Annotated in this window: 110 protein-coding genes, 4 tRNA genes and 3 pseudogenes (1 of these 117 running past the window's edge); 27 read left to right on the forward strand and 90 right to left on the reverse strand. The window is 74.2% G+C overall.

Annotated features, from left to right (window positions below; all coding sequences use genetic code 11):
• The 4 genes and pseudogenes from ACYVQV_RS08855 to ACYVQV_RS08870 all read right to left on the reverse strand — a co-directional run.
• Window positions 1-966 (reverse strand): annotated as a pseudogene (locus ACYVQV_RS08855) (hypothetical protein); the annotation flags it as partial.
• Window positions 963-1,628: an RNA polymerase sigma factor ShbA gene (gene shbA / locus ACYVQV_RS08860; protein ID WP_461022918.1), complete on the reverse strand. Its 666-nt coding sequence runs from the start codon at window positions 1,626-1,628 to the stop codon at window positions 963-965. The gene shbA and the pseudogene ACYVQV_RS08855, both read right to left, overlap by 4 nt.
• A 77-nt stretch (window positions 1,629-1,705) precedes the next feature.
• Window positions 1,706-2,314, reverse strand: a complete 609-nt coding sequence (locus ACYVQV_RS08865) for a response regulator transcription factor (protein WP_461022919.1) — start codon at window positions 2,312-2,314, stop codon at window positions 1,706-1,708.
• 181 nt (window positions 2,315-2,495) lie between these two features.
• Window positions 2,496-3,689, reverse strand: a complete 1,194-nt coding sequence (locus ACYVQV_RS08870) for a MerR family transcriptional regulator (RefSeq protein WP_461022920.1) — start codon at window positions 3,687-3,689, stop codon at window positions 2,496-2,498.
• A 341-nt stretch (window positions 3,690-4,030) separates the two neighbouring features.
• Between ACYVQV_RS08870 and ACYVQV_RS08875 the strand changes: the two genes are divergently transcribed.
• Window positions 4,031-4,333 carry a WhiB family transcriptional regulator gene (locus ACYVQV_RS08875; protein ID WP_461022921.1) on the forward strand — a complete coding sequence of 101 codons (303 nt, stop codon included), beginning with the start codon at window positions 4,031-4,033 and terminating at the stop codon, window positions 4,331-4,333.
• Between the two features lie 210 nt (window positions 4,334-4,543).
• On the opposite strand, the gene groL is transcribed toward ACYVQV_RS08875, so the two are convergent.
• On the reverse strand, window positions 4,544-6,169 hold the full coding sequence (gene groL, locus ACYVQV_RS08880) for a chaperonin GroEL (RefSeq protein WP_461022922.1): 1,626 nt from the start codon (window positions 6,167-6,169) through the stop codon (window positions 4,544-4,546).
• A gap of 173 nt (window positions 6,170-6,342) precedes the next feature.
• Complete coding sequence (gene groES / locus ACYVQV_RS08885; RefSeq protein WP_461022923.1) at window positions 6,343-6,639, reverse strand: co-chaperone GroES; 297 nt, start codon at window positions 6,637-6,639, stop codon at window positions 6,343-6,345.
• Between the two features lie 267 nt (window positions 6,640-6,906).
• Between groES and ACYVQV_RS08890 the strand changes: the two genes are divergently transcribed.
• Window positions 6,907-8,094, forward strand: coding sequence for a class I SAM-dependent methyltransferase (locus ACYVQV_RS08890; protein ID WP_461022924.1), 1,188 nt, complete (start codon window positions 6,907-6,909; stop codon window positions 8,092-8,094).
• On the opposite strand, the gene ACYVQV_RS08895 is transcribed toward ACYVQV_RS08890, so the two are convergent.
• The 3 genes from ACYVQV_RS08895 to ACYVQV_RS08905 all read right to left on the reverse strand — a co-directional run bounded on the left by ACYVQV_RS08895 (window position 8,087) and on the right by ACYVQV_RS08905 (window position 10,313).
• Window positions 8,087-9,373: an MFS transporter gene (locus ACYVQV_RS08895; protein ID WP_461022925.1), complete on the reverse strand. Its 1,287-nt coding sequence runs from the start codon at window positions 9,371-9,373 to the stop codon at window positions 8,087-8,089. The genes ACYVQV_RS08890 and ACYVQV_RS08895 overlap by 8 nt on opposite strands.
• A 55-nt stretch (window positions 9,374-9,428) precedes the next feature.
• The gene (locus tag ACYVQV_RS08900) at window positions 9,429-10,034 is read right to left on the reverse strand and encodes a helix-turn-helix domain-containing protein (RefSeq protein WP_461022926.1); all 606 of its coding nucleotides are present in this window, start codon (window positions 10,032-10,034) and stop codon (window positions 9,429-9,431) included.
• 84 nt (window positions 10,035-10,118) lie between these two features.
• On the reverse strand, window positions 10,119-10,313 hold the full coding sequence (locus ACYVQV_RS08905) for a hypothetical protein (RefSeq protein WP_461022927.1): 195 nt from the start codon (window positions 10,311-10,313) through the stop codon (window positions 10,119-10,121).
• A 169-nt stretch (window positions 10,314-10,482) separates the two neighbouring features.
• Between ACYVQV_RS08905 and ACYVQV_RS08910 the strand changes: the two genes are divergently transcribed.
• The 4 genes from ACYVQV_RS08910 to ACYVQV_RS08925 all read left to right on the forward strand — a co-directional run bounded on the left by ACYVQV_RS08910 (window position 10,483) and on the right by ACYVQV_RS08925 (window position 17,033).
• Window positions 10,483-13,281 (forward strand): S8 family serine peptidase, encoded by a 2,799-nt coding sequence (locus tag ACYVQV_RS08910; protein ID WP_461022928.1) that lies wholly within the window; start codon window positions 10,483-10,485, stop codon window positions 13,279-13,281.
• A 34-nt stretch (window positions 13,282-13,315) separates the two neighbouring features.
• Window positions 13,316-14,368: a phosphotransferase family protein gene (locus tag ACYVQV_RS08915; protein ID WP_461022929.1), complete on the forward strand. Its 1,053-nt coding sequence runs from the start codon at window positions 13,316-13,318 to the stop codon at window positions 14,366-14,368.
• Window positions 14,365-15,528, forward strand: coding sequence for a T3SS effector HopA1 family protein (locus tag ACYVQV_RS08920; protein ID WP_461023035.1), 1,164 nt, complete (start codon window positions 14,365-14,367; stop codon window positions 15,526-15,528). Before ACYVQV_RS08915 ends, ACYVQV_RS08920 begins: the two co-directional genes overlap by 4 nt.
• Before the next feature lie 95 nt (window positions 15,529-15,623).
• The gene (locus tag ACYVQV_RS08925) at window positions 15,624-17,033 is read left to right on the forward strand and encodes a lanthionine synthetase LanC family protein (protein ID WP_461022930.1); all 1,410 of its coding nucleotides are present in this window, start codon (window positions 15,624-15,626) and stop codon (window positions 17,031-17,033) included.
• Window positions 17,034-17,094: 61 nt separating this feature from the next.
• Here ACYVQV_RS08925 and ACYVQV_RS08930 read toward each other — a convergent pair whose 3' ends face one another.
• The 12 genes from ACYVQV_RS08930 to glmS form a co-directional block, all read right to left on the reverse strand.
• Window positions 17,095-17,337, reverse strand: coding sequence for a S8 family serine peptidase (locus ACYVQV_RS08930; RefSeq protein WP_461022931.1), 243 nt, complete (start codon window positions 17,335-17,337; stop codon window positions 17,095-17,097).
• A 44-nt stretch (window positions 17,338-17,381) separates the two neighbouring features.
• Entirely contained in the window at window positions 17,382-19,046 is a 1,665-nt protein-coding gene (locus tag ACYVQV_RS08935) for a glycoside hydrolase family 3 N-terminal domain-containing protein (RefSeq protein ID WP_461022932.1), read from the reverse strand.
• A complete protein-coding gene (gene tsaD, locus ACYVQV_RS08940; protein ID WP_461022933.1) occupies window positions 19,043-20,107 on the reverse strand; it encodes a tRNA (adenosine(37)-N6)-threonylcarbamoyltransferase complex transferase subunit TsaD in 1,065 nt (354 codons plus the stop codon). Before tsaD ends, ACYVQV_RS08935 begins: the two co-directional genes overlap by 4 nt.
• A gap of 122 nt (window positions 20,108-20,229) precedes the next feature.
• Complete coding sequence (locus tag ACYVQV_RS08945; RefSeq protein WP_461022934.1) at window positions 20,230-21,105, reverse strand: DUF4328 domain-containing protein; 876 nt, start codon at window positions 21,103-21,105, stop codon at window positions 20,230-20,232.
• Between the two features lie 111 nt (window positions 21,106-21,216).
• Window positions 21,217-21,690 (reverse strand): ribosomal protein S18-alanine N-acetyltransferase, encoded by a 474-nt coding sequence (rimI, locus tag ACYVQV_RS08950; protein ID WP_461023036.1) that lies wholly within the window; start codon window positions 21,688-21,690, stop codon window positions 21,217-21,219.
• Window positions 21,691-21,764: 74 nt separating this feature from the next.
• Window positions 21,765-22,460, reverse strand: coding sequence for a tRNA (adenosine(37)-N6)-threonylcarbamoyltransferase complex dimerization subunit type 1 TsaB (tsaB, locus tag ACYVQV_RS08955; RefSeq protein WP_461022935.1), 696 nt, complete (start codon window positions 22,458-22,460; stop codon window positions 21,765-21,767).
• A 10-nt stretch (window positions 22,461-22,470) separates the two neighbouring features.
• Window positions 22,471-22,968 carry a tRNA (adenosine(37)-N6)-threonylcarbamoyltransferase complex ATPase subunit type 1 TsaE gene (gene tsaE, locus ACYVQV_RS08960; protein WP_461023037.1) on the reverse strand — a complete coding sequence of 166 codons (498 nt, stop codon included), beginning with the start codon at window positions 22,966-22,968 and terminating at the stop codon, window positions 22,471-22,473.
• Between the two features lie 59 nt (window positions 22,969-23,027).
• Complete coding sequence (locus tag ACYVQV_RS08965; RefSeq protein WP_461022936.1) at window positions 23,028-24,119, reverse strand: alpha/beta fold hydrolase; 1,092 nt, start codon at window positions 24,117-24,119, stop codon at window positions 23,028-23,030.
• On the reverse strand, window positions 24,116-25,381 hold the full coding sequence (gene alr, locus ACYVQV_RS08970; protein WP_461022937.1) for an alanine racemase: 1,266 nt from the start codon (window positions 25,379-25,381) through the stop codon (window positions 24,116-24,118). Before alr ends, ACYVQV_RS08965 begins: the two co-directional genes overlap by 4 nt.
• Window positions 25,382-25,385: 4 nt before the next feature.
• Window positions 25,386-26,921: an NAD(P)H-hydrate dehydratase gene (locus tag ACYVQV_RS08975; RefSeq protein WP_461022938.1), complete on the reverse strand. Its 1,536-nt coding sequence runs from the start codon at window positions 26,919-26,921 to the stop codon at window positions 25,386-25,388.
• A complete protein-coding gene (locus tag ACYVQV_RS08980; protein WP_461022939.1) occupies window positions 26,918-27,346 on the reverse strand; it encodes a holo-ACP synthase in 429 nt (142 codons plus the stop codon). The genes ACYVQV_RS08975 and ACYVQV_RS08980 overlap by 4 nt, the downstream gene beginning before the upstream one ends.
• Window positions 27,347-27,375: 29 nt before the next feature.
• Window positions 27,376-29,235, reverse strand: a complete 1,860-nt coding sequence (glmS, locus tag ACYVQV_RS08985; RefSeq protein WP_461022940.1) for a glutamine--fructose-6-phosphate transaminase (isomerizing) — start codon at window positions 29,233-29,235, stop codon at window positions 27,376-27,378.
• Between the two features lie 91 nt (window positions 29,236-29,326).
• Here glmS and coaA point away from each other — a divergent pair, with 91 nt between their 5' ends.
• Window positions 29,327-30,373, forward strand: a complete 1,047-nt coding sequence (gene coaA / locus ACYVQV_RS08990) for a type I pantothenate kinase (protein ID WP_461022941.1) — start codon at window positions 29,327-29,329, stop codon at window positions 30,371-30,373.
• Window positions 30,374-30,402: 29 nt separating this feature from the next.
• On the opposite strand, the gene ACYVQV_RS08995 is transcribed toward coaA, so the two are convergent.
• The 55 genes and pseudogenes from ACYVQV_RS08995 to ACYVQV_RS09265 all read right to left on the reverse strand — a co-directional run bounded on the left by ACYVQV_RS08995 (window position 30,403) and on the right by ACYVQV_RS09265 (window position 81,285).
• Window positions 30,403-31,473 carry a GNAT family N-acetyltransferase gene (locus ACYVQV_RS08995; RefSeq protein WP_461022942.1) on the reverse strand — a complete coding sequence of 357 codons (1,071 nt, stop codon included), beginning with the start codon at window positions 31,471-31,473 and terminating at the stop codon, window positions 30,403-30,405.
• A gap of 109 nt (window positions 31,474-31,582) precedes the next feature.
• Window positions 31,583-32,932: a phosphoglucosamine mutase gene (glmM, locus tag ACYVQV_RS09000; RefSeq protein ID WP_461022943.1), complete on the reverse strand. Its 1,350-nt coding sequence runs from the start codon at window positions 32,930-32,932 to the stop codon at window positions 31,583-31,585.
• Window positions 32,933-33,105: 173 nt separating this feature from the next.
• Window positions 33,106-33,603, reverse strand: a complete 498-nt coding sequence (gene rpsI, locus ACYVQV_RS09005) for a 30S ribosomal protein S9 (RefSeq protein WP_461022944.1) — start codon at window positions 33,601-33,603, stop codon at window positions 33,106-33,108.
• A gap of 42 nt (window positions 33,604-33,645) precedes the next feature.
• Entirely contained in the window at window positions 33,646-34,089 is a 444-nt protein-coding gene (rplM, locus tag ACYVQV_RS09010) for a 50S ribosomal protein L13 (RefSeq protein ID WP_461022945.1), read from the reverse strand.
• A gap of 183 nt (window positions 34,090-34,272) precedes the next feature.
• A complete protein-coding gene (pulA, locus tag ACYVQV_RS09015) occupies window positions 34,273-40,164 on the reverse strand; it encodes a pullulanase-type alpha-1,6-glucosidase (protein WP_461022946.1) in 5,892 nt (1,963 codons plus the stop codon).
• A gap of 125 nt (window positions 40,165-40,289) precedes the next feature.
• Window positions 40,290-41,972, reverse strand: a complete 1,683-nt coding sequence (locus ACYVQV_RS09020; protein WP_461022947.1) for an ABC-F family ATP-binding cassette domain-containing protein — start codon at window positions 41,970-41,972, stop codon at window positions 40,290-40,292.
• A 94-nt stretch (window positions 41,973-42,066) separates the two neighbouring features.
• Window positions 42,067-42,543, reverse strand: coding sequence for a DUF5709 domain-containing protein (locus ACYVQV_RS09025; protein ID WP_461022948.1), 477 nt, complete (start codon window positions 42,541-42,543; stop codon window positions 42,067-42,069).
• 185 nt (window positions 42,544-42,728) lie between these two features.
• Window positions 42,729-43,565, reverse strand: a complete 837-nt coding sequence (gene truA, locus ACYVQV_RS09030; RefSeq protein ID WP_461022949.1) for a tRNA pseudouridine(38-40) synthase TruA — start codon at window positions 43,563-43,565, stop codon at window positions 42,729-42,731.
• Window positions 43,566-43,624: 59 nt separating this feature from the next.
• Window positions 43,625-44,224 (reverse strand): 50S ribosomal protein L17, encoded by a 600-nt coding sequence (rplQ, locus tag ACYVQV_RS09035; RefSeq protein ID WP_461022950.1) that lies wholly within the window; start codon window positions 44,222-44,224, stop codon window positions 43,625-43,627.
• Between the two features lie 59 nt (window positions 44,225-44,283).
• A complete protein-coding gene (locus tag ACYVQV_RS09040; protein ID WP_461022951.1) occupies window positions 44,284-45,300 on the reverse strand; it encodes a DNA-directed RNA polymerase subunit alpha in 1,017 nt (338 codons plus the stop codon).
• A gap of 160 nt (window positions 45,301-45,460) precedes the next feature.
• Window positions 45,461-46,087 (reverse strand): 30S ribosomal protein S4, encoded by a 627-nt coding sequence (gene rpsD / locus ACYVQV_RS09045; protein WP_461022952.1) that lies wholly within the window; start codon window positions 46,085-46,087, stop codon window positions 45,461-45,463.
• Window positions 46,088-46,127: 40 nt separating this feature from the next.
• Complete coding sequence (rpsK, locus tag ACYVQV_RS09050) at window positions 46,128-46,535, reverse strand: 30S ribosomal protein S11 (RefSeq protein WP_461022953.1); 408 nt, start codon at window positions 46,533-46,535, stop codon at window positions 46,128-46,130.
• Between the two features lie 105 nt (window positions 46,536-46,640).
• Window positions 46,641-47,021 carry a 30S ribosomal protein S13 gene (gene rpsM / locus ACYVQV_RS09055; RefSeq protein ID WP_461022954.1) on the reverse strand — a complete coding sequence of 127 codons (381 nt, stop codon included), beginning with the start codon at window positions 47,019-47,021 and terminating at the stop codon, window positions 46,641-46,643.
• 205 nt (window positions 47,022-47,226) lie between these two features.
• Complete coding sequence (rpmJ, locus tag ACYVQV_RS09060) at window positions 47,227-47,340, reverse strand: 50S ribosomal protein L36 (protein ID WP_034266058.1); 114 nt, start codon at window positions 47,338-47,340, stop codon at window positions 47,227-47,229.
• A gap of 75 nt (window positions 47,341-47,415) precedes the next feature.
• Window positions 47,416-47,637 (reverse strand): translation initiation factor IF-1, encoded by a 222-nt coding sequence (gene infA, locus ACYVQV_RS09065; RefSeq protein ID WP_461022955.1) that lies wholly within the window; start codon window positions 47,635-47,637, stop codon window positions 47,416-47,418.
• Window positions 47,638-47,849: 212 nt separating this feature from the next.
• Window positions 47,850-48,686 (reverse strand): type I methionyl aminopeptidase, encoded by an 837-nt coding sequence (gene map, locus ACYVQV_RS09070; protein WP_461022956.1) that lies wholly within the window; start codon window positions 48,684-48,686, stop codon window positions 47,850-47,852.
• Between the two features lie 4 nt (window positions 48,687-48,690).
• Window positions 48,691-49,266: an adenylate kinase gene (locus ACYVQV_RS09075; protein WP_461022957.1), complete on the reverse strand. Its 576-nt coding sequence runs from the start codon at window positions 49,264-49,266 to the stop codon at window positions 48,691-48,693.
• Entirely contained in the window at window positions 49,263-50,564 is a 1,302-nt protein-coding gene (gene secY / locus ACYVQV_RS09080) for a preprotein translocase subunit SecY (protein WP_461022958.1), read from the reverse strand. The genes ACYVQV_RS09075 and secY overlap by 4 nt, the downstream gene beginning before the upstream one ends.
• 209 nt (window positions 50,565-50,773) lie before the next feature.
• Entirely contained in the window at window positions 50,774-51,262 is a 489-nt protein-coding gene (gene rplO / locus ACYVQV_RS09085) for a 50S ribosomal protein L15 (protein WP_461022959.1), read from the reverse strand.
• Window position 51,263: 1 nt separating this feature from the next.
• The gene (gene rpmD, locus ACYVQV_RS09090) at window positions 51,264-51,446 is read right to left on the reverse strand and encodes a 50S ribosomal protein L30 (RefSeq protein ID WP_461022960.1); all 183 of its coding nucleotides are present in this window, start codon (window positions 51,444-51,446) and stop codon (window positions 51,264-51,266) included.
• The gene (rpsE, locus tag ACYVQV_RS09095; protein ID WP_461022961.1) at window positions 51,446-52,066 is read right to left on the reverse strand and encodes a 30S ribosomal protein S5; all 621 of its coding nucleotides are present in this window, start codon (window positions 52,064-52,066) and stop codon (window positions 51,446-51,448) included. Before rpsE ends, rpmD begins: the two co-directional genes overlap by 1 nt.
• 58 nt (window positions 52,067-52,124) lie before the next feature.
• Window positions 52,125-52,505, reverse strand: coding sequence for a 50S ribosomal protein L18 (gene rplR / locus ACYVQV_RS09100; protein WP_461022962.1), 381 nt, complete (start codon window positions 52,503-52,505; stop codon window positions 52,125-52,127).
• A 3-nt stretch (window positions 52,506-52,508) separates the two neighbouring features.
• Window positions 52,509-53,048, reverse strand: a complete 540-nt coding sequence (gene rplF, locus ACYVQV_RS09105) for a 50S ribosomal protein L6 (protein WP_461022963.1) — start codon at window positions 53,046-53,048, stop codon at window positions 52,509-52,511.
• An 18-nt stretch (window positions 53,049-53,066) separates the two neighbouring features.
• Window positions 53,067-53,465, reverse strand: a complete 399-nt coding sequence (gene rpsH / locus ACYVQV_RS09110) for a 30S ribosomal protein S8 (protein WP_461022964.1) — start codon at window positions 53,463-53,465, stop codon at window positions 53,067-53,069.
• Between the two features lie 70 nt (window positions 53,466-53,535).
• Window positions 53,536-53,721 (reverse strand): type Z 30S ribosomal protein S14, encoded by a 186-nt coding sequence (locus ACYVQV_RS09115; protein ID WP_461022965.1) that lies wholly within the window; start codon window positions 53,719-53,721, stop codon window positions 53,536-53,538.
• Between the two features lies 1 nt (window position 53,722).
• A complete protein-coding gene (gene rplE / locus ACYVQV_RS09120) occupies window positions 53,723-54,289 on the reverse strand; it encodes a 50S ribosomal protein L5 (protein WP_461022966.1) in 567 nt (188 codons plus the stop codon).
• Window position 54,290: 1 nt separating this feature from the next.
• Entirely contained in the window at window positions 54,291-54,659 is a 369-nt protein-coding gene (gene rplX / locus ACYVQV_RS09125) for a 50S ribosomal protein L24 (protein ID WP_461022967.1), read from the reverse strand.
• A 2-nt stretch (window positions 54,660-54,661) separates the two neighbouring features.
• Window positions 54,662-55,030: a 50S ribosomal protein L14 gene (gene rplN, locus ACYVQV_RS09130; protein WP_461022968.1), complete on the reverse strand. Its 369-nt coding sequence runs from the start codon at window positions 55,028-55,030 to the stop codon at window positions 54,662-54,664.
• 81 nt (window positions 55,031-55,111) lie between these two features.
• Window positions 55,112-55,408, reverse strand: coding sequence for a 30S ribosomal protein S17 (gene rpsQ, locus ACYVQV_RS09135; protein ID WP_461022969.1), 297 nt, complete (start codon window positions 55,406-55,408; stop codon window positions 55,112-55,114).
• A gap of 20 nt (window positions 55,409-55,428) precedes the next feature.
• Window positions 55,429-55,650 (reverse strand): annotated as a pseudogene (gene rpmC, locus ACYVQV_RS09140) (50S ribosomal protein L29); the annotation flags it as partial.
• Window positions 55,650-56,069, reverse strand: a complete 420-nt coding sequence (rplP, locus tag ACYVQV_RS09145) for a 50S ribosomal protein L16 (protein ID WP_461022970.1) — start codon at window positions 56,067-56,069, stop codon at window positions 55,650-55,652. The gene rplP and the pseudogene rpmC, both read right to left, overlap by 1 nt.
• A gap of 3 nt (window positions 56,070-56,072) precedes the next feature.
• The gene (gene rpsC, locus ACYVQV_RS09150; protein WP_461022971.1) at window positions 56,073-56,888 is read right to left on the reverse strand and encodes a 30S ribosomal protein S3; all 816 of its coding nucleotides are present in this window, start codon (window positions 56,886-56,888) and stop codon (window positions 56,073-56,075) included.
• A 206-nt stretch (window positions 56,889-57,094) separates the two neighbouring features.
• Window positions 57,095-57,469, reverse strand: a pseudogene (gene rplV / locus ACYVQV_RS09155) (50S ribosomal protein L22); the annotation flags it as partial.
• 56 nt (window positions 57,470-57,525) lie between these two features.
• Window positions 57,526-57,807: a 30S ribosomal protein S19 gene (gene rpsS / locus ACYVQV_RS09160; protein WP_461022972.1), complete on the reverse strand. Its 282-nt coding sequence runs from the start codon at window positions 57,805-57,807 to the stop codon at window positions 57,526-57,528.
• A gap of 16 nt (window positions 57,808-57,823) precedes the next feature.
• Entirely contained in the window at window positions 57,824-58,660 is an 837-nt protein-coding gene (gene rplB, locus ACYVQV_RS09165; RefSeq protein ID WP_461022973.1) for a 50S ribosomal protein L2, read from the reverse strand.
• Window positions 58,661-58,690: 30 nt separating this feature from the next.
• Window positions 58,691-58,996 (reverse strand): 50S ribosomal protein L23, encoded by a 306-nt coding sequence (rplW, locus tag ACYVQV_RS09170; protein WP_461022974.1) that lies wholly within the window; start codon window positions 58,994-58,996, stop codon window positions 58,691-58,693.
• A complete protein-coding gene (gene rplD / locus ACYVQV_RS09175) occupies window positions 58,993-59,703 on the reverse strand; it encodes a 50S ribosomal protein L4 (protein ID WP_461022975.1) in 711 nt (236 codons plus the stop codon). The genes rplW and rplD overlap by 4 nt, the downstream gene beginning before the upstream one ends.
• 4 nt (window positions 59,704-59,707) lie before the next feature.
• Entirely contained in the window at window positions 59,708-60,376 is a 669-nt protein-coding gene (gene rplC / locus ACYVQV_RS09180) for a 50S ribosomal protein L3 (RefSeq protein WP_461022976.1), read from the reverse strand.
• Between the two features lie 10 nt (window positions 60,377-60,386).
• Complete coding sequence (gene rpsJ / locus ACYVQV_RS09185) at window positions 60,387-60,695, reverse strand: 30S ribosomal protein S10 (protein ID WP_012867945.1); 309 nt, start codon at window positions 60,693-60,695, stop codon at window positions 60,387-60,389.
• 406 nt (window positions 60,696-61,101) lie between these two features.
• Entirely contained in the window at window positions 61,102-62,295 is a 1,194-nt protein-coding gene (tuf, locus tag ACYVQV_RS09190) for an elongation factor Tu (RefSeq protein WP_461022977.1), read from the reverse strand.
• A gap of 130 nt (window positions 62,296-62,425) precedes the next feature.
• Window positions 62,426-64,528, reverse strand: coding sequence for an elongation factor G (gene fusA / locus ACYVQV_RS09195; RefSeq protein WP_461022978.1), 2,103 nt, complete (start codon window positions 64,526-64,528; stop codon window positions 62,426-62,428).
• Window positions 64,529-64,598: 70 nt separating this feature from the next.
• Complete coding sequence (gene rpsG, locus ACYVQV_RS09200) at window positions 64,599-65,069, reverse strand: 30S ribosomal protein S7 (protein WP_461022979.1); 471 nt, start codon at window positions 65,067-65,069, stop codon at window positions 64,599-64,601.
• Window positions 65,069-65,443 (reverse strand): 30S ribosomal protein S12, encoded by a 375-nt coding sequence (gene rpsL / locus ACYVQV_RS09205; RefSeq protein WP_461022980.1) that lies wholly within the window; start codon window positions 65,441-65,443, stop codon window positions 65,069-65,071. Before rpsL ends, rpsG begins: the two co-directional genes overlap by 1 nt.
• A 361-nt stretch (window positions 65,444-65,804) precedes the next feature.
• Entirely contained in the window at window positions 65,805-69,680 is a 3,876-nt protein-coding gene (locus ACYVQV_RS09210; protein ID WP_461022981.1) for a DNA-directed RNA polymerase subunit beta', read from the reverse strand.
• Between the two features lie 92 nt (window positions 69,681-69,772).
• Window positions 69,773-73,264, reverse strand: a complete 3,492-nt coding sequence (gene rpoB / locus ACYVQV_RS09215; protein ID WP_461023038.1) for a DNA-directed RNA polymerase subunit beta — start codon at window positions 73,262-73,264, stop codon at window positions 69,773-69,775.
• Window positions 73,265-73,700: 436 nt separating this feature from the next.
• Window positions 73,701-74,093: a 50S ribosomal protein L7/L12 gene (rplL, locus tag ACYVQV_RS09220; protein WP_461022982.1), complete on the reverse strand. Its 393-nt coding sequence runs from the start codon at window positions 74,091-74,093 to the stop codon at window positions 73,701-73,703.
• 65 nt (window positions 74,094-74,158) lie between these two features.
• Window positions 74,159-74,761 (reverse strand): 50S ribosomal protein L10, encoded by a 603-nt coding sequence (gene rplJ, locus ACYVQV_RS09225; protein ID WP_461022983.1) that lies wholly within the window; start codon window positions 74,759-74,761, stop codon window positions 74,159-74,161.
• 246 nt (window positions 74,762-75,007) lie between these two features.
• Entirely contained in the window at window positions 75,008-75,448 is a 441-nt protein-coding gene (locus ACYVQV_RS09230) for a response regulator (protein WP_461022984.1), read from the reverse strand.
• A 75-nt stretch (window positions 75,449-75,523) separates the two neighbouring features.
• Entirely contained in the window at window positions 75,524-77,131 is a 1,608-nt protein-coding gene (locus ACYVQV_RS09235) for a sensor histidine kinase (protein WP_461022985.1), read from the reverse strand.
• Window positions 77,128-78,330 carry a PP2C family protein-serine/threonine phosphatase gene (locus ACYVQV_RS09240; RefSeq protein ID WP_461022986.1) on the reverse strand — a complete coding sequence of 401 codons (1,203 nt, stop codon included), beginning with the start codon at window positions 78,328-78,330 and terminating at the stop codon, window positions 77,128-77,130. The genes ACYVQV_RS09235 and ACYVQV_RS09240 overlap by 4 nt, the downstream gene beginning before the upstream one ends.
• Before the next feature lie 202 nt (window positions 78,331-78,532).
• On the reverse strand, window positions 78,533-79,252 hold the full coding sequence (gene rplA / locus ACYVQV_RS09245; protein WP_461022987.1) for a 50S ribosomal protein L1: 720 nt from the start codon (window positions 79,250-79,252) through the stop codon (window positions 78,533-78,535).
• A 100-nt stretch (window positions 79,253-79,352) separates the two neighbouring features.
• The gene (rplK, locus tag ACYVQV_RS09250; protein WP_461022988.1) at window positions 79,353-79,784 is read right to left on the reverse strand and encodes a 50S ribosomal protein L11; all 432 of its coding nucleotides are present in this window, start codon (window positions 79,782-79,784) and stop codon (window positions 79,353-79,355) included.
• A 67-nt stretch (window positions 79,785-79,851) separates the two neighbouring features.
• Window positions 79,852-80,730 (reverse strand): transcription termination/antitermination protein NusG, encoded by an 879-nt coding sequence (gene nusG, locus ACYVQV_RS09255; RefSeq protein WP_461022989.1) that lies wholly within the window; start codon window positions 80,728-80,730, stop codon window positions 79,852-79,854.
• Between the two features lie 101 nt (window positions 80,731-80,831).
• On the reverse strand, window positions 80,832-81,110 hold the full coding sequence (secE, locus tag ACYVQV_RS09260) for a preprotein translocase subunit SecE (protein WP_461022990.1): 279 nt from the start codon (window positions 81,108-81,110) through the stop codon (window positions 80,832-80,834).
• A gap of 102 nt (window positions 81,111-81,212) precedes the next feature.
• Window positions 81,213-81,285 (reverse strand) — tRNA-Trp (locus ACYVQV_RS09265).
• Between the two features lie 172 nt (window positions 81,286-81,457).
• Here ACYVQV_RS09265 and ACYVQV_RS09270 point away from each other — a divergent pair.
• The 17 genes from ACYVQV_RS09270 to ACYVQV_RS09350 all read left to right on the forward strand — a co-directional run bounded on the left by ACYVQV_RS09270 (window position 81,458) and on the right by ACYVQV_RS09350 (window position 100,657).
• Window positions 81,458-82,693 carry a pyridoxal phosphate-dependent aminotransferase gene (locus tag ACYVQV_RS09270; protein WP_461022991.1) on the forward strand — a complete coding sequence of 412 codons (1,236 nt, stop codon included), beginning with the start codon at window positions 81,458-81,460 and terminating at the stop codon, window positions 82,691-82,693.
• Window positions 82,694-82,809: 116 nt separating this feature from the next.
• Entirely contained in the window at window positions 82,810-83,724 is a 915-nt protein-coding gene (locus ACYVQV_RS09275; RefSeq protein WP_461022992.1) for an ABC transporter ATP-binding protein, read from the forward strand.
• Entirely contained in the window at window positions 83,721-84,587 is an 867-nt protein-coding gene (locus ACYVQV_RS09280; protein WP_461022993.1) for an ABC transporter permease, read from the forward strand. The genes ACYVQV_RS09275 and ACYVQV_RS09280 overlap by 4 nt, the downstream gene beginning before the upstream one ends.
• A gap of 37 nt (window positions 84,588-84,624) precedes the next feature.
• Window positions 84,625-85,860, forward strand: a complete 1,236-nt coding sequence (locus ACYVQV_RS09285) for a sensor histidine kinase (protein ID WP_461022994.1) — start codon at window positions 84,625-84,627, stop codon at window positions 85,858-85,860.
• On the forward strand, window positions 85,857-86,492 hold the full coding sequence (locus ACYVQV_RS09290) for a response regulator (protein ID WP_461022995.1): 636 nt from the start codon (window positions 85,857-85,859) through the stop codon (window positions 86,490-86,492). The genes ACYVQV_RS09285 and ACYVQV_RS09290 overlap by 4 nt, the downstream gene beginning before the upstream one ends.
• A 122-nt stretch (window positions 86,493-86,614) precedes the next feature.
• The gene (locus ACYVQV_RS09295; RefSeq protein ID WP_461023039.1) at window positions 86,615-87,631 is read left to right on the forward strand and encodes an adenosine deaminase; all 1,017 of its coding nucleotides are present in this window, start codon (window positions 86,615-86,617) and stop codon (window positions 87,629-87,631) included.
• A 164-nt stretch (window positions 87,632-87,795) separates the two neighbouring features.
• Window positions 87,796-89,184 (forward strand): MFS transporter, encoded by a 1,389-nt coding sequence (locus ACYVQV_RS09300; protein ID WP_461022996.1) that lies wholly within the window; start codon window positions 87,796-87,798, stop codon window positions 89,182-89,184.
• A complete protein-coding gene (locus ACYVQV_RS09305) occupies window positions 89,181-91,469 on the forward strand; it encodes a molybdopterin oxidoreductase family protein (protein WP_461022997.1) in 2,289 nt (762 codons plus the stop codon). The genes ACYVQV_RS09300 and ACYVQV_RS09305 overlap by 4 nt, the downstream gene beginning before the upstream one ends.
• Window positions 91,454-93,088, forward strand: a complete 1,635-nt coding sequence (locus tag ACYVQV_RS09310; RefSeq protein WP_461022998.1) for an FAD-dependent oxidoreductase — start codon at window positions 91,454-91,456, stop codon at window positions 93,086-93,088. Before ACYVQV_RS09305 ends, ACYVQV_RS09310 begins: the two co-directional genes overlap by 16 nt.
• A gap of 10 nt (window positions 93,089-93,098) precedes the next feature.
• Entirely contained in the window at window positions 93,099-95,753 is a 2,655-nt protein-coding gene (nirB, locus tag ACYVQV_RS09315) for a nitrite reductase large subunit NirB (protein WP_461022999.1), read from the forward strand.
• Complete coding sequence (gene nirD / locus ACYVQV_RS09320; RefSeq protein ID WP_461023000.1) at window positions 95,750-96,151, forward strand: nitrite reductase small subunit NirD; 402 nt, start codon at window positions 95,750-95,752, stop codon at window positions 96,149-96,151. The genes nirB and nirD overlap by 4 nt, the downstream gene beginning before the upstream one ends.
• Complete coding sequence (cobA, locus tag ACYVQV_RS09325) at window positions 96,148-97,506, forward strand: uroporphyrinogen-III C-methyltransferase (RefSeq protein WP_461023001.1); 1,359 nt, start codon at window positions 96,148-96,150, stop codon at window positions 97,504-97,506. Before nirD ends, cobA begins: the two co-directional genes overlap by 4 nt.
• Window positions 97,503-98,621 carry a uroporphyrinogen-III synthase gene (locus tag ACYVQV_RS09330; RefSeq protein WP_461023002.1) on the forward strand — a complete coding sequence of 373 codons (1,119 nt, stop codon included), beginning with the start codon at window positions 97,503-97,505 and terminating at the stop codon, window positions 98,619-98,621. Before cobA ends, ACYVQV_RS09330 begins: the two co-directional genes overlap by 4 nt.
• The gene (locus tag ACYVQV_RS09335) at window positions 98,618-99,355 is read left to right on the forward strand and encodes a sirohydrochlorin chelatase (RefSeq protein ID WP_461023003.1); all 738 of its coding nucleotides are present in this window, start codon (window positions 98,618-98,620) and stop codon (window positions 99,353-99,355) included. The genes ACYVQV_RS09330 and ACYVQV_RS09335 overlap by 4 nt, the downstream gene beginning before the upstream one ends.
• A 33-nt stretch (window positions 99,356-99,388) precedes the next feature.
• On the forward strand, window positions 99,389-99,721 hold the full coding sequence (locus tag ACYVQV_RS09340; RefSeq protein ID WP_461023004.1) for an ArsR/SmtB family transcription factor: 333 nt from the start codon (window positions 99,389-99,391) through the stop codon (window positions 99,719-99,721).
• Window positions 99,718-100,110, forward strand: a complete 393-nt coding sequence (locus tag ACYVQV_RS09345; RefSeq protein ID WP_461023005.1) for a VOC family protein — start codon at window positions 99,718-99,720, stop codon at window positions 100,108-100,110. The genes ACYVQV_RS09340 and ACYVQV_RS09345 overlap by 4 nt, the downstream gene beginning before the upstream one ends.
• A 10-nt stretch (window positions 100,111-100,120) precedes the next feature.
• Window positions 100,121-100,657 carry a DinB family protein gene (locus tag ACYVQV_RS09350; RefSeq protein ID WP_461023006.1) on the forward strand — a complete coding sequence of 179 codons (537 nt, stop codon included), beginning with the start codon at window positions 100,121-100,123 and terminating at the stop codon, window positions 100,655-100,657.
• Between the two features lie 54 nt (window positions 100,658-100,711).
• Here the strand turns inward: ACYVQV_RS09350 and ACYVQV_RS09355 are convergent, their stop codons facing one another.
• The 7 genes from ACYVQV_RS09355 to ACYVQV_RS09385 all read right to left on the reverse strand — a co-directional run bounded on the left by ACYVQV_RS09355 (window position 100,712) and on the right by ACYVQV_RS09385 (window position 104,662).
• Window positions 100,712-101,788: a UDP-N-acetylmuramate dehydrogenase gene (locus ACYVQV_RS09355; RefSeq protein ID WP_461023007.1), complete on the reverse strand. Its 1,077-nt coding sequence runs from the start codon at window positions 101,786-101,788 to the stop codon at window positions 100,712-100,714.
• Window positions 101,785-103,026, reverse strand: a complete 1,242-nt coding sequence (locus tag ACYVQV_RS09360; RefSeq protein ID WP_461023040.1) for an MFS transporter — start codon at window positions 103,024-103,026, stop codon at window positions 101,785-101,787. Before ACYVQV_RS09360 ends, ACYVQV_RS09355 begins: the two co-directional genes overlap by 4 nt.
• A complete protein-coding gene (locus tag ACYVQV_RS09365; protein WP_461023008.1) occupies window positions 103,023-103,490 on the reverse strand; it encodes a MaoC family dehydratase in 468 nt (155 codons plus the stop codon). Before ACYVQV_RS09365 ends, ACYVQV_RS09360 begins: the two co-directional genes overlap by 4 nt.
• Window positions 103,490-103,951: an FAS1-like dehydratase domain-containing protein gene (locus ACYVQV_RS09370; protein ID WP_461023009.1), complete on the reverse strand. Its 462-nt coding sequence runs from the start codon at window positions 103,949-103,951 to the stop codon at window positions 103,490-103,492. The genes ACYVQV_RS09365 and ACYVQV_RS09370 overlap by 1 nt, the downstream gene beginning before the upstream one ends.
• Window positions 103,952-104,172: 221 nt before the next feature.
• Window positions 104,173-104,304, reverse strand: coding sequence for a 50S ribosomal protein L33 (gene rpmG / locus ACYVQV_RS09375; RefSeq protein WP_461023041.1), 132 nt, complete (start codon window positions 104,302-104,304; stop codon window positions 104,173-104,175).
• A 169-nt stretch (window positions 104,305-104,473) separates the two neighbouring features.
• Window positions 104,474-104,549 (reverse strand) — tRNA-Met (locus ACYVQV_RS09380).
• 40 nt (window positions 104,550-104,589) lie between these two features.
• Window positions 104,590-104,662, reverse strand: a tRNA-Thr gene (locus ACYVQV_RS09385).
• A 161-nt stretch (window positions 104,663-104,823) separates the two neighbouring features.
• Here ACYVQV_RS09385 and ACYVQV_RS09390 point away from each other — a divergent pair.
• Window positions 104,824-105,834 (forward strand): hypothetical protein, encoded by a 1,011-nt coding sequence (locus ACYVQV_RS09390; RefSeq protein WP_461023010.1) that lies wholly within the window; start codon window positions 104,824-104,826, stop codon window positions 105,832-105,834.
• 51 nt (window positions 105,835-105,885) lie between these two features.
• Here the strand turns inward: ACYVQV_RS09390 and ACYVQV_RS09395 are convergent, their stop codons facing one another.
• The 4 genes from ACYVQV_RS09395 to ACYVQV_RS09410 form a co-directional block, all read right to left on the reverse strand.
• Window positions 105,886-106,905, reverse strand: a complete 1,020-nt coding sequence (locus ACYVQV_RS09395; protein WP_461023011.1) for a sodium:calcium antiporter — start codon at window positions 106,903-106,905, stop codon at window positions 105,886-105,888.
• Window positions 106,902-108,044, reverse strand: a complete 1,143-nt coding sequence (locus ACYVQV_RS09400) for an AI-2E family transporter (protein WP_461023012.1) — start codon at window positions 108,042-108,044, stop codon at window positions 106,902-106,904. The genes ACYVQV_RS09395 and ACYVQV_RS09400 overlap by 4 nt, the downstream gene beginning before the upstream one ends.
• Before the next feature lie 125 nt (window positions 108,045-108,169).
• Window positions 108,170-109,798, reverse strand: coding sequence for a histidine kinase N-terminal 7TM domain-containing diguanylate cyclase (locus ACYVQV_RS09405; RefSeq protein WP_461023013.1), 1,629 nt, complete (start codon window positions 109,796-109,798; stop codon window positions 108,170-108,172).
• 153 nt (window positions 109,799-109,951) lie between these two features.
• A tRNA-Tyr gene (locus ACYVQV_RS09410) sits at window positions 109,952-110,035 on the reverse strand.
• 100 nt (window positions 110,036-110,135) lie between these two features.
• Here ACYVQV_RS09410 and ACYVQV_RS09415 point away from each other — a divergent pair.
• Both ACYVQV_RS09415 and ACYVQV_RS09420 read left to right on the forward strand, forming a co-directional pair.
• The gene (locus ACYVQV_RS09415; RefSeq protein ID WP_461023014.1) at window positions 110,136-110,627 is read left to right on the forward strand and encodes a YajQ family cyclic di-GMP-binding protein; all 492 of its coding nucleotides are present in this window, start codon (window positions 110,136-110,138) and stop codon (window positions 110,625-110,627) included.
• Between the two features lie 25 nt (window positions 110,628-110,652).
• The gene (locus ACYVQV_RS09420; protein WP_461023015.1) at window positions 110,653-111,456 is read left to right on the forward strand and encodes an alpha/beta hydrolase family protein; all 804 of its coding nucleotides are present in this window, start codon (window positions 110,653-110,655) and stop codon (window positions 111,454-111,456) included.
• A gap of 129 nt (window positions 111,457-111,585) precedes the next feature.
• On the opposite strand, the gene ACYVQV_RS09425 is transcribed toward ACYVQV_RS09420, so the two are convergent.
• The 3 genes from ACYVQV_RS09425 to htpX form a co-directional block, all read right to left on the reverse strand.
• Window positions 111,586-112,281, reverse strand: coding sequence for a DUF5701 family protein (locus ACYVQV_RS09425; protein WP_461023016.1), 696 nt, complete (start codon window positions 112,279-112,281; stop codon window positions 111,586-111,588).
• Between the two features lie 110 nt (window positions 112,282-112,391).
• Window positions 112,392-112,799: a YccF domain-containing protein gene (locus ACYVQV_RS09430; RefSeq protein ID WP_461023017.1), complete on the reverse strand. Its 408-nt coding sequence runs from the start codon at window positions 112,797-112,799 to the stop codon at window positions 112,392-112,394.
• On the reverse strand, window positions 112,796-113,546 hold the 3' portion of the coding sequence (gene htpX, locus ACYVQV_RS09435) for a zinc metalloprotease HtpX (protein WP_461023018.1). The gene runs 116 nt beyond the window's last position; 751 of the gene's 867 nt are visible here — the last part of the coding sequence; its start codon lies beyond the right edge, outside the window; it ends in the stop codon at window positions 112,796-112,798. Before htpX ends, ACYVQV_RS09430 begins: the two co-directional genes overlap by 4 nt.

The raw sequence follows: 113,546 nt of genomic DNA on the forward strand, positions 1-113,546 counted from the left end.
GCCCGGCGCGCCGCCCTCGGCGCCGGCTCCCGGCGCGGTCGCGGACCGCCCCGGCGGCGTCCCCTGGCCGGGGGGCCTCACCCCACCCGGCGGCGTCCCCTGCCCCGGGGACGTCCCCTGCCCCGGCGGTGTCCCCTGCCCCGGCGGGACGCCCTGGCCGGGCGGCGCGACCTGACCCGGCGGCGCGACCTGACCCGGCGGCGCGACCTGACCCGGCGGCGTGACCTGGCCACCGGGCACCCCGGCGGGAGGCCCGCCGGGTCCGGCACCCGGTCCTCCGGCACCGTCACCACCGTGGTCCGGTCGCTCCTCCAGCCGCTCCACCACGGCCGTGAGCGCGGCACCGGCACGGGAGCGCTCACCCGCGGGCAGCGACTCCACCCGCGCGGACAGCTCGCTCAACCGCTCAGTCGTGGGCACCCGACCGGAGGCGACCTCCTGCTCGAGGCGGTCGATCGCCGCCAGGACCGCGGCCTCGTCCCGCCCGGGCGTCGCGGCACCCGCGCCGCGGGGCCGCTCCGCGTCCTGGCGCCCCGACGCGTCACCCCGGGGCGCCTCGTCGCCGGTGACGGCACCGGCGAGGACCTCCCCCACCTGCGCGAGACCGGCCCACGGGCTGCCGGTCAGGGCCGCCGAGGCCCCGGCGGTACCGAGCACCGCGCCGGCCGCGAGGACGACCCCCACGAGGGGACGGCGGGCACGGCGCCGACCGGTGCCCGGGCTCCCCCCGGCGACCTGCTGCATCCCCTGGTGCGACGGCACGGGACCGGGGCCGTGCTCGGCGACGCCGGCGTCGACGTCCCGGGCCAGCGCGCCGAGCAGCGCGAGCACCTCGTCGTCGCCGCGCCCACCGTCGTACCGCCCGACACCGAACGGCGACCAGGGGTCGGGACCGTCGGCCCGGCGGGCGAGGCGGTCCAGCGCCTCGTCGTCGCGGGCGAGGGCCTCGAGGTCGTGGTGGCTCACGCGGCACCTCCCGCGGCCTCGGCGACGTGGGCGCGCAGGCGGGCCAGCGCGCGGTGCTGCGCGACCCGCACGGCGCCCGGGCTCAGGCCCAGCGCCAGTCCGGTCTCGGCGGCGCTCAACCCGACCGCGACCCGCAGGGTGAGCACCTCCCGCTGCTGCTCGGGCAGCGTGCCGAGCAGGGCCCGTGCCCTCGCCGCGTCCGCGGCCGCGAGCGCCACCTCCTCCGGGCCGGGCTCGGCGCTCACGTCGTCCGGGACCTCCTCGACCGGGACGGCGTCGCGGTACGCGGCGCGCATGACGTCGGCGACGCGGCGCGAGGCCACGGTGTAGACGAAGGCCTCGAACGGCCGGCCCTCGTGGCGGTAGCGCGGGAGGGCCGACAGGACGGCGACGCAGACCTCCTGGGCCGCGTCGTCCGCGGCGTGGTGGGCGCCGGCCAGGGTGCCCAGCCGGGCGCGGCAGTACCGCAGCACGAGCAGGCGCACGGCGCGCAGCAGGTCCTCGACCGCGGTGGGGTCACCGCCGGAGGCCGCCTCGGCGAGCTCCCCGAGGGACGGGGCGGCGCCGCCGTCGGCCTCGGCGGACCGCAGGGTCGGCGCGTCGACGAGCGCGACGGAACCGGCCGGCGCGCCCGGCGTCGCCCTCTCGCGCCCACCGTGCACCGAGCCACGGTATCCCCGGCTGCGGGGTGCGACCACGTCCCGGCGGGACGGGCCCCCGTCCGGGGGACCGGGCGGCGTCAGCGCACCAGGCCCCAGCGGAAGCCGACGGCCACGGCCTGCGCGCGGTCGGCGGCGCCGAGCTTGCGGAACAGCCGGCGGGCGTGCGTCTTCACCGTGTCCTCGGACAGGAACAGCTCGCGGCCGATCTCGCCGTTGCTGCGTCCCCGGCTCATGCCGGTCAGGACCTGCACCTCGCGCTCGGTGAGCGCCGGGACCCCGCCCTGGACCGCTCCCGGCCGGCCGGCGGGCCGGCGCGCCTCGCCGCCGGCGACGGCGTGCAGGACGGCGGCGACGACCTCCTCGCGCGCCGCGGTCTTGAGCAGGTAGCCCTTGGCGCCGAGCGTCAGCGCCTTGGCGACGGACTCGCCGTCCTCGCCCGTGGTCACCATGACCACCGAGGCCTCCGGGTGCAGGGCGAGGAGCCGGCGGGTGGCCTCCAGCCCCCCGATGCCGGGCATGCCCAGGTCCATCAGCACCACGGCGGGACGCTCGACGGGCCAGCGGGCCACGGCCTCCTCGCCGGAGGACGCCCCGACCACCCGGGTCACCCCGGGGACGGACGCGGCCGTGCGCCGCAGGGCCTCTCGCGTGAGCGGGGAGTCGTCGCACACCAGCACCGTCGCCACGGTCCACCTTCAGCTCGGTCGGGCCCCTCGGGGCGTTGCGCCACCGGTGGTGGCGGCGGCCTGCAACCTGCCGCTGGGGTACTGATCGGCAGGACGGGACGAGAACTCAAGCCCGATTCGTCCTCGTCGTCCCGGGTCCTGACGCCCGTCGCGGCGCCCGGTCACCGACTCCTCACGAGCGTCAGTGCCGGACGGCGAGCCGGACCTGGTCGACGGCGGCGGTCAGGCTGGTGGCGCGCACCGCGCCGTCGGGCACCTCGACGTCGTCCCAGGACGGGCCGCCGAGGAGCAGCCGGGTGCGGTCCTCGACCTCCGAGAGCCTGGCGCGCTGGCGCTCGGGCACCGGCTGGCTGGCGTGCAGCACGACGATCTTCGGCCCGAGCCGGGTGACCGCCGCGACGAGCGCGTCGTGGGGCAGGCGGGCGCCCAGGACCTGCACGGCGACGCGTCGTTCGGCGAGGGCCGCGGCGAGCGCCTGCACCGGGAGCGCGTGGTGGTCGTCCTCGGCGCAGGCGAGCAGCGCCGTCCCGCTCAGGGGCTCGTCGGCGGTCACGGTGACGGCGTGCAGGACCTCGAGGACGCCCTGCGAGAGCGCGTGCTCGATCTCGGTGCCCTGCCCGGTGGCGGCCCAGTGCGCCCCCAGTGCCGCGAGGGCGGGGACGGCGAGCTCGTCCCACAGCGGGACCACCCCACGGCTCTCGACGACGTCGCGCAGCCTGGACCGCAGGCGGACGGCGTCCAGCCCCGCAGCCGCCTGGACCAGGTCGCGGACGGCGGGGTCGAGCCGGTCGAGGACGTCGTCGAGAGGCGCCGGTGCAGCGGCGGGGCGCCCTCGGGCCGGTGGCCCGGACCCCGCCCCGGTGGACGAGCCCACCGACCGCAGACCGACCGGGCGACCCGCCGGACCCGCGCCGTCCTCGTGCCCGCTCGCCGGGTCCCCGCGCCCGTGGTCGTCCTGGGCGTCGCGGCCGACCGGCCGTCCGCCCGCGCGGCCCTGCGACGGCACCCCCGGGCCGGCCCCGTCCTCGACCAGGCGCACGCGACCGCGCACGGCCCCGGGACCCGGCCCGGACAGCCCGGCCAGCTCGGCGGCCTCGGCCGGGTCGACGTCCAGGTCGCGCGCGATCCTGGCCGCCTCGCCGGGGGCGACGCCCTGGACCGTGAGCCGCCGCATCTCCAGCAGCCGGGCCAGGTCCTCGGGCGTGTACTGCCGGTGGGCGCCCGCGGTGTGGGCGGGCGGCCCGAGCCCGTACCTGCGGGCCCAGGTGCGCAGGGTCGCGGGAGCGACCCCGAGACGGCGTGCGACGGCTGCGACCTTCAGGGTCGGCTCGACGGGGGTGCCGGTGTCGTCGCGTCCGTCCGAGGGCGACGCCATGCCCGCATTCTGCGAACGCGCCGAGCCGGCTGCCACTCGGGACCTCCCTGCACCCGGGCCGGGGGGCGGTCCGCCGGCCGCGTCCCGACCGCGTCCTGCCCGCGTACGGGCGGCATCGACCGGGATCCGGCCCCATGATGCCGCACTTCGCGCCGGGAGGTGGCCACAAGCGCGCAAGCGCGTGTTCAGAACCGGTTCACGATTGATTCGTGAAGCAGCCTTGAACAACTCTTGGCGCGGTTGTAGTGTCCTCCGCAACGCCCCGGCGAGGGGCAGCGAACGCTTCACCGGCGACCGGCCGGCTGACCGCACCGACCGCACCGAGCACGCAGGAGGACCCCATGGCTGAGATCTCCCGACTCCCCGGCCCCATCGCCGACGTGTGGGAGTGGCAGATGCAGGGTGCCTGCCGCGAGACGGGCAGCACGATCTTCTTCCACCCCGAGGGTGAGCGCGGCCCCGCGCGACGCAACCGGGACGCCGCGGCGAAGGCCGTCTGCGCCACCTGCCCCGTGATGCAGCAGTGCCGCGAGCACGCGCTGAAGGTGCGCGAGCCGTACGGCGTGTGGGGCGGCCTGACCGAGGACGACCGCGAGCACATCTACGCCGCCGAGCGCGCGCGTCGCCTGCCCGCCGCCAGCTGACGCCTCCACGAAGGGGTCGGACCGCTCTCGGAGCGGTCCGGCCCCTTCGTCGTGCCGCGCACGAGCCGGCCCGGCACGCGGACCCGACGTCCCGGTGACCGGTCAGCCTGCCGACCGGTCAGCCGCGGTCCGTCCGCTCCCCGGGACGACGACGAGGGGCCCTGCACCGTCCGGTGGACTGCGCAGGGCCCCTCGCGTCGGTCGGGTCGGTCAGTGACCGTGCCCGTGACCGTGCCCGTGGCCGGCGGCCGCCTCGGGCTCGTCCTCCTTCTTCTCCACGACGAGCGTGTCCGTCGTCAGCACCATCGTGGCGATCGACGCGGCGTTGCGCAGGGCGGAGCGGGTGACCTTGACCGGGTCGATGACGCCCGCGGCCAGCAGGTCGCCGTACTCCCCGGTCGCGGCGTTCAGCCCCTGGCCGGACGGCAGCTCGCGCACCTTCTCGACCACCACGTAGCCCTGCTCGCCGGCGTTCTCGGCGATCCAGCGCAGCGGCTCGACGACCCCGCGGCGCACGATCGCGACGCCGGTCGCCTCGTCGCCGGTCAGGCCGAGGTCGCCGTCGAGCGCCTTGGCGGCGTGGACGAGCGCGGTGCCGCCACCGGCGACGACACCCTCCTCGATGGCCGCGCGGGTCGCCGAGACGGCGTCCTCGATGCGGTGCTTCTTCTCCTTGAGCTCCACCTCGGTGGCGGCGCCGACCTTGATGACGCAGACGCCCCCGGCCATCTTGGCCAGCCGCTCCTGCAGCTTCTCGCGGTCCCAGTCGGAGTCCGTCGCCTCGATCTCGCGGCGGATCTGCGCCATCCGGGCCTCGACGGCCTCGTGGCTGCCGCCGCCCTCGACGACCGTCGTGTCGTCCTTGGTGACGACGACGCGCCGCGCGGTGCCGAGCACCTCGAGACCCACCTGGTCCAGCTTGAGGCCGACGTCCGGGGTGACGACCTGGGCGCCGGTCAGGACGGCCATGTCCTCGAGCATCGCCTTGCGGCGGTCACCGAAGCCGGGGGCCTTCACCGCGGCGGCGTTGAACGTGCCGCGGATCTTGTTGACGACGAGGGTCGACAGCGCCTCGCCCTCGACGTCCTCGGCCACGATGAGCAGCGGCTTGGAGGTCTGGACGACCTTCTCCAGCAGCGGCAGCAGGTCGGCGACGGCGGAGATCTTGCCCTGGTGGACCAGGACGTGGGTGTCCTCGAGGACGGCCTCCATCCGCTCGGCGTCGGTGACGAAGTACGGCGAGATGTAGCCCTTGTCGAACTGCAGGCCCTCGGTGAAGTCGAGCTCCATCGCGGTCGAGGAGGACTCCTCGACCGTGATGACGCCGTCCTTGCCGACCTTGTCGAACGCCTCGGCGATGAGCTCGCCGATCGTGCGGTCCTGCGCGGATAGCGCGGCCACGTGGGCGATGTCGTCCTTGCCGTCGACCTCGCGGGCGGCCTCGAGCAGCGCGTCGGAGAGCGCCTCGACGGCCGTGTTGATGCCGCGGTTCAGGCCCGCGGGCGAGGCGCCGGCGGCGACGTTGCGCAGGCCCTCGTGCACCAGCGCCTGCGCCAGCACGGTCGCGGTCGTGGTGCCGTCACCCGCGACGTCGTTCGTCTTGGTCGCGACCTCCTTGGCGAGCTGGGCGCCGAGGTTCTCGTACGGGTCCTCCAGCTCGACCTCGCGGGCGATGGTGACACCGTCGTTGGTGATGGTGGGGGCGCCCCACTTCTTGTCGAGGACGACGTTGCGGCCCTTGGGGCCGAGCGTCACCTTGACGGCGTTGGCGAGCGCGTCGACACCGCGCTCCAGGGAGCGCCGTGCGGAGTCGTCGAACTCCAGGGTCTTGGGCATGGTGATCCTCCGGTTCGGACGCACCGGGCGGTTGCGCCGGCGGGTGCGTGCAGGGCGTGCGGGGAGCGCACGCGGGGTGGTCGTGCCGGTCGGTCGTCGCGGGCCCCAGCACGCACGCCCCGGCGTTCCGGCGGGGCCGGACGCCGGGGCGTGCGCGTGTCAGGGACGCCGCGTCACTTGGTGACGACGGCCAGCACGTCGCGGGCCGACAGGATCAGCAGCTCCTCGCCGCCGTACTTGACCTCGGTGCCGCCGTACTTGCTGTAGATGACCTTGTCGCCGACCTGCACGTCCAGCGGGACGCGCTGGCCGTTGTCGTCGATACGGCCCGGACCGATCGCGAGGACCTCGCCCTCCTGGGGCTTCTCCTTCGCGGTGTCCGGGATGACCAGGCCGGAGGCGGTCGTCTGCTCGGCCTCGAGGGCCTTGACGACGATCCGGTCCTCGAGCGGCTTGATGGAGACCGACACGTGCGGACCTCCCCTTCGCAGTTCGCAGGTTCAGTGGTGTGGGACTGTCGGCCCGGAGGTGCGCCGCACGTCGTCGCGGTGCCGTGCGGCACGGCCCGGGCGTTGGCACCCTCACGGGGAGAGTGCCAACGCGACTCTAGGACCGGCGTTAGCACTCGCGCAAGCCGAGTGCCAGCGGTGTCGTCCGGTCGGGCAGCGGACCGCCGGCCCGTCCCCCGGGCCCGCCCGCCGCGGCGGCGCCCGCAGGGCGCCTGGCAGGATCGGACGGTGGACGCGACCGGCCTGTCGGCCCTGCTGACCCCCGAGGGGTGGGCCCTGCTCGAGGCGCTGCCCCCCTACGAGGAGCAGCAGGCGATGGCGCTCGGCCAGCGGCTGCGCGACGACGGCCTCGACCCGGCGCTCGTGGCCGCCGCCCTGACCCAGTCGCGGCTGCGCGCCCGGGGGCGGGCGAAGTTCGGGCCGTTCGCCGACGGCATGCTGTTCACGGCGGAGGGTCTGGAGCAGGCGACCCGGCTGGAGGTCGCCGCCCGCCACGCGCAGCGGTTCACCGCCGCGGGCGTGCAGCGGGTCGCCGACCTGGGCTGCGGCATCGGCGGCGACGCGATGGCGCTGGCCGGCCTGGACGTCGAGGTCCTCGCGGTCGAGCGCGACGAGGCGACCGCCTCGGTGGCGACGGTCAACCTGCGGCACTGGCCGCACGCCGCCGTCCGGCACGAGGACGCCACGACGACCGACCTCGACGGGGTCGGTGGCGCCTTCCTGGACCCGGCCCGCCGCACGTCGTCCGGGCGCCGGGTCCTCGACCCCCGGCAGGCCCAGCCGCCGCTGTCGTTCGTCACCGACCTCGCGAGCCGGCTGCCGGCGGTCGGCGCGAAGGTCGCCCCCGGGATCGGCCACGCCCTGGTGCCCGACGACGCCGAGGCGCAGTGGGTGTCCGTCGACGGGGACGTCGTGGAGGCCGGGCTGTGGTTCGGGCTGCTGGCCCGCGACGGCGTCCGGCGCAGTGCGCTGGTCCTGACCACCGGGCCCGACGGCGGTGCCGCCACCGTGGACGACGTCGGCCTGTCCCGACCCGAGGTCGGTGCCGTCGGCAGCTACCTCTACGAGCCGGACGGGGCGGTGATCCGCGCGGGACTGGTGGGTCAGGTCGCGTCGACCGTCTCCGGCCGGCTCGTGGACCGCTCGATCGCGTACGTCACGGCGGACCGGCTGGCGCGCACGCCGCTGGCGACCGCGTACGCCGTCGAGGACGTCCTGCCCTTCGGCCTGAAGTCGCTGCGCACCTACCTCCGGGACCGGCGGGTGGGGCGGCTGACCATCAAGAAGCGCGGGACGGCGGTCGAGCCCGAGCAGCTGCGCCGCCAGCTGCGCCTGTCCGGGGACCAGGAGGCGACGATCGTGCTCACCAGGGTCGCGGGTGCGCAGTCGGTCCTGGTCTGCCGGCCGGTCAGCTGACGGCGCGCGTGACGCCACCTCCCGCGGCGACCCGGCGCAGGGCGGCGACGGTGGCGGGCAGGACCAGCAGGTAGATCCCGGCGCCCACCAGCCAGGGCGCACGCAGACCCCACTGCGCGGCGACCACGCCGCCGAGCCAGGCACCCACCGGCAGCGCCCCCCAGACCGCCGTCCGCCACACGCCGTGGACCCGCCCGTAGAGCCGCGCCGGGACCACGTGCTGACGCAGCGAGACGCTGTGCACGTTCCACACGGCGACGGCCGACGCGAACAGGGCGAACGCGACGGCGACGACGGCGACGTCGCGCGCCAGGCCCACGAGGGCGACCGTCACCGCCTGGACGGCCACGGACAGCACCATCACCGGCGCCCGGCCGCAGCGGCGTCCCAGGCCCGGGGCGAGCACGGCACCGGCGACGGCGCCGGCCGCCGCGACGGCGGTCACCGCACCGAACGCCGCGGGCGGCACGCGCAGCTCCTCGAGCAGGAAGAGCACGAGCGTGGCCTGGGCCAGCGTGTTCGCCAGCGCCGCCACGGCCGACACCGCGGCCAGGGCGCGCAGACCCCGGTGGCGCCGGAGCCACCCCAGCCCCTCGCGGGCGTCCGCGGCCAGGGTCGACCGGCCGGCCCGGTCCTCGCGGGGTTCTCGGCGTCCGGGCGACAGCCGGGGCAGGCGGGTCACGAGCACCGACGCCGCGACGACGAGGACCGCCTGCAGACCGAACGGCGCCACCGCGGCGACGGCGAACAGCGCCGCCCCCGCGGGCGCGCCGAGGAAGCTGTTGGCCACCTGGACCGTGCCCTGGAGCCGGGCGTTGGCCCCGGCGAGGGCGTCGGCGGGCACGAGCCGGGGCACGGCTCCCTCCGCCGCGGCGTCGTAGCCGCACTCGGCGGCACCGAGGACCAGCACGAGGGCGAACACCCAACCGAGCGTGAGCACCTCGGCGGCCAGGCCGGCGCACACGGCCACGAGGGCGGCGGCGCGCACGCCGTTGGCCGCGAGCATCGCCGTCCGGCGCTCGACCCGGTCCACGAGCACACCGGCCGGGACGGCGAGCAGCAGGTAGGGCAGGTACACCGCGGCGGTCAGCGCGCCGACGAGCACCGGGTCGCGGGTCAGCGTCGCCGCCAGCAGCGGGACGGCGACCAGCCCCATGCCGTCCCCGAGGTTCGCCAGGCCGGCGGCCGCCCACAGCCTGCGGAACGACGCGCGGTCGCCGCCGTGGGCGGCGACCGGCTCACCGGCCGTCCGGCCGGGCGCCTGCACGGACGTGGTCACGGTGCGATCACGGGGCTGCTCACGGGGCTGCTCACGGGGCTGCTCACGGGGCTGCTCACGAAGTGCGTCCCGGGTCGGTCGCCGCTGGGGGCGCCCCGGGCACGTCGCCGTCGGGGTCCGCGACCGGGAAGAGGTTGACCTGCAGCTCGACGTCGACCAGGTCGGGGGCCTCGCGGCCGCGCAGCCGCCGGCTCCAGGCGGTGACGACGGCGTCCACCTCGTCGCGCAGGGCCGCCATCTCCTCGGGGCGCATGCGCAGGTGCGCGGTCTGCTCGACACTCGCCTCGACCCACTCGGCGGGCCAGTGCTGGTACGTCAGGACCCAGTTGCGGTGCCGCTCCTCGCGCGAGCGCATCATCTCGCCGAGCACGAGGTTCGCCGCCTCGCGGGTCGCGGGGCTCTCGCGCAGCAGGTGCCCGTGCATGGTCACCCCGCCCGGGACGGTGCGCCACCACCGCTCGCGGCCGGACCCCCGGTCGGGGTCCTCCTCGATGAAGCCGTGACGCTCGAGCTGGCGCAGGTGGTAGCTGGTCGCCCCGCTGGACTCCCCCAGGCGACGCCCGAGCGTGGTGGCGGTGGCCGGGCCGTGCACCGACAGCTCGTCGAGCAGCCGCACGCGCAGGGGGTGGGCCAGGCCCTGGAGGGCCGTGGCGTCGACCACCCGGGGAGACGGCGAGGGGGCGCCGTCTCCCGCACCGGCCGTGGGGGCCGCCGGAGCGGCCGGGCGGACGTCGTCGGCGGCCACTCAGGCGCCCAGCGGGTGCGTGGGGCGCACGAGCGGGGCGGGCAGCACGAGCGCCTCGCGCCGCCGGGCGAGGGCGGCGAGCCGGGCGGCTCGCGACCGGGCGCGCGCCGCGGAGCGGACGCGGTGGACGGCGGCGGCCTGCTGGAGGTCCAGGCCGCGGCGGTGGGCGGTACGGAGGGCGAGGGTGGTGTCCATGGCGGGAACGCTAGTACTCCAAAGGCTTCTTTGCAAGTGATTCTTTGCACCTGTTTCTTTGTGGTTGCTGTGACGGGTATCACGCCCTGCAGGCGCGCCTCCTCGACGTGGCGGGCCGCCGACCCGCCCCGGTCCGCCGTGACCGGACCCGCGTCGCAGAGGACCCGACATGCCCAGCAAGCGTCGAACCCCGCAGAGCGCCGGAGGCCGCGGGCGCTCCCGTGCCGAGTCGGACCGTGCCGACCGCGCCGGCTCCCAGGACGGCGGCGGCTCCCCCTGGGAGCCCATCTTCCGCAGCCCGGGCGACGACGTCGTCCCCGGCGAGCTCCTGCTGACGCTCACCCGCACCGCCTCCCGGGCGATGACGGAGAGCGTCCCCCTGCACCCGCTCGGGCCGGGCGCCACCGGGCCCACCCGGCTCGGGGTCCCCGACGTCGACGACGCGCTCGAGGCCGTCGGCGTCCGTGAGGTCGTCCGCCTCGCCCTGCCGTCCACGGGCGTCGCCGAGACCGTCGTCGGACACACCACCGGCACTCTCGACACCGTCGACCAGCCGCTGACGCGGTCGTTCCGGGTGCGCGTGGACGGAGACGACCTCGACGCGGCCGTCCAGCGCCTGGAGGGTCTGGGAGAGGTCGAGGTCGTCGAGCCCAACCGCTACCGCGAGACCCTCGCCTCCCCCGACGACCCCCGGTACCCCCAGCAGTGGGGTCTGCCGAAGATCAACGCGCCCGCCGCGTGGGAGCGCACCACCGGTGACCCGTCCGTCGTCGTCGCGGTCGTCGACTCCGGGTGCGACCTCGACCACCCCGACCTGGCACCGCTCCTCGTCCCCGGCCAGGACATGGTCGACCTCGGTCCCTCCCCCACCCCGCCCCCCGGCTTCCGCTTCGAGGGCGACTTCTCCGGTCGGGACGCCGTCCCCGACGACGAGGTCGGCCACGGCACGCACGTGGCCGGCACCATCGCCGCCGCGTCGAACAACGCCCTCGGCGTCGCGGGGGTCACCTGGTCCTGCCGCATCATGCCCGTCAAGGCGCTGACCAGGATCGTGCGGATCAGCGACGGCCAGGTGCGCGGCGTCGGGTCCTCGGCCGACGTCGCCGCCGCCGTCCGGTGGGCCGCGGACCACGGGGCCTCCGTCATCAACATGAGCCTCGGGTCGCCGTCCCCCACGACGGTCGAGCGCAACGCCGTGGCCTACGCGGTCGGCAAGGGCTGCGTCGTGGTCGCCGCCATGGGCAACGACGGCAGCGCCGACCCGAGCTACCCGGCCGCCTACCCCGACGTCGTGTCCGTCGGCGCGATCGACAGCGCCGACAAGCGCGCGTCGTTCTCCCAGACGGGCTCGCACATCGACGTCGTGGCACCGGGCGTCGGGATCTGGTCCACCTACCCCGACGACTCCTACGCCTCCCTCACCGGCACCTCGATGGCCTGTCCGCACGTCGCCGGGGTCGCGGCGCTGGTCCGCTCGGTCAAGCCGGCCGCCACGGTCGCCGAGGTCGCCGACGTCCTGCGCACGACCGCCCGGCCGCTGCGCGACGACCCGTCCGACGCCGTGCCCAACGACCGCTACGGGCACGGGTGCGTCGACGCCCGTGCTGCGGTGGACAAGGCCTCCCCCGTCATCGGACCGGTGCTGCGCACGCCGTTCCTGCCGTGCCTGCCGCGCACGCTGCAGGTGCGGGACTGCTTCACGCTGCGCACCGTGATCGGGCCGCAGTGCCCACCGATCCGCTCCGTGCAGGAGCCCTGCTGGCCCAGGAGCCCGCTGTGCCCGCCGACCACGCTCCCCACGACCGTCCCGCCGACCACCTTCCCGACCACCACCTTCCCGACCACCGTCACGACCCTGCCGCCGACGTTCGGGCCGGGCGGACGCGGCGCGGGCGCAGCCGGCACCTACGACCCGTACGGGCTGACGGGCCACGGCTACGGCGGTGCCGCGCAGGGCCAGGGTCAGGGTCCCGCCGAGGCGGCGACCGGTGCACCCGGCGACGGCCAGGACACCGCGTCGTGGCAGGCCGGGTACGAGGCGGGCTACGCCGCCGGGGTGGCCGCGAGCGGCGGCGACGCCGCGGCCGCGCGGCTGCCGCAGTCGCTGCTCTGCCCCGTCCCGACGCTGAAGCCGGTCGACTGCCCACCCGGGCTGCCCTCCGCGCTCTGGGACTGCCCGCCCCCGACCGTGACCTTCGAGGACTGCCCGCCGCGACGGACCACGTTCGCCCCGGCCTGCCCTCCCCGCACGGCCGACTGGTGGTGCCCACCGCCGCACACCGTCGTCGACCCCGCCTGCTTCCGGGTCGAGCCACCGACGTGGAACGCGCCGTGGGAGGGCGCCCAGGCCCAGGGGCCGGGCGACGTCATCGGGCCGCCGCTGACCATCCGGCTGCGGACGCCGGTCATCGACTGCCCGCCGATCACCTGGCCCCCGCGGACCCTGCCGTGGACCGGCTGCCCGCCGCGGACCCTGCCGTGGACCGGCTGCCCGCCGCGGACCCTGCCGTGGACCGGCTGCCCGGTCACCGTCCCCACGGTGCCGCCCACCGTGCCGCCGACGCTGCCGACCACCCCGCCCCCGCCGCCCCCGTGGCAACCGGGCCCCGGGATGCAGGCCGCGGGACCCGCCGACGCCGAGGGCCCCGGTGACGTCATCGGGGTGCCGCTCACCCCGCAGCTGCGGACGCCGCTGCTCAGCTGCTGGCCGCGCACCGTCCTGGTGCGCGACTGCTGGTGGCCGCGGACGCTGCACTGGACCGGCTGCCGGCCGCGGACCGTCTTCGAGCCGGAGTGCCAGCCGGTGCCGACCCCGACCCTGACCATCACGATCACTCCGACCACCCCCCAGACGGGACCCGGCGGCGGCTTCGCCGGCGGCACGGGGACGGGGTGGACCGGCCAGGGGTACGGGTACGACCCCTACGGCGGGAACGACCCCTACGGCCAGACGCCGTTCGGCGGCTGACGTGGTCCTCGCCGTCCCCCCGCGGTTCGGACCCGTGGACCCGGGTGCCCCCGCCGGCTCGCCGGCGGGGCACCCGGCCACCCGCGCGCTCGTCGAGGCGGGTCTGCTCGACGAGCGCGCGGCGCCGGTCGCGGTCGTCACCGACCTGTCCCGCGCCCACCCCGTCTGGTCGGTCACCGCACCGGGCCTGCCCCCGGTCGTGGTCAAGACGGGGGGCCCCCGAGGCGGGCCGGACCTGGCCGTGGAGTGCCTCGTGTACCGGATGACCGTGTGGTGCGACGAGGTGTCCACGGCCCTGCCCGAGGCCCTGCACGTGGACGAGGACCGCCAGCTCCTCGTCCTCGCGGACGTCGCCGCCCACGCCGGCGGCGGCTCGCTCGCGGTCGCCGCCGGCCCGCACCGGCCCGGCCCGGCCCACGCGCCCGGTGCCGCCCAGCCCCCACCGGACCTGACCGTCGTCGCCGCCACCCTCGGAGGCACCCTGGGTGCCCTGCACCGGGCCACCTCCCGCCTGCCGCTGCCTCCGGGCCGGCCGCCGATGGTGCTGGCCGCGCTGCGCGACCCGCGCTCCGCCACCGCGCTCGGCCCTGCGGTCGGGACGCTCGTGGACCGGCTGCGGGCGACCACCCCGCTCGCCGCCGCGGCGCGCGAGCTGACGCCGTCCCGGTCCTGCCTGGTCAACCACGACCTGAAGTGGGACAACGTCGTCCTGGACGGTGACGGTCGCACCGTCCTCGTGGACTGGGAGCTGGCCGGCAGCGGCGACCCGGCCTGGGACCTGGGCAGCCTGCTGGCCGAGCACCTCTGCCGTGGCCACGCGGACGGCCCACCCCGGCTCGACGCGGCGGCGTGCCGCCTGCTCGAGGGGTACGCCGCGGCAGCCCGCCCGCGCCCGGACGTCGCGCAGGTGCTCGCGCGCCGGACCTGCCTGGCGGCGGCCCTGCGCACCGCGCAGATGGCCGTCGAGGTGGCCTGGTCCGTCCCGGCCGGCGCCGACCCGCTGCTGCACGACCTCACCGGGACGGCGGCCGCCGTCGCCGAGGCCGTCGACACCCTGACGACGGAGGTGGCCTCGTGCCTGCGATGACCCCTGCCCCGGGTCCCGGCGCCGCCGCGACCCCGGAACCCGGTCCCCCGGCCGCGGACCCCCCACGGCCGGCGGCGGACGACGTCGCGCGTCGGACCGCCCGGCAGGTGCGGGTCGCGCTGCGGCTGGTGCTGGCGGACCCGGTGGCCCGACGGCTGGCCGCCACGACGCCGTCGCACCCGGACCCGGACGGTGACCTCGGCGCCTGGCTCTACGGGCCCTGGTGGTGCGCCGCACGGCTGCCCGGCGGGTCCGTGCAGGGCGACGGGACGGCCGCGCCCGGCCGCCCGGTGACCGACGGGGACCCGGAGGTCGAGCGGGGCAGGCACGAGCGTGGCCGGCGTCACCGAGCCGTCCTCGAGGAGCTGCGCCGCACCGCCTGCAGCACGCTGACCGGCCGGCTGGTGCTGGCGACGGCCCCCGGGCAGCTCGTGGTGGCCCCGGTCCCCGGCCGGGCCGGCGACCTCGACGGTGCCGGGCACCACCCGGCCGCCGGACACCCGACCCCCTACCCCGTGGCCCCGTACCCCGTGGCCGCGGACGCCGTGGTGGGCTCGTCGCGACCGGGACGCCCACCGCGGCCCGGCGACCTGGTGGACGTGCTGTCCGGGTCGGCAGGGCTGCACCCGGGCGGCGGGTGGTGGTGGGCCCGCACCCGCGCCGACGGCGGCCCCTCGCCCGACGAGCCGGTGGACCGCCTGTACCTCCACGTCGGCCCCGACGGCGCCGGGCAGGCCGCCGCCGCCGTCCTGCGGTCCGCCACGGCGGCGGGGGTCGACGTGTCCCTCAAGTGCCCGGCCGACCCGGACGGCTTCGGACGACGCGACGCGCTCGTCGTCTACCACCCCCGGGCCGGCCGGGCGCAGGTCGACGCCCTGCTCCCCGGCCTGGTCGAGGAGGTCGGGGACCTGCTGCGGCCCGGCACGCCGCCGATGACACGTCCCGTCGGTGTGGGCGCCGCCTGGGCGCAGGACCCCGGCGGCGGGACCAGCTACGGGCAGCTGCGCTGCGCCCAGGTCGCCACCGTCGTCGGGGAGCTCGTGCGCTCAGGGGTGCACGGCTGCCGCCCGCACGACGTCGCGGACGACCAGCTGCTGGCGGCGGTGAGCCGCGCGGGCCTGGACCCGACCCGCCCGCACCTGCTCGGCGGTGCACCGTGACCGGCGCGGCCCCCGCCCGGCGGGACACGGCGTGGCGCGCCGCCTCCGGTGCGTCCCGGGCTGCTGCCGCCGGCGCCGGGAGGGACCCGGGCGACGTGGACACCGAGGCGGACACCGAGTTCGCCGTCGCGGCCCGGCACCTGGCCGACCGCGTCGCCTCCCTCGCGGTCGCCGGACCGGACGGGTCCCCGACCTGGACCGGGGACGACGTCGACCCGGCGTCCGGCGCCCGCGCGCGGCTCGTGCACGGGCCCGTCGACGACGGGCTCCTGACGGGGCGGGCCGGCGTGGCGCTGGCGCTGTCCACGGCGGCCGTCCTCCCGGGGGGCCGCGCCGCCTGGGGCAGGCTCGCCGAGCACGCCGTCGCGGCGGCGGCCCGCTCGGCCCACCAGTCGCTCGTGGCTCCCACCGGACCGGTGCCCGGCGCCGCGGGCTGGCAGTCCGGGGCGCTGGGGGTGGCCCACGCCGCCCGGTGGGTGGCCCGCCAGCAGGGTTCGGGGCCGCTCGGCGACGCCGCCCGGTGGCTCGCCGCCGAGGCCGTCCGGGCCCTGCGGCACCGGCCCGGGCTGGTGCCGCCCTACCCGGACCTGCTCGACGGGGTCGCCGGGCACCTCCTCGCCGTGCTGGGAGCCGACCTGCCACCGGACCACGAGGACCTGCGTGCCCAGGTCGCCCGGCGCCTGCTGGAGGACCTCGTCGCCGGCGCCGAGCGCGACCACGCGGGCGCGCGCTGGCCGATGGCGGGCACGATGCCGCCCGTGTGCGGTCTCGCGCACGGCGCGTCGGGTGTCGCGCTCGCGCTGACCGAGGCCGCCGTGGCCGGCCTGACGGACCCCCCGACCGGCGCGCGCACCGTCACCGGTTCGACGACCGGGTCGCTCCCCGAGCCGCCCCCCGCCTCCCGCCGCTGGGACCCGGACGCGCTCGCCCGGGAGGCCGTGCGGTGGGAGGCGGGCCACCACGACCCGGACCGCGGCGGCTGGCCGGACCTGAGGGTCGAGGGCCACGTCCCGGCGCTGGCGTGGTGCCACGGGGCGCTCGGTGCGGGGGTCGTCGCAGCGCGCCGCCACCACCTGACGGGGGACCCGGGCGCCGCGGTCGCGTTCGCGCGGGCGCACGCCGCCTCGGCGCTCGCCGAGCCGTCCGGCGGCGACCGGTTCGACGCCACGCTCTGCCACGGTCTGGCCGGTGCCGTCGAGCTGCACCTGGTGGCCGCGGAGCAGCTGGCCACGGCACCCCGGGCGGCCGGGGAGCACCGCGCAGCGGCCGCGGAGCACCAGGCAGCAGCCGAGGAGCACCGTGCCCAGGCCCGCCGCGTCGCACGCTGGATCACCAGGGCGGGTCGTGACGGCGCGCCCCCCTGGACGTGCGGTCTGCCCGGCGACGGCCGCACCCCGGTGCTGCTCACGGGCCTGGCCGGGGTGGTGCTGACGCTGGCGCGGTGCCACGACCCCGCGGTGGTCACGTCCGCGGCGCTGCCGGGGCCGGCGGCCCGGGTCCGCTGAGCGCTGGCGGACCGGGTGCGCCCCGGCCGACCCGGCCGCGACCGCTCGGGGCCCGGGCGGGTCAGGCGCCGGGTCCGAGGTCCCAGCGCAGGGCGTCGGGTTCGGCCGCCTCCACCCCCTCGACCGCGGCGGCCCGTCGCACCCACTCCCGCGCGTCGACGTCGTCGGCGAGCTCGACGACGCAGACACCGGGCAGCTCCGGTTCGGGGCGGTGCACCTGCGCCCCGCCGAGCCCGTCGAGCTGCTCGACGACGTCGTCGACGTCCGCACCCTCCTCGACGCTGACGAGCACGCGCTGGGTCACGCGCCCATCGTCCGCCGGCACCTGCGTCGGCACAAGGGCGTCGCTCACCCGCAGCCGGCGCGCTCCGGCAGCCCGTCGACGGCGACCGGCAGCCGTCCCGGAGCCGTCCGGGCGCCGGTGAGCACGTCCACCAGCGCCGCGAACGCCCCGGGCGTGCGACCGAGCAGCGCGACCCGCGCGTCGGCGTCCGAGGTGGACAGCCCGTAGGGGGCGTCCAGCGCGACGACCACGTCGCCGGACCCGCTCGAGGTGCTCGTCCCGAGCAGGCGGACGACGTCACCCGAACCGACGCGCAGCCCGGCGGCCCGGGCGGCCTCGGTGAAGCGGGCCCGGTCGGTCCCCGTCCCCCCGGTCACCTGCACGGCCTCCCCCACGAGCGGGCCGGAGCAGGGCCCGTCGGCCACGGTCACGCCGGCGGCGGACAGGGCCCGCGACTGCGGCGCCGCGGTCCCCGGCGCCGAGGTCCCCGGCACCGAGGTCCCTGCCCCGGTGTCCCCGGCGCCGGTCGTCGCGGCGCCGGTGGTGGCGCCGGCGTGACGCGACAGGGCGACGACCCGCGCAGCCGCCTCGTCGAGCCTCGACCTCGGCACGGTCCCGGAGGCGACGGCCGCGACGACGGCCGCGTGGGCGGCAGCCGGGTCCGCCGGCATGAGCAGCAGGTCGGCACCCGCGGCGAGGGCGGCGACCGCGGCGTCGCCGGGTCCCCGGTCGCGGGTGACGGCGGCCATGTCGAGGGCGTCGGTGACCACGGGCCCGGTGAACCCGGTCTCCCGGCGCAGCAGCGCGTAGCCCGGTGCGGACAGGGACGACGGGACGCCTGGCTCGACCGCCTCCACGGCGAGGTGGCTCATCATCAGGGCGGGCGCCCCGGCGTCGACGGCCGCGTCGAAGGGGACGAGGTCGCGTGCCTGCAGGGCGGCCAGCGGGGCGTCCTGCACGGGCAGCGTCTCGTGGCTGTCCGCGGTGACGCTGCCGTGGCCCGGCCAGTGCTTGACGACGGGGACGACCCCGGCCTGCCGGTACCCGGTCACGGCGGCCCCGACGACCTGCGCCACCAGGTGCGGGTCGTCCGAGGCGGACCGGCTCCCGATCGTCGGGTCGTCCGGGCCGGTCGTGACGTCGGCGACGGGGGCCATCACCCAGGTCACGCCGAGCGAGCGCAACTCGGCCCCGGCGGCGGCCGTGGCGTCCGTGACGACGTCCAGGTCCCCGCCCGCCGCGGCGGCGCCGGCGGTCATCAGGGTCGGCAGCTCGGTGACGGGCTCCCCGAGCCGGGCCACGCGCCCGCCCTCCTGGTCGACGGTGACGACCGCTGGCCAGTCCCGTCCGGTGGCGGCGTGCGCGGCCTGCACGGCGGCCGCGGTCGCGCGGACCTGGTCGACGCCCGCCACGTTGTCGCCCATGAGGATCACCCCGGCGAGGTCGAGCCGCTCGACGAGCTCCGCCGGCGTCGCGGGGTCGGTGCCCCGGTAGGAGGCGACGATCACCTGCCCGGCGGCCTGCTCGACGGGCATCGCCGCAACGACCGCGCGGGCCTCGTCGACCTCGTCCTGGGTCGGCCCCCACGACAGCGGTGGCTCGGCCGCGGCGGAGGACGTCGGCGCGTCGGGGGCGGGACCGGTGGGCCCGGCGGGGGGCGGGGAGCCGCCCGTGCAGGCGGCCAGGAGGGCGAGCGCCGCCGCGCCCGCGACCAGGTGCGGGCCCCTCACGCGCCGGCGAGGACGGTCGTGACCGGCATCGAGGAGTCGGTCGGCAGGTCCAGCGCGGAGGGCGGGCGACCGCGGCTGACCGCGAGCGACCCCAGGGCGGCGACCATGGCCCCGTTGTCGGTGCACAGGCCCGGGCGCGGCACCCGCAGCCGCACCCCCGCGGCGTCGCACCGCTCCTGCGCCATCGCCCGCAGACGGGAGTTGGCCGCCACGCCCCCGCCGACCAGCAGGTCGCGCACGCCGTTCTCGGTGCAGGCCAGGACGGCCTTGCGGGTCAGCACGTCGACCACGGCCTCCTGGAAGGACGCCGCGACGTCGGCCACGTGGACGGGCTCGCCCGCCGCCTGCCTGGCCTCGACCCACCGGGCGACCGCCGTCTTGAGGCCGGAGAACGACACGTCGTACCGGTGCCGCTCCATGTCACGGCCCGAGGTCAGCCCGCGAGGGAAGTCGATGGCGACCCGGTCACCCTCGCGGGCGACGCGGTCGATGTGCGGCCCCCCGGGGAAGGGCAGGCCGAGCAGCCGGGCCACCTTGTCGAACGCCTCCCCCGCCGCGTCGTCGATCGTCTGCCCGAGCGGGCGGACGTCGTGGGTCACGTCCGGGACGAGCAGCAGGGACGAGTGACCTCCCGACACCAGCAGCGCGGCGCACGGCTCGGGCAGCGGCCCGTGCTCGAGGGTGTCGACGGCCACGTGGGCGGCGAGGTGGTTGACCCCGTACAGCGGGACGCCGAGCCCGACGGCCAGGGCCTTGGCGGCGGCCACGCCGACGATGAGCGCACCCGCCAGCCCGGGACCGCTGGTGACGGCCACGGCGTCCACGTCCGCGAGCCGGACACCGGCCTCGACGCACGCGCGCTCCACCGTGGGGACCATCGCCTCGAGGTGGGCGCGGCTGGCGACCTCGGGGACGACACCACCGAAGCGGGCGTGCTCGTCGACGCTGCTGGCGACGGCGTCCACCAGCAGCGTCCGGCCGCGGACGATCCCGACCCCGGTCTCGTCGCAGGAGGTCTCGATCCCCAGGACCAGGGGCTCGTCGGTGCTCGGGGCGCTCACGGTGCCCACCCTACGGACGCCCGTCGGTCAGGTCCGCGCCACCCGACCGGGGTACCGGCCCGGCCGGCGGTCGAGGGCGGGCGGGGGCCACGTCAGCACCCCGGGGGCGCCGGGCGGGGTGGTCACCCGGGGTGCTGGGGGAGGTACGACGCGCCGTACGTCGCGGCGCCGGGTGCCGCGGGCGCCCCACGACGCGCGAGCGCCGCGTCCTCCGCGGCGAGCACCGCCCGCACGACGAGGACCCAGGTCGAGAAGGCGCCGACGGTGAGCAGCGCGTGCAGGACCTCGATCGGCCCGATCGCCTCGTAGAAGGCCGGGTCGGCCCCCTCGGTGAGCACGATCCTGCTGCCGACCTGGCCGAGGATGCCGGCGACCAGCCACAGGCCCCACCACAGGCCGATCGGGACGCCGCGCGAGGCACGGCCCGCGCCGTCCTCGTGGGACCGCAGGACGTCCCGAACGACCTGGAAGGGGAACCACAACGACACGACCGGGAGGACCCAGCCCAGCCACACCCACACCCGGGAGCGGGCGTGCGGGCGGTTGGACACGAGCTCTGCGGTCGACCGGGCGGCCCACAGCCAGACGGAGGTCAGGACCAGGGCGAGGAGCGCCACCGGCACGAACAGCAGCGCGATCATGTCGTAGCCGGTGTAGACGTCCATCGCCGGCAGCCCGACCCTCGCGGCGTCGGCGTACTGCCGGCCGGCGGACCAGGCCAGCGGGACCTCCACCAGGTCCAGCAGGGTGACCGCACCGGCCGCGACGAGGGCCAGTACGCCCAGGGTGCGGCTGCTGCGCGCCGGCGGGGCCGGCGGGTACACCGGCTGGCCGTACCCGGGCTGACCGTACCCAGGCTGCCCGTACGCCGGCTGCCCGTACGCCGGGGGTGGCTGCTGGCCGTACCCAGGCTGTCCGTACGGCTGGCCGTACGCCGGGAACGGCTGCTGCGCGGGGGGCTGCTGCCCGTGGGGGTGGCTCTGCGGGGTCGTGGTCACGTGCTCTCCTCGGTGATCGGCCGCGTCAGCGTAGGGCCTGGCGGCCGCGGCCCGGCGGCTCAGCCACCCCCCGCCACCCACCCGGCGCACCGGACGCCTCGGCGGGGCGTCTCAGCCGACCGGTGCGAGCGGTCGACGGCGCATGATGTGGGCGTCGACGTCGCCGGGCTGGTAGTACCGACGGCGTACCGCGATCCGCTCGAAGCCGTGCCGCTCGTACAGGCGGATCGCCGGGGCGTTGTCCGCCCGCACTTCCAGCAGCACGGCGGTGCACCCCCGGCGCGCGGCCTCGTCGAGCAGCGCCCCCAGCAGCAGCGCCCCGACCCCGGTCCCCTGGGCCCCGGGGGCGACGGCGACGGTCTGCACGTCGGCCTCCGTCCCCGGGGCCGCCAGCCCGGCGTAACCGAGGAGCCGCTCACCACCGTGACCGGGGGGCGCCGGTGCCACCGCGGCGACGTACCAGCGTGCGGGCGCAGCCAGCTCGGACCAGAAGGTCTCCGCGGACCAGGCCCAGTCCCCGAAGAGCTCGCGCTCCAGCGGCAGGACCGGCTCGACGTCCCACCAGCGCAGCCGGCGCAGCCGCACCCCCCGCGACGACGGCCGGCCCACGCCGTCCGGGCGGTCGCCGTCGCGGTCGACGTCGCGGTCGCCTGGGGAGGTCACCGCAGCACGCGCTTGGGGGCGCCCGGCTCGACGGCGTCCGGCCGGCGCAGGTACAGCGGCTCCGGCGCGTCCAGCGTCACCCCTCGGGCGAGCCGGACGGCGGCGAGCGCGGCCAGGTCCGCGGCGTCGGGGTCCGTGGCCGTCGGTCCGTGCGCGGGACCCGGTGGCCCGCCCAGGTGCTCGGGGTACAGGCCCGCGCCGCGACCGACGCACACGGCGCCGTCGACGGGGACGTCGGCCGGGCGGCCGACGTGCGGTCCCTCGAGCCTGCGGACGTCGCCGTCGTCGAGGACCGCGGCGTACCGGGCCCAGTACACCTCCTTGCGCCGGGCGTCCGTGGCCACGACCAGGTCGGCGCCGCCCGCGCCGCCCAGCCCGGTCCGGACGGCTGCCCGGGCGAGCGCGTCCAGGCTGCACACGCCGTGGACGGGCAGGCCGAGCGCCAGGCCGAGGGTGCGTGCGCTGACCAGCGCGACCCGCAGCCCGGTGAACGGCCCGGGCCCGGTCCCGGCGACGACGTGCGTGAGGTCGCGCCGGGTGACGCCGGCCTCGGCCAGCACGTCCTGGACGGCCGGCGCGAGCAGCTCGGCGTGGCGACGCGGGTCGTGGACGGTGCGGCCCGCGAGCAGCCGCGTGCCGTCGTGGACGGCGGCGCTCACCGCGGACGAGGTGTCGAGGGCGAGCAGCAGCACGGACGGCAGGCTAGTCGCCGCGGGTCAGCAGGTCCCAGTCGACGTCGCGCCAGCGGTCGCCGACGGGTCGCAGGTGGACCGTGCGGGGCTCGTCGGCCACGCCGCAACCGGTGTCCTCGTCCGACCCGGACGCCGCGGCGTCCGCGACCGCGCCGTGCGGTCGCTCGATCCGCACCTCCAGCCGCACGTCCGCGAGCCCCTCGACGAGCCCCTCGCCCCACTCCACGACGGTCACCGCCTCGTCCAGGGACGACTCCAGGTCCAGGCCGTCGACCTCGTCGAGCCCCCCGAGGCGGTAGGCGTCGACGTGCACGAGCGCGGGCCCACCGCCCAGCGGCGGGTGCTCACGGGCGATGACGAACGTCGGTGACGTCACCGCGCCGCGCACGTCCAGGCCGGCGCCGAGCCCCCGGGTCAGGGTGGTCTTGCCGGCGCCCAGGTCACCGGACAGCAGCACCAGGTCCCCCGGCCGCAGCACCCCGGCGAGCCGGCGCCCCAGGTCGTGCATGTCGTCCGGGGTAGCCACCGTGACCCGCAGCCCGCCGCGGGGGGCCTGCACCGCGGGGCTCACGACGCGGTCCGGCCGGCGGTGCGTCCCGGGATCGCCCGCCGCGCCCGGTCGAGCAGGGCCAGCAGGTGCGGGGTGACCACCTCGGGGTGCTCGAGCATGACGAGGTGCCCGGCGTCCTTGACGACGACCTGCTCGGCGTGCGGGATCCGCTGCACGATGTCGTCGCTGTAGCGGCTCGGGGTCAGCAGGTCGTCGTCCCCGACGAGCACGAGCGTCTCGACGGCGCCGAGGGTGGCGAGCGCCTCGGACTTGTCGTGCTGGTTGAACTCGGGGAAGAAGTCGTTGATGACCTCGATCCTGGTGCTCGCGATGACCCGGGCGGTGAAGTCCAGCAGGTCCTCGGGGACGTCGGAGGCGTAGGAGTAGCGGCGGACCAGCACCTGCTCGAGGTCCCCGCCGATGCGCCGTCCGCGTTCCACGAGCGACGGCCGCCGGGCGAGCGCACCCAGCACCGCGGGCGCGATCCGCTGAAACGCGGGCCCCGCGACGCGCAGGCCGTAGTCGTTGCTGGCCAGGCCCCCGGCGCTCGTCGCGACGAGCGCGACCCCGACCACCCGGTCCTCGAACAGCGCGGGCGAGTGCGCGGCCAGGGACATCACCGTCATCCCGCCCATGGAGTGCCCGACCAGCACGACCGGGCCGCGCGGGACGGTGGCCTCCAGGACGGCCCTCAGGTCCGAGCCCACCTGGTTGATCGTCGCCGAGCCGACCGCTCCGCGCTGGGACCGGCCGTGGCCGCGCTGATCCCAGAACACCATCCGGAAGCGCCCGCGCATCGCCTCGCGCTGGAAGTGCCACGAGTCGAGGTTCAGGGCGTACCCGTGGCAGAACACGACGGTCAGCCCGTCCGGGTCGGGCTCCGAGGGCTCGTCCACCTCGACGTGCAGCGCGATGCCGTCGTCCGCCGTCACGACCCGCGGGGTGGAGCGCAGCGAGCCGAGCGGCACCTCGCGCGGCGCCGGCCCCTGCCTGCCCGGGACCAGCGGCCGCCCCACGGCGACGCGCTCGGCCGCGACGCCGAGCACGGCGCCGGCGGCGGCGGCGCCCAGCCCGATGCCCAGGGACAGCAGCCCGGTCCGCGGGCTCACGGGACGACCGCCGCCCCGGCACCGCCCGGCGCGACGGCGCCCACCCGGTCGACGCCGGACGCCACCCCCTCCCCGTGCGAGGCACCGGACCCGTGCGAGGTACCGGCCAGCAGCTCGTCGAGGTCCGAGCCGACGTAGCACCGGGGCACCCGGGCGCCGAGCCGGGTGACGATCTCGTAGGAGATGGTCCCGGCGGCGTCCGCCCAGTCCTGGGCCGTCGGGCCGCCGTCGTCCCCGGGGCCGAACAGCAGCACCTCGTCACCGGCGACCACGTCGCCGTCCACCCCGCCGAGGTCGAGCACGAACTGGTCCATGCACACCCGGCCCGCGACCCGCAGGTCGCGCCCGCGGAGCCGCACCGGCCCCCGGCCGCTGGCGTGGCGGGGGATGCCGTCGGCGTAGCCCAGGGGCACCAGCCCGAGGGTCGTGGGGGCGACGGTGGTGTGGGTGTGCGCGTAGGACACGCCCTGCCCGGCGTCGACGTCCTTGACGAGGACCAGTCGGGCGGTGAGCGTCATCGCCGGTCGCAGCCCGAACCGCTCGGGCCCGCCGACGTCGGGGACGGGCGACAGCCCGTAGACGGACAGCCCCGGGCGGACGAGGTCGAACCGGGCGTCGGGGTCGGTGAGGGTGGCGGCGGAGTTCGCCAGGTGCCTCAGCGCCGGACGCAGGCCGGCTCCGCGGGCCACCTCGTCGGCCTCGCGCAGGGCCAGCCCCTGCCGGCGCACCGTCGGGTGGGCGGGTGCGTCGGCGAAGGCGTAGTGGGACCACACGCCGACGACCTGGACGGCGCCGGTCGCCTCCGCCCGGGCGGCGGCGGCGACGAGCTCCGGCCAGTCCCTGGCGGTCGCACCTCCCCGCCCGAGCCCGGTGTCGACCTTGAGGTGGACCCGCGCCGGCCGCCCGGCCACGCTCACCCCGGCCAGGACGGCGTCCAGCGCCCACGGGGCCGCCACGGACAGGTCGACGCCCGCCGCCACCGCCGGTCCCAGGTCGTCACCGGGGGCGAACAGCCACGTCAGCAGGGGCGCGTCCACCCCCGCGGCGCGCACGTCGAGGGCCTCGCTGAGCTGCGCCACCCCCAGCCAGGTCGCGCCGCCACGCAGCGCCGCGCGGGCGCAGGGCACCGCTCCGTGGCCGTAGCCGTCGCCCTTGACGACGGCCATCACCTCCGCCCCGCCGGCGTGCTCGACGAGGGAGGCTGCGTTGGCGGTGACGGCGTCGAGGTCGACGACCGCCCGCCCCGGGTAGCTGCGGGTCACGCGCTCAGTCTGGCAAAGCCCCGGCCAGCAGGTCCGCCAGAGCCCCCGGCACGGCGTCCAGGACGGTGCCGGCGCTCACCGGGCCACCGGCCGACGCCCGGTGGCCGGCGGCCGCGTGGACGGCCACCGCGAGGGCGCCCGCGTCGGCGGGCGCCAGCCCCGCGGCGAGCAGGGTCCCCGCCAGGCCGGCGAGGACGTCACCGGACCCGGCCGTCGCCATCCAGTGCGGCCCGTCCGGCTGGGCGTGCAGCGCGCCGTCCGGTGCGGCGACCAGGGCGGTGGCGCCCTTGAGCAGGACCACCGCCCCGGTCAGCCGGCACGCGCGCGCGGCGTGCTCCGCGGGACGCGCGAGCACGTCCTCACGGGCCGTCGGGGCCGCCGGCTCCAACGCCGTCAGCAGGCGGGCCAGCTCACCGGCGTGCGGTGTCAGCAGCAGGCGCCCGGGCTCCCCGACCGGGCCGCCGCCGGACAGGACGCCGGCGAGGAGGTCCAGCGCGCCGGCGTCGACGACCGCCGGCTCCGGCGACGCCAGGGCGCTGCGCACCCGGTCGGCCTGGTCGGCGTCGCCGGGGTCGACGCCCGGCCCCAGCACCCAGGCCTGCACCCGTCCGGCGCCCGGGACCACCTCGGGCCACCGGGCGCGGACCAGGTCCGTCGGCGCCTGCGGCCCCAGGTAGCGGACCATCCCGGCTCCGGCCCGGACCGCCGCGCCCGCCGCCAGCAGGGCCGCGCCCGTGTACGTCGGCCCGCCGGCGACCACCCCGACGACGCCGCGGGAGTACTTGTCGTCCTCGGCCGACGGCACCGGCCACCGGGCGGTGACGTCCTCCCTCTCCAGCCGACGCACCGCGGGCGGGCCGAGCACGGTCGGGTCGAGCCCGATGTCGACGACGACGACGTCACCGGCCAGCAGGCACGCGGGCGGCAGCAGCAGGCAGGGCTTGGCGGTGCCGAACGTGACCGTGAGGTCCGCCCGCACCGCCGGCCCGCCCAGCGTCCCCGTGTCGGGGTCGACCCCCGAGGGCAGGTCGACGGCGACGAGCGGCACGCCGTCGGGCACCTCGAGCTCGGCGGTCCGCACGACCTGCGCGGCGGGTGGGCGCAGCCCGGCGCGGCCGCCGATCCCGAGCAGGCCGTCCACGACGACGTCGGCGCGTGACAGCAGCGCGGACAGCCGCCGGCCCGCGCCCGGGCCGACCGCGTCGGGCCGGTCGTGCAGGTCGAGGACGCGGCCCCCGGCCCGCTGCAGCCCGCGCAGGCCCTCGGGGTGGGTCGAGCCGGAGGTCAGCACGGCCGTGACCGCCGCCCCCCGCCGGGCCAGCCGGGCGCCGGCCCACATCGCGTCCCCGCCGTTCGCGCCCGGACCGACGAGCAGGACCACCCGCCGGCCGCTCACGCCGCCGCTCGTGCGGCGCAGGGTGCCCGCGAGCACCGCCGCGAGTCCCGCTGCGGCGCGCTGCATGAGCACCCCCTCGGGCGCGGACCGCATCGCCGCCTCCTCGGCCCGGCGGACGGCGGCGACGCCGTGCGCGTCGATCACGTGCCCCGCTCCCCCGTGCCCCCCGACTGCCCCGTGCCCTCCGACTGCCCCGTGCCCTCCGACTGCCCCGTGCCCCCCGACTCGGCCACGACCACCGCCGAGGCGATCCCCGCGTCGTGGCTCAGCGACAGGTGGAAGGTGCTCGCGCCGAGCTCCGCGGCGCGGGCGGCGACGGTCCCGGTCACCACCAGGTGCGGGCGCCCGTCCTCGCCGCGGTGGACCGTGGCGTCCGTCCACCGCAGGCCGACCGGCGCGCCCAGCGCCTTCGCGAGCGCCTCCTTGGCGGCGAAGCGCGCGGCCATCGACGCCGGTGGCAGCCCCTGCTCGGGCTCGGTGAACAGCCGCTCCAGCAACCGCGGCGTGCGCTCGAGCACCCGCTGGAAGCGCTCGACGTCCACGACGTCGATCCCGACCCCGACGATCACCGTGGCACCCGCTGCACCGCTCGGTCCGCCTACTCGACGGTGACGGACTTGGCCAGGTTGCGCGGCTGGTCGACGTCCAGGCCCTTGGCCGTCGCCAGCTCGCACGCGAACACCTGCAGCGGCACGGTCGTCACCAGCGGCGCCAGCAGCGGCGGGCACGCGGGCACCCGGATGACCTCGTCGGCGTAAGGCACGACGTCCTCGTCGCCGTCCTCGGCGATCACCAGGGTGCGCGCCCCCCGCGCGCGGATCTCCTGGATGTTGGAGACCACCTTCTGGTGCAGGGAGTGCGGGGCCGAGGGCGACGGGACGACGACGAAGACCGGCTGCCCGGGCTCGATCAGCGCGATGGGCCCGTGCTTCAGCTCGCCGGCGGCGAAGCCCTCGGCGTGGATGTAGGCGAGCTCCTTGAGCTTGAGCGCGCCCTCCATGGCCACGGGGTAGCCGACGTGGCGGCCGAGGAAGAGGACGGACCGGGTGTCGGCCATGAACCGGGCGATCTCGCGGACCCTGCCCATCCGCTCCAGCAGCCCGGCGATGCGGTCGGGCATCGCGTGCAGCTCGCGCAGGACCTCGGCCGCGTCGTCGGCGTAGGTCCGTCCGCGCAGCCCGGCCAGGTAGAGCCCGAGCAGGTAGCACGCCGTGATCTGGGCCAGGAAGGCCTTCGTCGACGCGACGGCGATCTCCGGTCCGGCGTGGGTGTACAGCACGGCGTCCGACTCGCGCGGGATCGTCGAGCCGTGGGTGTTGCAGATGGCCAGCGTCAGGGCGCCCTGCTCCCGCGCGTACCGCACGGCCATCAGCGTGTCCATCGTCTCCCCGGACTGGGAGATGGACACCACCAGCGTGCGGTCGTCGACCACCGGGTCGCGATACCGGAACTCGTGGGAGAACTCGACCTCGACGGGGATCCTGGTCCAGTGCTCGATCGCGTACTTGGCGACCTGCCCGGCGTAGGACGACGTCCCGCACGCCAGCACCACGATCTTGTCGATCGACGACAGCCGCTCCGGGGCGATCCGCAGCTCGTCCAGCACCAGCCGGCCGTCGGCGTCAGTGCGACCCAGCAGGGTGTCCGCGACGGCGTGCGGCTGATCGTGGATCTCCTTGTCCATGAAGCTGGCGTAGCCGCCCTTCTCGGCGGCCGCGGCGTCCCAGTCGACGTGGTAGCGCCTGCCCTGCGCCGGGTTGCCGTCGAAGTCGGTGACGACGTGGCCGTCGGGCGTGATCGTGACGACCTGGTCCTGGCCGAGCTCCACGGCCTCGCGGGTGTGCGCGATGAACGCGGCGACGTCGGAGCCGAGGAAGGTGGCGCCCTCGCCGAGACCGACGACGAGCGGGGAGTTGCGCCGCGCGCCGACCACCGTGTCCGGCTCGTCGACGTGCACCGCCAGCAGGGTGAACGCGCCCTCGAGGCGGCGGGCGACCTGCCGCATGGCCTCGGACAGGTCCCGCGTCCGCTCGAACGCCGCTGCGACGAGGTGCGCGGCGACCTCGGTGTCGGTCTCGCTCTCGAAGCGCGTGCCCTCGGCGAGCAGCTCGGCCTTCAGGGCGGCGAAGTTCTCGATGATCCCGTTGTGGATGAGGGCGAGCCGCCCGTCCGGCCCGCCGCGGTGGGGGTGGGCGTTGGCGTCCGTGGGGCCTCCGTGCGTGGCCCACCGGGTGTGGCCGACACCGGTGGAGGCCGGCGGGAGGGGCCCGGCGTCGAGGTCGGCGAGCAGGTTCGCGAGCTTGCCGGCGCGCTTGCGCGTCACCAGCCCGTCCGTGGTCAGCAGGGCGACGCCCGCCGAGTCGTAGCCGCGGTACTCCAGCCGCGTCAGCCCCTCCAGGACCACCTCGAGGGCCTTGTCACCACCGGGGGTACCGGCGTACCCGACGATTCCGCACATGGCAGCCACCCTAACGGCGGGGGACGGCGGCCCGGCCGGCGCGGCGGTGGGGCCGGGCCGCCCGCCCGGACCCGCACGGCACAATGCCGGGATGACCAGCCCGCACGACGACGGCGTCGGCAGCGCGGCGGCCACCCGCGCTCCGGCCGGTGAGCACGTCGACGGCGCCGGGCGCGGCCCCGCCGCCCAGCCCGCACCCGCGGGACCGGTCACCCCGTACGTCGAGCTGGACCGCCGGGCGTGGAGCGCGCTGTCGCAGTCGACCCCCCTCTCGCTGACCGAGGCGGACCTGCAGCGGGTCCGTGGGCTCGGTGAGCGGATCGACCTCGCCGAGGTCGAGGAGGTCTACCTGCCGCTGTCGCGGCTGCTCAACCTGTACGTCGGCGGGGTGCACCAGCTGCACGAGGCGACGTCGACGTTCCTCGGCGAGAAGCCGGCCCGCACGCCCTTCGTGATCGGCGTCGCGGGCTCGGTCGCCGTCGGCAAGTCGACCACCGCGCGCCTGCTGCGCGAGCTGCTCGCCCGCTGGCCGGACACGCCACGGGTCGAGCTCGTCACCACCGACGGCTTCCTCTACCCCAACGCCGAGCTGGAGCGGCGCAACCTGCTGCAGCGCAAGGGGTTCCCCGAGTCCTACGACCGGCGCCGGCTGCTGCGCTTCGTCGCCGACGTGAAGTCCGGCGCCGAGGAGGTCCGGGCGCCGCTGTACTCGCACCTGACCTACGACATCGTCCCGGGCGCGGAGGTCGTGGTCCGCCGGCCCGACGTGCTGGTGGTCGAGGGCCTCAACGTCCTGCAGCCGGCCCGCCCCCGCCACGACGGCCGGCAGGGCATGGCCGTCAGCGACTTCTTCGACTTCTCCATCTACGTCGACGCCCGCACCGCGGACGTGCGCTCCTGGTACGTCGAGCGCTTCCTGCGGCTGCGGCAGACGGCGTTCTCCCGCCCCGAGTCCTACTTCCACCGGTACGCCACCCTCACGGACGAGCAGGCCGTCGCCCGCGCCGAGCAGATCTGGCGCGACATCAACGAGCGCAACCTCGAGGAGAACGTCCTGCCGACCCGGGGCCGGGCCCGCCTCGTGCTCCAGAAGGGACCCGACCACGGGGTCCGTCGGGTGCGTCTGCGCAAGCTCTGACGGGCGGGACCGTCCGTCGGGCCCGCCCGTCAGGCCGGCGCCGCCGTCGCGGCCAACGGGTCGACGCCCACGAGCTCGCCGAACCCGGCCTGCCACTCCTCGTCCAGCGCGACGGCGCGGAACCCCATGGCCTCGTTGACGGCGATCATCGGGGCGTTGGAGGCGGCGTTCCAGGTGGTGACGACGCGCGCCCGCGGCCAGGTGCCGGTGGCCGCGCGCAGCGCGGCGAGCTTGAGCGCCAGCCCGAGCCGCCGACCCCGGTGCTCGCGCAGCACCAGCGTGTCCCACTGGTGCAGCCGGTCCGGCTCGCTCGGTGTCCAGCCGAGGTAGGTGTAGCCGGCCCAGGTGCCGTCGCCGGCCACGGCGACGGCGGCGCACCACCGCCGGCCCATCGCCTCCTGGTGCTCCTCGAACTCGGCGACCCGCCCGGCGTCCCAGCTCTCCGGCTCGTACTCCAGGTCACCGAGCGGGGCGTCGGTGGACATCCGCGCCATCAGGTCGGCCATCCGAGCGCGGTCCTCCGGCGGCGTCCGGCCGTGCCAGGTGCGCACGACGTACCCGCGCGACGCTGCGGTGGCCTCGGCGTCCAGCGCGCGCAGGACGGCGGCGTCGGCCGGCAGCGGCAGGTCCCGCCGCACGTTCACGAGCCCCAGCGAGAAGCCGCAGGCCGACAGGAAGGCGGTGCCGGGCCACGCGTCGCGGTCCACGTCGTCCGGGCGGGCGACCTCGGTCATGAACCGGGTCCGTCCCTCCGCGGTGGCGACCTCCCGGGCCGCTCCCAGCAGCGCGCGCCCGACGCCGCGCCGCCGGGCCGCCGGCGGGACGTAGAGCTCGACGAAGGCCGTCTCGGTGTTGTCGCGCCGGGGCAGGTCCACCCGGCCCGTGCCGACCACCTGCTCGCCCTCGACCGCGCTCAGCAGGACGCGGCGCTCCGACTCGAGCCGGCGGGTGCACGAGACCCTGAGGTCGGGCGCCATCACGCGGATGGGGTCGGTGAGCCCGTGGACCTGGGCGGCGTCGAGCGCCGCGTACCAGCGGTCGAACCACCGGTCGACCCAGCCGTCGGCCCCGGGTCCGCACTCCACGACGTCGATGCGCATGCGGACAGTGGACGTCGGCCGACGCCCTGTCGGCAACGGCTTTTCCGGGGCGCCGCCAGGGCAGCGGCCGTTCGGGCCACGCCGAGCCGACCAGACCACGGGAAGCCGCTCAGGCCAGGGCCAGCCGCTCCCGGACCACGCCGGCCAGCGAGTCGGCCACCGCCCGGGCCTCCTCGGCGTCCGCGGCCTCGACCATCACCCGGACGAGCGGCTCGGTCCCCGACGGCCGGAGCAGGACCCGACCGGTGTCCCCGAGCCGTGCCTGCGCGTCCTGCACCGCCCTGGTGACCCCCTCGTCCGTCGACGCCCGGGCCTTGTCCACCTCCGGGACGTTGACCAGGACCTGCGGCAGCCGGGTGACGGCACCGGCGAGCTCGGCCAGCGGCCGGCCCCGCTCCGCCACCCGGGCCAGCAGGTGCAGGCTCGTCAGCACGCCGTCGCCGGTGGTGCCGTGCTCGAGCATCAGGACGTGCCCCGACTGCTCGCCGCCCAGGCCGTACCCGCTGCGCCGCATCTCCTCGAGCACGTACCGGTCGCCCACGGCGGTCTGGACGCACCGGATGCCCGCCTCGTCCATCGCGAGCCGCAGGCCGAGGTTGCTCATCACGGTGGTCACGAGGGTGCGCTGAGGGAGCCTGCCCGACTCGTGCAGGGCCAGGGCGAGCACCCCCATGATCTGGTCACCGTCGACGACGTGCCCCGCCGCGTCGACGGCCAGGCAGCGGTCCGCGTCGCCGTCGTAGGCCACGCCCGCGTCGGCGCCGTGCTCGAGGACCGCGGCCTGCAGCGGCTCCAGGTGCGTCGACCCGTACCCGTCGTTGATGTTGCGGCCGTCGGGGTCGGCGCCGATGACGACGACGTCCGCGCCCGCCGCCCGCAGCGCGGCCGGCCCGACCTCGCTGGCCGCGCCGTGCGCGCAGTCGACCACCACGCGCAGGCCGTCGAGGCGGTGGGTCACCGTGGAGACCAGGTGCTCGACGTACTGCGGGCCGCCCGAGGCGTCGGTCCGGATCCGGCCGACGCCCGCCCCCGTGGGGCGCTTCCACTCCTCGCGCAGGCGTCCCTCGATGGTGTCCTCGATGTGGTCGGCGAGCTTGTGCCCGCCGCGCGCGAAGAACTTGATCCCGTTGTCCGGCATCGGGTTGTGGGACGCCGAGAGCATCACGCCGAGGTCGGCGCCCCGCTGGGCCACCAGGTGCGCCACGGCCGGGGTGGGCAGGACGCCGACGTCGTCGACGTCCACCCCGGCGCTCGCCAGGCCCGCCGTGACGGCGGCGGACAGGAACTCGCCGGAGGCCCGCGGGTCGCGGCCGACGACGGCGCGCGGTCGGTGCCCCTCGAACGCCCCCACCTCGCCGAGGACGTGCGCGGCGGCGACGGCCAGGTCCAGCGCCAGCTCGGCGGTGACGTCGACGTTCGCCCGTCCGCGCACGCCGTCCGTTCCGAACAGTCTGCCCACGGGTCGCTCCTCGTCTCAGGCTGTGGCTCGGGCGTGGGGTCGGCCGCGACCCGCGCCGCCGGGTCCGCCGCGCGGGTCGACGCGCCGCGGCTGCTGCCGCCCGACGCACGTCGACGGCCCCGGGAGCGTACCCCCGGGGCCGTCGACCGGCGCGGACGCCGACACGAGGTCGGTCAGCGCTTGCTGTACTGCGGTGCCTTGCGGGCCTTCTTCAGACCGGCCTTCTTGCGCTCCGTGGCCCGCGGGTCGCGGGTGAGGAAGCCGGCCTTCTTCAGCGTCGGCCGGTTGGCCTCGACGTCGATCGCGTTCAGCGCGCGGGCGATGCCCAGGCGCAGCGCGCCGGCCTGGCCGGAGGGGCCACCGCCGGAGACGCGAGCGATCACGTCGAAGCGGCCCTCGAGCTCGAGCACGCGGAACGGCTCGTTGACGAGCTGCTGGTGCACCTTGTTCGGGAAGTACGAACCCAGCTCGCGGCCGTTGACCTTCCAGGTGCCGCTGCCCGGCACGAGCCGGACGCGGGCGATCGCCTGCTTGCGGCGACCGGTGCCCCCGCCGGGGGCGACGACCGACGCGCCGGTGCCGGTGGCGCCGGGCGTGGAGGTCGAGTAGCTGCTCGGGGCGTCCTCGACGTCGTCGGTCACGCCGACGGTCTCAGGGGTGGTCTCGGCCACGTTTCTCCTCGTGTGCTGTCGTTCGGTCGTCCGCCGCGAGGGTTACTGCGCGACCTGGGTGATCTGGAAGGGCTGCGGCTTCTGGGCCTGGTGCGGGTGCTCCGGGCCCGAGTACACCTTCAGCTTGCGCAGCATCTGGCGACCGAGGCTGTTCTTCGGGAGCATCCCGCGGATGGCCTTCTCGACCGCCTTCTCGGGGTTCTTGTCGAGCAGCTCGGTGTAGCTGGTGGCGCGCAGACCGCCCGGGTACCCGGAGTGGCGGTAGGCCAGCTTCTGCTCGCGCTTGCTGCCCGTCAGGGCGACCTTGTCGGCGTTGACGATGACGACGAAGTCACCGGTGTCGACGTGCGGCGCGAAGACCGGCTTGTGCTTGCCCCGCAGCAGGGCGGCGGTGTGGCTCGCCAGGCGGCCGAGGACGACGTCGGTCGCGTCGATGACGTGCCACTGGCGCTCGACGTCGCCGGGCCGGGGGGTGTACGTACGCACGGTCGTAGCCTTCGCTGTCGTCTCGAAAGGATGTCGGTGGCGCCACCGGAAGGACCCGGACGCGCCTGCTCCCCGTCACCGACCCGGATCGGGCCCACGGCGGGGGCACAACGACTCGTCAGAGTACCCGCGCGCCGCCGGACGGGTCAAAACGCACCCGCCCGGCGGCGGCAGCGGCCGAGCTCACCGCTGCGACAGCACAGCGACCGTCCGCGCCGGCACGGTCACCGTGCCGGTCGCTGCCCGCCACCGGGTCCGCTGGACCACCGGGTCGGCGCCCTCGGCCTGCACCGGGTGCAGCGAGAGCCGCTCCCCCGCCAACCCCGGCACGGCCTGGGTGACCGGTTCGTCGGAGGCGTTCACCACGACGAGCAGACCCTCGCGCTCCGGGTCCAGGTCCGTCCCGCCGGTGTCGTCGACGTGCATGACGACGACGCCGGGCGCCTGGTCCGGCCCCCCGACCGGGAACGTCACCCGGTCCTGGATCAGCTCGGCGGACCCCAGCCGCAGCAGCGGGCTGGAGAAGCGGATCTCGAGCAGCTCACGGGCCGCCTGCGACGCCGTGGCGACGTCCTGCGGCGACGGCTTCAGCGCCGGGTCCGCGAGCAGCGGCTGCTGGTACGGCCACTTCGCCTCGTTGTCCCAGGCGGGCGGCAGACCGCGGCCGAAGCCGTTGTCCTCGCCGTCCCAGCCGATGTGGTTGAACCAGTCGCCCGAGTCGTAGGAGTTGCGGTCGAGCGACTTGCTGCGCAGCAGGTCCGCCCCCGCGTGCCAGAACGCGGGCGTCTGGCTGAGCGCGACGGTCGAGAGCGCCACGGTGTTCATCCGCACCCGCTCGTCCATCGGGGTGTCCGCCGGCAGCTTGAGGGTCAGGGCGTCCCACAGGGTCTCGTTGTCGTGGGCGTCGACGTAGGTGACGACCTCGTCGGGCTCGCTGGCGTACCCGGCCGGCTGGCCGTTGTAGTCGAGCTCCTCACCGCGGACGACCTCGCCGGAGGCCGACAGCAGCTCGAAGTCGCGCAGGTTGCCCGCCATCCCGAGCTTCACCAGGTCGCCGTGGTGCAGCAGGCGCGCCCGTTGCTCCTGCGGGGTGCCGTTGCCCTCGCTGGCGTTGGGGTCGGTGAACAGGCCGGTCGCGAAGCCCTGCAGACGCGGGTCCTCGTCGAACGGCCCCCCGCCGCGGACGGCGTCGCGCAGCCGGTCGGAGAAGGTGCCGATCCCCGTCCCGTCGAGCTGGCCCTGGGTGGCCTGCTCGAAACGGGCGTTCCCGGCCACCTCGCCGAAGTCCCAGCCCTCGCCGTACAGGTAGACCTGCGAGCCGTCGACGCCGTCCCGCCGCACGGTCAGCTCGTCGAGCGCCGCGCGCACGCGCTCCATGTTCCGGCGCGAGTGGTGCCCCATCAGGTCGAAGCGGAAGCCGTCGACCTTGTGGTCGCGGGCCCACGTCACCACCGAGTCGACCATGAGCTTCTCGGCCATCGCGTGCTCGGTCGCCACGTTCTGGCAGCACGTCGAGGTCTCCACGGCACCCGTCCTCGGGTCCAGCCGGTGGTAGTAGCCGGGCACGACCCGGTCCAGCACGGACCGCGGGTCCTGGCCGGAGGCGTGCGTGTGGTTGAACACCTGGTCCAGGACGACGCGCAGCCCGTCGGCGTGCAGCGCGCCCACCATCGTGCGGAACTCCGCGATCCGCGCGCCGCCGTCCGGCCGGGTGGCGTACGACCCCTCCGGGGTCGAGAAGTGCCACGGGTCGTAGCCCCAGTTGAAGGCGTCCTGCGCGCGCACCTGCGCGATGCACGCCTGCTGCTCGGGCGAGTCCGGCGGGAAGGAGGCCAGGTCGCAGGGCGGCTCCGCCTGGTCCTCGCGCCGCTCGGGGATCGTCGCGATGTCGAACGTCGGCAGCAGGTGGACGGTGTTGAGGCCGGACTCGGCGAGGGCGCGCAGGTGCGCCCGGCCCTGCCCCTCGTCGGCGAACGCCAGGTAGGTGCCCCGGTGCTCGGCGGGCACCTGGGGGTCGCCGACGGAGTAGTCGCGCACGTGCAGCTCGTAGATGGTCGAGTCCTCCGGCTGGGCCAGCTCCGGGGCGCGGGCCGTGCGCCACTGCGCCGGCGCGAGCGCCGGGTCGTCGAGGTCGACGACGACGGACCGCTGCGAGTCCGTCGTCAGCGCGACGGAGTACGGGTCGGTGACGAGGTTCTCCTCGACCTGCCCGGTGGACGGCGCGTAGACCCTCACCGCCCACAGGTACTCCGCGTCCTTCCAGGTCGGCCTGCCGACGACCGTCCAGACGCCGTCGCGGTCGCGACGCGCGTCCAGCCGCTGCGGGTCACCGGCCCCACCGGCGGGCCACACCAGCACGTCGACGTCCTTGGCGGTCGGTGCCCACAGCGCGAGCGAGGGCACCCGCCCGCGCCAGGTGACACCCAGGTCGGCGTCGGTCGCCCCGGGCCAGAGGTCGTCGACGACGCCCGGCACCTGGACGCCGGTCGCGTCGGTCAGGCGCCCGAGGTCGTCGTACTGCGCGACGGCGACCTGCCCGGTGAGGATGCTCTCGGCGTCCCTGGCGGTGCGCCGGTCCAGACGCAGCGCGAGGTGGTCGGCCAGGTGCGGGAAGCGCTCGCGCACGTCCTGCGGCAGGCCGCCGGGGTCCAGGGTCAGCGGCGCGCTGTCGCCGCCGGTCACCCACTCGGCGTCCACGGCGAGCCCACCCTCGGGGGCGTGGTGCAGGCGCCAGCGCACCTGGTCGGCGTCCAGGCCGGGAGGCAGCGCGTCGGCGGGCCAGGCGACCAGGTCGCGCTCGACCCAGTGCGCCTTGGCGGCGCCGAGGTCCGGCGCCGCCCCCACCGTGGACGTCGTCACGGTCAGCACGTGCGTGGCCAGCGTGTACGAGAACGTCGTCACGACGCCGTCCGCGGGGACCGTGAAGGCGATGTTCGGACCGCCGGCCACGCCGCCGGCGCCGTAGTTCTCGTCCCAGCCCAGGCCGTGGGCGACCTTGACCTCGTAGGAGCCGGCCGGGACGGCGTCGCTGACGTACGTCCAGATGCCGTCGCCGTCCGGGTCCTGCAGCCACGGCAGCATGCAGTCCGGCTGCCAGTCGCCGGGGCAGCCGAGCTCGGACTGGAACGACCCCGGGGCGGTCAGGACCGGTGACAGCACGTCGTTGGTGACCCAGTGCGTCCGGTGGTCGTAGAAGAACGTCACCGGTCCGCCGGCGTGCTCGAACGGGATGTTGGAGCCGTCGCGTGCCCCGCCGGCGCCGTAGTTCTCGTCCCACGAGCCGTCGATCGCGGCCTTGAACTCGTAGCCGCCGGCGGGCAGGTCGAACGTGCCCTTCCAGATCCCGTCGTCGGTGTCGAGGGTCAGCTGCGCCTGCGCGCAGTCGGGCTGCCAGTCCCCGGGGCACCCCATCTCGCTGTTGAGGCTGCCCGGGACGGACACGGCGTCCGGCTGCTCGACCGGGCCCACGGGTCCGCCGCCTCCCCCGCCGGTCGGCGCGTCACCGACGACGGCGTTCGAGGACGTCACGGCGAGGTTGCCCGAGGAGTCCCGCAGGACCGCCCGGTACTCCACGAGCGTGCCGTCCGCGAGGCCCGACACGTCGTGGAAGACGCGGTAGGGGGCGTTGTCGTCCGTGCCCAGCCGCTGCCAGTCGTCGGTGCCGACCGGTCGCCAGGCGAAGCCGACCTCGGCGAGGACGTTCTCCGGGACCGTGACGCGCACCTCCGCACGGTCCTGCGCCGCGCCCGAGCCACCGCCGACGACACCTCCGGGGCGGGGGGTCGCGAAGTCCACGTCGGGGGCGTCCCGGCGGTCCTGCAGCGGCCGGACCGCCCGCAGCACCACGGTGCCGAGGGCCGGGACCTCCACCTGGACGCGTCCCTCGGCGTCGCTGCGGACCGTGCCGAGGTCGCCGACGACCGAGCGGAACGGCGTCCGGGTCGAGTAGGTGGGCACCGACGCGGCAGCCGGCTCCGTCGCGTTGTTCACCGCGACGACGTACTCGACCTGCTCCTCGCGGTCGATCCGGCTGAAGGCGTAGATCCCGGGCCCGCTCGAGGCGTACCGGTGCACCTGCGTGCCGTCAGCGAGCGCCGGGTGCTCCTCACGCAGCTCGGCCAGGCCGGCGATGTGCTGGTACAGCGGGTGCCCGGGGTCGTAGTTCGCCTCCGCGGTCGTCGCGTCGGTGCCGATCAGGTCGTTGTCGTTGTACGAGGCGACCTGGCTGGGGAACATGTCCTCGCGCGCGTCCCGGTCGCCGATGGACCCGTTCGGTCCCTCCCCGGCTGTCGCGAAGCCCTGCTCGTCGCCGTAGTAGACGACGGGCTGGCCGCGGGTGAGGTACATGAGGTCGTGCGCGAGCCGGTCACGGGCGAGCAGCTCGTCGTCCGTGGCCTCGGGGAAGGCCTGCGTCAGGAAGCTGCCGACGCGGCCCATGTCGTGGTTCCCGAGGAACGTGGGCAGCTGGTAGGCGTTCGAGTCGGTGTCGGTGTACCAGTCGTCGAGGGCGTAGAAGTCCCGGATCCCCGTCGTCGCCGCGCCCTTGGCGAAGTCCACGCCGCGGGCCTGGAACCCGAAGTCGACGGCCGCCTGCAGCCGGCCCTCGGTCGTGTACTGCGACATGAACCGCGGGTCGGCGTCGTAGACCTCGCCGAACATGAGGAAGTCGTCGTCCCCGGTCGCGGCCGCGGCCTCCTGCAGCGCGGGTCCGAACTGCTGCCAGAACTGCATGTTGACGTGCTTGACGGTGTCGATCCGGAAGCCGTCGATGCCGATGTCCTCCACCCACGTCGAGTAGATGTCGACCATCCCCTCGACGACGCGCGGGTGCTCGGTCCACAGGTCGTCCAGCGCCGAGTAGGGACCGGACGGGAAGTCGCCGTACTCGCTGTCCTCGCCGGCGAAGGTCGAGGTGCCTCGGTTGTGGTAGAGCGTCGGGTCGTTCAGCCAGTCCGGCGTCTTGGCGTCGCGGTCGTCGTCGCTGCGGAAGGTCGGCGTGTACGGGAACGACTCGAGGTCGACCTCGGGGAACTCACCGGTGCCGGCGTACGCGCGGTCGTCGAACGGCTCGCCGTCGGCGTCGCGGTACGGCTCGTCGGCCTTGCTGACGTAGGGCACCGACCCGTTCGCGTCGTACGCGTCCGCGGGGTAGTCGAGGACGTCGGCGGTGTGGTTGGTGATGATGTCGAAGAAGACCTTCATCCCACGGTCGTGGGCGGCGTCGACGAGGGCCTTCAGCTCCTCGTTGGTGCCCAGGTGCGGGTCGATCCGGGTGAAGTCCGTGACCCAGTAGCCGTGGTAGCCCGCCGACTCGTCCCCGGGCGCACCCTGCACGGGCTTGTTCGCGAAGGACGGGGTCATCCAGATCGCGGTCGTCCCGAGGCCCTCGATGTAGTCGAGCTGCTCGAGGATGCCGGCGACGTCGCCGCCGTGGAAGAAGCCCTTGTCGCCGGGGTCGAAGCCGTGCACGAGCCGGTCACCGGACGGCGAGCCGCCGGTGTCGTTGCCCGGGTCGCCGTTCGCGAACCGGTCGGCCATGACGAAGTAGAACCGCTCGTCCGTCGTGGGCGCGCGCAGCGACGCCGGCACGAGGTCGGCGTCGCCCGGCCCGAGCGGGGCGGGCTCGTCCGCCGGCGCGAAGGTCAGCAGGTGGCTGCCGTGGTCGTAGCGGAACGTCACGGTGGCGTCCCCCGCGAGCACCAGGGGGATGTTGGCGCCACCGGGCGCACCGCCCGCGCCGTAGTCCTCCCCCCAGGCCCCGCCGAGCGCGACCTTGACCTCGTGGGCACCGGCCGGCACGTCGAGGTCGGCCGTCCACACGTCGGTGTCGTCGACCCGCTCCAGCGCGGTGGTGGCGCAGCCGGGCTGCCAGTCGCCGTCGCACCCGAGCTCGGACTGCAGGGAGCCGACGACGGTGACGACGGTCGGCTGCGCGGTGTGGTCCGCCCCGGCGGGCACGGCGGCCAGCAGCGGGCTGACGACCGCCGCCGCGGCCGCCAGGGCGAGGACGCGGCGACGCGGGCGGGTGACGCGGGTGACGCGGGTGGTGCTGCCGGGACGGCTCGGAGTGCTCACGACGGCTCCTGCGGTGTGGGGGTGAGCAGGACGCTAGACCCGTGGGGCCGCCCGACGAAAGGTCTTGACACCGACTTTCTGCAAGACTTTGCAGTCGCTGCCTGTCACCAGGCAGGAACGTGACGTCAGCGCGTCCGGGCGACGCGCCGCACGTCCCAGACCGGCTCCCCGGACTCGCGGACCGAGCCGTCCTCGCCGACGACGAGGAAGCGGTCGAAGCCCCGGGCGAACCAGCGGTCGTGGGTCACGGCCACCACCGTCCCCTCGAAACCCGCCAGACCGGTCTCCAGCGCCTCGGCGGACTCGAGGTCGAGGTTGTCGGTCGGCTCGTCCAGCAGCAGCAGCGTCGCGCCGGACAGCTCGAGCAGCAGGATCTGGAACCTCGCCTGCTGCCCGCCCGACAGCACGTCGAACGTGCTCTCCGCGACGCGCGCCAGCTCGTAGCGGTCCAGAGCCCGGCTCGCCTGCTCCCGCGGCAGGCCGGCGCGGTGCTCGTCGCCGCGGTGCAGGACCTCGAGCAGGGTGCGACCGGCCAGGTCGGGACGCACCTGCACCTGGGAGAACCAGCCCGGCCGGACCCGTGCCCCCAGCCTGGCCCTCCCGCTGTGGGCGACCGGCTCGACGACCAGGTCGCCGACCGGTCGGTGCTCGGTCTCGGGGTCACTACCGCCCGCCGCCAGGAGCCGCAGCAGGTGCGACTTGCCGGACCCGTTCGACCCCAGCACCGCGACCCGGTCGCCGAACCAGATCTCGGCGTCGAACGGCTCGGTCAGCCCCGTCAGCGCCAGACGCTCGCACACCACCGCCCGCCGCCCGGTCCGACCACCGGACAGGCGCATCGTCACCTGCTGGGTCCGCGGCCGCTCCTGCGGCGGCCCCTCGCGCTCGAAGCGCTCCAGCCGGGTCCGCGCGCTCTGCAGCCGCGACGCCATGTCCGAGTTGTACGCGGCCTTCTGCCGGTACAACAGCACCTGGGCTCGCAGGCGCGCGTGCTGCTCGTCCCAGCGCCGCCGGAGCTCGTCCAGCCTGGCGAACCGCTGCTGCCGCGCGCCGTGCCAGGTCGCGAAGGAGCCACCGTGCACCCACACCGAGGCACCGGCGGGTCCGGGTTCCAGGGTGGCGACCCGGGTCGCCACCCTGGCCAAGACCTCCCGGTCGTGGCTCACGAACAGCACGGTCTTCGGGCTGGCAGCGAGCTGCTCCTCCAACCACCGCTTGGCCGGGACGTCGAGGAAGTTGTCCGGCTCGTCCAGGAGCAGCACCTCGTCGGGACCGCGCAGCAGGGCCTCGAGGGCGAGCCGCTTCCGCTCACCGCCGGACAGCGTCGCCAGCGTTCGCCACTGGGCCCGGTCCCACGGCGTGCCCAGCGCCGCCTGCGTGACGACGTCCCAGACCGTCTCGGCCTCGTACCCGCCCACGTCCGCGTAGTCCGCGAGCGCCTGGGCGTAGCGCAGCTGCGTCGCGGTGTCGTCGACCTCCATGACCGCCAGCTCCGCGGCGTCCAGCTCCGCGACCGCGCTGCGCAGCGGCGCCGGGGCGACCGACGCGAGCAGGTCACGGACCGTGGCCCCGGGCCGGTCGCGGCCGACGTGCTGGTCCATCACCCCGAGCCCACCGCTGCGCGTCACCGAGCCCGCGTGCGGGTCCAGGTCGCCGGACACCAGCCGCAGCAGCGTGGTCTTGCCGGCGCCGTTCGGCCCGACCAGCGCGACCTTGGCACCCTCCCCGACGCGGAACGTCACGTCGTCCAGGAGCCGGGTGCCGTCGGGCAGGTCGTACCCCACGGCGTTGACGTCCACGTGACCCACATCGGTCAGTGTGCCGAGCCGGCGGCCGCGTCCCCTAGCGGTTTTCGCGGCTCGACCACCGTCCTAGGTCGGTACGGCTACCACCCGGACGGCGTCACCAGCGCGCGTCCTCGTCCTCCACCACGTGCATCGCCGCCTCCTCCGCGCTCGCCGCGCCGCCGTCGATGCCGACGTCCCGGGCGACGACGTCCTTCTCGGTGTCGGCGTGGGCGCCCTCGTCAGGGGCGACGAGGCGGCCCGCGCGATGGTGACCGACCTGGTCGTCGATCAGCTCTCCGTCGGTGTCCTCGCTGTCGCCCAGGCCGTCCCTGCCGTCCGGGCGCTCCCAGTCGTCCGGCTCGAGCTGGCGCTCGCGCAGCTCGAGGTTCTCCCCCTGGCGCTCCTCGGACCCGGTGGTGCCCCAGCGGTCCATGCCCCGCGCCCGCTCGGGCGGCGAGTAGCCCATGTCGAGCATCTCGTCCGTGTCCGGCTCCCCCAGGGCGTCGTCCATGTCCAGCTCGCCGGAGTCGTCCAGGCGGCCGTCGTCCTGGGGCTGGTAGACGCTGTCCCCGAATCCGTCCTGCTCGCTCATGCCCCGACTCTGCCACCCGGCCCGGACCGGCGCGACAGGGCACCGGCGCCGCGGCGAGGACCGTCCCTGACGGCGCACCCAGCCGCTGGGTGCGCACCGCAAGCGTCCGGACGCGCACTCAGCCCGCTGAGTGCGCACCGCGAGGGTCCGGACGCGCACTCCGCCCGCTGAGTGCGCGGTCGCGGTCAGCGAACCGGCTCGTCGCGGCGCCGTCGCGCCTGGCGCGCGCGGTCGGCGAGCCGGTCGTCCTCGGGGTAGCGGACCTCCTCCAGGGTCAGCCCGTGGGCCGGCGCGACGGCGACGGCGGGGTCGCGCACCCCCGCCACGAGGACGTCGTGCGGCCACTCGACCGGCCGCCGCCCCTCGCCCACCGCCAGGGCCGCGCCGACCAGCGAGCGGACCATGTGGTGGCAGAACGCGTCCGCCACGACCCGGGCGACGGCCACCCCGTCGCCGTCACGGCGCCAGTCGAGCTCGAGCACCGTGCGCACCGTCGTGGCCCCCTCCCGGGGCCGGCAGTAGGGCAGCCAGTCGTGCTCACCGACGAGTGGGCGCCACGCGGACGTCATCGCCGCCACGTCCAGCTCCCGCCGGTGCCACAGCACGTCGCGACGCCGCAGCGGGTCACGCAGGTCGGGGCGGTCCGCGACGCGGTAGGCGTACCGGCGGCTCAGCGCCGAGAACCGCGCGTCGAAACCGTCCGGCGCCGGCCCGGCGGCTCGGACCACGACGTCGTCGGGGAGGACACCTGCCAGCCTCCGCACCAGGGCCTCCCCCGGCCCGGAGGTGCCGCGCCCGGGCAGTGCGCTCCAGGCCGCAGCGGGCAGGTCCAGGTGGACGACCTGACCGCGCGCGTGCACCCCGGCGTCGGTGCGTCCCGCGACCGTCAGGCGCGGCGGGGCGGCCCGCAGGACGCGGCCGAGCGCGTCGGCGAGCACGCCCTCGACGGTCCGCCGGCTGGGCTGGGCGGCCCACCCCGAGTACGCCGTGCCGTCGTAGGACAGGTCGAGCCGCACGCGCACGAGCCCGTCACCCCCGGGGACGGGGGTGACGGGCTCGCTGTCGTGCCCGGTGGGCTCGCTCAGGCCTTGTCCTCGGTGGAGGCGTCGGCCTTCTCGTCGGCAGCCTTCTCGTCGGCGGCCTCGGTGGCGACGGCCTCGTCCACGGTGGCCTCGCCGCCGGTGACGCCCTCGTCGGCCTTCGCCTCGTCGGCCTTCGCCTCGTCGGCCTTCGCGTCGGCGGCCTTCGCCTCGTCGGCCTTCGCGTCGGCAGCGGCCCGCTTGGTGGCGGCCTCGGCCTCCTTGACCGTCGCCTTCCTGGCGACGGGCTCCATCACCAGCTCGATGACGGCCATCGGCGCGTTGTCGCCCTTGCGCGGACCGATCTTCGTGATGCGGGTGTAGCCGCCGTTGCGCTCGGCCATCGCCGGGGCGATCTCGGTGAAGAGGAAGTGGACGACGGACTTGTCGCGCACCACCGTCATCACCCGACGGCGGGAGGCCAGGTCACCGCGCTTGGCGAAGGTGACCAGGCGCTCGGCCAGGGGGCGCAGCCGCTTGGCCTTCGCCTCGGTGGTGGTGATGCTCCGGTGCTCGAACAGCGCCGTGGCCAGGTTGGCCAGCATGAGCCGCTCGTGGGCCGGACCGCCGCCGAGCCGCGGGCCCTTGGTAGGGGTAGGCATGATGTGGTTCTCCTCGGTCGGGGCTGCCGGTCAGGGGGTCCTGCCGGCGTGCCGCGGGCTCAGTACTGCTCGTCCTCGGCGAAGGACATGTCGTCGTCGGCACCGAAGTCCGACACGGCCGTGCTCGGGTCGAACCCGGGGGGGCTGTCCTTGAGGGCCAGGCCCATGCCGGACAGCTTCGCCTTGACCTCGTCGATGGACTTCGCACCGAAGTTGCGGATGTCGAGCAGGTCCGCCTCGCTGCGGGCCACCAGCTCGCCGACCGTGTGGATGCCCTCGCGCTTGAGGCAGTTGTAGGAGCGGACCGTGAGGTCCAGCTCCTCCACCGGCAGCGCCAGGTCGGCCGCGAGCGCCGCGTCGGTCGGGGACGGCCCCATGTCGATGCCCTCGGCTTCGACGTTGAGCTCGCGCGCCAGGCCGAACAGCTCGACCAGCGTCTTGCCCGCGCTGGCCATCGCGTCGCGCGGCAGCGTCGACGGCTTCGTCTCGACGTCCACGACGAGGCGGTCGAAGTCGGTGCGCTGCTCGACGCGGGTGGCCTCGACCTTGTACGTCACCTTCAGCACAGGCGAGTAGATCGAGTCGACCGGGATGCGGCCGATCTCGGCCTCGCTGGACTTGTTCTGGGCGGCGGAGACGTACCCGCGGCCGCGCTCGACGGTGAGCTCCATCTCGAGCTTGCCCTTGCCGTTGAGCGTGGCGATGTGCAGGTCGGGGTTGTGCACCTCGACGCCCGCCGGCGGGGCGATGTCGGCGGCGGTGACGGTGCCCGGGCCCTGCTTGCGCAGGTACATCACCACGGGCTCGTCGTGCTCGCTGGACACGACGAGGGACTTGATGTTCAGGATGATCTCGGTGACGTCCTCCTTGACGCCGGAGACCGTCGAGAACTCGTGCAGCACGCCGTCGATGCGGACGCTGGTCACCGCGGCACCGGGGATGGACGACAGCAGGGTGCGGCGCAGGGAGTTGCCGAGCGTGTAGCCGAAGCCGGGCTCGAGCGGCTCGATGACGAACCGCGAGCGGTGCTCGGACAGGACGTCCTCGGAGAGCGCGGGGCGCTGTGCGATCAGCACGGGGGTGTTCCTTTCCCATCAGGGTCCGCCATATGACCCTGGTGTGGCGTACCCGGCGGGACTCCGTCCGCCCACCGGGCTGGTGCGGCGTCCCCGACCGGCCCGCGGCGGGGGACGCGCGGCCGGGCCGGGCGCACGCGGCGCCCGACCCGGCCGGGTGTCACTTCGAGTAGAGCTCGACGATGAGCTGCTCCTGGACCTGCGTGTCGATGACCTGGCGGGCCGGCAGCGAGTGCACCAGCACGCGCATCCGGTCCACCTGGACCTCGAGCCAGGCCGGGACGGTCCGCTCACCGTGCGTCTCGCGGGCGATGACGAACGGCGTCATGGTCCGGGACTTCTCCCGGATCTCGACGATGTCGTTCTCGCTCACCCGGTAGCTCGGGATGTCGACCTTCTTGCCGTTGACCAGCACGTGACCGTGGCGCACGACCTGGCGCGCCATGTCCCGCGAGGACGCGAAGCCCGCGCGGTAGATCACGTTGTCGAGGCGGGACTCCAGGATGCGCAGCAGGTTCTCACCCGTCTTGCCCTGGCGGCGGTTCGCCTCCTCGTAGTACCCGCGGAACTGCTTCTCCAGCACCCCGTAGATGCGGGCGCACTTCTGCTTCTCGCGCATCTGCAGGAGGTACTCGCTCTCCTTGGTGCGCGCGCGGCCGTGCTCGCCCGGCGGGTAGGGCCGGATCTCGATCGGGCACTTCGGCGAGTCGCACTTGGCGCCCTTGAGGTACAGCTTGGTCTTCTCGCGGCGGCAGCGCTTGCAGTCAGCACCGGTGTATCGCGCCATGCTCGGTGGTTCTCCTTCTCGTCTTCGTCAGCAGGCCGCGTCAGACGCGACGGCGCTTGGGCGGGCGGCAGCCGTTGTGCGGGCTGGGGGTGACGTCCTGGATGGAGCCGACCTCGAGCCCGGTCGCCTGCAGCGAGCGGATGGCGGTCTCACGGCCGGAACCGGGACCCTTGACGAAGACGTCGACCTTGCGCATGCCGTGCTCCTGGGCACGGCGGGCAGCCGCCTCGGCGGCCATCTGCGCGGCGAACGGCGTCGACTTGCGGGACCCCTTGAAGCCGACCTGGCCGGCGGAGGCCCACGAGATCACCGCCCCGGTGGGGTCGGTGATGGACACGATGGTGTTGTTGAACGTGCTCTTGATGTGCGCGTGGCCGTGGGAGACGTTCTTCTTCTCCTTGCGGCGCGGACGACGCGCACCCGAGGCCGAGCGGCTCTTCGGAGGCATTGGCTGGTTCTCTCCTGAACGTGGTGGACGAGCGAGGGTCGGCATGCGGCACGCAGCTCGCTGCCGGTGCGGGCCGCCCGATCGAGTGGACGGACCGCGGAGCGGTTACTTGCGTGCGGCCTTCTTCTTGCCGGCCACGGTGCGCTTCGGGCCCTTGCGGGTGCGCGCGTTGGTCTTGGTCCGCTGACCGCGGACCGGGAGGCCGCGGCGGTGACGCAGGCCCTCGTAGCTGCCGATCTCGACCTTGCGACGGATGTCGGAGGCGATCTCCCGGCGGAGGTCACCCTCGACCTGGAGGTTCGCCTCGATGTAGTCGCGGATCGCGACCTGCTCGGCGTCCCCCATGTCGCGGACCCGCAGGTCGGGGCTGATGCCCGTCGCCGCGAGGATCTCCTGGGCGCGGGTGCGCCCGACGCCGAAGATGTAGGTGAGCGCCACCTCGAGCCGCTTGTCGCGGGGGAGGTCGACGCCGACGATGCGTGCCATCGGTCCTGGTGTCTCCTGGGTTCACCGGAGGTCTGGTGCAGCACCGGTCCCGGCCGACGTCGTCGGCGGGTCCCCGGCCTCCGGACCGGGGGTCTCGTCCCGCTGCTCCACGGAGCCGCGGGGGTCGGGTGCTGCTGGTGCGGCCGTCACCCGGTGGCGACGGCGGTGGTGCTGGCGTCCGGGAGGACGCGACGCGTGCGGGTGATCAGCCCTGACGCTGCTTGTGACGCAAGTTCTCGCAGATCACCATGACCCGGCCGTTGCGGCGGATCACCTTGCACTTGTCGCAGATCTTCTTGACGCTCGGCTTGACCTTCATGGCTGTCCCTCGCCCGCACGAGACACCCGGGCCGTCCGGCTCGGGTGCTGTGGGGTGTGCGTTGTGGTCGGTCGGTTACTTGTAGCGGTAGACGATGCGCCCGCGGGTGAGGTCGTACGGGCTCAGCTCCACCACCACGCGGTCCTCGGGGAGGATCCGGATGTAGTGCTGACGCATCTTGCCCGAGATGTGAGCCAGGACCTTGTGCCCGTTGGTGAGCTCGACCCTGAACATCGCGTTCGGCAGCGCCTCGACGACGCTGCCCTCGATCTCGATGACCCCGTCCTTCTTGGCCATGTCCTCCGCTTACTGCTCGTCCCGCCGTGGCGGGGACCTGTGGAACTGGTGACGACCTCCGCCCTCGGACGGGGATCACAGCGCACGCGTGACGGTCGCCGTCCTGCACCGAACCAGCCGCGGGGTACGGGACGACGAGATTGCTCGTGGGCCAACCCAAGATGTTACGCCATGCCCCGCTGAGCACGAAATCGGCGCGGGGCGTGCGCGGCCTAGGCGAGCGGCGACACCTGGACGCCCAGGGCTGACAGCGCCGCCTCGCCGCCGTCCCGCGCCGTCAGCACCCAGGGCCCGTGCTCGGTGAGGGCGACCGTGTGCTCCCAGTGGGCGGCCCGTCGTCCGTCGGTCGTGACGACCGTCCAGTCGTCGGCGAGCACAGCCGTCTCGATCGACCCCGCGACCACCATCGGCTCGACCGCCACGCACAGGCCGGGACGCAGCCGAGGGCCGCGGTCGCGTGCTCGGTAGTTGAGGACGTCGGGCGGCATGTGCATCTCGGTGCCGATCCCGTGCCCGACGTAGTCCTCGAGGATCCCGTACCGCCCGTCGACGTGGTCCTCGACGGCGGCACCGACGTCACCGAGCCGGCCGCCGACCTGCAGGGCGGCGATGCCGTGCCACATCGCCTGCTCGGTGACGCGGACGAGCTCGTCGTCCGCGTGGCGCTGCTGCGGGTCGACGTCCTCGTGGTCCGGCGCCACGAGGGTGCTGAAGGCGGAGTCGCCGTGCCAGCCGTCGAGGACGGCACCGCAGTCGACCGACACGAGGTCCCCGGGTGCGAGCACCGCGTCGCCGGGGATCCCGTGCACGACCTCGTGGTTGACCGAGACGCAGACCGACGCCGGGAAGCCGTGGTAGCCCTTGAAGGAGGGAACCGCGCCCGCCTCGCGGATGACCGTCTCCGCGACGGCGTCCAGCTCCCGGGTGGTCACCCCCGGCCGCAGTGCGGCGCGCACGGCGTCCAGCGCGTCGGCCACCACCAGACCCGCACGTCGCATGAGGACGACCTGCTCAGGGGTCTTGTACTGGATCCGGTCGCGACCGAACACCGGGTCAGGCCCTGGCTGCGGGGAGCACCTCGAGCAGCCGCCGGGTGACGTCCTCCACGGGGCCCAGACCGTCGACCTGCCGGAGCAGGCCGCGCTCGGCGTAGGTCGCGGTCAGCGGTGCCGTCTGCTCGGCGTAGACCTCGAGTCGGCGGCGGATCACCGCCTCGGTGTCGTCGGAGCGGCCCTCCGTCTGCGCGCGCTTGAGCAGGCGCTGGACGACCTCGTCGGTCTCCACGGTCAGCTCGACGACGGCGTCGAGCGCGGCGTCGCGCTCGGCGAGCATGCCGTCCAGCTCGGCGACCTGCGCCTGCGTGCGGGGGTACCCGTCGAGCAGGAACCCGCCTTCGGCGTCGGGCTCGGCCAGCCGGTCCCGCACCATGGCGTTCGTGACCTCGTCCGGGACGTACTCACCGGCGTCCATGTAGCGCTGGGCCAGCTTGCCGAGCTCGGTCCCCTCCCCCACGTTGGCGCGGAAGATGTCGCCGGTGGACACGGCCGGGACGCCGAGCCGCGAGGCGACGGCCTGGGCCTGGGTGCCCTTGCCCGCGCCGGGCGGGCCGAGGAGGACCAGTCGCGTCATCGGAGGAACCCTTCGTAGTGGCGCTGCTGGAGCTGGGACTCGATCTGCTTGACCGTCTCCAGTCCGACGCCGACCACGATGAGGATGGACGTGCCGCCGAACGGGAAGTTCTGGTTCGCGTTGATCAGCACGAGGGCGACCAGCGGGATCAGGGCGACCATACCCAGGTACAGGGCTCCGGGCAGTGTGATCCTCGTCAAGATGTAGTCGAGGTACTCGGCGGTCGGGCGGCCGGCGCGGATGCCCGGGATGAAGCCGCCGACGCGCTTGATGTTGTCCGCCACCTCGTCCGGGTTGAACGTGATCGCCACGTAGAAGTACGTGAAGAACACGATCAGCGCGAAGTACAGCGCGATGTACAGCGGGTGGTCCCCGCGCACGAGGGTGTTCTGGATCCAGATGACCCACTCGGACTGGGGGTCGTTGAACTGGGCCACGAGCGCCGGCAGGTACAGCAGCGAGGAGGCGAAGATCACCGGGATGACGCCGGCCATGTTCACCTTGATGGGGATGTAGGTGCTCGAACCGCCGTACTGCCGGCGGCCGACCATCCGCTTGGCGTACTGGACCGGCACGCGCCGCTGGGACTGCTCCACGAACACGACCATCGCCATGATCACCAGGCCGATCGCGATCACCAGCGCCATCACGTCGAAGCCGTTGTTGGAGTCCTGGCCGATCGCCCAGATCGACCCCGGGAAGCCGGCCGCGATGGAGGTGAAGATCAGCAGGGACATGCCGTTGCCGACGCCTCGCTCGGTGATGAGCTCACCCATCCACATGACGAGGCCGGTGCCGGCGGTCATGGTGATGACCATCAGCATGATGGTGATGATCGAGTCGTTGGGGATGATCTCCGCGGCGCAGTTCGGGAAGAGGTTGCCCGAGCGGGCCACGGCCACGTAGGTCGTGGACTGCAGGACGGCCAGCGCGATCGTCAGGTAGCGCGTGTACTGGGTCAGCTTCGCCGTACCCGACTGGCCCTCCTTGTGGAGCGCCTCGAACCGCGGGATCACCACGCGCAGGAGCTGCACGATGATGCTCGCGGTGATGTACGGCATGATCCCCAGCGCGAAGATGGACAGCTGCAGGAGCGCGCCACCGCTGAAGAGGTTGACCAGGCCCAGCAGGTCGTTGCCGCTGCCCGCGTCCGCCAGGCAGATCTGGACGTTGGAGTAGCTGACGCCCGGGGTGGGGATGAACGACCCCAGCCGGAAGATCGCCATGATCCCCAAGGTGAACAGCAGCTTGCGCCGCAGATCAGGCGTCTTGAACGCCCGGACGAATGCGCTGAGCACGGATCCTCCTGGTGCACTGCTGCTGCAGCTGTCTGTCGGTCGCGAGCGGCCGTCGGTGCTCTGGCCGACGGTCCTGCGGACGGGGCGCGGACGCCGAGGTGACCCTACCCTGTGACAGCCGCGACCCGGGGGCGCCCTGCGCTGCGCTGCTGCGGAGCGGTGGTGGGGGGCACCCCCGGGTCGTGGCGTGTGCTGAGCGGGTCAGCGGGTCACAGCTCGGTCGTGGACCCGCCGGCGGCCGCGATCTTCTCCTTGGCGGACGCCGAGAAGGCGTGGGCGGTGACGTCGACCTTGACGGCGATGTCACCGGACCCGAGCACCTTCACCTTGTGGCCGCGGCGCACCGCGCCCTTGGCGACGAGGTCGTCGACGGCGATCTGGCCGCCGTCGGGGAAGAGCTCTGCCAGCCGGTCCAGGTTCACCACCTGGTACTCGGTGCGGAACGGGTTGGTGAAGCCGCGCAGCTTGGGCAGCCGCATGTGCAGCGGCATCTGCCCGCCCTCGAAGCGCGCCGACACCTGGTAGCGCGCCTTGGTGCCCTTCGTCCCGCGCCCCGCGGTCTTGCCCTTGCTCGCCTCACCGCGACCCACGCGGGTCTTGGCGGTGCGGGCGCCGGGGGCGGGCCGCAGGTGGTGCACCTTCAGGGTGTGGGAGGCGCCGCCGGCGCTCTCCTCGGTGGCCTTCTTCTTCTCGGCCATGTCAGTCGACCTCCTCGACGGTGACGAGGTGCGCCACCGTGCTGACCATCCCGCGGATCTCGGGACGGTCCTCCTTGACGACCACGTCGCCGATGCGCTTGAGACCCAGCGTGCGCAGCGTGTCGCGCTGGTTCTGCTTGCCACCGATCTGCGACCGGGTCTGGGTGACCTTGAGGCGAGCCATCACGCACCAGCCCCCGCGGCACGCGCCCGCAGCATGGCGGCGGGCGCGACGTCGTCGATGGACAGGCCGCGCCGCGCGGCGACGGACTCCGGCCGCTCCAGGCCCTTGAGCGCCGCCACCGTCGCGTGGACGATGTTGATCGCGTTGTCCGAGCCGAGCGACTTGCTCAGCACGTCGTGGATGCCGGCGCACTCCAGGACGGCGCGCACCGGGCCACCGGCGATCACGCCGGTACCGGGGGAGGCCGGACGGAGCATGACCACCCCGGCCGCCTTCTCACCCTGGATGGGGTGGGGGATGGTGCCCTGGATGCGGGGGACCTTGAAGAAGTTCTTCTTGGCCTCCTCGACGCCCTTGGCGATCGCCGCGGGCACCTCCTTCGCCTTGCCGTAGCCGACGCCGACGGTGCCGTCGCCGTCACCCACCACGACCAGGGCCGTGAAGCTGAAGCGGCGGCCGCCCTTGACGACCTTGGCGACGCGGTTGATCGTCACCACGCGCTCGACGTACTGGTTCTTCTCGGCGGCGTCGCCGCGACGGTTGTCGCGGTCGCGACGGTCCCGGCGCTCACCGGAGCCGCCACTGCCGGCGCCGGTGCCCCGGCGCTGGGTTCCAGGCATTGTCAGGTCCTTCTCTCTCGCAGTCTCGTGTCCTGGCCGTGTGCCGTCGCGGGTCGCCTCAGAGGGCGAGACCCGCCTCCCGGGCACCGTCGGCCACGGCGGCCACCCGGCCGTGGTAGCGGTTGCCGCCACGGTCGAAGACCACGGCCTCGACCCCGGCGGCCTTGGCGCGCTCGGCCACGAGCTCGCCGACCCGCTTGGCCTTGGCGGTCTTGTCGCCGTCGAAGGCCCTCAGGTCGGCCTCCATCGTGGAGGCGGAAGCCAGGGTCTTGCCGACGGAGTCGTCGACGACCTGGACGAACATGTGGCGGGTGCTGCGGTTGACCACGAGCCGCGGCCGGACCGCGGTGCCGGTGATCTTCTTCCGCACGCGCAGGTGGCGGCGGGCACGGGACTTGGTGGTGCCCTTGCCCTTCACCCGGGTAACAGAGAGAGCCATCGCTTACTTACCAGCCTTTCCGACCTTGCGGCGGACCTGCTCCCCGGCGTACCGGACGCCCTTGCCCTTGTACGGGTCGGGCTTGCGCAGCTTGCGGATGTTGGCGGCGACCTCGCCGACCTGCTGCTTGTCGATACCGGCGACGGAGAACCTCGTCGGCGCCTCGACCGCGAAGGTGATGCCCTCCGGCGGCGACACGACGACCGGGTGGCTGAAGCCGAGGGCGAACTCGAGGTCCGAGCCCTTGGCGGTGACCCGGTAGCCGGTGCCGACGATCTCGAGCTTCTTCTCGTAGCCGTCCGTCACGCCGGTGACCATGTTGGCCAGCAGGGTGCGGGTGAGGCCGTGCAGGGACCGCGACGCGCGCTCATCGTCCGGACGCGTGACGCTCAGGGCGCCCTCGTCGTCGCGGGCGACGGAGATGGGTGCGGCCACCTCGTGGGTGAGGGTCCCCTTGGGGCCCTTCACGGTGACCAGGGAACCGTCGATGCTGACCTCGACGCCGGACGGGACCGGGACGGGCAGCCTGCCGATGCGGGACATGCTCTGCTCCTCTCCCGCTTACCAGACGTAGGCGAGGACTTCTCCGCCCACGCCCTGCTTCGAAGCCTGCTTGTCGGTCAGCAGCCCGGACGACGTGGAGATGATCGCCACGCCGAGGCCACCGAGGACTCGCGGCAGGTTGGTCGACTTCGCGTAGACACGCAGGCCCGGCTTGGAGACGCGTCGCACGCCGGCGATGGAACGCTCACGGTTCGGGCCGAACTTGAGGTCGATGGTGAGCGTCTTGCCCACCTCGGCGTCCTCGACCTTCCAGCCGGCGATGTAGCCCTCGGCCTGGAGGATCTCGGCGATCCGCGACTTCAGCTTGCTGTACGGCATGGAGACCTCGTCGTGGTACGCCGAGTTGGCGTTCCGCAGACGGGTCAGCATGTCCGCGATGGGGTCGGTCATGGTCATCGGGCTCTCCGCCCTTCCTCACCGTGGTTTCCCCGTCCCGTCCGGGACCGAGGGACCTGCGGCGTAGTCGTTACCAGGAACTCTTGGTGACACCGGGCAGCTCGCCACGGTGCGCCATCTCGCGGAGGCACACGCGGCACAGCCCGAACTTGCGGTACACCGAGTGCGGACGACCGCACCGCTGGCACCGGGTGTAGGCGCGCACCTTGAACTTGGGCTTGCGCGCGGCCTTGTGGATCAGAGCGGTCTTCGCCACGTCAGTTCTCCTTGAAGGGGAAGCCGAGGCGACGCAGCAGCGCCCGCCCCTCGTCGTCCGTCGTCGCGGTGGTGACGATGGTGATGTCCATCCCCCGCACCCGGTCGATCTTGTCCTGGTCGATCTCGTGGAACATCGACTGCTCGTTGAGACCGAACGTGTAGTTGCCGTGCCCGTCGAACTGCTTCGGCGAGAGCCCGCGGAAGTCGCGGATGCGCGGCAGCGCCAGGGACAGCAGCCGGTCCAGGAACTCCCACATCCGGTCGCCGCGCAGCGTCGTGTGCGCGCCGATCGGCATGCCCTCGCGCAGCTTGAACTGGGCGATGGACTTGCGGGCCCGGGTGACCTGCGGCTTCTGGCCGGTGATCGTGGCCAGGTCGCGCACGGCACCGTCGATGAGCTTGGAGTCGCGGGCGGCGTCGCCCACGCCCATGTTCACCACGACCTTGACCAGGCCGGGCACCTGCATGACGTTCGCGTAGCCGAACTCCTCGCGCATCGCCGGCAGGATCTCCTGGGCGTAGCGCGACTTCAGCCGCGGGGCGGTCTTCACGGTGTCGGTGCTCATCTCAGACGTCCTTACCGGAGCGCTTGGCGACCCGGACGCGCACGGTGCGCTCCCGGCCGTCCCGCTCGATCGTCTCGGTGCGGTATCCCACCCGGGTCGGCTTCTTGGTCTCCGGGTCGACCAGCATCACGTTGCTGATGTGCAGCGGGGCCTCGTGCGTCTCGATGCCGCCGGTACGCGCACCCCGGCCGGTCGCCGCGCTGACCTTCTTGTGCTTCTTCACGCGGTTGACGCCCTCGACCAGCACGCGCTGCTGCTCGGGGTAGACCTCGATGACCCGACCGGTCTTGCCGCGGTCCCCGCCGCGCTCCGGCGTGGCCCCGGTGACCACCTGCACGGTGTCACCCTTCTTGATCTTCAGCTTGGCCATCGTCAGAGCACCTCCGGCGCCAGCGAGATGATCTTCATGAACTTCTTGTCCCGCAGCTCGCGACCGACGGGGCCGAAGATGCGCGTGCCGCGCGGGTCACCGTCGTTCTTGAGGATCACCGCAGCGTTCTCGTCGAAGCGGATGTACGAGCCGTCCGGCCGGCGGCGCTCCTTGGCGGTGCGCACGACGACGGCCTTGACGACGTCGCCCTTGCGGACGTTGCCGCCGGGGATGGCGTCCTTGACGGTGGCGACGATGACGTCACCGATACCGGCGTAGCGGCGACCGGAGCCACCGAGCACCCGGATGCAGAGGATCTCCTTGGCACCCGTGTTGTCGGCGACCTTCAGTCGCGACTCCTGCTGAATCACTGTCTCACTCCTGTTGTCGCGCCGGTTCTCTCACCAAGAGCCTGACGGAACGGATGGGGCTGCCGCTTGACCGGCTGGGCCTTACTTGGCCTTCTCGAGGACCTCGACCACGCGCCAGCGCTTGGTCGCTGACAGCGGCCGGGTCTCCATGATCAGGACGCTGTCGCCGACCCCGCAGGTGTTGGCCTCGTCGTGGGCCTTCACCTTGCTGGTGCGGCGCATCACCTTGCCGTACAGCGGGTGCTTGACGCGGTCCTCGACGGCGACGACGACGGTCTTGTCCATCTTGTCGCTGACCACGTAGCCGCGCCGGGTCTTGCGGTACCCGCGCTGGTCGGTGGGCTGCTCACTGGTCTCGTTCACGTCGTCCTTGCTCACTTGGCGCTCCCCTCGGGGCCGGTCGCGCCGATACCCAGCTCGTTCTCGCGCATGATCGTGTAGATGCGGGCGATGTCACGGCGCACCGCACGCAGTCGCCCGTGGCTCTCCAGCTGGCCCGTCGCCGACTGGAAGCGGAGGTTGAACAGCTCCTCCTTGGCCTTGCGCAGCTCCTCCACGAGACGCTCGTCGTCGAACGTGCGCAGCTGCTCGGGGGTCAGGTCCTTCGATCCGACCGCCATCACGCGTCACCACCCTCGCGCCGCACGAAACGGCACTTCATCGGGAGCTTGTGGATCGCCAGGCGCATCGCCTCGCGGGCCACCTCCTCCGGGACACCGGACAGCTCGAACATCACGCGTCCGGGCTTGACGTTCGCGACCCACCACTCCGGCGAGCCCTTACCCGAGCCCATGCGGGTCTCGGCGGGCTTCTTGGTCAGCGGGCGGTCCGGGTAGATGTTGATCCAGACCTTTCCGCCACGCTTGATGTAGCGGGTCATCGCGATTCGAGCGGACTCGATCTGCCGGTTGGTGACGTAGGCGGGCTCGAGAGCCTGGATGCCGTAGTCGCCGAACGCGATCGTCGTCCCGCCCTTGGCAGCACCGGTCCGCTTCGGGTGGTGCTGCTTGCGGTGCTTCAGTCGACGGGGAACCAGCACGGCTCAGCCCTCCGTTCCGGACGTCGCCTCGGGAGCCGGGGCAGCGGTCTCGCCCTGCTGCGGCTGCCGCGCCTGGCGGTCGCCGCGCTCGGCGCCGGGCCGGCGGCCGCGGGCGGGCCGCTCACCGCGCGGTCCACGCGGACCGCGCGGGGCCGCGGCCTGCTGGGCCGCGAGCTCGCGGTTGGTGACGTCACCCTTGTAGATCCAGACCTTCACGCCGATGCGGCCGAAGGTCGTGCGGGCCTCGTAGAAGCCGTAGTCGATGTTCGCGCGGAGCGTGTGCAGCGGGACGCGACCCTCGCGGTAGAACTCCGAGCGGCTCATCTCGGCGCCGCCGAGACGCCCCGAGCACTGCACGCGGATGCCCTTGGCACCGGCGCGCTGCGCAGTCTGCATGCCCTTGCGCATGGCGCGACGGAACGACACGCGGCTGGAGAGCTGCTCGGCGATGCCCTGGGCCACCAGCTGGGCGTCGGTCTCGGGGTTCTTCACCTCGAGGATGTTCAGCTGAACCTGCTTGCCCGTGAGCTTCTCGAGCTCGCCCCGGAGGCGGTCGGCCTCCGCACCACGACGGCCGATGACGATGCCCGGCCGGGCGGTGTGGATGTCGACGCGCACGCGGTCGCGGGTGCGCTCGATCTCGACCTTGGAGATGCCGGCCCGGTCCATGCCCGTGGACATGAGCTTCCGGATCGCGACGTCCTCCTTGACGTAGTCGCGGTACCGCTGACCCGCCTTGGTGGAGTCGGCGAACCAGCGCGACTTGTGGTCGGTCGTGATGCCGAGGCGGAACCCGTGCGGGTTGATCTTCTGTCCCACTAGGAGTTCCTCTCCTTCTTGGCCGGAGCCTTCTTCGCGGTCTTGGCGGCGCCCGCCTTCGTGGCCGTGCTGCTCTTCGCCGGGGCCTTCTTGGCGGCCGACTTCTTCGCCGCGGCCTTCGTGGCCGGGGCCTTCTTCGCCGGGGCCTTCTTCGCCGGGGCCTTGGTGGCGGTCGACTTCTTCGCCGGCGCCTCCGCGGCCGACGACCGCGCGCGCTCCTGCTCCGCGCCGTCGCCCGGCTGGGCCACGACGACCGTGATGTGGCTGGTGCGCTTGCGCACCCGGAACGCCCGGCCCTGTGCCCGCGGACGGAACCGCTTCATCGTCGGACCCTCGTCCACGAACGCGGTCTGCACCACGAGCTCGCGCTCGTCGAACGCCTCGTTCGCGCGCTCCGCCTTCACCCGGGCGTTGGCGATCGCGCTCTCGACCACCTTGAACACCGGCTCGCTGGCCGCCTGGGGCGCGAACTGCAGCACCGCCAGGGCGTCGCTCGCCTGGCGACCACGGATGAGGTCGACGACGCGCCGAGCCTTCATGGGCGTGACGCGGACGTACCGCGCCTGCGCCTTGGCTTCCATCGCTGTCCTACCTTCTCGTCTCTGTCTGCCGTCGGGGCGTCGTCACTGACCGGTGGTCAGCGGCGACGGCCCTTCCGGTCGTCCTTCTCGTGGCCGCGGAAGGTCCGCGTGGGAGCGAACTCGCCGAGCTTGTGACCGACCATCGCCTCGGTGACGAACACCGGGACGTGCTTGCGGCCGTCGTGCACGGCCAGGGTGTGACCGAGCATCTCCGGCACGATCATGGAGCGCCGGGACCAGGTCTTGATGACGTTCTTGGTCCCCTTCTCGTTCTGCGTGTCCACCTTCTTCATCAGGTGGTCGTCGACGAAGGGGCCCTTCTTCAGGCTGCGAGGCATGGCTTCCGGGCTCCTATCAGCGCTTCTTGCCGGTGCGGCGGCGGCGGACGATCATCTTGTCGCTCGCCTTGTTCGGACGGCGGGTACGGCCCTCGGGCTGGCCCCAGGGGCTCACCGGGTGGCGGCCGCCGGAGGTCTTGCCCTCACCACCACCGTGCGGGTGGTCGACCGGGTTCATGACGACACCGCGGACCGTCGGGCGCTTGCCCTTCCAGCGCATCCGGCCGGCCTTGCCCCAGTTGATGTTGGACTGCTCGGCGTTGCCGACCTCCCCCACCGTGGCGCGGCAGCGGACGTCGACGTTGCGGATCTCCCCGGAGGGCATCCGCAGCTGGGCCTTCATGCCCTCGCGAGCCACCAGCTGGACGGAGGCGCCGGCGGACCGGGCGATCTTGGCTCCGCCACCGGGCCGCAGCTCGATGGCGTGGACCACGGTGCCGACCGGGATGTTGCGCAGCGGCAGGTTGTTGCCGGGCTTGATGTCGGCGCCCGGACCGTTCTCGACGGTGTCACCCTGCTTGAGCTTGTGCGGGGCGATGATGTAGCGCTTCGTGCCGTCCACGTAGTGCAGCAGCGCGATGCGCGCCGTGCGGTTCGGGTCGTACTCGATGTGCGCGACCTTCGCCGGCACGCCGTCCTTGTCGGCCCGGCGGAAGTCGATCACCCGGTAGGCGCGCTTGTGCCCGCCACCCTGGTGCCGGGTGGTGATCCGGCCGGTGTTGTTGCGGCCGCCCTTCTTCGCCAGGGGGCGCACCAGCGACTTCTCCGGCTCCGACCGCGTGACCTCGACGAAGTCGGCGACGCTCGAGCCGCGGCGGCCGGGCGTCGTCGGCTTGTACTTGCGGATTCCCATGCTGAGTCAGTCCTCTGATCGTCCGTCCGGTCAGCCGACCGGACCGCCGAAGATGTCGATGGAGCCCTCGCGAAGCGTCACGATGGCGCGCTTGGTGTCCTTGCGCTTGCCCACGCCGAACCGGGTGCGACGACGCTTGCCCTCGCGGTTGAGCGTGTTGACCGACGCCACCTTGACGCCGAAGACCTTCTCGACGGCGATGCGGATCTCGGTCTTGTTGGCCCGCGGGTCCACGAGGAAGGTGTACTTGCCCTCGTTGTCGAGGAGCCCGTAGCTCTTCTCGGAGACCACGGGGGCGAGCAGGATGTCGCGGGGGTCCTTCTGCAGCGCGCTCACTGGCCAGCCTCCTCGTCGCTGTCGGCCGCGGCGACCTCGGCCTCGGTGTCGGTGCCGACGGCCTTGGCGCCCTTGCCGCGGGCCGGGCCGGCGAGGAACTCCGCCAGGGCGCCCTCCGTGAAGACGACGTCGTCGGCGCACAGCACGTCGTAGGTGTTGAGCTGGTCGGCGACCAGCACGTGCACCCGCTCGACGTTGCGCAGGCTCCTCCAGCTCAGCGTGTCCTCGCGCTGGAGGACCACGAGCAGGTGCTTGCGGTCGCTGACGTTGGCCAGCGCGGCGACCGCGCCCTTGGTGGACGGCGCGTCGCCGCCGACCACGCCGCTGAGGACGTGCACCCGACCGTGGCGCGCACGGTCGGACAGCGCCCCGCGAAGCGCGGCGGCCTTCATCTTCTTGGGCGTCCGCTGGCTGTAGTCACGCGGCGTCGGGCCGTGCACGGTGCCGCCGCCGGCGAACTGCGGCGCACGCAGCGAGCCCTGGCGAGCCCGCCCGGTGCCCTTCTGGCGGTACGGCTTCTTGCCGCCGCCACGGACCTCGCCGCGGGTCTTGGTGGAGTGGGTGCCCTGCCGGGCCGCCGCGAGCTGCGCGACGACGACCTGGTGGATCAGCGGGACGTTCGTCTGGACGTCGAAGACCTCGGCCGGCAGCTCGACGGAGCCGGTCGTGGCGCCCGAGGGGTCCTTGACCTCGAGGGTGGTGGCCATCTGCTCAGGCTCCCTTCGCTGCGGTGCGGACCAGCACGACACCGCCGCGCGGGCCGGGGACGGCGCCCTTGACGAGCAGCAGACCCTTCTCCGCGTCGACCGCGTGCACGGTCAGGTTCTGGGTCGTCTGGCGGACGTGGCCCATCCGGCCGGCCATCCGCATCCCCTTGAACACCCGGCCGGGGGTGGCGCAGCCGCCGATCGAACCGGGCTTGCGGTGGTTGCGGTGGGCACCGTGGGAGGCGCCCACGCCGGCGAAGCCGTGACGCTTCATGACGCCGGCGGTGCCCTTGCCCTTGGTCGTGCCGACGACGTCGACCAGCTGGCCGCTCTCGAACAGCTCGACGGTGAGCTCCTGGCCCAGGCTGTAGGCGTCGACGTCGCTGGTGCGCAGCTCGACCAGGTGGCGACGCGGGGTCACACCGGCCTTCTCGAAGTGACCGGTCAGGGGCTTGTTCACCTTGCGGGGGTCGATCGCGCCGAACGCGATCTGGACGCCCGCGTAGCCGTCGACCTCGGCGGTCCGCAGCTGCGTCACGACGCAGGGGCCGGCCTGGACGACGGTGACGGGGACGAGGCGCCCGTTCTCGTCCCAGACCTGGGTCATGCCCAGCTTGGTGCCCAGGAGCCCGGCGACGGTGCCCGACTGGCGGGCCTCAGTGGCGGTAGTCATCTGGGATCCCTCAGAGCTTGATCTCGATGTTCACGTCCGCGGGCAGGTCGAGTCGCATGAGCGAGTCCACCGCCTTGGGCGTGGGGTCGATGATGTCGATGAGCCGCTTGTGCGTCCGCATCTCGAAGTGCTCGCGGCTGTCCTTGTACTTGTGCGGCGAACGGATGACGCAGAAGACGTTCTTCTCCGTCGGCAGCGGCACGGGCCCCACCACCGTCGCACCAGCGCGGGTCACCGTGTCGACGATCTTGCGCGCCGAGCTGTCGATGACCTCGTGGTCGTAGGACTTGAGCCGGATGCGGATCTTCTGTCCCGCCATGGCGTCTTCTGACTCTCTCTCGTCGTACCGCTGCTGTCCCCGGCTCCCCGCCGGCACCGACCCCCGAGGTCGGGCGTGTCGCGCTCGCGGACGCGGAGTGCGCCCGGCACTCGCGTGCCCTGCTGCTCGTGGTGTCGTGCCCGTAGGACCGGGCGTCGACGCGTGGGCGTGAGCTCCCCGCGCGGCCGTCGAGCGGCCAGCACGTGCGTCGAACAACCTGTCTAGTGTGCCAGACCTGCGGCCGGTTTGACCAATCCGTCGCCCTGAGGCGGCGGCGTCCCGGCAGGTCTGGCGATGACCGCCCGCAGGCGGGCGGGCGCCGGTCCCCCGACGCCCCGCACGCTGCAGGCCCGGGCCGTGTGGCCCGGGCCTGCGCGTGCGTCGTGACGCGTGCCCTAGAGCGACGTCACTTGAGGATCTTGGTGACCCGGCCGGCGCCGACGGTACGGCCACCCTCGCGGATGGCGAACCGCAGGCCCTCCTCCATCGCGATGGGCTGGATCAGGTCGACCGTCATCTCGGTGTTGTCGCCGGGCATGACCATCTCGGTGCCCTCGGGCAGCTGGATGACGCCGGTGACGTCCGTGGTCCGGAAGTAGAACTGCGGACGGTAGTTCGAGTAGAACGGGTTGTGCCGGCCACCCTCGTCCTTGCCGAGGATGTAGACCTGGGCCTCGAACTGGGTGTGCGGGGTGATCGAGCCGGGCTTGCAGACGACCTGACCGCGCTCGACGTCCTCGCGCTTCGTGCCGCGGAGCAGCAGACCGACGTTCTCGCCCGCGCGGGCCTCGTCGAGCAGCTTGCGGAACATCTCGACGCCGGTGACCGTCGTCTTCTGGGACTTCTCCTTGATCCCGACGATCTCGACCTCCTCGTTCACGTTGAGGATGCCGCGCTCGACGCGACCGGTGACCACGGTGCCGCGGCCGGTGATCGTGAAGACGTCCTCGACGGGCATGAGGAACGGCTTGTCGACGTCGCGCTCCGGCTCGGGGATCGCGGTGTCGACGGCGTTCATGAGGTCCATGAGCTTCTCGCCCCACTCGGCGTCGCCCTCGAGCGCCTTGAGCGCCGAGACGCGCACGACCGGCAGGTCGTCACCGGGGAACTCGTAGCTCGACAGGAGCTCGCGGACCTCCATCTCGACGAGCTCGAGGATCTCCTCGTCGTCGACCATGTCGGCCTTGTTCAGCGCGACGACGATGTAGGGGACGCCGACCTGGCGGGCCAGGAGGACGTGCTCCTTCGTCTGCGGCATCGGGCCGTCGGTCGCGGCGACCACGAGGATGGCGCCGTCCATCTGCGCCGCACCCGTGATCATGTTCTTGATGTAGTCCGCGTGACCGGGGCAGTCGACGTGCGCGTAGTGCCGCGACTCCGTCTGGTACTCGATGTGCGCGATCGAGATGGTGATCCCGCGCTGCTTCTCCTCCGGCGCCTTGTCGATCTCGTCGAACGGCGTCTGCGGGTTCAGGTCCGGGTACTTGTCGTGCAGGACCTTGCTGATGGCCGCCGTCAGCGTCGTCTTGCCGTGGTCGATGTGACCGATGGTGCCGATGTTGACGTGCGGCTTAGTCCGCTCGAACTTCGCCTTACCCACTGGGGGTCCTCCTCGAGTACTGGGATGTGTGACGCCGACTGCCGATCGTGACCGTCGAGCGTGTGAGTCTAGCGGTCCGGCCGAGTCGACCGGACGGCGCGGGTGGGGGTGCTGCCGGCGGCAGCACCCGTCACTCGCCCCGGGTCTTCTTGATGATCTCCTCGGCCACCGCGCGGGGGACCTCGGCGTAGCTGTCGAACTGCATCGAGTACACCGCGCGACCCTGGGTCTTGGACCGCAGGTCGCCGACGTAGCCGAACATCTCGGACAGCGGGACCAGCGCGCGCACGACCTTCGCGCCGCTGGCGTCCTCCATGGCCTGGATCTGGCCGCGGCGGGAGTTCAGGTCGCCGATGACCTCGCCCATGTAGTCCTCGGGCGTACGCACCTCGACGGCCATGACGGGCTCGAGGAGCACCGGGTCCGCCTGCTTGACGGCCTCCTTGAGGACCATCGAGCCGGCGATCTTGAACGCCATCTCGGAGGAGTCGACGTCGTGGTACGCGCCGTCGAGCAGGGTCGCCTTGACCCCGACGAGCGGGAAGCCGGCGACCACACCGAGCTGCATGGCGTCCTGGATGCCGTGGTCCACGCTGGGGATGTACTCCCGCGGGACGCGGCCACCGGTCACCTTGTTGGAGAACTCGTAGAGCTCGCCCTCGGAGGTGTCCAGCGGCTCGATCGAGACCTGGACCTTGGCGAACTGGCCCGACCCACCCGTCTGCTTCTTGTGGGTGTAGTCGACCTTGTCGACCTTGCGGCGGATGGTCTCGCGGTACGCCACCTGCGGCTTGCCGACGTTCGCCTCGACCTTGAACTCGCGCCGCATCCGGTCGACGAGGATGTCGAGGTGCAGCTCGCCCATCCCCTTGATGATGGTCTGGCCGGTCTCCTCGTCGAGCTGGACCTGGAACGTCGGGTCCTCCTCGGCGAGCTTCTGGATCGCCGTGGAGAGCTTCTCCTGGTCGCCCTTGGTCTTCGGCTCGATCGCGACCTCGATGACCGGGTCGGGGAAGGTCATCGACTCGAGCACCACCTGGTTCTGCGGGTCGCAGAGGGTGTCGCCCGTGGTCGTGTCCTTCAGGCCGATCATCGCGTAGATGTGGCCGGCCTGCGCCTCGTCGACCGGGTTCTCCTTGTTGGAGTGCATCTGGAAGAGCTTGCCGATGCGCTCCTTCTTGCCCTTGGTGGAGTTCACCACCTGGGAGCCCGCAGCGACCCGGCCCGAGTAGACCCGCACGTAGGTCAGCTTGCCGAAGAACGGGTGCGCGGCGACCTTGAACGCCAGCGCGGAGAAGGGCTCGGAGGCGTCGGGGTGGCGCTCGACCACCGTCTCCTCGTCACCGACCGCGTGCCCCTGCACCGCCGGCACGTCCAGCGGGTTGGGCAGGTAGTCGAGCACGGCGTCGAGCATGGGCTGCACGCCCTTGTTCTTGAACGCCGAGCCGCACAGCACCGGGTAGACCTCGGAGGCCACGGTCAGCTTGCGGATGCCGGCCTTGATCTCCTCCGGCGTCAGCTCCTCGCCGCCGAGGTACTTCTCGAGGAGCTCCTCGTCGGCCTCGGCCACCGTCTCCAGCAGCTGCTGGCGGTACTCCTCGGCCTTCTCGGCCAGGTCGGCCGGGATGTCCTCGATCGTGTACGCCTCGCCCTTGCCGGTGTCGCCGCGCCACGTCAGCGCGCGCATGTAGACCAGGTCGACGACGCCCTCGAAGCTGCTCTCGGCACCGATGGGGAGCTGCAGGACCAGCGGCTTGGCCCCGAGGCGGTCGATGATCGTCTGCACGGTGAAGTAGAAGTCCGCACCGAGCTTGTCCATCTTGTTGACGAAGCAGATGCGCGGGACGTCGTACTTGTCCGCCTGCCGCCACACCGTCTCGGACTGGGGCTCGACACCCTCCTTGCCGTCGAAGACGGCGACCGCACCGTCGAGCACCCGCAGGGACCGCTCCACCTCGACGGTGAAGTCGACGTGCCCCGGGGTGTCGATGATGTTGATCTGGGTGCCCTCCCAGAAGCAGGTGGTGGCGGCGGAGGTGATGGTGATCCCCCGCTCCTGCTCCTGCTCCATCCAGTCCATGGTCGAGGCGCCGTCGTGCGTCTCGCCCATCTTGTAGTTGACGCCGGTGTAGAACAGGATCCGCTCGGTCGTCGTGGTCTTGCCGGCGTCGATGTGCGCCATGATGCCGATGTTGCGGACCTTCTTCAGGTCGGTCAGCACGTCCTGTGCCACGGGCTACTGCCTCTTCTCGTCGGACTGCACGTTCGGGGCGCGCGCCGGCCTCGGGGGCCGGCGCCGCGCGTCACCAGCGGTAGTGCGCGAAGGCCTTGTTGGACTCGGCCATCTTGTGGGTGTCCTCACGGCGCTTGACCGCGGCACCGAGGCCGTTGCTGGCGTCGAGGATCTCGTTCATGAGCCGGTCGGTCATGGTCTTCTCACGACGGGCTCGCGAGTAGCCGACCAGCCAGCGCAGCGCCAGGGTGGTGGCGCGGTTCGCCCGCACCTCGACCGGCACCTGGTAGGTGGCGCCACCCACGCGGCGGGACTTGACCTCGAGCGTGGGGCGGATGTTGTCCAGCGCGCGCTTGAGTGCGATGACCGGGTCCGTGCCCGTCTTCTCGCGGGCGCCCTCGAGCGCGCCGTACACGATGCGCTCGGCGGTGGACTTCTTGCCGTCCAGCAGCACCTTGTTCACCAGCTGGGTGACCAGCGGCGAGCCGTAGACCGGGTCGACCACGAGCGGTCGCTTGGGAGCCGGGCCCTTGCGCGGCATTAGCTCTTCTCCTTCTTCGCGCCGTAGCGGCTGCGAGCCTGCTTGCGGTTCTTGACGCCCTGGGTGTCCAGCGAGCCGCGCACGATCTTGTAGCGGACGCCGGGCAGGTCCTTCACGCGGCCGCCGCGCACGAGCACGATGGAGTGCTCCTGCAGGTTGTGCCCGACGCCCGGGATGTAGGCCGTGACCTCGATGCCGCTGCTCAGCTTCACGCGGGCGACCTTGCGCAGCGCGGAGTTGGGCTTCTTCGGCGTGGTCGTGTAGACGCGGGTGCACACGCCGCGCCGCTGCGGGCTCCCCTTGAGGGCCGGGGTCTTCTGCTTCCCGGCCTTGTCCTGGCGGCCCTTGCGCACCAGCTGCTGGATCGTGGGCACTACGTCTCCGTCTGTCGTCGTCTGCTGCTCGTGGAACTGCTCGTGGGACTGTCTGGGTGGACCTCGCGGTCCGGTCGACGTCGTCCGCGGGGCTCACTGACCCCCGCGGTCGGGCGTGTCGGGTGGGCTCCGGACGTGGTGCGGCCCGAGGGCCTCACTCCGCTTGGTGACCGATTCCCGCTCGTCCACCGGACGGATCCGGCCGGCGCGGGCGTGACGCACGCACGAGGGCCTGGGTGTCCCCAGGCACGAACATCGAGAGTACCGGGGCCTGTCCGGAGCGTCAAAACGCCCCGGATGCCCTGGCGTGGTAGGGCCGACGGGAGGGGCCGGCGGACCGGCCCCTCCCCTGCGGCGGTGGTCAGCGGTAGTCGCCGCCGAGGTCGAACTCCTCGAGCGGCACGGCCTGGCCGGAGCCGACGCCGAAGTGCTCGTAGTCGACGTCCTCGTAGCCCGGCATGGCGTACATGGCCGCCTTGGCCTCCTCGGTGGGCTCCACCCGGACGTTGCGGTAACGGGTCAGGCCCGTACCCGCCGGGATGAGCTTGCCGAGGATGACGTTCTCCTTCAGCCCGAGCAGCGGGTCGGACCGCCCGTGCAGCGCGGCCTCGGTGAGCACCCGGGTCGTCTCCTGGAAGGAGGCTGCCGACAGCCACGACTCGGTGGCCAGCGAGGCCTTGGTGATCCCCATCAGCTCGGGCCGGCCCGCGGCCGGCGTCCCGCCCTCGGAGACGACCCTGCGGTTCTCCTCCTCGAAGCGGGAGCGCTCCGCGAGCTCGCCCGGCAGCAGCTCGGCGTCCCCGGAGTCGATGATCGTCACCCGGCGCAGCATCTGCCGGACGATGACCTCGATGTGCTTGTCGTGGATCCCGACGCCCTGGCTGCGGTAGACCTCCTGGACCTCGTCCACGAGGTGCTTCTGCACGGCACGCGGGCCGAGGATGCGCAGCACCTGCTTCGGGTCCACGGCGCCCTGGATGAGCTGCTGGCCCACCTCGACGTGGTCGCCGTCGCCGACGAGGAGCCTCGCCCGCTTGGACAGCGGGTAGGCGACCTCCTCCGACCCGTCGTCCGGGGTGATCACGAGCCGTCGCGCCTTGTCCGTCTCGTCGATGGCGACCCGGCCCGCGACCTCGGAGATCGGGGCGACGCCCTTGGGCGTCCTGGCCTCGAAGAGCTCCTGGACGCGCGGCAGGCCGTGGGTGATGTCGTCACCGGCCACACCACCGGTGTGGAAGGTCCGCATCGTCAGCTGCGTCCCGGGCTCGCCGATCGACTGGGCGGCGATGATGCCGACCGCCTCGCCGATGTCGACGAGCTTGCCGGTCGCCAGCGACCTGCCGTAGCAGCGGGCGCAGGTGCCGACCCGGGACTCGCAGGTCAGGACCGAGCGGACCTTGATCTCGCTCACGCCCTGGGCCACCAGCGCGTCGATGAGCACGTCGCCGACGTCGCTGCCGGCGGCTGCCAGCACCTGCCCGTCGCCGCCGGTGACGTCGGAGGCGAGCGTGCGCGAGTACACGCTGGTCTCGACGTCCTCACCACGCCGCAGGGTGCCGTCGACGCCGGTCTCGGCGATCGGCAGGGTCAGGCCGCGCTCGGTGCCGCAGTCCTCCTCGCGGACGATGACGTCCTGGGAGACGTCCACCAGACGGCGCGTGAGGTACCCGGAGTCGGCGGTCCGCAGCGCGGTGTCCGCCAGCCCCTTGCGGGCGCCGTGCGTCGCGATGAAGTACTCCAGGACCGACAGCCCCTCGCGGAAGTTCGCCTTGATGGGGCGCGGGATGATCTCGCCCTTCGGGTTGGCCACCAGACCCCGCATACCGGCGATCTGCCGGACCTGCATCCAGTTGCCTCGGGCGCCCGAGCTGACCATCCGGTACACGGAGTTGCCCGGGTCCAGGTTGGCCTCCATGGCCTTGGCCACGTCGTTGGTGGCCTGGGTCCAGATCTCGATGAGCTCCTGACGGCGCTCGTCGTCGGTGATCAGACCCATGTCGTACTGCTGCTGGACCTTCGCGGCCTTGCCCTCGTACGCCTCGAGCAGCTCCTGCTTGTTGCCCGGGGCCACGACGTCGGAGATCGAGATGGTCAGGCCCGAGCGGGTCGCCCAGTGGAAGCCGGCCTCCTTGAGGCGGTCCAGGGTCGCCGCGACCTGCACCTTCGGGTACCGCTCGGCGAGGTCGTTGACGATCGCCGAGAGCCGCTTCTTGTCCACGTCCGTGTTCACGTACGTGTAGTCCGCGGGGAGCGTCTCGTTGAAGAGCGCGCGGCCCAGCGTCGTCTCCAGCACCAGCGGCTGGCCCGGCTCCCAGCCGTCGGGCACCTCGGTGCCCTCGGGAGGCACGACGCCCTCGAGACGGATCCGGATCGGCGAACCCGGCTCCAGCTCCCGCGCGTCGTAGGCCATGATCGCCTCGGCGACCGAGCCGAACACGCGACCGGAGCCCGTGCCGTCCTCGGCGACCGACGTCAGGTGGAACAGCCCGATGATCATGTCCTGCGTGGGCATGGTCACCGGCCGGCCGTCGGCCGGCTTGAGGATGTTGTTGCTGGACAGCATCAGGATCCGCGCCTCGGCCTGCGCCTCGGCGGACAGCGGCAGGTGCACCGCCATCTGGTCACCGTCGAAGTCGGCGTTGAACGCGGAGCAGACGAGCGGGTGGATCTGGATGGCCTTGCCCTCGACCAGCTGCGGCTCGAAGGCCTGGATACCCAGGCGGTGCAGGGTCGGCGCGCGGTTGAGCAGCACCGGGTGCTCGGTGATGACCTCCTCGAGCACGTCCCAGACGACGGGGCGCGAGCGCTCGACCATCCGCTTGGCGGACTTGATGTTCTGGGCGTGGTTCAGGTCCACGAGCCGCTTCATGACGAACGGCTTGAAGAGCTCGAGGGCCATCTGCTTGGGCAGACCGCACTGGTGCAGCTTGAGCTGCGGGCCGACGACGATGACCGAGCGGCCGGAGTAGTCGACGCGCTTGCCGAGCAGGTTCTGGCGGAACCGGCCCTGCTTGCCCTTGAGCATGTCGGACAGCGACTTCAGCGGCCGGTTGCCCGGCCCGGTGACCGGGCGGCCGCGGCGGCCGTTGTCGAACAGCGCGTCGACGGCCTCCTGGAGCATCCGCTTCTCGTTGTTGACGATGATCTCGGGTGCGCCGAGGTCGAGCAGCCGCTTGAGCCGGTTGTTCCGGTTGATCACCCGGCGGTACAGGTCGTTGAGGTCCGAGGTGGCGAAGCGGCCACCGTCGAGCTGGACCATCGGGCGCAGGTCCGGCGGGATGACCGGGACGGCGTCCAGGACCATGCCGAGCGGGGAGTTCTTGGTCGTCAGGAACGCCGAGACGACCTTGAGCCGCTTGAGCGCGCGCGTCTTCTTCTGCCCCTTGCCGGTGCGGATGATCTCGCGCAGGGACTCGGCCTCGGCCTCGAGGTCGAAGGACTCGAGCCGCTTCTGGATGGCGGCGGCGCCCATGCTGCCCTCGAAGTAGAGGCCGAACCGGTCCTTGAGCTCCCGGTACAGCATCTCGTCGCCCTCGAGGTCGGCGACCTTCAGCTTGGTGAAGCGGTCCCAGACCTGCTCGAGGCGCTCGATCTCCGCGTCCGCGCGCCGGCGGATCTGGTTCATCTCGCGCTCAGCGGACTCCTTGACCTTGCGGCGGGCGTCGGACTTGGCGCCCTCGGCCTCCAGCTCGGCGAGGTCCGCCTCGAGCCGCTGCGCGCGGGCCTCGACGTCGGCGTCGCGACGCTTGGCGATCTCCTGCTTCTCGACGTCGATGTTCGCCTGCAGCCCGGGCAGGTCGCGGTGGCGACCGTCCTCGTCGACCGAGGTGATCATGTACGCCGCGAAGTAGATGACCTTCTCGAGGTCCTTCGGGGCGAGGTCGAGGAGGTAGCCGAGCCGGCTGGGGACGCCCTTGAAGTACCAGATGTGGGTGACGGGGGCGGCGAGCTCGATGTGGCCCATCCGCTCACGACGCACCTTGGCGCGGGTCACCTCGACGCCGCAGCGCTCGCAGATGATGCCCTTGAAGCGCACGCGCTTGTACTTGCCGCAGTAGCACTCCCAGTCCCGGGTGGGGCCGAAGATCTTCTCGCAGAAGAGCCCGTCCTTCTCCGGCTTGAGGGTGCGGTAGTTGATGGTCTCGGGCTTCTTCACCTCGCCGTGGGACCACTGGCGGATGTCGTCGACCGAAGCCAGGCCGATGCGCAGCTCGTCGAAGATGTTGACGTCGAGCACGAGTGTCCTTCTCTCAGTATCTCAGTTCACGCCGGTGTCGAGTGGTCGCGGGCGGCCGCACCGACCCCCTGGGGAGCCGGTGCGGCCGTCCGTCAGACCTCTTCGACGCTGCTGGGCTCGCGCCGGGACAGGTCGATGCCGAGCTCCTCCGCCGCGCGGAAGACGTCGTCGTCCGCGTCGCGCATCTCGATGGACATGCCGTCGCTGGAGAGCACCTCGACGTTGAGGCACAGCGACTGCATCTCCTTGATGAGGACCTTGAAGGACTCGGGGATGCCGGGCTCGGGGATGTTCTCGCCCTTGACGATGGCCTCGTAGACCTTCACCCGGCCGGGGACGTCGTCGGACTTGATCGTCAGCAGCTCCTGCAGCGCGTACGCCGCGCCGTAGGCCTCGAGCGCCCAGACCTCCATCTCGCCGAACCGCTGGCCACCGAACTGCGCCTTACCACCGAGCGGCTGCTGGGTGATCATCGAGTACGGGCCGGTCGAGCGGGCGTGGATCTTGTCGTCGACCAGGTGGTGCAGCTTCAGGATGTACATGTAGCCGACGGAGACCGGCTCCGGGAACGGCTCCCCGCTGCGGCCGTCGAAGAGCCTCGCCTTGCCGCTGCCGTCGACCATCCGGACGCCGTCGCGGTTGGGCAGGGTGGAGTCGAGCAGGCCGGTGATCTCCTCCTCGCGCGCACCGTCGAAGACCGGCGAGGCGACCGGGTTGCCGGGCTCCGCCTCGTGGGCCGCCGCGGGCAGGCGCGACGCCCACTCCGGCTCCCCCTCGACCTTCCAGCCGCGGGAGGCGACCCACCCGAGGTGGGTCTCCAGCACCTGGCCGACGTTCATCCGGCTCGGCACGCCGAGCGGGTTGAGCACGATGTCGACCGGGGTGCCGTCCTCGAGGAACGGCATGTCCTCGACGGGGAGGATCTTGGAGATGACGCCCTTGTTGCCGTGCCGTCCGGCGAGCTTGTCGCCGTCGGTGATCTTGCGCTTGGCGGCGACGTAGACCCGCACCAGCTGGTTCACGCCCGGCGGCAGCTCGTCGCCCTCGTCGCGGTCGAAGACCTTGACGCCGATGACGGTGCCGGACTCGCCGTGGGGCACCTTCAGCGAGGTGTCGCGCACCTCGCGCGCCTTCTCGCCGAAGATGGCCCGCAGCAGCCGCTCCTCGGGGGTCAGCTCGGTCTCGCCCTTCGGCGTGACCTTGCCGACGAGGATGTCACCGGTGGTGACCTCGGCGCCGATCCGGATGATCCCGCGCTCGTCGAGGTCCGCCAGGACCTCCTCGGAGACGTTCGGGATGTCCCGGGTGATCTCCTCGGCGCCCAGCTTCGTGTCGCGGGCGTCGACCTCGTGCTCCTCGATGTGGATCGAGGACAGGACGTCGTCCTGGACGAGGCGCTGGGACAGGATGATCGCGTCCTCGAAGTTGTGGCCCTCCCAGGACATGAACGCCACCAGCAGGTTCTTGCCGAGCGCGAGCTCGCCCACGTCGGTGGACGGTCCGTCGGCGATGACCGCGCCGGCCTCCAGCCTGTCGCCCTCGTCGACGACGACGCGCTGGTTGTAGGAGGTGCCCTGGTTGGAGCGCTTGAACTTGGCGAGCCGGTAGGTGCTGGAGGTGCCGTCGTCGTTGGCCACCGTGACCAGGTCGGCGGAGACCTCGGTGACCACGCCGGCCTTCTCGGCGACGACCACGTCACCGGCGTCCACCGCGGCGTGCCGCTCCATGCCGGTGCCCACGAGCGGGGCCTCGGCCCGCACCAGCGGGACGGCCTGGCGCTGCATGTTCGACCCCATGAGCGCGCGGTTGGCGTCGTCGTGCTCGAGGAACGGGATCATCGCCGTCGCGACCGACACCATCTGCCGGGCGGAGACGTCCATGTAGTCGACCTCGCCGGCGGGGACGAGCTCGACCTCGCCGCCCTTGGCGCGCACGGTGACGCGCTCGTCCGCGAAGTGGCCATCGTCGGTGAGGACGGCGTTCGCCTGCGCGATGACGTACTCGTCCTCCTCGTCCGCGGTCAGGTAGACGACGTCGTCGGTCACCTGGCCGTCGACGACCTTGCGGTACGGGGTCTCGACGAAGCCGAAGGCGTTGATCCGCCCGTAGGACGACAGCGAGCCGATCAGGCCGATGTTCGGGCCCTCGGGCGTCTCGATGGGGCACATCCGGCCGTAGTGCGACGGGTGCACGTCGCGGACCTCGAAGCCCGCGCGGTCGCGGGAGAGACCGCCCGGCCCGAGGGCGGAGAGCCGCCGCTTGTGGGTCAGACCGGCCAGCGGGTTGGTCTGGTCCATGAACTGCGACAGCTGCGAGGTCCCGAAGAACTCCTTGATCGACGCCACCACGGGGCGGATGTTGATCAGGGTCTGCGGGGTGATCGCCTCGACGTCCTGCGTCGTCATCCGCTCGCGGACGACGCGCTCCATCCGGGACAGGCCCGTGCGGACCTGGTTCTGGATGAGCTCGCCGACGCTGCGCAGGCGGCGGTTGCCGAAGTGGTCGATGTCGTCGACCTCGACGCGGACCTCGTGGTCCTCCCCGTCACGACGGCCCGGCATCGCGGTGCCACCGTCGTGCAGCGTCACCAGGAAGCGGATGGTCGCCACGACGTCGTCGATGGACAGCACGCTGTCACCGAGCGGCGCCTCGAGCCCCAGCTTCTTGTTGATCTTGTAGCGACCGACCTTGGCCAGGTCGTAGCGCTTGGGGTTGAAGTAGAGGTTCTCCAGCAGCGTCTGGGCCGCCTCCTCCGTGGGCGGCTCGCCCGGACGGAGCTTGCGGTAGATGTCGAGCAGCGCCTCGCGCTGGTCGGCGGTGTGGTCCTTCTCGAGGGTGGCCCGGATCGACTCGAAGTCGCCGAACTCCTCGAGGATCTGCGCCTCGGTCCAGCCGAGGGCCTTGAGCAGGACGGTCACGGACTGCTTGCGCTTGCGGTCGATGCGGACGCCGACCATGTCGCGCTTGTCGACCTCGAACTCCAGCCAGGCGCCCCGGGACGGGATCACCTTCGCGGTGTAGACGTCCTTGTCGGAGGTCTTGTCCGGGGTGCGCTCGAAGTACACGCCCGGCGAGCGGACGAGCTGGGAGACGACGACGCGCTCGGTGCCGTTGATGACGAAGGTGCCGCGGTCGGTCATGAGCGGGAAGTCGCCCATGAACACCGTCTGGCTCTTGATCTCGCCGGTGGTGGCGTTCATGAACTCGGCCGTGACGAAGAGCGGGGCCGAGAACGTCATGTCCCGCTCCTTGCACTCGTCGAGCGAGTACTTGGGCGGCTCGAACCGGTGGTCGCGGAACGACAGGGACATCGAGCCGGAGAAGTCCTCGATGGGGGAGATCTCCTCGAAGATCTCCTCCAGGCCCGAGGTCTCCGGGACGTCCGTCCGGCCGGCCTCGACCGCTGCGGCCACACGGGCCTGCCAGCGCTCGTTGCCGAGGAGCCAGTCGAAGCTCTCCGTCTGCAGACCGAGCAGGTCCGGGACGTCGAGGGGCTCACGGATCTTGGCGAAGGAGATGCGGCGCGTGGCCGCACGGGAGGTGGAGCTGCTGTTCAGGTCAGACGCGGTGCGCGAGGCGGCCAAGAGGGGTCCTTCCACGGGCCTGCGGGCGTATCGGGCGCATGACGAGCACCCCTGGTCCACCTCTGGGCGAGGTGACGTCGGGACACAAGGCAGCGCAAAGCGACAGCATACTCATCGGGGCAGGAATGTCCAAGCCGGTCGCCGGCGGACGGACGCCTGCCGCAGGTCTCGCTCCGGCCTCCCCCGAGGGACCCGGGGGGCCGCACGCCGAGACCGTGCCTCGCAGCACGTCGCGTCGATGGTGACCCCACCGGCGTCCGGCGTCAAGCACGCGCCCCGCGGACGCGCCGAGGACGACGCAGGGCGGGTCGGACCAGGTGGTCCGACCCGCCCTGCGGCAGGTGCTGCGCCCGTCAGGCCGCGGGCGACGTCGCGGGACGTCGTCCGCTCGGCCCCGGCCTCCCGGGGCGGCCGGTGACGGCCGCCCCGGTACGGCTCACTTGACGGAGACGGTGGCGCCGGCGCCCTCGAGGGCGGCCTTCGCCTTGTCCGCGGCCTCCTTGTTGACCTTCTCCAGGACCGGCTTCGGAGCGCCGTCCACGAGGTCCTTGGCCTCCTTCAGACCGAGCGAGGTGAGGCCGCGCACCTCCTTGATGACCTGGATCTTCTTGTCACCGGCGGCCTCGAGGATGACGTCGAACTCGTCCTTCTCCTCCTCGGCCTCGGCGGCCGCGCCACCACCGGCGGCGCCACCGGCCGCGGCGACCGCGACGGGGGCGGCGGCGGTGACCTCGAAGGTCTCCTCGAACTTCTTCACGAACTCGGAGAGCTCGATCAGCGTCATGTCCTTGAACGCGTCGAGCAGCTCGTCGGTGCTGAGCTTCGCCATGGTGGGCGGTCCCTTCTGGTTGTCCTGCGTCTGGGGTGTGTCAGGTGGAGCTGGTGCCGTCGCGCTCAGGCGTCGGCTGCGGCCTCGTCGGTCGCGGGCTGCTCGTCGGCGGGCTGCTCCGGGACGGCGTCGGAGGACCCGGTGGCCGGGCCGTTCTCCTCGACCTTCGCGCGCAGCGCGTCCACCGTGCGGGCCGCCTGGGCCAGCGGGGCGGCGAACAGGTACGCGGCCTGGTTCAGGGACGCCTTCATCGCGCCGGCCAGCTTGGCCAGCAGGACCTCACGGGACTCGAGGTCCGCGAGCTGGGTGATCCCCGCGGCGTCGAGGGACTTGCCCTCGAGGTAGCCGGCCTTGATGACGAGCTGGGGGTTCGCCTTGGCGAAGTCGCGCAGGCCCTTGGCGGCCTCCACCGGGTCACCGGTGATGAACGCGATCGCGGACGGGCCGGAGAGCTGGCCGTCGAACGCGTCGACGCCGGCCTCCTTCGCCGCGATGGCGGTCAGCGTGTTCTTCACCACGGCGTACTGGGCGTTGTCGCCGAGCGAGCGACGCAGCTCCTTGAGCTGGGCGACGGTGAGACCGCGGTACTCGGTCAGCACGCCTGCGGTCGAGCTGCGGAACTTCTCCGTCAGCTCGGCCACCGCTGCTGCCTTCTCCGGCTTCGCCATGGCCCTCCTTCCGTGGTGTGTGCCGGTTCCCCGGACCCGTGACACGGAAAGAGCCCCGCGCAGGCGCACGGGGCTCGCAGGACCTCAGCCGAGGTTCGTACGGTTCTCGTCCACCTGCGCAGGCCTCCCGCGTCGCGGGACCTTCGGCCACCCGAGGGTGACGACCGGCGGTCTTCGGCATGGTCAGCGTAGACGCAGCGGGACCGCCGACCAAATCCGGTCGACGGTCCCGCTGTCTCCGCACCGTCAGCGGCGCGGGAGCCGGACCACGCTGACGAAGAACTCGTCGATCTGGCGGACGACGGCGATGAAGCGCTCGAAGTCCACCGGCTTGGTCACGTAGGCGTTGGCGTGCAGCGAGTAGCTGCGCAGGACGTCCTCCTCGGCCTCCGACGTCGTCAGCACGACGACGGGGATGCTGCGCAGGGCCTCGTCCTCCTTGAGGGCGTGCAGCACCTCGCGCCCGTCCATCCGCGGCAGGTTGAGGTCGAGCAGCACCAGGTCGGGCGTCGGTGCGTCGGCGAAGCGCCCCTCCTTGCGCAGGAACTCCATCGCGGCGACGCCGTCCTCGACGACGAAGAGGTTGTTCGAGACCTTGTTGTCCTCGAACGCCTCCTTGGTCATCAGCACGTCGCCCGGGTCGTCCTCGACGAGAAGGACGTCGATCGCCCGGGTCTCCTCCAGCATGTCGTGCGTCCTCCTCGTCGCGCCCCCTCGTGCGGCGACGGGTGTCGCCGGTGGGGCGGGCCCATCCTGCCGCACTCAGCCGCGGCCGGCGTCCACGCGCGCCGCGTCGCCGTCCGGGACCGGCACGTCGAGGACCCCCACCAGCGTCGGCTCGGCGGCAGCCGGTCGCGGCAGGGTCCAGCGGATCGTCGTCCCGCGCTCGACGTCCGGGTCCACCCAGATGCGCCCGCCGTGGTGCTCGACGATCTTCTTGCACATCGACAGCCCGATGCCCGTGCCGCTGTAGACGTCCTTGGGGTGCAGGCGCTGGAAGATGACGAACACCCGGTCGTGGTACTGCGGCTCGATCCCGATGCCGTTGTCGGCCACGGACAGCTCCCACCCCTCGGCGGTCTCGTGGCAGCCGACGTGGACCCGGGGCGCCTCCTCGCCACGGAACTTCACCGCGTTGCCGACGAGGTTCTGGAGCATCTGCGTGAGCAGCGGCGCCTCGCCGTGCACGACGGGCAGCTCGTCGTGGGTGACCACCGCACCGGACTCCTCGAGGGCGGTCTCCAGGTTGCCCAGTGCACGGTCCAGGCAGTCCTGCAGCGGCACGTCGGACAGGCCGGTGCTCAGGCGGCCGACGCGCGAGAAGTCGAGCAGGTCGTTGATGAGCTGCTGCATGCGCTTGGCCCCGTCGACCGCGAAGTGGATGTACTGCTCACCCCGCTCGTCGAACTGGCCGCCGTAGCGCTTCTCCAGCAGCTGGCAGAAGCTGGCCACCTTGCGCAGCGGCTCCTGCAGGTCGTGCGAGGCGACGTAGGCGAACTGCTCGAGCTCTCGGTTGGAGCGCTCCAGCTCCTCGGTCTGCTCCCGCAGCGCCGCGTGGGTCTGCTGCAGCTGCTCGGTCGCCTCCCGGACCGTCGCGAGCTGGGCCACGAGGCGGTGCCGCATCTCGTCCACGTCGTGGGAGAGCTGCCGGATCTCGGGTGCCCCGCTCACGTGCACGGGGTGGTCGAGGTCACCGTCGCGCACGACCCTGGTCCCGGCGGCCAGCTCACCCACCGGAACGACCACCCACCGCCGCACGAGCTGCCACAGCAGCGCGATGGACACGACGGCGACGGCCGCGAGCGCCAAGACGGTGAGGTAGAGCAGGGTGCTCCGGCGGTCCAGCTCGTCCACCGCGAGGCGCCGCTGCTCGGCGAGCGTGCCCACGTACGCGTCGAACGACCGGTCGAACCGCTCGAACGCGGCGTCACCGTCCCTGAGGTCCTGCTCGTCGACCGCTGTCGACCCACCTGCGCGAGCCGCCTCGAGCGTGGGCTGCGCCCACTCGGTCCACCACCGCTCCCCGACAGCCATCGCCTCGCGCAGCGCCGCGGTGGAGGCCTCGTCGGTCGCGAGCAGCTCGAGCAGCCGCTCGTCGGTGCTGGGCAGCGTCTCCAGCACCTCCAGCGCCTCCAGCGCCTGGGCATCACCCGTGGTCGCGTAGGAGTGGACTGCCGCGTGCGCCTCGAGTCGCGCGACGAACTTCTCCTGCGAGGTGGTGATCGCCTCGAAGTAGTTGTCCACGACCTCGTGCTGCTGCGAGCGCACGCCCAGGAAGACCCCAGTGGCCACCGCGAGGCACGTCAGCGTCAGCACCGTCACGACCGCGACGGCGGCCGTGAACCTGCCCTGCAGGCCCCAGCGGCTCATCGGGCGGTCCCTCGGTCCCCGACCGCCGGGGGCGCGGACCCGCCGTCCCACTCGAGGGCCACCGCGGCCACGTCGTCCGACATCGGTCCTCCGTTGAGCTCCAGCACGCGTTCCAGCACGGCGTCGAGCACCGACGGGACGTCCCCGTCGGCCTCCCCCATGAGGGCGAGCCAGCCGTCGATCCCCAGCCGGCGCGGCCCGTGGTCCACCCGTCCCTCGATCCAGCCGTCGGTGAAGAGCACGAGCCGCCAGCGCTCCCCCAGGGTCAGGTCGAGCCGGGGCCAGCGGGCGGAGGCGAACAGCCCGAGCATCGGTCCGCGCGCCTGCACGGGGACCTGCTCGGGGCGGGGGTCCATGAGCACTGGGGCGTGGTGCCCGGCGAGCCAGTAGCTGCCGCTGCGCCGGTCGGGGTGGACGACGAGCAGGCACGCCGTGGCGAAGACCTCGGGCACCTCGCGCTCCTGGAGCAGCACCTGCTGCAGGACGGGCAGCAGCTGGTCGACCGGGGTCCCGGCCAGGACGAGGGTCCGCCACGCGATGCGCAGGCTGACCCCGAGCGCCGCGGCGTCCGGGCCGTGGCCGGTGACGTCCCCGATGATCGCCAGGAGCGTGCCGTCGTCGGCCTCCACGACGTCGAAGAAGTCGCCGGCCAGCAGGCCGTCGCGACCGGGGTGGTACCGGGTGGTGACGACGAGGGCGGGGTCGCGGACGACCGGGCGCGGCAGCAGGCTGCGCTCCAGGCGGCGGTTCTCCGCGGCCTGCAGCTCGCGGGAGATCAGCTGACGAGCCTGTTCCTGGGTGCGGCGCCGCTCGATGGCGTAGCGGATCGCGCGACGGAGCCTGTCGTCGTCCACCTGGCCCTTCACCAGGTAGTCCTGCGCCCCTGCGGCCACGGCGGCCACGCCGCTGGCCTCGGCGTCCAGGCCGGTCAGGCAGACCACCGCCGCGCCCGCGGCGGCGCCGACGACGGCGTGCAGGGCCCCCAGGCCCTGCGCGTCGGGCAGCCCGAGGTCCAGCAGCACGCAGTCGAAGCCCTCGGGTAGCCGCGTCAGCGCCTCGTCGACCGTGCGCGCCCGCTCCAGGGCGACGGCGTCGGGCAGGTCCTCGAGGAGCGCCTCGACGAGCACCGCGTCACCGTCGTCGTCCTCGACCAGGAGCAGGCGGATGCGCTCAGGCGCGGGCACGCTCGACACCGCCATGTGCTCCTCACGTCGTGACCTCGTCGTCCCGCATCGTAGGGCGGTTCGTCGCGCTCGCCGTCCGGAGCACCCCCGTCAGCGCGCCGCGTCCGGGTCCTCGGCACCCGGACGGCGCAGCGCCTCCCCGTGGACGACGGACCGCCCGGTGCGCGGCACCGGGCGGTCCGTCGTGGCGCCCGCACGCGGCGGGCGTCGCAGGCGCTCAGGACGCGTCGGCGTCCTCGGCGAGCAGGTTGCGGGTGCGGTTCGGGTCCACCGGGATGCCGGGGCCCATGGTGGTGGAGATCGTCGCCTTGCTGATGTACCGGCCCTTCGAGGCGGACGGCTTGAGCCGCAGGACCTCGTCGAGCGCGGCCGCGTAGTTCTCCACGAGCTTCTCGGGGGCGAAGGAGGCCTTGCCGATGATGAAGTGGAGGTTCGCGTGCTTGTCGACGCGGAACTCGATCTTGCCGCCCTTGATCTCCTCGACGGCCTTGGCGACGTCCATGGTGACCGTGCCCGTCTTCGGGTTCGGCATCAGGCCGCGCGGGCCCAGCACCTTGCCCAGTCGCCCGACCTTGCCCATCAGGTCGGGCGTGGCGACGGCGGCGTCGAAGTCGGTGAACCCGCCGGAGACCTTCTCGATGAGGTCGTCGGAGCCGACGAAGTCGGCACCGGCCGCCTCGGCGGCGGCCGCGCGGTCACCCGTGGCGAAGACCAGGACCCTGGCGGTCTTGCCGGTGCCGTGCGGCAGGTTGACGGTGCCACGCACCATCTGGTCGGCCTTGCGGGGGTCGACGCCGAGGCGGAAGGCCACCTCGACCGTCGAGTCGTACTTCGTGGTCGCCGTGTCCTGCGCGAGGCGGACCGCCTCGAGGGGGGCGTACAGCCGGTTGCGGTCGATCTTCTCCGCGGCGGCGCGGTAGCTCTTGCCGTGACGCATGGTGTCCTGCTCTCTGTTCGGTGCGGCAGTCGTGGTCGTCCCGGGCCTGCGTCGGCCCTGCCACGGTGGTGCGGGTGGTGCGGGTGTCGCCGTGGTCTGCTCAGCCCTGGACGGTGATGCCCATGGACCGGGCGGTCCCGGCGATGATCTTGGAGGCGGCCTCGATGTCGTTGGCGTTGAGGTCCTCCATCTTCTGCTGGGCGATCTCGCGGACCTGGTCGGCCGACAGGGACGCCACCTTGGTCTTGTGGGGCTCGCCGGACCCCTTGTCGACGCCGGCGGCCTTCTTGATCAGCTCGGCGGCGGGCGGCGTCTTCGTGATGAAGGTGAAGGACCGGTCCTCGTAGACCGTGATCTCCACCGGCACGACGTTGCCGCGCTGGGACTCGGTGGCCGCGTTGTAGGCCTTGCAGAACTCCATGATGTTGACGCCGTGCTGTCCCAGCGCGGGGCCGATCGGAGGCGCCGGCGTCGCGGCACCGGCGTTGATCTGCAGCTTGATGAGGCCTGCGACCTTCTTCTTGGGGGGCATTCGTGGGTCCTTCGCTTCTGCGTGCGGTGCGGTGCGGCGGCGTGGGCACGCCGCCGCCGTGCCAGCGTCAGATCTTGGCGACCTGGCTGAACGACAGCTCGACCGGCGTCTCCCGGCCGAAGATCGAGACCAGCACCTTGAGCTTCTGCGCGTCGGCGTTGATCTCGGTGATGGTCGCCGGGAGCGTCTCGAAGGGCGGCTCCATGACGGTGACGGACTCGCCGACCTCGAAGTCGACGACCGTCACCTGCTCGGGCTTGGCGGCCTTCGCGACCGGCTCCTTGACCTCGAGGGTCGGCGCCAGCATGGAGAACACCTCGTCGGTGCTCAGCGGCACGGGCTGGTGGGTGTGACCGACGAACCCGGTGACACCCGGGGTGTGCCGGACGGCGCCCCAGGACTCGTCGGTGAGGTCCATCCGGACGAGGACGTAGCCGGGGATCCGGACACGGCGGACCAGCTTGCGCTGGCCGTTCTTGATCTCCGTGACCTCCTCCATGGGCACCTCGACCTGGAAGATGTAGTCCTCCATGTTGAGGGAGGTGATCCGGTTCTCCAGGTTCGCCTTCACCCGGTTCTCGTACCCGGCGTAGGAGTGGATGACGAACCAGTCACCCGGCTCGCGGCGCAGCTTGGCCTTGAACTCCGCGACCGGGTCGACGTCGTCCTCGGCGTCCTGCTCGACGCCGGTGGGGTCGGCGTCCTCGCCGACCTCCGCCGCGACCCCGGCCCCGTCCGTGCTGTCGGCGCTGTCGGCGGAGTCCGCGCTGTCCGGGGAGTCGGGGCTGTCCGGGGAGTCGGGGCTGTCCGGGGAGTCGGGGCTGTCCGGGGAGTCGGGGCTGTCCGGGGAGCCGTCACCGGTGGCCTGGTCGTCCTGCTCGGGGGTCGCCGACTCGGCCTCGGTCTCCTCGACCTCGGCAGGAGTGGACTGCGACTGCTCCGACACGGTGCTGACCTGCTTCCTCTTCGTCCTGCGTCGTCCCGACCGGCGTGCGTGGTCCGGTGGGATCGGGTGGCGTGCTTCGGGCGGTGGTCGCGCCGCGGCCGTCAGCTCCCGCCGAACGCCCAGAGCACGAGCTTGCCGAACGCGAAGTCCAGCCCGGACACGTAGAGCATCACGGCGAGCACGAACACCAGCACGACCGACGTGTAGGTGACGAGCTCGTGCCGGGTGGGCCGGACGACCTTCTTCAGCTCGGCGACCACCTGCCGGAGGAAGACCATGAGCCGGGCGAAGGGGCCGGACCGGGCCTGCGAGCCCCCACCACGGGCGTCACCGCGTGCGCGGTCGCTGCCGCCCGCTCCGCCCGTCTGCGTCTGGGTCACTCGTCGTCCTGTTCGCCGTGGTGTGTTCGCGTCTGAGGTCGACCGCCTGGGAGGCGGCCCGGGCAACCGCCCACGGGAGCGCGGGTGGTTCGCCTGCGTGCGCAGGGCAGGAGGGACTCGAACCCACAACCGCCGGTTTTGGAGACCGGTGCGCTACCAATTGCGCCACTGCCCTTCGGTCGCGGACGACCACCAGCCGGGCATCGCTCGGACGCGCGGCATCATGGCGGTCGTCAACCACCGCCGACGAGTGTACGCACTCCGAGCGGGCAGGTCGAACCGCCACCGCCGTCTTGCCGTCCGGACCTGGTGGCCCCGACCGCCGTCGCCGGTGGGAGCATGACCGGGTGAGCCAGACGCCCGCACAGACCACGTCCGCCCCGCGCCCGCGCGTGTCCGCCCGCGTCGGCGCGATCGCCGAGTCCGCGACCCTCGCCGTGGACGCCAAGGCCAAGGCCCTGAAGGCCGAGGGCCGTCCCGTCATCGGCTTCGGTGCCGGCGAGCCCGACTTCGCCACGCCCGGCTACGTCGTGGAGGCCGCGGTGGCGGCTTGCGCCGACCCCGCGAACCACCGCTACACCCCGGCCGGGGGCCTCCCCGAGCTCAAGCGCGCCCTGGTCACCAAGACCGAGCGGGACTCGGGCTACGCCGTGACCCCGGAGCAGGTGCTCGTCACCAACGGGGGCAAGCAGGCGGTGTACACGGCCTTCGCGACGCTGCTGGACCCCGGCGACGAGGTCATCCTGCCCGCGCCGTACTGGACCACGTACCCCGAGGCGGTCCGGCTCGCCGGGGGCGAGCCCGTCGAGGTGTTCGCCGACGAGGAGCAGGGCTACCTCGTGACCGTGGACCAGCTGGAGGCGGCCCGCACCGAGCGGACCAAGGTGCTGCTCTTCTGCTCGCCGTCCAACCCGACCGGGGCCGTCTACCCCGTCGAGCAGGTGCGCGAGATCGGGCGGTGGGCGCTCGAGCACGGCATCTGGGTGGTCACCGACGAGATCTACGAGCACCTCGTCTACGACGGCGCCCGGGCGGCGTCGATGCCGGTCGAGGTCCCGGAGCTCGCCGACACCTGCCTCGTCCTCAACGGGGTCGCCAAGACCTACGCCATGACCGGCTGGCGGGTGGGCTGGATGATCGGTCCCCGCGACGTGGTCAAGGCCGCGACGAACCTGCAGTCGCACCTGACGTCCAACGTGGCGAACGTCAGCCAGCGCGCCGCGGTCGCCGCCGTCAGCGGCGACCTGTCTGCCGTCGACGCGATGCGCACCGCGTTCGACCGCCGCCGTCGCACGATGGTCGAGATGCTCAACGCCATCGACGGCGTGGTGTGTCCGACGCCGCAGGGCGCCTTCTACGCCTACCCCAGCGTCAAGGGGCTGCTCGGGCGCACCATCCGCGGCCGCACCCCGCAGACGTCGGCCGAGCTCGCCGAGCTGGTCCTCGACGAGGCCGAGGTCGCCGTCGTGCCCGGTGAGGCGTTCGGTCCCAGCGGCTACCTGCGCCTGTCGTACGCCCTGGGGGACGACGACCTGGTGGAGGGCGTCGGCCGGCTCCAGCGGCTGCTCGGCGAGGCCCGCTGACCCGCGCACCCCGGGCCGCGACGGCCTGACCGCGGCACCCGTCCACCGTCCGGTGGACGGGTGCCGTCGTCCGCGAGGTGCTGCCGCGACGGGGCCGGCCGCGCCAGGATGGAGCCATGAGCGCAGCACCGGCCGTCCGCGTCCGCGGCCTGACGAAGACCTACGGGACGCACCGCGCCGTGGACGACCTCGACCTGGACGTCGAGCGCGGGGAGGTGCTGGCCCTGCTGGGCCCGAACGGGGCGGGCAAGACGACGACCGTGGAGGTCCTCGAGGGGTTCCGGCAGCGGGACGCCGGCGAGGTGGAGGTGCTCGGTCAGGACCCGCGGCACGCCGGCCCCGCCTGGCGGGCGCGGATCGGCATCGTGCTCCAGACCGCGACGGACGCCGCCGAGCTGACGGTCGCGGAGACGGTCCGGCACTTCGCCCGCTACTACCCCGACCCCCGTGACCCGGACGAGGTGGTCGCCACGGTCGGCCTGGACGCCAAGCGGCGCACCCGCGTCCGGGCGCTGTCCGGTGGTCAGCGGCGACGGCTCGACGTGGCCCTGGGGATCCTCGGTCGCCCGGAGCTGCTGTTCCTCGACGAGCCGACCACCGGTTTCGACCCCGAGGCCCGCCGGCAGTTCTGGGACCTCGTGGGCGCGCTGCGCGGCGACGGCACGACGATCCTGCTGACCACCCACTACCTCGACGAGGCCGAGCAGCTCGCGGACCGCGTCGCGGTCATCGCCGCGGGTCGCCTGGTCGCGGTGGACACCCCCGAGCGCATCGGCGGCCGCGACCGCGACCTCGCCGTCGTCTCCTGGCGCGACGGCGACGGCGCGCACAGCGAGCGGACGGACCGCCCGACCGAGCTGGTCACCGCGCTCGCGGCGCGAGCCGGCGGGGAGGTCGAGGGGCTGCAGGTGCGCCGTCCGACGCTCGAGGACGTGTACCTGCAGATGATCCGGGAGCGGTCCGCCGAGCAGCCGCCGGCCACCGAGGACGCGCCGTCGACGGCCGCACCCGTCGTGGAGGTGGCGCGATGAGCAGCACCGGCACCCCGGTCCGTGCGGCGGACGCACCCGCGGGACCCGGCCGGCTGCCGTCCGGCCTGTCCGTGGGAGTCGCCCGGGTCGCGGTCGAGCTCAAGCAGTTCTTCCGCGAGAAGGACGCGGTCATCTTCATCTTCGCGTTCCCCATCATCATGCTGGGCCTGTTCGCCGTCGTGTTCGGCGGGGACAACCGGATCGGCGGCCCGGCGGGGACCGTGGACTTCTCCCTGTACTTCCTCCCCGGGATGCTGGCGGCCGGGATCATGCTGACGAGCTTCCAGACCCTCGCGCTCACCATCGCCACCGAGCGCGAGGACGGCACCCTGAAGCGGCTGCGGGGCACCCCGATGCCACCCCTGGCCTACTTCCTCGGCAAGGTCGGCCTCGTGCTGGTGACGAGCCTGACCCAGTCGGCGCTGCTGCTGGCCTACGCCGCCCTGGTGTTCGGGGTGGACCTGCCGACCGACCCCGCCCGGTGGTGGACGTTCGCCTGGGTGTTCCTGCTCGGCAGCGCGTCCGGCTCGGTGCTCGGCATCGCCTTCTCCAGCGTCCCGCGCTCCGCGCGCAGCGCCAGCGCCGTCGTCACCCCGGTCGTCCTCGTGCTGCAGTTCATCTCCGGGGTCTTCTTCGTCTTCAACGACCTGCCGTCCTGGCTGCAGACCGTGGCGTCGCTGTTCCCGTTGAAGTGGCAGGCGCAGGGCATGCGGTCGGTGTTCCTGCCCGACGCGATGGAGTCGTTCGAGGTGGCAGGGTCCTGGCAGCACGGCGCCACGGCGGTCGTCCTGGCCACCTGGCTGGTCGTGGGGCTTCTGGCCTGCGTGCGCACCTTCCGGTGGACGCGGGTCGGGACGGCGTGACGCGGTGGTGACCGGCGCCGTCCCGGGCCGTCCGTCGATGGACCGCCCTGCCCCCGACTCGGTGTGGGTGCGCACGGTCGTCGGCTGGCACGTGGCGTTCTGGCTGATGATGGCGATCACCGCCCTGGCCGTCGTGCTGCGCGGCGGCGCGACGAGCACGAAGGTCGCGGCGCTGGCCGGGGTGGCCGTCCTGTCGCTGGCCTACCGGGTGGTGGTGGTGGACGACGACCGGTCGCGCCGGCTCCCGTGGCCGCACGTCTACCTGGCGGTGCTGACGGGCGTGGTGGCGCTGCTCGCGTGGCTGCCGCTGGACGTGCTGTTCCTGCTCTTCATCGCCTACCCGCAGGTGTGGTTCCTCAGCGACCGCCGCCGCGACGGCGTCGTGTGGACCGTGGTCCTCACCGCAGCCGTCACGGTGGCGCTGCTCGGGCGCTTCGGCTGGTCGCCGGAGGCCCTGCGCGGGTTCGGCCCGGCGATGCTCGTGAGCCTGCTGTTCAGCGTGCTGCTCGGGCTCTGGATCGCGAGCGTCATCGACCAGAGCCAGGAGCGCGCCGACCTCATCGCCGAGCTGGACCGCGCCCGTGGGGAGCTGGCGCAAGCCCACCACGCGGCGGGTGTGGTGGCAGAGCGGGAGCGGGTTGCGCAGGAGATCCACGACACCCTCGCGCAGGGATTCACCAGCATCGTGGCCCTGGCGCAGGCGGGGCGCGCGCAGCTGGCGAGGGACCCCGCCGGTGCCGCTGGCCGGCTCGAGGTCATCGAGGACACCGCGCGGGAGAACCTGGCCGAGGCGCGGGCGCTGGTGGCGGCGTTCGCGCCCGTGGCCCTGCGGGACGGCGCGCTGCCCGACGCGATCCGGCGGCTCGCGGACCGCTTCACCGCCGAGACGGGTCTGCCGGTGGAGCTGGACCTGCCGTCGGAGCCGGACGCGGCGGACGGCGCGGGGCTGCCCCGTGACGCCGAGGTGGTGCTGCTGCGCGCGGCGCAGGAGGCGCTGACGAACGTGCGCCGGCACGCCGGGGCGCGCACGGTCCGGCTCCGCCTGGCCCCGCCGACCGGAGGGCTGCCGTGCGCCAGCGTGGAGGTCGTCGACGACGGCCGGGGCATGGACCCGGCCGACCGCCAGGGTCTCGGCCTGACGGGGATGCGGCACCGGGTGGAGGGGGCCGGTGGCTCGGTCCACCTGGACAGCGCGCCCGGCCGGGGAACGCGCGTGCTGGTGACAGTGCCCACGGAGACGCCGGGCGCAGCGGCCGGCCGGGCCGCGCCGTGATCCGCGTGCTCGTCGTCGACGACCACCCGGTCGTGCGCTCGGGCCTGGTGGGGATGCTCGAGGTGGAGGACGACGTCCACGTGGTGGGCGAGGCCGGCGACGGCGAGCAGGCGCTGGACGTCCTGGCCTCCACGGCCGCCGACGTCGTCCTGATGGACCTGAGGATGCCCCGGCTGGACGGCACGGCGGCCACCGCGCGGATCCGCGCGGAGCACCCGGGCACGGCGGTGCTGGTGCTCACGACGTTCGACACCGACGCCGACATCCTGCGGGCCGTGGAGGCGGGGGCCACCGGCTACCTGCTCAAGGACACCCCGCGCGAGCAGCTGCTGGCCGGTGTCCGGTCGGCCGCGGAGGGCCAGTCGGTGCTGTCACCGTCCGTCGCGGCGCGGCTCGTCCGGCGCGTGCGCGAACCGCAGGAGCAGACCCCGACACCGCGGGAGCTGGAGGTGCTCCGGGGCGTGGCCCGGGGGTTGACGAACGCCGAGATCGGCCGGGAGCTGTTCATCGGCGAGGCGACCGTCAAGACCCACCTGCTCCGCCTCTTCGGCAAGCTCGGCGTCGACGACCGCACGCACGCGGTGACGGTGGCGATGCAGCGGGGGCTGCTCCCCCACCCGGGCGGGTCCTGAGGCCGCCGCCGCGGCGGTCTGGAACACTCCGGCCCATGCCGGCCGTGGGGGGACCCGACGCGCGCCGCCAGGACGCCGTCCCGCCGGTGTCGTCGGCGTCGTCGGTGTCGGCGGCGTCGTCGGTGCGCGACGTCCGCGCCCTGCCGAAGGCGCACCTGCACCTGCACTTCACCGGGTCGATGCGCCCGTCGACCCTGCGCGACCTGGCGGACAAGCACGGCGTCCGGCTGCCCGCGAGCCTGCGCGAGCAGCACCTCGTGCGGCTCAGCCCGGACGAGCGCGGCTGGTTCCGGTTCCAGCGCCTCTACGACGCCGCGCGTGCGTGCGTCCGCGACGCCGACGACATGCGCCGGATCGTGCTGGAGGCGGCCGCCGACGACGCCGCGGAGGGGTCCGGCTGGCTGGAGATCCAGGTCGACCCGACGTCGTACGCGCCGTTCGTCGGCGGTCTCACCCCCGCGCTGGAGGTCGTCCTGGACGCGGCGCGCGAGGCGACCGCGCTGACCGGGACGGGGGTGGCGGTCGTCGTGGCCGCGAGCCGGGTCAGGCACCCCCTGGACGCCCGGACGCTGGCCCGGCTCGCCGCCCGGCACGCCGGGGAGGGACCCGGGACGGTCGTGGGCTTCGGCCTCAGCAACGACGAGCGCCGCGGGTGGACCTCCGACTTCGCCAAGGCCTTCGACATCGCACGCGCCGCGGGCCTGGCCTCCGTGCCGCACAGCGGTGAGCTGCTCGGGCCCGACCACGTCGAGGTGACGCTCGCGACCCTGGCGCCGGACCGCCTGGGCCACGGCGTGCGCTCCGCCGAGGACCCGGACGTCCTGGCCCGGGTGGTCGACGCCGGCGTCGCCCTGGAGGTGTGCCCGGCGAGCAACGTCTCGCTGGGCGTGTACCCGACGGTGTCGCAGGTCCCGCTGCGGACGCTCCTGGACGCCGGGGCGCAGGTCGCGCTGGGCGCGGACGACCCGCTGCTGTTCGGCTCCCGCCTGGCCGACCAGTACGTCGCCGCGCGCGAGCGGCACGGCCTGGACGACGTCGCCCTCGCCGGTCTGGCGCAGGCGTCCCTGCGGGCGTCGCGCGCGCCGGCCGACGTCCGGGACCGGCTGCTGGCCGGCGTCCGGGACTGGCTCGCCCGCTGAGCCGGCCGGCCGGACTCAGGGTCGTCCTCACAGCACCGGCCTCCCGCCGTGCGGGGACCGTTCCTCCCGGGTAACGCGGCGCCGTCGCACCGAAACACGCCGCTCCTAGCGTCGCCGTCCTCTCGTTTCCGCTGCCACCGGGCAGCCCACCGGAGGAGGACGACATGGCGGTACCCACCACGGAGCGCGTCGGGGGCACGGCCGCCGCGCAGGCACCCGGCGCGGACCGGCGCCGGCTCGGCGGACGCTGGATCGACCACTGGGAACCCGAGGACGAGCGCTTCTGGGCGACCACGGGCCGGCGCGTGGCCCGCCGCAACCTCGCGTTCTCGGTGCTGGCCGAGCACCTCGGGTTCTCGGTGTGGCTGCTGTGGAGCATCGTCGCGGTGAACCTGAACTCGGCGGGCTTCGCGTTCACCGAGAGCCAGCTCTTCTGGCTCGTGGCGGTGCCCAGCCTCGTCGGGGCGACGCTGCGCGTCCCGTACACGTTCGCGGTGCCGTTGGTCGGCGGGCGCAACTGGACGGTCGTGTCGGCGCTGCTGCTGCTGGTGCCCGTCCTCGGGCTGGCGTGGGCCGTCAGCGACCCGACGACGTCGTTCACCACGATGCTGCTGGTCGCGGCGACCGCCGGCTTCGGCGGCGGCAACTTCGCGTCGTCGATGGCGAGCATCTCCTACTTCTTCCCCGAGCGGGAGAAGGGCTGGGCGCTGGGGCTGAACGCCGCCGGTGGCAACATCGGCGTGGCGGTCGTGCAGGCCCCGGTCGTGGTGTCGGCCGTGGTCGTCGCCGGCGGGGGCCTGCACCTGGAACGGGCCGGGCTGATGTGGGTGCCCCTGGTGCTGCTCGCGGCGGTCCTGGCGTGGCGGTACATGGACAACCTCACCCCCGCCCGGGCCGACCTGCGCTCCAGCGGGGCCGCGGCGCGCCGCCCGCACACCTGGGTGATGGCGGTGCTCTACATCGGCACGTTCGGGTCGTTCATCGGCTACTCGGCGGCGTTCCCGCTGCTCATCTCCACCCAGTTCCCCGACGTGTCGGTGACGAGCTTCGCCTTCCTCGGGGCGCTGGTGGGCTCGCTCGCCCGCCCCCTCGGCGGCCGGCTGGCGGACCGTGCGGGCGGCGCGGTGGTGACCGTCGGCTCGTTCGTCGGGATGGGCGTCGGGGTGCTCGGGGCGGTCGCAGCGCTCCGGGCCGGCAGCTTCCCCGCCTTCCTCGGCGCGTTCATGGTGCTCTTCGTGGCCTCCGGGGTGGGCAACGGCTCGACGTACCGGATGATCCCGGCGATCTTCCGCACCCAGGCGCAGGACGCCGGCGGCAGCCCGGCGGACCTGGTGCGCGGCAAGGCGGAGGCGGCGGCGGCGATCGGCGTCATCGCGGCGGTCGGCGCCTACGGCGGCTTCCTCGTCCCCCGGACCTACGCGTGGTCCAGCGGCACGTACGGGTCGATCGAGCCGGCGATGCTGGTGTACGTCGGGGTGTACGCGGTGATGGTCGTCCTCACCTGGGCCGTGTACCTGCGCCCCGGTGCGCGGATGGCCAGGGCGCGGGTGTGAGCGGCCACCTGGGCGCCCCGCCGGCGACGGGAGCGGACGCCGCGGAGGCGGGCGCCGTCGACACGCACTGCCCGTACTGCGCCCTGCAGTGCGCGATGCGGCTGACGCCGGGCGGCGGCAGCGTGCGGGTCGAGGGCCGCGACTTCCCCACCAACCGCGGCGGGCTGTGCCGCAAGGGGTGGACCAGCGCGTCGGTGCTGACCGCCGAGGACCGCCTGACCTCGCCGCTGGTGCGGGGTGCGGACGGCGAGCTGCACGAGACGACGTGGGACGACGCGCTCGACCTGGTCGCGGCGGGCCTGACGGCGATCCGCTCCGAGAGCGGGCCGCAGGCGGTGGCGGTGTTCGGCGGCGGCGGCCTGACCCACGAGAAGGCGTACGCCCTGGGCAAGCTCGCGCGCGTCGTGCTGGGGACCCCGAACATCGACTACAACGGGCGGTTCTGCATGTCGTCCGCCGCGGCCGCGGCCACGCGCAGCCTCGGCATCGACCGCGGCCTGCCGTTCCCGCTCGCGGACGTCGGCGGCGCCGGGGCGGTGCTGCTGCTCGGCAGCAACCTCGCCGACACCATGCCGCCGGCGGTGGCGCACCTGGCCGGTCCGCGGTCCCGTGGCGGCCTGGTCGTGGTGGACCCCCGCCGCAGCGCCACCGCGGCGCTGTGCGACGACGGCGGCGGACTGCACCTGCAGCCGGTCCCGGGCACCGACCTCGTCGTGCTGCTGGCGCTGCTGCACGTCGCGTGGGCCGAGGGCCTGACCGACGAGGCGTACCTGGCCCGCCGCACCCACGGGGCGGAGGACGTCCGTCGGGCCGTCGCCCCGTGGTGGCCGGAGCGGGCCGAGCAGGTGTGCGGGGTCCCCGCTCCCCTGCTGCGCCGCGCGGCCCGGTTGCTGGCCGCGGCCGCACCGCACCGCGGTGGGCCCGGGTGCGTCGTCCTCACCGGGCGGGGCGCCGAGCAGCACCGGCAGGGCACCGACACCGTCACCGCGGCGATCGACCTCGCGCTGGCGCTCGGGCTGCCCGGGCGGCCCCGCAGCGGGTACGGCGCCCTCACCGGGCAGGGCAACGGGCAGGGCGGGCGCGAGCACGGCCAGAAGGCCGACCAGCTGCCCGGGTACCGCCGGGTCGACGACCCCGCGGCCCGCGCGCACGTGGCCGCCGTCTGGGGTGTGGACCCCGACAGCCTGCCCGGCCCGGGACTGCCGGCGGTGCGGCTGCTGGACGCCCTCGGACGCCCCGGCGGCCCCCGGGCCCTGCTCGTGCACGGCAGCAACCTCGTCGTCAGCGCCCCCAACGCCCGTCACGTCGTGCAGCGGCTGCGGGCCCTGGACCTGCTCGTCGTCTGCGACGTCGTGCCGTCGGAGACCACGGCGCTGGCCGACGTCGTCCTGCCCGTGGCGCAGTGGGCGGAGGAGGAGGGCACGCTCACCTCGCTCGAGGGTCGGGTGCTGCGGCGCCGTCGCGCCGTCGACCCACCCCCCGGGGTCCGTGACGAGCTGGCGGTCCTCGCCGACCTCGCGGCCCGCCTGGGCCGGCCGGACGCGATCGGCCCGGACGCCGCGACGGTCTTCGACGAGCTCGCGCGGGCCAGCGCCGGCGGCACGGCCGACTACTCCGGCCTCAGCCACGCCCGGCTCGACGGTGCCGACGGTGACGGCGGTGACGGCGGTGCCGACGGTGACGGCGGTGACGGCGGCCTGTTCTGGCCCGTGCCCGCTCCGGTCCCCGGGCGGGGGGCGTCCCCGCCGCACCCGGGGACCCCGCGGTTGCTGGTCGACCGCTTCCCCACCCCGGACGGCCGGGCCCGGATGCTGCCCGTCGCGCACGTCGGGCCCGCCGACGACGTACGGCCCGGCGCCCCGGTGCACCTGGTCACCGGGCGGGTGCTGGAGCACTACCAGTCCGGGGCGCAGACCCGCCGCGTCGGCGAGCTGGCCCGTGCCGCACCCGAGCCGTTCGCCGAGCTGCACCCGCTGCTCGCCGACCGGCTCGCCGTCACCGGAGGGGACCTGGTCGAGCTGCGGTCCGCCCGCGGCACCGCCCGGGTCCGGGCCCGGGTGACCGCCGCCGTCCGGCACGACACGGTCTTCGTGCCGTTCCACTGGCCGGGCGAGGGCAGCGTCAACCGGCTCACCAACGACGCCACCGACCCGGTGTCGGGGATGCCGGAGTTCAAGGTCTGCGCCGTGTCGGTCACCCGCGTCGAGGAGGCCCGGCCGGGCCCCGGGACGCAGGGTGAGCGAGCGGGAGCCGGGACGGAGGAGGACGCGTGGACGGTCGCCTGAGGGTCGTCGTCGTCGGTCACGGCATGGTCGGGTCGCGGCTGGTGGAGGAGGTCCTGCGCCGCGACGGGCGAGGAGCGGTGGCCGTGACGGTGCTCGGCGCGGAGCCCTACCCGCCGTACAACCGGGTGCTGCTCAGCGACGTGGTCGCCGGCCGCGCGGACGTGGCGTCGCTGACGCTGCCGCAGCCCCGCTCGGACCGGGCCGCGGTGCTCACCGGCGTCGCCGCCGTCCGCGTCGACCGCCGACGGCGCGTGGTCCTGGACGCCGACGGGTACGAGCACCCCTACGACGCGCTGGTGCTCGCGACCGGCGCCCGGGCGCGCGTGCCGGCCGTGCCGGGGCTGACGCCGGAGCCGGGGCGGAACCCGCTGCCCGCCGGGGCGCACGTGCTGCGCACCCTGGACGACGCGCGGGAGGTCGTGGCCGCGTCGGTCAACGCGCGCCGCGCCGTCGTCCTGGGCGGCGGGGTGCTCGGCCTGGAGGCCGCCTGCGGCCTGGCCCGCCGCGGGCTGGCGGTGACCGTCGTGCACGCCGGCCCGCACCTGATGGAGCGCCAGCTCGACGAACCGGCCGCGCGCGCCCTCGTGGAGGGCCTGCGGCGACGGGGGGTCGCCACCCTCGCCGGGGTGCGCCGCACCGAGGTCGTCGTCGACCGGGACCACGTCGGCGCGCTGGTGGTGGACGGCGAGGCGCTGGCCACCGACCTGCTCGTGCTGGCGTGCGGGACCGTGCCGGACACCGGCCTCGCCCGCGACTGCGGCCTGGACGTCGACCACGGGATCGTGGTCGGGGACGACCTGCGCTGCCCAGCGGACCGGCGGGTCGCCGCCGTCGGCGACTGCGCCCAGCCGCCCGAGGGTGGCACCGGGCTCGTCGCCCAGGGCTGGGAGCAGGCCGGCCGGCTCGCCGCGGCGCTCGTGCGGGCGGCGGGTGCCGGCGTCCGCGGCCGGTGGCCCGACGACCCGGCGGACGGCCCGGCGGACGGCCCGGCGGACGGCCCGCCGGCTCCGGCCGTGGTGCGGCTGAAGGCCGACGGCGTCGACGTCCTGGCCGCGGGCCACGCGGGTGCCGCCGGGACGGCGGGCGGCCGGTCGGTGGTCCTGCACGACCCGGACGCCGGCCGGCACGTGGAGGTCGTCGTCCGCGACGGGGTGGTCACCGGGCTGGTCGCCGTCGGTGACGCCGCGGTCGGGGCCGACCTGCTCGCCGCCCTGAGCCGGGGCACCCCCGTCCCGCTGGACCCGGCGCAGCTGCTGCTGCGGCCCGTCGCCGGGGCCGCGACGACGCCCGGTGCACCCGACGGCACCGAATCGCCGGTGCGGATGCCCGACCGCACGACGGTGTGCCGGTGCAACGGCGTCAGCAAGGGCGACGTCGTCGCGTGCTGGCGCGCCGGTGCCCGGGACGTGGCCCAGGTGGCCGCGGCGACGCGGGCCACCACGGGCTGCGGCGGCTGCCGGGACGTGGTGGGCGGGATCGTCGACTGGTTGTCCCGCAGCGACTCCGACGACGGGCGCACGCCGGTGGCGGACGGCTCACACCGGGGCCCCGGCGGACGTGAGGAAGCCGTTGCGGCGGCGAAACAGCAGCCGCCCACCGGCGAAACCTCGGGTTCCTAGCGTCCCCGTCATGACCAGCGACACCCCCACCACGGACACCACCGGCGCGCCCGCGCGGAACGCCGGCCCGCACCGGGCCGCCGCGACGCAGCACCTCGTCGTCGTCGGCGGCGGCATGGTCGCCCACCGCCTGGTGGAGGCCCTGCGCGACCGCGACGCCGACGGGCGGTGGCGGGTCACCGTCCTCGCCGAGGAGCCGCGGGCGCCCTACGACCGGGTCGCGCTGACCTCGTACTTCACCGGCCGGGACCCCGAGGACCTGCAGCTCGGCGAGCCCGGCCTGTGGCGCGACCCGCTCGTCACCCTGCTGCGCGGCGAGCAGGTCGTCGAGCTGGACCGCGGCGCCCGCCGGGTCCGGACCGCCCGCGGCCGGGTCCTGGCCTACGACGCCCTCGTCCTGGCGACCGGGTCGGCGGCCGCCGTCCCGCCGGTGCCGGGCACCGACCTGCCCGGCGTCTTCGTGTACCGCACGGTGGACGACGTGGCCGCTCTGCGCGCCTGGGTGGAGCAGCGTGCGGCGGCCCTGCGCCGCCCGGTGCGAGGCGCCGTCGTCGGTGGCGGCCTGCTCGGGCTGGAGGCGGCCGGGGCGCTGCAGGCCCTGGGGGCGCGCAGCACCGTCGTCGAGTTCGCGCCCCGGCTGATGCCGTTGCAGGTCGACGACGGCGGCGGTCAGGCGCTCGCCCGGCTGCTGACCGCCACCGGCGTCGACGTCCGGACCGCCACGGCGACGGCCCGGCTGCGCGCGGACCGGGCGGGGCGGGTGGGGCGGATGGACTTCACCGACGGCGGTCGGCTGCCGGTCGACGTCGTCGTCCTGGCCACGGGGGTGCGGCCGCGCGACGAGCTCGCGCGCGCGGCGGGCCTGGAGGTCGGCGAGCGGGGTGGGGTCGTCGTCGACGAGGCGTGCCGCACCTCGGACGAGCGCGTCTGGGCGGTGGGCGAGGTCGCCTGCGTCGCCGGCCGCTGCCTCGGGCTCGTCGCGCCCGGGTACGCGATGGCCGAGGTGGTCGTGGACCGGCTGCTGGGCGGGTCGGCGGTGTTCGAGGAGGCCGACACCGCCACGAAGCTCAAGCTGCTCGGCGTGGACGTCGCGAGCTTCGGGGACGCGTTCGGGACCACGCCGGGGGCCCTCGACGTGGTCTACGCCGACCCCGTCGCCGGCGTCTACACGAAGCTCGTGCTGTCCGACGACGCGCGGGTCCTGCTCGGGGGGATCCTCGTGGGGGACGCGAGCGCGTACGCCGCGCTGCGGCCCCGGGTCGGTCGTGAGCTCGACGGGGACCCCGGGGCCTGGTTGCTCCCCGAGGGCGGTGCGGGCGAGCGAGGGGACCTGCCGGACGAGGCGACGGTGTGCTCGTGCAACAACGTGTCCGCGGGGCGGCTGCGCGGCGCCGTCCGCGAGGGCGGGTGCACCGACGTCGCGGGCGTCACGGCCTGCACCCGGGCGGGGACGTCCTGCGGCTCGTGCCTGCCGTTGGTGAAGCGGCTCGTCACCACGGAGCTCGCGGCGGCGGGGGTGCCCGTCAGCTCGGCGCTGTGCGAGCACTTCGACCTCTCGCGCCGTCAGCTGTTCGACGTCGTCCGGGTCACGGGGCTGCGGACGTTCAGCGAGGTGGTCGAGCGCCACGGCCGGGGTCGCGGCTGCGACGTCTGCAAGCCGGTCGTCGCCTCGGTGCTGGCCAGCCTGGGCGCCGGGCACGTGCTCGACGCCGGCCGGGCGGCGCTGCAGGACACCAACGACCACGTCATGGCGAACCTGCAGAAGGACGGCAGCTACTCGGTGGTCCCGCGCGTCCCCGGCGGCGAGATCACCCCCGAGGGGCTCATCGCCATCGGGCAGGTCGCCGCCGACTTCGGTCTGTACACCAAGATCACCGGTGGTCAGCGGATCGACCTCTTCGGCGCGCGCATCGAGCAGCTCCCGGCGATCTGGCGCCGGCTCGTGGACGCCGGCTTCGAGTCGGGCCACGCGTACGGCAAGGCCCTGCGGACCGTGAAGTCGTGCGTCGGGTCGACGTGGTGCCGGTACGGGGTTCAGGACTCGGTGGCCCTGGCCATCGCGCTGGAGCTGAGGTACCGCGGGCTGCGCGCGCCGCACAAGATCAAGCTCGGTGTCTCGGGCTGCGCCCGGGAGTGCGCCGAGGCGCGCAGCAAGGACGTGGGCGTCATCGCCACGGACCAGGGCTGGAACGTGTACGTCGGCGGCAACGGCGGTTTCACCCCCCGGCACGCCCGGCTGCTCGCCGAGGACCTCGACACGGCGACGCTGGTGCGCACCATCGACCGCTTCCTCGTCTACTACGTGCGGACCGCCGACCGGCTCCAGCGCACCGCGCCCTGGCTCGACGAGGTGGACGGCGGGCTGGACGGCGTGCGGTCCGTCGTCCTGGACGACGCGCTGGGGATCGCCGCGGACCTGGACGCCGCGATGGCGGCGCACGTCGACGGGTACGTCGACGAGTGGCGGGAGACGCTGGAGGACCCCGAGAGGCTGCGCCGGTTCGCCGCGTTCGTCAACGCGCCGGACACCCCGGACCCCTCGCTGGCGTACGTGCTGGAACGCGACCAGAAGCGGCCCGCCACACCGGCCGAGCGGTCGGCCGGTGCGGTGCTCGCGGGGACGCCGGTGCTCGTGGCCGGTCCGGAGCTGGAGGTGCGGCGGTGAGCCCGCAGGTCGACGGCGCGGCAGGGGGTGCGCCGGCACGCGGGACGTGGGTCCCGGTGTGCGCCCTGGCGGACCTGGAGGTCGAGCGGGGTGCCGCCGCCCTGGTCGCGGACCAGCAGGTCGCGCTCTTCCGGCTGCACGACGACACCGTGCGCGCCGTGCAGCACCGCGACCCCGTGACGGGCGCCCACGTCCTGGCGCGCGGCATCGTCGGCAGCCGGCGGGTCGAGGGCCGCGGTGACGTGCCGACGGTCGCCTCACCCCTGCTCAAGCAGGTGTACGACCTGGACACGGGGGTCTGCCTCGACGGTGTGGGCGCCGCCCCGGGCCCGTTGCGGACGTGGCCGGTGCGGGTGGACGCCCGCGGTGCCGTGCTGGTCGCGGTGGGCTCGCGGTGACCACCCTGCTGGGCCTGGACCTGGCCGGCCGCGCGGTGCTGGTGGCCGGGGGCGGCCCGGTCGCCGCGCGCCGGGCACGGGGCCTGCTGGAGGACGGCGCGGTCGTCCGGGTGGTCGCCCCGACGCCGGGCGCCGAGCTGCGGGGGCTGCTGGCGGACCCGCCCGCGACCGGCGCCCTGACCTGGGCCGCCCGGCCGGTCCGTGCCGACGACCTGGACGGCACGTGGCTGGCCGTCACCGCCACGGGCGACCCGGCCGTCGACGCGAAGGTCCGCCGCTGGGCCGACGCCCGCCGGGTCTTCTGCGTCGCCGGGCGGGACGGCTCGGCCCGGTGCGCCGCCGTCGCGCGCAGCGGCGACCTGCTCGTCGGGGTGGTCTCCGCGGGCGCACCGGACCCGCGGCGGTCGACCGCGGTCCGGGACGCGGTCGCGGACCTGCTCGACCACGGGCGGCTGCCGGTGCGCCGCAGGCGGCCCGGGCCCGGGCGGGTCGTGCTCGTCGGCGGTGGGCCGGGGGCGCCGGACCTGCTCACGGTCCGGGCGCGCCGGGCCCTGGCCGAGGCGGACGTCGTCGTGACCGACCGCCTCGCGCCCACCGAGGTGCTGGCGGACCTGCCGCCCGAGGTGGAGGTGGTCGACGTCGGCAAGGCGCCGGGGCGCCACCCCCTCCCCCAGCGTGACATCGAGCGGCTGCTGGTCGCCCGTGCCCGGCGCGGGCAGGTGGTGGTCCGGCTCAAGGGCGGTGACCCGTTCGTCCTGGGTCGCGGGGGCGAGGAGGTGCGGGCGTGCCGGGACGCGGGCGTCCCGGTGGAGGTGGTCCCGGGGGTCACCAGCGCGGTGGCGGTGCCCGCGGCGGCGGGCATCCCGGTCACCCACCGCGGAGCGGCCCGCGGTTTCGCCGTCCTCACCGGCCACGACGGCCTGGACGGCGCCCTGGCCGCGACGCTGGTGCGCGCCGGGGCGACCGTCGTCGTCCTGATGGGCGCGGCGGCCCTCGACCGCATCGCGCTGGCGCTGCGGGCGCACGACGTGCGCGACGACGTCCCGGTCGCCGTCGTGGAGCGCGGGTGCACCCCACGGCAGCACCTCCGTCGCACCACCGTCGGTGGTCTGCCCGGCCTCGGGCCCGTCCGGGCACCTGCCGTGGTGGTCGTCGGTGACGTGGCCGCTGCGGGGCTGCTGGCCGAGCACGTCCGCGACCCCGACGCACCGACGGCGGCGTCGTCCGCGCCGGCCGTCCGGGCTCCGGCTGCTCCGGCTGCTCCGGCTGCCCCGGTGGTCCTCGGACGCGACCGCCCCGCCCGGCGCGGGGCCGCGCGGGCGCCGCACCCGGCCGGCGTCAGAATGGGCGGGTGAGCGCCGCCCAGCAGCCCCTCGCGGGCTGCGTCGTGCTCGTGACCGCGGACCGGCGGTCCGCCGAGCTCGGTGGCGCCCTGGAGCGGCGGGGCGCGCAGGTGCGCCACGCGCCGGTGCTGAGCATCGTCCCGCACGTCGACGACGCGGAGCTGCTCGCCGCGACCCGGCGGGTGCTGGCCGACCCGCCCGACGTGCTCGTCGCCACCACCGGCATCGGCTTCCGAGGTTGGGTCGAGGCGGCCGACGCGGCCGGGCTCGCCCAGCCGCTGCTGCAGGTGCTCTCCCGGGCCCGGGTCGTCGCGCGGGGACCGAAGGCGCGCGGCGCCCTGCAGGCCGCGGGTCTGCACACCGACTGGGTGGCCGAGTCCGAGACCGCCGCGGAGGTCGCCGAGGTGCTGCTGGGCGAGGGCGTCCGGGGTCAGCGGATCGCCGTCCAGCACCACGGCGCCGGGTCGGACGGCCTGGACGAGGCGTTCCGGGCCGCGGGCGCCGACGTCGAGCCGCTCGTCGTCTACCGGTGGGGACCGGCGCCGGACCCGGCGGCCGTCGCGACCTCGGTGCGCGCCTGCGCCGCCGGCGAGGTCGACGCGGTGCTGTTCACCTCGGCCCCCGGCGCGGCGGCGTGGCTGGACGCGTGCGCGGCGGCGGGTGTGCTGGACGAGGTGCGCGGACGCTGCACGGACGGTCACCTGGTCGCGGCGGCGGTCGGGCCGGTCACGGCCGAACCCCTGCGGCGCAGCGGGATCGAGCCCCTCGTCCCCGACCGGGGCCGGCTGGGCTCGCTCGTGCGCGCCGTCGTGGCCCACTTCGAGGCCGACGCCGGCGCGGACGTGGCCACACCCGCCGGCGTGCTGCGGGTGCGCCGGGGCGGCGCCGTCCTGGACGGCCGGCTGCTGCCGCTGTCCCCGAGCGGGTTGGAGGTGCTGCGGGTGCTGGCCCGCGCCGGTGGGGCGGTGGTCGCCCGCGCCGACCTGCTGGCCGCCCTGCCCGGCGACTCGACCGACCCGCACGCCGCCGAGGTGGCGGTCGCCCGGTTGCGCGAGGCACTCGGTGACCGGTCGCTGGTCCGGACCGTCGTCAAGCGCGGCTACCGGCTCGAGGTGGCCGGCTCGTGACGGCGCACGGGGACGCGGACGGGGAGCCGGGCCGGCGCGGCGGCCACGACGGCCCCGTGCTCGTGGGCTGCGCGCACGGCACCCGCGACCCGGCCGGGCGGCGCGCCGTCGCCGGACTGCTCCTGGACGTCGCCGCGCTGCGCCCCGACCTGGACGTGCGACCCGCGTTCGTCGACGTCCAGCCGCCGGAGGTCTCGGACGTCGTCGCCCGGGTCACGCGGGCCGGCGGCACCGCGGTCGTCGTGCCGCTCCTGCTGTCGACCGGGTACCACACCAACGTCGACGTGGCCCGGGCCGTGGCGGACGCCGGCCCGGGGGCCAGGGCCGCCGGCACGCTCGGGCCGGACCCCCGACTCGTCGACCTGCTGCTCGAGCGCCTGGCCGGCGCCGGCGCCGGTCCCGGTGACGGCGTGGTGGTGGCGGCGGCCGGGTCGAGCGACCCGCAGGCCGCCGCGGACGTCGACGTCGTCGTCCGCGGGCTCGCCGCGCGTCGTCCGGGACCGGTGCTCGCGGGGTTCGGCGCGAGCGCGCGGCCGAGCGTGCCGGAGGCGGTGGAACGGCTGCGGGACAGCGGCTGCGGCCGCGTCGTGGTCGCCTCGTACCTGCTGGCGCCGGGGTTCTTCCACGACCGGCTCGCGGGCGCGGGGGCGGACGCCGTCACGGCTCCGCTGGCACCGGCACCGGGTCTCGCGCGCATCGTGCTCGACCGCTACGAGGCGGCTCTCACCCCTTGACAGGCAAGTCCTCACTTGCCTAACGTCACGTGGGTGGCCGACGTCTTCAAGGCCCTCGCCGACCCCACCCGGCGGGCGCTGCTCGACGAGCTCGCCGACCGCGACGACCAGACCCTGTTCGAGCTGTGCGCGCGCCTGTCCGGGCGGCACGGCATCAGCCCGTCGCGCCAGGCCGTCTCCCAGCACCTCGACGTCCTCGCGGCCGCCGGGCTGCTCCACCGGCGTCGCGAGGGCCGGTACACGCTCCACAGCCTCGACCCCACGCCGCTGCGCGGCCTGACCGACCGGTGGACCGGCGGCCCTGACGCACCACCGGCCGCGCACCCGGCTCCGCCCGCACCACCCGACCCGGAGGACCGACCATGAGGATCACCATCACGAGCGTCTTCGTCGACGACCAGGAGACGGCGCACCGGTTCTACACCGACGTGCTCGGGTTCGTGACCCGGCACGACATCCCGCTCGGCGAGCACCGGTGGCTCACCGTCGCCTCACCGGACGCACCGGACGGCCCGGAGCTGCTCCTCGAGCCGGCCGTCCACCCCGCCGTCGGCCCGTTCCGCTCCGCGCTCGTCGCCGACGGCATCCCCGCCGCCGCGTTCACCGTGGACGACGTCCACGCCGAGGTCGAGCGCCTGCGCGGGTTCGGCGTGCGCTTCACCCAGGACCCCCTGGACATGGGCGAGGTCACCACCGCGGTCCTCGACGACACCTGCGGCAACCTCATCCAGATCGCCTCGCCGTCCCGCCGCTAGCGTGGGCCGCATGACCGTCGCCCCGGACGACAAGGACTGGACCTGGGTGCTGGACCGCCGGTGCCCCGAGTGCGGGGAGGACGCCCAGCGGATCCGGCCCGAGCAGGTCGCCGACCTCGTGCGCAGCAGCGCCGTCGAGTGGGAGCGGGTCCTCGCCGGCCACCCCCTGCTGCGCGAGCGGCCCGACCCTGCCACGTGGTCGCCGCTGGAGTACGCCTGCCACGTCCGCGACGTGTACCGCGTCTTCGACGACCGGCTCGCGCTCGTCCTGGCCGAGGACGACCCCGAGTTCGCCAACTGGGACCAGGACGCCACCGCGGCGGCGTCCGACTACGACCGGCAGGAGCCGGCCCGGGTGTCGCTCGACCTCGCCGAGGCCGCCCGCCGCCTCGCTGACCGGTTCGACACCGTGCCCGCCGACGGCGGCTGGGACCGCCCGGCGCGTCGCAGCAACGGCTCCCGGTTCACGGTGCTCACCCTCGCCCGGTACCTGCTGCACGACGTCGTGCACCACCTGCACGACGTGCGCCTGCCCCGCCGGCGCTGAGCCCCGCCCGTCCCCGGCGGCCGCCCACCGGCGACGTGCGCCGGCGGGCGAGCCTCACAGGGCGCAGCCGACGAGGACCGGCTCGTTGACGAGCTCGATGCCGTAGGTGTCGCGGACCTGGTCGCGGACCCGTCGGGCCAGCACCAGCAGGTCCTGCGCCCTCGCCGTCCCCCGGTTGGTCAGCGCCAGCGTGTGCTTCGTCGACAGGGCCGCCGGACCGGGCAGCCCGTACCCCTTGCCCAGGCCCGCGTGCTCGATCAGCCACGCCGCGCTCGTCTTGACCCGTCCGTCCGGCGCGGGGAACCGGGGGGCGCCCTCGGGCAGGCGGGAGTCGTCGTCCAGGACGGGGTTGGTGAAGAACGAGCCCGCGCTCCACGTGTCGTGGTCCGCGTCGTCGAGCACCATGCCCTTGCCCCGGCGCAGCCCCAGCACCGCCTCCCGGACGTCCGCCAGCGGTGCGCGGTCGCCGACCTCGACCCCGAGGGTCCGCGCCAGCTCGGCGTACGCCACCGGCGCGGACAGGTCCCCCAGCCGCAGCTGGAACGTCACCTCCAGGACGAGGAACCGGGACGGGTCGGCCTTGAACCGGGACCACCGGTAGCCGAAGCCGCAGTCCGCGGCGGCCAGGGTCCGGACCCGGCGCTCGCGGCGGTCCCAGGTGCGCACCGAGGCGATGGTCTGGGCGACCTCCTGGCCGTACGCGCCGACGTTCTGGACGGGCGTCGCGCCGGTGGACCCGGGGATCCCCGACAGCGCCTCGACCCCGACCCAGCCCTCCGAGACGGCCCGGGACACCAGGTCGTCCCACGGCTCGCCGGCGGCGACGGTCACGGTCGCACCGCTGCACGCGTCGCTGGACCGCACCTGGACGCCGCGCGAGGCGACGCCGACGACGAGGCCGTCGAAGCCGTCGTCCGCCACGAGCAGGTTGCTCCCCCCGGCGACGAGCAGGACGGGCTCCCCCGCGCGGTCCGCGGCGTCCACGGCGGCGACCAGGGCGTCGGCGTCCTGCGCGCGCACGTACCGGCTGGCCGGGCCGCCCACCCGCAGGGTCGTCAGCCCCGCCAGCGTCGGCGCGACCTCGGCGGCGTCCTGCTGGGTGGGAGCGCTCTGGTGCTCGGGCGGCGTCACGGGGCGAGGTTAGTCGGGCGACCGCCGCCGACCGGGGTCGTGCCGGGGCCCGGCGGGGCACCCACGGGCTGCGGGGCCGGGCGCGGCGGTCGCGCGGCGGGTGCGGCGAGCATCGACGGGACGAGCAGGACGGCGACGAGCAGCAGGGCGCGCAGCACGCCGACGTGGTCGCCGAGGTAGCCGAGCAGCGGCGGGCCGACGAGGAACGCGGTGTACCCGATGGTCGAGACGACGCTCACCCGCGCCGCCGCGTGCGAGGGGTCGTCGGCGGCCGCGCTGATGCCGACCGGGAACCCCAGCGACGCACCGAGCCCCCACATCACCACGCCCACCGCGACCAGGGGCAGCGACCCGGCGAACACCGTGACGACGACGCCCACGCCCGCCAGCGCCATGCTCGACCAGAGCACCGGCAGCCGGCCGAACCGGTCCAGCAGCCCCGTGCCGACGGTCCGGCCCAGCGTCATCGCGGCGACGAACACGGCGAAGCCGGCGGCGCCGACGGCCTCGTGGACGCCGTGCCCGTCGACCAGTGCGACCGCGAGCCAGTCGTTGGCGGTCCCCTCGGTCAGCGCCAGGGCGAGGACGAGCAGGCCGATCGCCAGCGTGCGCGGCTCCAGCCACGCCGCCAGCGGGTTGCGTCGCCCGCCGGTCGCGTGGTCCGGGGCTGCGGCCGGCAGGAACCAGCGGCCACCGAGCACGCCGAGCAGGGCCACGAGGACCGCCCCGCCGGCCAGGTGGGTCGAGACCGCGGCCCCGAGCCACGCGGCCAGGGCGCCGACGGCGGCGCCGGCGACGGTGCCCAGGCTGAACGCCGCGTGGAACCGCGGCATCACGGTGCGCCGCAGCCCCCGTTCGACGACGGCGCCCTCGACGTTCATCGCGACGTCCCAGGAGCCGGAGCCCAGACCCATCGCGAACAGGCCCAGGGCCGTCAGCGGCACCGACCCGAGCAGGTCGGCGGCCGAGCCCACGAGGACGAGCCCCGCGGACGTGACGACCGCACCCGTGGCGACGACGGCCGCGGCGCCGAACCGGGCGACGAGGGCACCGGACGCCGGCAGCGCGAGCACCGCACCGGCGGACATCGCCAGCAGCAGGGTGCCCAGCCGGCCGGGGCTCAGCTCCAACGCGGTCCGGGCCTCGGGGATGCGGGACACCCACGTGGCGAACGCGAAGCCGTTGACCGCGAAGACGAGCGCGACGGCGTTGCGGGCCGCCAGGACCTCCCGGCTCAGCGGAACCGGACCACGGCGCGCGCCTTGCCCAGGACCGCTGCGCCGTCGCAGGTGGCGGCGAGGTCGATCCGCGCCGTCCCCGCCTCGGGGTCGAGCACGCCGACGGTGGCGACGACGTCGACGCTGGCTCCTCCCTCGTCCGGCACCGGGACGGGCTTGGTGAAGCGGACGCCGTAGTCGACGACGGCGCCCGGGTCGCCGCACCAGCGGACGACGAGGTCGACCGCCGTCGCCATCGTGAACATGCCGTGGGCGATGACGTCGGGCAGACCGACCTCGCGGGCGAACCGCTCGTTCCAGTGGATCGGGTTGAGGTCGCCGCTGGCGCCGGCGTACCGGACCAGGTCGGCCCGGGTCACGGGGTACGTGCCGCGGGCGACCTCCTGGCCGACCTCGAGGTCGGCCAGCCGGGGGCGGGGGGCGCTGGCCGGGTCGCCGGCCCGGTCACGGGTGTGCTCGCTCATCAGGAGTCCTCCCCGCGGACGACGATGGTGGAGGTCGCGGTGCAGACCGCCTCCCCGGACTCGGTGGCGATCTCGCTGCGGGTGGTGACCATGCTGTGGCCGCCCGCGGAGCGGACCGCGTCGACGTGCAGGGTGGCGACCAGCCGGTCACCGGCGACGATCGGCCGGTGGTGGGCGAAGCGCTGCTCGCCGTGGACGACGCGGCTGAAGTCGATCCCGGCCTCCGGGTCGCGCACCAGCCGGGCGTCGCTGCGCTGGGCGACGATCACCGCGAAGGTCGGCGGCGCGATGACGTCCGGGTACCCCAGGGACCGGGCCGCGTCGGGGTCGGTGTGGGCCGGGTGGACGGCGCCGCCGGACCCCGCGACCGCCTCGGCGAACTCGCGGATCTTCTCCCGGCCGACCTCGTAGACGCCCTCGGGCTCGTAGGTGCGGCCGGCGAACTCGGCGTTGACCGCCATGACGCCTCCTGTGCTGGTCCTCGCTCGTCTCCGGCCGGTCGTCCGCCGGCTGCCCGGGCACGTGGTCGGGCACGTGGTCAGGCAGGTCGGGCACGTGCCCCGCACCAACCTACCGGCGGGCGGGAGCCCCGCCCCCGCGCGCCGACGACGCACGCCCGGAACACGGGAGCGGGGCCGCCCCGCCTGGGACGGCCCCGCTCCTCGGTGCTGGGTGACCCGCGTCAGCGGGTCTCGCGGTGCGCGGTGTGCTTGCCGCAGCGCGGGCAGAACTTGTTCATCTCCAGGCGGTCCGGGTCGTTGCGCCGGTTCTTCTTGGTGATGTAGTTCCGCTCCTTGCAGTCCACGCAGGCCATGGTGATCTTCGGGCGGACGTCAGCGGTCTTGCTGGCCACGGGACAGCCTTCTCTCGCGGTTGCGGGTTACGGACGCGGCGCCGGGACGGCGCGCACCGACTGGCAAGGGTACCCAACCGTGTCCGGTCGAGTCGAATTCCCCGGACCGTCGAGCGGCCTCGGGGGGCAGTGGTAGCGGGGGCGGGACTTGAACCCGCGACACAACGATTATGAGCCGTTTGCTCTACCACCTGAGCTACCCCGCCGTGCCGACACGCGCCCGCGAGAGCGGGCCGCGTCGAGGAGAGCCCCTTTAGGGAATCGAACCCTAGACCTTCTCCTTACCATGGAGACGCTCTGCCGACTGAGCTAAAGGGGCAACGCCCGCAGAGGCTACACGCATCCCGGGCCCGACACGAAATCGGCGACGGAGAGGTCCGCGCGGCCGCCCCGGTGGGCCCCAGACGGAGGAGCGCCGCCGGCCCGGCGTCCCCCGAACGGCCTATCGGGCCGGGCGTCGTCCGCGCCGAACCTCACACCATGCTGCTGTCCGCTCCCTCCCACGACCTCGTGCGCGCCTGCGCCGCCCTGCTCGGCGCCTCCGGGCGCCGGGACGCCGAGGAGCTCGCCATGGACCTGCGCGCCCGCGGGTGGACGGTGGACACCTGCCACCTGCAGCAGGTGCTCGAGCAGGCCGACGGCGTGTTCATGCGGATCGGCGACAGCTTCACGCTGCTGCCCCGCGGCGCCGAGCCGCCCGCAGCACCGGAGATCTCCCGCGAGGACCTGCACGCCCGGCTCACCCGCAAGCTGCGCGCGTCCTGGTGGAAGGTCCTCGCCGTGCGCTCCGCGTACCCGCCGCTGGCGGAGGAGCCGACCAGCGCGCTGGCCAAGACCCTCGAGCGGGACCGCCGCAACCGGACGTTCCGCGTCGCCAAGGTCCACGACGGCCGGTACGTCTGGCTGCTCGCCTGGCTGGACGAGGTGACCGTCCCCCGGCGGGAGAGCCTGCCGTCGTGGTCGTGCTGGCACGTCCCGACGCTCGCCTCGTGGGAGCCCGGCCAGAACCCCGTCCAGCCGCGGTACCAGGGCCTGCCCCCGAACGAGGTCGCCGTCGTCCACCCGGCCGCCGACGCGGCCGCGATGGCGGACGTGCTGCTGCGCGCGCTGGAGTCGACGCGCGCCCGCCCCCAGGACGTGTGGATCGAGCCGGTCCCCGTCGACGGCGCCGAGCTCGACGTGCGCGGCCGGGTGCTGGCCGAGTCCGCCCGCCCGTGGGAGCCCGCGACGGGCCGGCGCGCCGCGCAGCCGCTGTGCTACTGGTGCCGCAGCCCGCTGACCACCAACGAGGACGTCGGCCGCGGCGCGGACGCCGCCTGCTGGGCCGTGCACGAGCCGTTCGAGTCGGCCGCCCTGCGGTTCACCCGTCAGGAGTGGGTCGGGGCGATCGACCGGCCCGAGTGGCAGGCGCTCGTCGCCGACCCGCCGCGCGGCGGCGCCCCCGGCCTGTCGCGCGGTCGCGTCGAGGGCGTCGGCAGCAGCACCGGCTGACTCGCGGGCGACGATCCGGGGGCCGGCGAGTGCCCGCGGGCCCGTGCGTGCTCAGGCGGCGGCCCACACGAGAGCGGCGGTAGCCACGTACAGCACGGGCAGGGTGACGCCCTCGAAGCCGATCCCGCGGCGCTGGCGCACGAGCAGCCCGGCGGCCAGAACCGCCGTCATCAGCATCGTCCCGCCCAGCAGCACCAGCGCCTCAGGTCCGGCCGCCGAGTACACCGACCCCTCCAGGTAGCTCAGGTCCGCCAGGGCGATCTGCAGCGTGTCGAAGACGTTTCCGCCGATGACCGCGCCCACGCCCAGGGTGAGCGCCCCCATCCGCACCGCCGCGACCAGCGTGACCAGCTCCGGCAGGGAGGTGATCACGGTCGTCAGGGTGAACCCGACGACCCCACTCGGGATCTGCGTGCGCTCCACGACGGAGACGCCAGCGCGTCCGACGGCCCAGCCGGTGGCGGCGACGACGACGCCCAGCACGACCAGCCGGCCCCACAGCGTCCACGTCGACGACCCGGACGCCGGTCCGCTCTCACGGTCGCTCGTGTCGTCCGTGTCCACGGCCCGCCACATCGGCGCACCCTCGGTTCGACGCACCAGGAGCAGGCCGCCGGCGTACACGACCGGGATGAACAGCGTGGCGGGGTGGACCCAGCCGAGCTCCAGCGACGGCGTCGCGTAGGCGACGACAGGCACGGCGAGCAGAGCCATGAGGACCAGGGACTGCAGCATGTTCTCCAGGGACGCGGCGGCGTGCTCGAGGTTCGTCCTGCGGTAGGCCAGGTCGGCCACGGTGAGCCAGACGGTCTGGACGGCTACCCCGCCCACGGGGTTCGCGAGGGCGAACTCCGCCTGCCCGCTCAGCCCTCCCGTCGTGATCGTGGCGATCCCGGACAAGGAGGTCACCGCCCCCAGGAGCACCCCGCCGGCCAGGCTGCGCCCCAGGCCCAGCCTCTCCGCGAGCCCGTCGGCGGCCCGGGTCAGGGGCGGGCCGGCGAGCACGATCACCGCGCCCGCTCCCGCCAGCGCCGCGAGAGCCCACCCCAGTGGCCACGCGGCACCGGTCACGGGCCCCCGCCACCGGCCAGCGGACGGCGCCCGTGCCGCTGCCACAGCTCCCTCGCCGCGGCGATCGACGCCGCCGTCAGCGGGACGAACAGCAGGGCGCCGGGGATCCCCCACAAGAGCCCGCCCGCGGTCACGGCCGCCAGCACGGTGAACGCGTCGACAGGCAGCTCGCGCTGCATGACGTACGGCTCGATGACGTCGTTGCCGATCTGCTGGACGGCCACGGCGAGCACCGCCACGACGGCCGCCGTGCCGAGTCCCTCCGAGGCCCACGCCACCGCCACGGCCACGGCACCGGCGACGAACGCCCCGATCGTCGGCACGTACGACGCGACGAACTGCAGCAGGGCCAGCGTCAACGCCAGCGGGACGCCGAGCACGAGCAGCCCGACGCCGATGGCGACGGCGTCGAAGAGGGCGACGACGGTCAGCCCGCGCACGTAGGCGGCGAGCGTCCTCCACGCCGCGCGTCCCGCCGCGTCGACGTCGTCGCGCAGCCTGCCACCCAGCAGCGCGAGGAGGCCCTGCCACATCCGGGGACCGTTCTTCAGCAGCAGGAACACGAAGGCCAGGCACAGGAAGAGCCCGATGACGACGTCCACGGCGATGCCGAGGGACGACGCGAGCTGGCCCAGGACCCCCGGCCCCGCTGCGGAGCCGGACCCGCCGCCGCCCCCACCTCCGGTGACCACACCCGGCACCTGGACGCCGAACGTCTGCGACACCTGCTGCGCGGCGTCCCGCAGCTGCGCACGCAGGTCCGGCAGCTGGTCGGCGACCCGCTCACCGATCGCCCACCCCGCACCCACGAGCAGCGCCACCACCACGGCGGTCCCCGCCGCCGCACCGAGCACCCGAGGGACGCGGTGGCGCTCGCCCCACTCCACGGCGGGGGCGAGCACACCGGCCAGCAGCAGCGCGACCGCGACCGGCACGAGCAGGACCGTCAGCGACGTCGCCAGCTCGGCGAGCAGCCACACGAGCACCGCCAGCACGAGCAGGCGACCGCCGACGGCCGCGGTGCGGACCAGCCACGCTGGCGCGTACCGGCTGTCCCAGTGCTCCGCCCGGCCGAGCGCGTCGACCGGCCCGCTCCCCGCCCCGGGGACGGGCACGTCCGAGGACTGCTCGCCAGGCACCCGCTCGACGGTAACGAGACCAGCGGGGCCCGGCCACACGAAGAGTGCGTGCGGTCCGCGGTGACGGGGGCCCCGACGCGAGGCGGTCGCGGCCGCCCCGGGGAGTGCGCCGGCGCCCGACCGCCTCAGCCGACCGCGGCGGTCGCGGCCACCCGGTTGCGACCCGACTGCTTCGCCCGGTACAGCGCCGCGTCGGCCTGCTGGAACAGCCCGGCGCGGTCGAGGTCCCCGGTGGTCGTCGCGAGGCCCGCGCTGACGGTGATCGTGAGCCGCACGTCGTCGACGACGACCACGGCGTCCTCGACCCGGCGCCTGATCTGCTCGAGCCGGACGAGGGCCTCGTCGGCCGACGTCCCCGGCATCACGACGACGAACTCCTCGCCGCCGTGGCGGCCGACCAGGTCCCCGTCGCCCGCCCCGGCGTGCAGCAGGTCCGCGAGCTCGACCAGGACGACGTCCCCCACCGGGTGCCCGTAGCGGTCGTTGACCCGCTTGAAGTGGTCGACGTCCAGGATCGCCAGGGACAGCGGCGCCCCAGGCCCGACCTGCGGGGACAGCCGGTCCATCTCCGCCGTCACGTACCGGCGGTTGTGCAGCCCGGTCAGCGGGTCGCGCACGGCCTGCTCGGCGAGGTCGGCCTGCAGGCTCTCGATGGTCCGCACCTGGGCGGTCAGCCGGGCGTTGGCCGCCTCCAGCGCGGTGCGCTGGGCCTGCATCTCCGTGACGTCCCGGGCCACGAGGATGCGCCCGATGGTGCGGCCCCGGTGGTCGTCCAGGCGGGAGACCCGGATGTGCAGGTCGACGCCGCTGCCCCCGGCGTCCAGGACGGTGTGCTCGCGCTCCGCCCCCGGCTCCCGCGCCGCCCCGGCCAGGACGACCTCGTCCTCGAGCGCCAGACCGGCGAGCACCTCGCTCAGCGGCCGGCCGACCAGCACCGTCGACGGGTCACCGGTCAGCCTCGCGGCGAGACGGTCCGCCGCGGGGTTGGTGGTGATCACCGTGCCGGCACGGTCGACCACCGCGACGGCGTCGCCGACGGCGTCCAGGATGCGCTGGTGGCCGACCGGCACCCGGTGGGTCAGCCACTGGCCGACGACGACCCGGTACGCGACGGCCGCCGTGACCGCGAACCCGACGACGGTGAGGTTCAGCCTCCCGCTGAGCCCCGTCACGGCCAGGACGTTGGCGGCGATCGGAGGGATGCTGCCGACCAGCAGGCTCACGTGCATCCGGCGCGACGGCCCGTCGCCGCGCCAGGCGGCGCGGGCGATGCGGACCAGCCCGACACCGAGCAGGGCGTTGCTGTAGACCATGTGGGCCCAGAACAGCGGCCCGTACGTCTCGTCGACGCGGGTGAACGGCCCGTCGACGGACTCCCAGCTGACCACGAACTGGTGGTGCCAGGGGTTCGTCACCACTGCTGCCACCAGGAGGACCGGTTCGACGGCCAGCAGCGCGGCAGCGCGGCCGGTCAGGCGCCAGCCGCGGTCGACCACGGCCAGGCTCAGGCACCAGAAGCCGACGACCGTCGACGCCACCCCGAGGAAGAGCGCGGACTGGGCGGCGACCACCGCCTCGAAGGGCACCGGCAGGGCGGTGACGAGCTCGCAGAGCGACCAGAACGACGTGCCCACCGAGACCACCGTGAGAGCACCGGCGGCAGGGGCGTCGTGGCGACGGCGGGCGCTGCCGACGGCGGTCGCCGCCAGCCCGGCCGCGGCCAGGGCGAAGAGGACAGCGAGAACCGGCGTCATGACCGCCCTCCTGGCTCCGGCAGACCGGGGTGCGCACGGACGGCGCCCAGGATCCCATCGGCACCGCGGGACCCGAACTGAGCCCCTGGCGCCCGGACCCACCCGGTGGGGGCGGACGACGAAGGGGCGCCCCGCGATGGGACGCCCCTTACGTGGTGGCAGGTGCAGGATTCGAACCTGCGAAGCTTTCGCGACGGATTTACAGTCCGCTCCCATTGGCCGCTCGGGCAACCTGCCGTGACGTCGTGCCGACGCCGGGTGGAAGGATAGCAACCCCGGCGAGGCGTCTCGAACCCCCGCCGCGACACCGGTCCCCCAGACGCGAGGAGCACCACCCGTGGCCAGCGAGTCGTCGTTCGACGTCGTCAGCAAGGTCGACCGCCAGGAGGTCGACAACGCCCTCAACCAGGCCGCCAAGGAGGTCTCGCAGAGGTACGACTTCAAGAACACCGGCGCGAGCGTGGCGTGGAGCGGCGAGAAGATCGTCATCACCGCCAACAGCGAGGAGCGGGTGGCCGCCGTCCTCGACGTCCTGCAGACCAAGCTCATCAAGCGCGGCGTGTCCCTCAAGGTCCTCGACGCCGGTGAGACGAAGCAGTCCGGCAAGGAGTACCGGCAGGAGTTCGCGCTGAAGGAGGGCCTGGACTCCGACAACGCCAAGAAGATCGCGAAGATCATCCGCGACGAGGGGCCGAAGGGCGTCAAGCCCCAGATCCAGGGCGACGAGCTGCGCGTGTCCGCCAAGAGCCGCGACGACCTGCAGTCGGTCATCGCCCTGCTCAAGGAGAAGGACCTCGACGTGGCGCTGCAGTTCACCAACTACCGCTGACCGGCGACGTCCACGCGGGCCCGTCGTGACCGGCTGCGACCCGGCGCTGACCCACGCCTACGGTGACCACCCCCGGCAGGTGGCGGACCTGCACCTGCCGCCGGGCCGGTCCGTCCGCCGCGGGGTCGTCGTCCTCGTGCACGGCGGGTTCTGGCGCGCGCGGTACGACCGCTCCCTGCAGGACGACGTGGCCGCCGACCTGACGGCGTCCGGCTTCGCGGTGTGGAACGTGGAGTACCGGCCGGTCGGGGGCGGCGGCGGGTGGCCGCGCACGTTCGCCGACGTCGCCGCGGCCGTCGACGCGCTCGCGGACGCCGCCCCCCGGGTGGGTGGCCTGCCGCTGGACCGGGTGGTCGTCGTCGGGCACTCCGCGGGCGGCACGCTCGCCGCCTGGGCCGCGTCGCGGCACGTGCTGCCGGCCGACGCCACGGGCGCCGGTCCGCGCGTCCGCCCGGTCGCCGCGTGCTCCCAGGCGGGGGTCCTCGACCTCGTGTCGGCGGCGCGGGAGCGGGTCGGGGACGGGGCCGTGCTCGACCTCATGGCCGTCGGGCCGGACGACGAGCCGACCCGCTACACCCGCGCCTCCCCCTCCGCCCTGCTGCCCACCGGCGTCCCGGTCCTCGCCGTCACCGGAGCGGACGACGACACCGTCCCGCCGGCACAGTCGCGCGCCTTCGCGCAGGCCGCCGCAGCGGCCGGGGGCGGGAACGATGACGGGGAGGTCCGGCTGGTCGTCGTCCCCGGGGAGGGGCACTTCGAGCACCTGCAGCCGGCCAGCCGCTGCTGGGCCGCCGTCCGGGCCTGGTTGGACGACGTCCTGCCCGCGTGAGCACGCGCGCCCACGCCTGCACTCACGACTCCTGCACGAACTGATCGTCAGACCGGGATGGGGGTGATGACCCCCATCCCGGTCTGACGATCAGTCGGTCGACCTCGGGGCTGGTCTAGCGCGTCCGGGTCAGGCGGTGCGGGTGGCGGCTGAGGCGTGGCCCAACCAGGTGTGGCGGTTGCCGGCCCAGCACCAGCCGAGCTTCGGGGCGCCGCGGCGCTCCCGGCCGTCCTTGCCTGTGCCGCCGCTGATCCACAGCGCGGGGACGCGCCGGTCACCGCAGCGTGACGCGGGCGTCATGAAGCACCGGCCGGGTTCGAGCAGGTCGGGCCGGTGGGTGAGCAGCGCGACGCCCTCGTCCCAGGTCAGCGGGGTCCTGTCGCGGTCCCGGATCGCGGGGACGGCCTCGTCCGGCGTCCGGTCCAGGTAGTCGTCGCCCCGCTCGACGTCGACGAGCAGGTACACGTCGGCGGGTGCGCGGTCGGCGTCGTCGGCGGGGACGAAGCGGCCGATGTCGGCCAGGTCGGCGGACACGAAGCCGGGCTTGCCGCCGCGGTCGAGCAACGGCAGCGACGCCTCGGCCGGGACGAGGGTGCGCGACACCACGACGACGAACGGGACGGCTCCGGGGCGGGTCGGCGCCGCGAACGCCGCCGGCCGCAGGGCCTCGACGCGGGCCGTGAGCTCCTCGGCGGACAGCCCCGCGAGGGCCGGGTAGCCGAGGTCGAGCAGGGTGCGGAGCTGGCGGTCCAGCTCGGCCCCGGCGGACTGGGAAGACGACGAGGGAGCGGACGACGAGCGGGCGGGCGCGGACTGGACGGTCACGGGCGGCTCCTTCCGGGCTGGCGGCCCTGCCTCAACGCCGTCCTGGACGGGCTTCTTCCCCGGCCGGCGGGCGCACGAGCCGACGCCCTGGGCGAGCGGTGGCCGCGGCGTCAGCGCTGGAGGGGCCGGTCGGCGGGGACGATCTCGCGACCGAGCGGCACCAGCGACACGGGCACGAGCTTGAACGACGCGATCCCCAGCGGGATCCCGATGACCGTCACGCAGAACGCCACCCCGGAGGCGATGTGCCCCAGCGCGAGCCACCAGCCGAAGAGGACGATCCACAGCACGTTGCCGACGCCCGAGGCGATCCCCGCGTCCCCGCGCCGGACCAGCCGCCGGCCGAACGGCCAGAACGTGTAGCTGGCCATCCGGAAGGCCGCCAGGCCGAACGGGATGGTGACGACGAGCAGGCACGCGACGGCGCCCGCGACGAGGTAGCCGACGGCCATCCAGAAGCCGGTGACGACGAGCCAGACGACGTTGAGGACGACGGCGAGCGGTCCGGTCGGGTTCACCGCTGGTAGCCGGCCATCGACTCCAGCCGGGCGATCCGCTCCGCCATCGGCGGGTGGCTGGCGAACATGCTCCGCACGTCCCCGGCGCGGAACGGGTTGGCGATCATCATGGCGCTGGCGCTGACGACGTCCCGCTCGGGCCGCAGCGGCAGCTGCCGGGTGCCGAGCTCGAGCTTGCGCAGGGCGCTGGCGAGCGCCAGCGGGTCGCCGGTGAGCGTGGCCCCGTCCTCGTCGGCGTCGAACTCGCGGGTGCGGCTGATGGCCATCTGCACCATCCCGGCCGCCATCGGGCCGAGGAACAGCAGCAGCATCGCGGCGAACGGGTTGGGCCGCTCCTCGTCCCCACCGCCGAAGAACATCGCGATGTACGCCAGGTAGGTGATGACGCTCGACATCGCGGCGGCCACCGAGGCGCTGAGGATGTCGCGGTTGTACACGTGCATGAGCTCGTGGCCGAGGACGCCGCGCAGCTCGCGCTCGTCGAGCATCGCGAGCAGCCCCTCCGTGCAGCACACGGCCGCGTTGCGGGGGTTGCGCCCGGTCGCGAACGCGTTCGGCGCCATCGTCGGCGAGACGTACAGCCGCGGCATCGGCTGACGGGCCTGGGTGGACAGCTCGCGCACGATCCGGTACATCGCGGGCTGCTCGGCCTCGCTGACGGGGCGGGCGCGCATCGCCTTGATCGCGAGGGTGTCGCTCTTCCAGAACGCGATCCCGTTCACCAGCAGCGCGATGACCAGGCCGATC

It is taken from the genome of Thalassiella azotivora (assembly GCF_054781695.1).

Coding starts and splice junctions, on each gene's coding strand:
- nirB (WP_461022999.1), top strand. CDS start 93,099: ATGACCAGCGACACCCCCACCACGGACACCACCGGCGCGCCCGCGCGG.
- ACYVQV_RS09285 (WP_461022994.1), top strand. CDS start 84,625: ATGGACCGCCCTGCCCCCGACTCGGTGTGGGTGCGCACGGTCGTCGGC.
- ACYVQV_RS09025 (WP_461022948.1), bottom strand. CDS start 42,543: ATGAGCGAGCAGGACGGATTCGGGGACAGCGTCTACCAGCCCCAGGAC.
- ACYVQV_RS09350 (WP_461023006.1), top strand. CDS start 100,121: ATGACCGTCGCCCCGGACGACAAGGACTGGACCTGGGTGCTGGACCGC.
- rpsM (WP_461022954.1), bottom strand. CDS start 47,021: ATGGCACGCATCGTCGGCGTCGACCTCCCCCGCGACAAGCGGCTCGAG.
- ACYVQV_RS08870 (WP_461022920.1), bottom strand. CDS start 3,689: ATGGCGTCGCCCTCGGACGGACGCGACGACACCGGCACCCCCGTCGAG.
- ACYVQV_RS09300 (WP_461022996.1), top strand. CDS start 87,796: ATGGCGGTACCCACCACGGAGCGCGTCGGGGGCACGGCCGCCGCGCAG.
- rpmG (WP_461023041.1), bottom strand. CDS start 104,304: ATGGCCTGCGTGGACTGCAAGGAGCGGAACTACATCACCAAGAAGAAC.
- rpmJ (WP_034266058.1), bottom strand. CDS start 47,340: ATGAAGGTCAAGCCGAGCGTCAAGAAGATCTGCGACAAGTGCAAGGTG.
- rplK (WP_461022988.1), bottom strand. CDS start 79,784: ATGCCCCCCAAGAAGAAGGTCGCAGGCCTCATCAAGCTGCAGATCAAC.
- rpsG (WP_461022979.1), bottom strand. CDS start 65,069: ATGCCGCGCAAGGGCCCGGCTCCCAAGCGACCGCTCGTGGTCGACCCG.
- ACYVQV_RS09275 (WP_461022992.1), top strand. CDS start 82,810: ATGAGCGCAGCACCGGCCGTCCGCGTCCGCGGCCTGACGAAGACCTAC.
- groL (WP_461022922.1), bottom strand. CDS start 6,169: ATGCCCAAGACCCTGGAGTTCGACGACTCCGCACGGCGCTCCCTGGAG.
- ACYVQV_RS08905 (WP_461022927.1), bottom strand. CDS start 10,313: ATGGACACCACCCTCGCCCTCCGTACCGCCCACCGCCGCGGCCTGGAC.
- rplR (WP_461022962.1), bottom strand. CDS start 52,505: ATGGCTCTCTCTGTTACCCGGGTGAAGGGCAAGGGCACCACCAAGTCC.
- ACYVQV_RS09075 (WP_461022957.1), bottom strand. CDS start 49,266: ATGACGCGACTGGTCCTCCTCGGCCCGCCCGGCGCGGGCAAGGGCACC.
- rplB (WP_461022973.1), bottom strand. CDS start 58,660: ATGGGAATCCGCAAGTACAAGCCGACGACGCCCGGCCGCCGCGGCTCG.
- rpmD (WP_461022960.1), bottom strand. CDS start 51,446: ATGGCTCGCCTCAAGGTCACCCAGACCCGGTCGCAGATCGGTGGCAAG.
- ACYVQV_RS09365 (WP_461023008.1), bottom strand. CDS start 103,490: ATGAGCGAGCACACCCGTGACCGGGCCGGCGACCCGGCCAGCGCCCCC.
- rplL (WP_461022982.1), bottom strand. CDS start 74,093: ATGGCGAAGCTCAGCACCGACGAGCTGCTCGACGCGTTCAAGGACATG.
- rpsS (WP_461022972.1), bottom strand. CDS start 57,807: ATGCCTCGCAGCCTGAAGAAGGGCCCCTTCGTCGACGACCACCTGATG.
- coaA (WP_461022941.1), top strand. CDS start 29,327: ATGACCAGCCCGCACGACGACGGCGTCGGCAGCGCGGCGGCCACCCGC.
- rplE (WP_461022966.1), bottom strand. CDS start 54,289: ATGAGCACCGACACCGTGAAGACCGCCCCGCGGCTGAAGTCGCGCTAC.
- rplJ (WP_461022983.1), bottom strand. CDS start 74,761: ATGGCGAAGCCGGAGAAGGCAGCAGCGGTGGCCGAGCTGACGGAGAAG.
- rpsH (WP_461022964.1), bottom strand. CDS start 53,465: ATGACCATGACCGACCCCATCGCGGACATGCTGACCCGTCTGCGGAAC.
- ACYVQV_RS09235 (WP_461022985.1), bottom strand. CDS start 77,131: ATGAGCCGCTGGGGCCTGCAGGGCAGGTTCACGGCCGCCGTCGCGGTC.
- ACYVQV_RS09240 (WP_461022986.1), bottom strand. CDS start 78,330: ATGGCGGTGTCGAGCGTGCCCGCGCCTGAGCGCATCCGCCTGCTCCTG.
- ACYVQV_RS09345 (WP_461023005.1), top strand. CDS start 99,718: ATGAGGATCACCATCACGAGCGTCTTCGTCGACGACCAGGAGACGGCG.
- rpsE (WP_461022961.1), bottom strand. CDS start 52,066: ATGCCTGGAACCCAGCGCCGGGGCACCGGCGCCGGCAGTGGCGGCTCC.
- ACYVQV_RS08875 (WP_461022921.1), top strand. CDS start 4,031: ATGGCTGAGATCTCCCGACTCCCCGGCCCCATCGCCGACGTGTGGGAG.
- ACYVQV_RS09370 (WP_461023009.1), bottom strand. CDS start 103,951: ATGGCGGTCAACGCCGAGTTCGCCGGCCGCACCTACGAGCCCGAGGGC.
- tsaE (WP_461023037.1), bottom strand. CDS start 22,968: ATGCACGACCTGGGGCGCCGGCTCGCCGGGGTGCTGCGGCCGGGGGAC.
- rplX (WP_461022967.1), bottom strand. CDS start 54,659: ATGGCCAAGCTGAAGATCAAGAAGGGTGACACCGTGCAGGTGGTCACC.
- ACYVQV_RS09230 (WP_461022984.1), bottom strand. CDS start 75,448: ATGCTGGAGGAGACCCGGGCGATCGACGTCCTTCTCGTCGAGGACGAC.
- infA (WP_461022955.1), bottom strand. CDS start 47,637: ATGGCCAAGAAGGACGGGGTCATCGAGATCGAGGGCAGCGTCGTCGAG.
- ACYVQV_RS09390 (WP_461023010.1), top strand. CDS start 104,824: ATGCTGCTGTCCGCTCCCTCCCACGACCTCGTGCGCGCCTGCGCCGCC.
- rplQ (WP_461022950.1), bottom strand. CDS start 44,224: ATGCCTACCCCTACCAAGGGCCCGCGGCTCGGCGGCGGTCCGGCCCAC.
- ACYVQV_RS09405 (WP_461023013.1), bottom strand. CDS start 109,798: ATGACGCCGGTTCTCGCTGTCCTCTTCGCCCTGGCCGCGGCCGGGCTG.
- glmS (WP_461022940.1), bottom strand. CDS start 29,235: ATGTGCGGAATCGTCGGGTACGCCGGTACCCCCGGTGGTGACAAGGCC.
- rplA (WP_461022987.1), bottom strand. CDS start 79,252: ATGCGTCACGGCAAGAGCTACCGCGCCGCCGCGGAGAAGATCGACCGC.
- rpsJ (WP_012867945.1), bottom strand. CDS start 60,695: ATGGCGGGACAGAAGATCCGCATCCGGCTCAAGTCCTACGACCACGAG.
- rplO (WP_461022959.1), bottom strand. CDS start 51,262: ATGGCCGAGAAGAAGAAGGCCACCGAGGAGAGCGCCGGCGGCGCCTCC.
- rplF (WP_461022963.1), bottom strand. CDS start 53,048: ATGTCCCGCATCGGCAGGCTGCCCGTCCCGGTCCCGTCCGGCGTCGAG.
- ACYVQV_RS08910 (WP_461022928.1), top strand. CDS start 10,483: ATGCCCAGCAAGCGTCGAACCCCGCAGAGCGCCGGAGGCCGCGGGCGC.
- ACYVQV_RS08995 (WP_461022942.1), bottom strand. CDS start 31,473: ATGCGCATCGACGTCGTGGAGTGCGGACCCGGGGCCGACGGCTGGGTC.
- rpsD (WP_461022952.1), bottom strand. CDS start 46,087: ATGGCGCGATACACCGGTGCTGACTGCAAGCGCTGCCGCCGCGAGAAG.
- ACYVQV_RS09280 (WP_461022993.1), top strand. CDS start 83,721: ATGAGCAGCACCGGCACCCCGGTCCGTGCGGCGGACGCACCCGCGGGA.
- rplC (WP_461022976.1), bottom strand. CDS start 60,376: ATGACTACCGCCACTGAGGCCCGCCAGTCGGGCACCGTCGCCGGGCTC.
- rplD (WP_461022975.1), bottom strand. CDS start 59,703: ATGGCCACCACCCTCGAGGTCAAGGACCCCTCGGGCGCCACGACCGGC.
- rpsK (WP_461022953.1), bottom strand. CDS start 46,535: ATGCCTCCGAAGAGCCGCTCGGCCTCGGGTGCGCGTCGTCCGCGCCGC.
- ACYVQV_RS08920 (WP_461023035.1), top strand. CDS start 14,365: ATGACCCCTGCCCCGGGTCCCGGCGCCGCCGCGACCCCGGAACCCGGT.